Below are 115,343 nucleotides of genomic sequence, written 5' to 3' on the forward strand. Positions count from 1 at the left end.
AGTTCAACTCCTGTGACAACATTGCCTGTTTTCACTTCAAATAGTTGGTTTCCATCTGCGTCATACATTAAAGCTTGATTACTGTGCGTACCAATTGCCAGACGCTTGCCATCCTCCGCCACAGATATGGAGGTAATATTTCCCGCTCCTTCGATGGACCAATTGCCTTCAGCCAAAGCTGCCTGCGGGATAACGCCCAGAAGCAGTAATAATGCCAAAAACGCCCATGCGCTTTTTCTCATGATGGTCCTCCCTTTCTTTCTGTCATTGGGACAGCAATTGCCGTATTCTTAAAAATAATGTTCAATCTGCACAGGCGACAGCCTGTGCAGATTGAAGCTAGCGCATTAACGTTCTGGCGGTCTGCGTTCTGGGTTCTCTATATCGGACAATTCCCGTTTCATAGATTTCATAGCAGGTTCCAGGTACTTATCAATATTAGCTTGGAGCTGCTCCATATATTGATCCGTTGTTATTTTGCCTGCAAAGTAACGTTGCACTAAGCCTACCCAATCTTGGACAGATGGTTGATAATCCCACATTCCGCGAGCTATATTGTTTGCTGCACTATTATAACCCTCGGTATTACCGATCGGCTCAAAGTCAGCAAAAGCAACATTCATGTCTTCAGGCAGTACAATGTCTTTAAGGGCTGGAGCACCGGAAAGGGCCGCATCGGTACTATTTTGAACAGCCTCTGCATATACGCCATATCCTTCAGGACTAGTCAAATACATCATAAAATCCATATTCAATTCATTTTGTTGCGCATCCTTATTTACGATTCCGTAGAAGCCAATAGGAATTTGAATGGTACGAGCAGGTGCCATTACCTCTGGACCTTCCATTGATGGCATATTGAAGAATCCATATTCAAACGGCTTCACGCCGCCTGTTGCGCCTGTTTTCGTCTCATCAGCAAAGTCTTTAGGCAATTGCCAGTAAGATCCCGGTGTACCTACCATTGTTGCTGCCTTTCCTGTTAAGAAGAGGTTATAGGATTGCTCCTCCTTAACTCCGAAGAAACCATCAGGAACATAGCTGAACAATGTCTTCAAGTTCTCGGAATAAGCTTTCCATTGCGGATTTCCAGCGATTTTGAATGGACCTTCTTTATCTTTAACCGCTTTCCAGAGCCTCATTTCGTTTTTCGTCACATTACTGTTCGAATCATTATAAGGATCAGTTAGATCATAAGTATAGGTGTCATCTATACCTGGAACGAATGAGTAGTCTTGATCCTGAGAACGAATCACATTAATATAATCCCGCAAATATTGGTCAGCATAGATACGCACTAGCCACCCCGCTTGGCCGCTCCACATCGATTTGGCATCGCCTGCTAGAGCTAGCGGTGTGTATCCCGCTTCTTTCACTTTTTTGAAGGCTTCAATCAGCTCATTGAACGTTTTAGGAACTTCAGTAATGCCTACCTTTTGGAATATTTCTTTATTGTATACCCATACAATTTGTACGGATTCAAAGTTAAGATTGTAGAGTACATCCTCAGCGCTTACTCCCTCCAAATTGATACCCATAGCTTTGAGGTCAAGGTTTTCTTTCCAAGATTTACCTGTGTAACTGTTTATTTTATCAAAGTATGGATAGTAGTTCGTGAATTTGCCGTCATTTAGCAATCCGAGCACTTCGTTATTGTTAACAATATCAACATCCGGATCACCTGCTGCGAATTGTGCTGTCAACCACTCTTTGTACCCTTCAGCTGGTTTATTATCTACCTTTACCTTCACTGCTGGATTCTTTTTCATATAGGCATCAGCTACCGCATTCCAAACTGAGGACGAAGCACCCATTAAGGAAATATTGATATTACCGGCAAGCGTTGAAGCTGGTGTTTCAGTTTCCGCTGGCGCTTTGGTTTCAGCAGCATTTGTCCCACCGTTTTTCCCTGATGAATCATCTTTGGTGCAAGCCGTCAATATAGACAGCAGCATTACGATGCTCAAGAGAATTGCAAATCCTTTTCTTTTGATCATGTTAGTCTCCCCTTGCCCTTATTTTTTGAAAATTAAGCGCTTCCATGGCGAGTCTAAAAAAAAGCGCCGCTCAGCAGAAAAGTATAGATTTCATTATATTGTATACTTTATAATACAAAGTATACTATTATAGAATGCTTTTTGCAACAACTTTTTGACTAAAAATGTATGCTTAGCAATCACTTAACTTTTCATAATTTTATCAAGCGTAAACGGTTGTCGCCGTCCTCTGTGGCAAAAGCTGACGTTTCGCGGTGATATATAAGCACATTTATAAGTGAAAACTTATAAATTCTTATATATTAAAAAAAGCTCCCGTTACTAGGGAGCCCTACTGTTTTCTCTATTCTACTTCCCTTTTCGCTTGGAAGAAACCGGAGCTGTACTGTCTCTCAAAACTAGTGTGGGAACGATCTCGTCTTTCACCAATTGATTGTCACCAGCCTTGAGCTCAAACAAGAGAATCTCTGCGGCACGCTCGCCTAGCTTCCTCGTATTCTGATTGATAGTCGATAGCCTTGGGTAAGAATACTCACTTATCTTCACATCATCGAAGCCCATAATGCTAATATCTTCGGGAACTTTCATGCCCAAGCTTCTAGCAGCATTCATGGCACCGATCGCTTTATAATCACTTGTGGCAAATACCGCAGTAGGTGGTTCAGGCAGCGCCATTAAGGCCCTAAAACCCTCATCACCCATCACTACTCGTTCATCAGCTCCGGCAATAACCGCAATTAGATCGGAATCAAACGGCACCTGATGCTGAGATAAGGCAAGGCGATAGCCCTGCAGCCTTAGAGAGAACTCTTGGTTTAAATCCACTATGGAGTTTCCAGTCAATATAACACCAATTCGCTTATGCCCAAGAGATAGCAAATGTTGTGTGGCCAGATAGCCTCCTGTAAGATTATCCACGATTACATAGGGTATACCCAAGTGAGGGTAATAGAAGTGAACCGTTATAATAAGCCGTTTTTCTTCCTGCCAAGCTGTAAGTCGTCGCGACAACTCGAAATCATTGTTCGAAGTAATTAAAATAATGGCGGACTGGGGATCATTAGGCAACTTGTAGTCTTCACCCATATCCCACATATAAAAGGAAATATCATTCTCATCACACACTTGCTTGATGCCTTCGAACATATCTGTAAAGAACGGATGATTAAACGAGCTCACTTCATAGTTGCGATGCGCTAAATAAATAGTACGAATTTTATGAGTTTCAGTGGAAGACGGATTCTCAGAAACGAAGCTGCCCTTGCCTCGAACCCGGTATACAAAACCTTCCTGCACGAGATCGGATAATGCCCTGCGGGAAGTAATTTCACTCGTATTATACTCCTTCGCTAACTCTATTTGAGTCGGAAGAGAATCATGCGGTTTAAGCTCTCCTTCAATAATTTTGCGTTTAATATCATTCATTATATATTGATACATCGGAGTCTTGTCCGTCTTATCGATACCCATCCAACCATCACTCCTTACTAAATTAAATTAAGTATACTTTAACAATAATGTTTGCGCAAGAAAAAAGGCAGCGCTAGACCAAGCCAGTCAGCACTACCCTTGCAATTACGGGTACCATTTCAACTCATTAATCCAAGTACTAGATCATGCCAACCACTTGTTCCATTACAGTTATAATACCAGTAACTCGAGCTCTCGCATCATCCATTGCTACTGTTAATTCCTCTACTCCACGCGCTGTCCATGAGATTTCCTTCGGTAAGCTTACCTCATACTTGATCACGCCGTCCTCTCCAATTCTCCATTCAGCCTGGATATCCCCTAGTTGTGTTGGAATATTTCCTTCTGCCCATTCAATGCCTTTTACCGCTGTAGGCTGCAGTCTAACGATTCCACTGCCAAGCTCAGATACATCAACCCCAAGCAATTGCTCACTTAGCAAATACGTAGGCGATGCCCCCCATCCATGACATAGACTAACGGGAATAGAGTCCTGTAAGTAAGTTGGCGTATGACCTAAATAAGGACTTGGCGTCGTAACAAACGGCAAAGACGGATCGAATGTCTCCCACCAAGTTGTAGCCCCTCTATCCAGCATGGAACCCCAATAATCACGAACTTGAGCAATTGCGGCTTCTGCGAATCCAAAGCGGAATAACGTCTCCAATACGATATGATAGAAAAACGCACCGCGAATCCGAGGCAATCGATCCTTCAAATAATAGTTCTGAACAAAGTCTCTCACTTCAATCTCATCCATGATACCCGACCACGCTGCAGCGAAGTTAGTCTGAGCGGTTACACTTGTTGATAAACCTTCACTGGTTAGACAGTCCGCATAGACCGTTGTACCTGGTACTCGAAGCAGATTGCGAATCGTGCTGCGAAGGTTGATCGCTTTTTCCCGGAATCCTGCCGCAGCCTTGAATTCCCCCAACTCCTCAGCCATTAAGGCTGAGGTATTCAGAAACTTATAATAGAAACTGGAAATAGCTGTCACGCGATCTTTCCGTTCAATATCATCTGACCAGTCGATGAAACACCACCAGCCTTCACGATCCGCATTTGCGAACAATCCCGATGCATCTTCCTGATCAGCAAACCAATCAACCAGACGATTCACATAAGGCCATACCTCATGTAGAAAAGCAGTATCTTTCGTATAAGTGTAGTACTCCCATACACCGAAGAGCCAATGTGCGCAAAAATCAGGCAACAGGAATGAATTATGCTGTGGACCCGTTCCAGGTATCGAACCGTCATCATTCTGAATTCGTGCTGATTGCAGTAATGACTTACGAACGAGCGCTGGATCATCGAATGTTTGATAAACTACCTTGGCCATGACGACCGAGTCAGCTACCCATAACGCTCCCTCACGGTATGGACAATCCTCAAAGTGGTTCTGACTGTTAACGATTGTCGTATAACGACCCGTGTCCCAGATTCGGTTCAGTCTTTCATCGCTGCAGCGGAAGCTCCCTCCATCAACATATGGATAATGAACGAACCGAACATGCAGGCTTCTTACTTCAAGAGGAACCGGTGTAGCCATTACAGCAACCTTCATATAACGAAATGCCCTTCTCCCGAACGGAGACAGCCGATTATTTCCCTTGCGGAGAAGGTAAGTGTCCATCAGAGCTACTTCCAGCGATTCCCCAAAATATAATTGCAGAACGCCGCCTTCTTCCGAAAACACTTCTAGTTCCGGATAGCCTACCATTTCAGCTCCGAAATCATAAGTGATTTGCGGAATCGAACCTGGTACGGATGCATCTATGGTAATGAACTCTTCCAGTCCGAGCTGCTTCTTCGATAGTGGTGCCTCCGGTGATCGTATCTCCCCTGTAAAAGGCTCAGATGATACAACAGAAATAGGTGATACAAGCGTTTCCCTCAGAAAAGGAATCTCGCGCGGCATTAGTCTCGGCCATGGGGAATCAGATTTCTCTGCTTCTGCCACTGCAACAGCAAATGGCCATGAATCATCCTCATAATCCGATTGCTCCCATCCATCCTCTTGGGAGAGGTCCATTATTTCACGGTATCCGCCCCAGTAATGAAGACGACTCACTTGCGGCTTCCATCGCGGCGAACGTCTGCACTTCCAGTCCGAGCTGCTCGCAATTGTCCGTATGACGTTGTCTTCTGCTGCATTTGTCTCATAACAGTCAATCTGACAAATAATACCGCCAGGCCCCTGCAATTGCCCAGTTACAATCATATCCTGGCCGAAGTTATATGCAAGGACAGCTATAGAATTGCTTCCCACTCGCAAATAATCAGATACGTCATACGTATCATAAGAAATCCAGGAAAGATCAGCAGGAGTCGGCCCTCTTCCAATCTCAATGCCATTCACATATAACTTATAAAACTGATTAGCCGAAACTCGCAGCTTCGCCTGGCTGAATGCCGAGTCTATAGCAAAGGTTTTACGAGCCTCCACATAAACATTGTTATCAAGAGCGGTCCTTGCTGTCCATATCCACTCCGCCTGCCAGCTTTCCTGTATCATGACGTTCCCCCCGTAATTTAAGCATAAAGGCTAGTTGTTAACTGACTTGCTCTTTTTTATATTTCCTGGATTTATATATATAGTTCAATCTTCCTTCCGGCGCAACATCGCCATATTGAAGGAAATCTGTAATTTCACCGTCATTCTGCATGTGATCCACCCATTTAAATTCTAACCAGATTCCGCCTTTCGTCTCATCTATACCCAATAAAAGATGTGGAAGCTCTAGTTGCAGCTCGTTCCCATTGCAGGCGTAGCGCACTTCCCCCACTGGCTTCCAATTCCAACCGCCAGTGCTCCTCTCTAGCCAAGTTGCTGCATCACTTATAACGTTTCTATTAATAATATACTGATAGCCTTCCCAGCCTGTATTGCTCTCCGTTCTAACACGGATCAGCAGCATCATCCAGTGCCGATCTGTAAATGATGAAATCGGTTCCTTCGTTTGTGCATAAAAGTATAGGCATTCATCGGTATGCGCTGCTTTTAGCGTTACAAAGTCATTTCTCCCCGTATCGTTCGTATAATGAAGATCTCCATAACCGGGGTGGTCACGAGGTACCGTGTCTCCGGCAAAATCTCTGTACTGCTGGGTAACTTGTTGCCATGCGCTAAAATCAGGCCCCATCAGGAGTGGCTTATCCAAATGGAAGCTGCCTTTTCCTTGCTCCGACATTCCCTTGAAACGGCGTACATAACTGATTAATTGCATGTAATAATGGTCACCGTACCCATCCTTCATAGGCTCGATGTCTCTACTGAAGTTCAACGTCGCCTGATCTACAAATAACACGGGATGCTCTTTAGTTCCAGTTAATCGCATGGCGATCCACTCATTCCATCCTGTGACGAACACAATCTGTGGATCTTCCTTAAGTGCGAATTCCCACTGCTCTGCAATATTCATCCCCTGATTTATCGCATCAAACGAAGAGCCCGCTTCACTTGACTCAATTCCATCATGATAGTCTCTGCCCCAATTATCACCATATCCATAAAAAGGCGTATCGCTCATTGCAACGCTTGGATGCTGTGCAACAGAGACATTAATGATTTCCTTCTCACCCTCATCATTATAAAAAACACGCTGCGGACGTTGAAATTCAATCCAAGGAAAACCATTCGTCTTTGCGCCTTCATTAGGCCATTGATTCAGACGGAAGGTAAAGAATTGCCGCTGTTCTTCATCGCATTCTTCGGGATCGCCGATGATAAGCGGCTTGCCCTTCCAATGAAACCATAAATGACGGAAACGACCTGGCTTATAAATATTTTCATAAATTTCTGAGATCGTCTTGCCGGATTCCGTATTTGTGTAGAAAACAAATTGTGGCACTTTGAAGCCCTGTCTATAAATATCATCCATGATCTGGAACAGAATATCATAGACTCGTTTGTAAATTTCAGCATTTGTAGTATCAAATACAAGAAAATCTATACCAGAGCTCGCCAGCATTTGCACATGCTTGCGAAGCACCCATGCATCATCATTTAAGTAATAGCCATACAAGGGCTCACCCCAAAAATGAAATGAACTCGGAGGTCCCCAAGCCGGATGCCTAGGGTCATACACGGCCTCTGGCCAATTAGCAATAATTTGGGTGTTGTCAAAAGGGCCCCATGTCCCATGCTGTCCCAGCCAAAGAAAATAAAATAGACCCACGTAACGATCAGGGCGTATCGGACCTGCTTCCTCACGTGACGGAAGCTCTCTTCCAAGACCGTCAATTCCTCCCCATTGATCGACTAAATAGAGATCATCTATATCGCACATGCTGATTTCCTCCCTCTTATTAGATGATTGCTTACTTCTAATAACAACAGTTTCACAATCCATGATTGATGTTATTATGATATCTATCTAACATCCGCTAAATAAAGTATTCTTTACTTAATTATAATATACTTTATTATAAAATTTTTCAACTAAATATACTCGAATCAATCTCGCTGTATTTTAAAGATAAGCTGCCTTGTCGCAAAAAAAGGACTGCCATGCCTTCGTCTAGGCACAGCAGTCCCTTTCGTTGCCTGTCGCAGTTCACTCCAAGACAATTAATGAATATATAATTCGGTCATTAAATCTATTCTTTTTTTATTTTTGACTCCCAATGTTATCAATTTGGAATTGCGGAGCCCATGCCATCGCATTGCCTATTGCGCGGAATGAGAGTTCAATACCAGTAATTGAATTATGATGTGCCCATTCCGAGGTATCTACTGAAATCCTATTCCATTGATCCGGCGACATGGCTGCTGTGTAAGTAAAAGCTTCCGTCCCGCTTTTGAGCACCACTCGTGTCTCATAAGTAGCGTTTGGCACTCCTCCATAAGAGTTGATGTGATAATAAAATACCGGTGTATCCGTTAAATCAAATGGTGTAGAAGGTGTTACCGTCAGTGTCTTCCAAGCATCCGCCGGAGCAGCCTGTGAATTAGCCGCGAGTGCAAACATGCCATCAATCGGCACAGTAGGTCCGTTGGCAAAGGATCGAACAGCTGCCACGCTTGCCACATTTTCGCCTGCTGTCCATCCCTGCACACCATCCTCGAAGCTATACAACGAACCAGTTGGTTCTTCTACAGAAACCTGGTCTTGCAGGGTGAATTGGAAGCCTCGTGCTTCATACTTCAGCGTTATCTTTGGCACTATGCCTTCTTCCGGTATATATTTAGTCACTTTAAGCGTAACTATCTTGCTTTGTCCCGTTCTAAGGCCTTCTAATGAAATACTGCTCGGAGAAAATTGAATTGTCTTGCTCGATTCCACTTTAATCTTTTTATTCAGCTTGCCCGAGCTATTATTCGTTATGGTCACAGCAATCTCAGAACCAACTTCTAGCTTCTTGGACAACTGGTTCGCAGTTACCTCAAGGTTGACATAATCTTTATTCTCCGTTATCTTTTTAGCGAAAGCTGCCTCATCAATATATAACTCGCCCTTCCAAGGGTCGCCGCCTTCTGTTTGTACCCAGATTTTGATGCGGTCAACCGCTGTGGCGCCCTTCCAATTCCCAAGCGGAAGCGCTAGCTGCTGCCAGTCGGCAGAAGGATCAAGCTTCGCTACCCCCTCTACACTCTTAGTTCCGCTATAAACAATGAATTTAGCATAATAGTCTTTCTCTGAATTCGCGTTAGGCAGCTTAAGCGCTGCTGTGAAATAAGGAGTTTTCTTCACATTGATTGGCCGATCGTATGTCTTCTGCACACCCGCCCAATTTATCCCATAAGGACTGTTTATTGAAGCTTTCAAGAAGCCTCCACCTCTGAATGCATCACCTGTAATATGTTCTACGGAGCTTACTTCATCCGATTCCTCATAGCCTTCTGTACTGGATTCAAATCCACCATCGTTCGTGCTGTTCTCCGTTTTTCGAATGAAATCTAATCCATTCAAGACTGGCTCCGACCGATCATTTAGCTTAGATGGGTCGAAATTCGGAATAACATCTCTCCAGTCGTCAATACCGATGATTGCTTTGGCGAATTCCGTCTCCTCAAGTGATCGACTTGTATCGATATACTTGAACACGTCATAGATGACCTTATGTTGATCAGGAACAGTAACTGAATTGGGTGTATGCGTCCACAAACCGAGGTTCAAGCCCCCTTCTTGCCCATGATCAACATGACGGTGCAGAATAAAAGCATCAATGCCATCCAAGAACTTCACCTTGTAATATGCGTACGCATAAGATGCTGCTTGGATCTCTTGATCAGCTACAGAGTTGCTTAAGCTGTGGAAGCCTTGCTCGGATAAAATAATGCGGCGCATCGCTCCATCAAATAAATATTCAGGCTGCTTCATGTAATCCACGAGAACTTCCAGGTTCTTAAAGGTAATGCGCTTGGTATCAAAAGAGTCCGTTGCCGTTGCATCATTCCAGAACCTCGGATTAAACAGATCTTCCGGATACGGATGAAATGCGACATTCCAAGCAAAATTCCCTTCTGCATCTATTAACTGGGTTAGACGATCCACGATGACCTTGTTATCGTATTTCCACATGGAATCACCTTCTAGGTTCTCATTCCAGAAGTGATCCAATGACACATAGGTTCTCGCATTGGCATACTCCGACTTTACAATCGTATCGATCAGACGGAGTGTCTGTGCGTATTCCCGAGCGTACACCTCCACTGGCTTAGGCCCCATATTGTTCCACACCTTGTTCTGTCCAACCTCATTGCCGACAATATAATTAACAGCTCTGCCGTATTGCTCATTCGCCATAGAATAACGCTCGGCCATGAACTTTGTAGCTGCCTTTACGTACTTAACACCTGCTTCATTCGCTGTATTCAAAGCATATACAATACCTCCCTGTTCCGAATCCGGATGTATTAAATATTCATTCGCCGATTCGGGGTCCCGTGTGTCATACATAATTAGAATGAGTGAAACAAGCGTTTTATTATCAGACAGACTCTTAATCTCGTTATCCATCCGTTCAATTTTGTCCTTACGGAAGTAAAAAGTCTCACCCTCGACTTCGTAAGCGATCGTATTGTCAGGATGGCTATTCGCTTTGTACATGAGCTCGTTATAAGGAACGTTCAGTGCTGCGTGACTAATCCCCAGCTCTTGCGCATCTCCTGTCATTTGCACTTGAAGTCCCTTAATGCTCTGTGCTTGCGGGAATGGCTCTGTATTGCTTGCCATCACTTCTGCATTGATCACATACTGAGGAGCATCAATTGCAATATATTCGCCCTCGACTGTGCGAGCTGCAACTACGAACTTAGAGTAAAGCCGACTGCGTTCACCATCTGATAACCCGATTTCGAATCGGAATGATTGCCCGAGATTCGCTTGGGCGATTGGCGACTTCGCTGCTAGCGCAGATTTCGCATCTTCGTAGGTTGCCAATTCAATCAAGTACAGCTGCTCAGACGGATGCGCATCTACGAATGCTTGATTCAACGTACCATCGATCACCAGTCCTCCGCCTTCAATCCGTGCTTGTGCCTTTCCATCGTAAGGCTTCTCTAGCTGGGCTAACTGCTTAAAGCGAATTTGATCTACTTTTAATATACCTGAAGCAGCTTGCGGGATGATTCGAAACGCAGTCAACATCCCATTCCAGCCTGTATGATCTGAGAAGTTAAGATCCTGTGTAAATTTCCCCTCTGTCGGAATGGTAAATCTTTTCATATTATCATCATTCCAATGACCGTCATCAGAGCGCCATTGCACTACAAGCTCAGAGGCACCTGTACCATTCGTCATTGTCACCGACATGCCATTGCGTTTAGCTGTATCGATCATAATTGCCGGCGACTCCAACAGACCTTGCCCATCCCACGCATAAGTCAGTTCATCGTCTATTGCCTCCACCGTTCCAGCCGGAGCAGTAAAACCTTCCGTTTCTCCCTCTTCATTGAAGCTGAAGTCAATTGCATTAGTCGCACTAATATAATCGATCTGAAAGTGACCATCCCAATAGTCATAGCCTGGTTGATCAGGTGATACATTAGCAAGATCATAATTTTGCATAAAAGAAACTTCCATCTTGGTCACAGCGCTCCGTCCAGCCCATTCATCCAGCTTGATAAACACTCGTTTCCAACTGTCTGGCCGAATCATGGCTACGCTTTCAAAAACGTCGTTGCCGCTATATAAATTGATCTTCAAAACGTAATCAGCTGCGGATTGCCATCCCCAACTATTTGCCGCAAAGGCTAGAAAACGATAGGAAGATAGATCAAGTGGCTGATCGAACTCTCGATAAATCGTTCGCCAATCGTACACCTTTACCTGATTTGGAATTTGCTCTAGCGCTCCGCCGCCCTCATAAGGCCCGTTTGGTCCATTAAGAATGCTTGTTACAAATGTAACCTCTTTCGTATTTGCGCCTGCTTTCCAAGCTGATGCATCCTCCTGAGTATTGAAATCATTAATGATTAGAGCAGGAAATATATCCTGCCCTGTTGTAACATGCTCCGATTCTTGAAGCCCAGGATCATAGGCTCCAGCCGAAGCCGCCGCAGCAAAAATTAGCTGAAGCAACATGACCAATACAACCATAGTCGATATTCCACGCAAACGTGACATAAACAACCTCCTCGATCGATTATATTCATACTTCGCATATAATATATTTTAAAAGTATTCTTATATCAATATACTTTTATAAAAGTATACTTAATTAATACTTTAGACCTATGCAACAGCTCGTCCTACGTTATTTTATAAAAGATACGACAACAAGATTAATTTTATAATCGTTTTCAAACGAAACCAAAAATACCAGTCACCGATTCAAGATCGGCAACTGGTATCTTAGTTAGGTGTTTTATCCCTGTCTCATTTACGGGGGAAGCTCGCTTGTTTCTTTATACAATAAAATAAATCAGGTAACTGGAGCCGGGTTAAACAAGCATAAAGCATTGCGCAATCCCCAGTGGTCTGCCCAAGTCTTCTTTTTCCCGCTTGCTACAGCCAAAATCATGTGAAATATCCCCCAACCGACTTCCTCTATCGTTGCTTCGCCCGTTGCTATCGTTCCAGCATTCACGTCGATTAAATCATGCCACTGTTCCGTTAAAGAGTTTCGGGTAGCTACTTTAATAACAGGTGCCATCGCCAATCCGTAAGGTGTGCCTCTTCCGGTTGTAAACACTTGCATATTTACGCCAGAGGCAAGTTGCAAAGTGCCGCAAACAAAATCGCTCGCAGGTGTTGCCGCAAAAACGAGTCCTTTTTGGGTTGCTTTTTCCCCTGGGGATAATACTCCCACAATGGGACTGCTGCCCGACTTGATAATGGATCCAAGCGACTTCTCTACCACGTTCACCAATCCGCCTCTTTTATTTCCTGGCGACGGATTCGCACTCCGGTCCGCTTGGCCCTTTTCCAAATAATTATCGTACCACTTCATTTCTTGTATCAAGGCTTGGCCCACTTCTTGATTGATTGCCCGCGGCGTTAACAGGTGAACGGCATCACGAACCTCGGTGACCTCCGAAAATAGAACCGTTGCGCCTGCTTGAACCAGCAAATCAGCGGCAAATCCTACTGCCGGGTTTGCCGTTACCCCGGAAAAAGCATCGCTTCCTCCGCATTGCAAGCCAACCACCAGATCGGACACGGGACAAGTTACACGGTGCCGGCGATTCAGCTTTATCAATTTTTGTTCCGCTAAGTTCATAATGGACTGTATCATACTCATAAAACCATGATGATCTTGCAGAGAAACGATGTTGGCCGAGTCTCCGTCCGTGAGCAATCTTTCCGGTATTAACTTCTCGCAACCTAACCCCACCACAAGTACCTCGCCCCCAAAATTGGGATTGGTCGCGATATTTTGTATGGTACGAATCGGAATGATGGCATCAGGAGCATTAATGGCAACTCCGCAGCCATAATTATGAGTTAAAGCCACTACGTCCTCTACATTTTGATAATGGGGAAGCAATTGTTCTTTAATCATTTTTACGGCATAGTCAAGCACCCCTGCAACACATTGCACGCTTGTTGTGATTCCCAGTATATTTTTTGTGCCGACGCTTCCGTCTTCGTTGCGATAGCCTTCAAAAGTATATCCTTCAAGAGGCGGCAGCGGTAATGGTACTTGATTCGCAATCGGCAGCTCGTCTAATTGGGGAGGCGAAGGGAGTCTTACCAACTCTTCCTTCACCCAACTGCCTTTTGGAATCGGGCCTGCCGCATATCCGATCACTTCCCCGTAACGGATAATAGGCTCATCCTGCTCCAAATCCGTCAGGGCTACTTTATGGCCCTGCGGAATGCCGTCTCTAAGTTCAAGTCCGCAAGCAAAGATGCATCCTTTAGCCAAACCACCGGAATTAACGATAATCGCAACATTATCCTTGGCGCTAACCTTTATATAAAGGGGCGCTTCGTTCTGGATTTTTGCTTGCTCAGGCATACCTGCATCCTCCTTGTATCATGATTCTGGTCTCATCGTTATCATCAGGGTACGAATGACCGAAGACACCGCGTGCCGAATTAAAGCCGGTGCATGAATCATAGCCTCATCTAAAGACATAGGTCTTTGAGCAACCCCAACTATGACGTTGATCCCTTGCTCGTATAATGCCTCCACATCGGAAGCAATACCTCCCGATATGCAGATAACAGGCACATTGTGCTTTTTAGCTAACCGGGCTATACCAACGGGTGTTTTTCCAAAGGAGGTTTGATGATCGGTGTGTCCTTCTCCCGTTATCACTAAGTCCATCTGATGTACCCGATTCTCGAAATCAGCGGCTTCCAGCACAATATCGATCCCCCGCGCCATCTTCCCGGGTAAAAAGGCCATTAACCCGCCGCCCAATCCACCGGCAGCTCCAGCCCCCTGAAGATTAGCAATGTCCTTGCCTAATTCGCTTTTTATGACCCGGCTAAGATGAAGCAAACCGTTGTCGAGGCTTCGAACCATTTCAGGTGTTGCGCCTTTTTGCGGACCAAAGACAGTCGAAGCTCCGTTCTCCCCGCACAACGGGTTTGTAACGTCACTGGCGATGATGAACTCGCATTCGGCAATACGCGGGTCCATATCAGAGAGGTCAATTCGGCATATGCTCTCCAGCTCGCCGCCGCCGTAACCTATTTGTTCGCCGTCCTTATTCAAGAAACGCGCCCCGAGAGCTTGAGCCATGCCGACTCCTCCGTCATTGGTCGCACTACCGCCGATACCTATAATCAGCTTACGGCAGCCCAGTCCCATCGCTTCCTGGATCAGCTGCCCTGTACCGTACGTTGTTGTTAACATCGGATTTAACCGCTCCTTGGGTACAAGCAGCAGTCCTGACGCCGAAGCCGCTTCAATTACGGCCGTGTGTCCTTCCTTCATCAATCCTATTTCTGCCTTAACCGGATTTCCCAAGGGACCCGTAACTTCCACTTCATGCAGCCGCCCCCCGATTGCGCAAATAATGGCTTTAACCGTACCTTCCCCGCCGTCAGCTACAGCCATTTTATGAACCTCAGCTTGGGGAAACGCCTCAAGGATTCCTTGTTCCATGAACTCAGCTACCTCATACGCATGAAGGCATCCCTTGTATGAATCAGGTGCAACTAAAATTTTCAAGCCTTTCACCTCGGCATTTGGATTCTTTCAACGGATTACGGCTTACCGCTGCCTGCTCACTTCAATTTCCGCCAATTTTTCATAGTAACGTATTAAGCTGCTATGATCGCAATCCCCCATCTCATTGGCCGTAAGCTCCTGCATCATCTGCATGACCGATGAGGTTAAAGGGAGCGGCACTCCAACCTCTTGCGACGTTTCCAGCACATTGCTGAGATCCTTAATATGCAGGTTGATTCGAAAGCCGGGTTCGAAATGGCGGTCCATCACAAGGGGAGCCTTCGCATCCAGCACGTTGCTTCCTGCCAAACCGCCTCGAATCGCCTGAAACACTAATTCCGGCTCAACGCCAACCTTAGCAGCCAGCACCAGTGCTTCCGACATAGCCGCTATGTTAATCGCCACAATGATCTGATTGGCGAGTTTGGCTACATTTCCTGCGCCAATGTCTCCCGTTCTTACAACGGAGGCTGCCATGGCCTTCATCACATCGAAGCACTTATCGAACACCTCTTCGCTTCCTCCGACCATGACGGAAAGCGTCCCTTCGATTGCCTTCGGCTCGCCTCCGCTCACGGGAGCATCCAGCATGTGAATCCCCTTCTCCGCCAACCTGCCGGCAATCTCCTGACTTGCAAGAGGCGCAATGGAGCTCATATCCACGACAACGCAGCCGGGTTTAGCTCCTTCTATCACGCCATCCGATCCCAGCACGACCTCCTTCACCTGCGGGGAGTTAGGCAGCATCGTAATGACGATATCCGCTTTCTCTGCCACCTCTTTAGGTGTGTCAGCCTGCGCGGCTCCAGCGGCTACCAGCTCGGCAGCGCCTTTGTTCTTTGCCAAGACGACAAGCTCGTAGCCCGCTTTAAGTAAATTTTTGCTCATCGGCTTTCCCATAATGCCCAGTCCAATGAATCCAACTTTCATCAATTCCGCGCTCCCCTTTGGTTATGATCGAAGATTCCTATCACGCCCTTACCCTTAAAGAGCGCCCATTTGCCGTAAAATATCCCTCAGCTTATCACGGTTTGTATCAGAGCAAGCGGTATTGGGAAGAATCGAGCCGCCTACAGGAACCCCTATGAGATTCATAGCCTCTTTCGTAATGACCGGGAAGCTTGCAAGATTAAATGCCATTCGAAGCGGAGCCAGCTTAAATTGGGCTTCCAATGCGCCCGGCAAATCTCCGGCCGCATATTTATCGTAAATCTCAACGACGAGCGACGGCACGATATTCGCGGTTGATGCCACACAACCCACTGCGCCGTATACGAAAGAGCCCAATATCATGACATCCCGGCCAGCCATTACCCGGAAGCCTTTGTGCCTGGTTCTCCGAATATACTCCGCGGTTAAGGTCAAATCTCCGCTGCTGTCCTTAACCCCGACGATGTTTGGAATATCGGCAAGTCTTTCGATCAGATTGGCGGATATATTATTGCCGACACGATCCGGATTATTGTAGAGCAGGACCGGCAGCGACGTCGATCCGGCTATCGTGTCAAAATGCCGATAAAGCTCTTCTTCCGAAGGTGTCAAAAACATAGGCGGCAAAATCGTTAACGCTTGCGCTCCAAGCCTCTCGCCCATTTTGGCAAGCTTCACGCATTCTTTTGTCGTTATGGCCCCAATCCCCATATAAAGCGGTACGCGCCCTGCTATCTGATCAATCGTAATGGAGACGGCGCGCTCTTGCTGCTCATGATCCAATCCATAAAATTCTCCATTGCTGCCTAAAGACAGTATCCCGTGAACGCCGCCGGCAATTACGTGTTCAATCACATTGCGAAGCCCCTGCTCTTCCACACATTCCTCTGAATCCACCGGTGTAACGATCGGCGGGATTACACCGCCAATCCAGCTTGTATCCATATGGTTTCTCCTTTATATGTTTCATAGTTTAAATAAACGAAATGATCATAAGCCGCGCCGTTTGATTTCATTGTAGGCCATGAACAGAGGCGCCACACCATGACCGTTATTATCAACTACTTCTTCTGAGTAGATATAATACTCTAGACTGCCGTCTCGAACTTCTCCGGTTTCCGGCTTTTTCCCAAGACCGGCGCTTCGGCAAATCCCGCCTAGTAATACTTCGCCTGCTTCTTCCCTCAAATAACGGGCGATTGTCCCGTTAAACGCCTGTAAACCGTATACGGCATACTCCTCTGGCACATATCCCAATCTCGCGCCTTTCAAAATGGCATAAGCTAACATCAGCGTTCCGCTGGATTCGAGATAATTGTCCGGATGGTCCGCCCTATCCACGACCTGATACCACATGCCCTCATTATGCCTGTAAGGCAGCATGTCATCTATAAGCTCCTTCAAATAGGCTTTGAGGATACCGGTATCTGCCGGCTCTCCTTCCAGCAGCTCCAGTACATCTACCAGCGCCATCGCGAACCAGCCGACCGCACGCCCCCATACATTCGGCGATTGCCCTGTCGTTTTATCGCACCAGAAAATATGGCGGCTCTCATCATAAGCGTGGCTGTACAACCGCTTTTGTTCGTTATATATATATTGGCGGACATTTTGGAACTGTTGAATCGTATCGGAATAGTCCTTTTTCTCTGCGAATTGCTTCACGTACTGGACAAGAAACGGCTGCCCCATATACAATCCATCGAGCCAAACCTGATAGGGATAGTTTTCTTTATGCCAGAAAGACCCGGAATTCGTTCTCGGATAAGATTCTAGCTGTTGATACAGCAAATCCATTACTCTTTTATATTTGGGCTCCTGCTCTCTTTGAAATAAAGGAAACAAAATAACAGCCATCCTGATTTGATCGATATTATAGCTGTTCATTCGAATTTCATGAATATTCCCGCTCGAATCAAATAGCTGCTCTATAAAGCCTTTCACAAAGTCGTACTCCATTTTGCAGCCGGTTTGCTCATAGCTGTCCAAATACGCCTTTAAGATACAGCCCTCGATATAATGCCACCTTACCGAAAACCATTTCCCGCCCGACATATATTGTTCTTTCAGTCTATCTACCAATTCATAAGTCAATAGAGGCACCTCCGCGATAGGTCATGCAATTATGATCAGCCGCCAGAATACAGTTATAACGATCTCGAATGGGATTCTCTATACTGGCCCGGTGTCATGTCTGCAGCTTTGCGGAACGTCCGGATAAACCCGGTGGAGTTCGTATAGCCCAAACGTTCCGCGATTTCCGTAATCTTCATATTGCTGTCCCTTAGCCAAAGTTTGGCCATATTCATTCGGTAGTTCGTCAAATATTCGATAAACGTTATTCCAATTTCTTTCTTGAACACCCGGCTTAAATAGACAGGATGAAACCGGAATTGCTCAGCGCACATTTCCAGCGTAATATCCTGATCGTATTTGTCTTGAATCAGCTCTACTATTTGGTGGGCGATATTGATATATTGCGAATCGATGCGCCCCTGCAGGAAGGCAAGGGTGGGCGGGATCAACTCCGTCTTGAACCATGCCGTAATCTCCTCGGCCGTATTCAATTTCATGAACCGAATCATGACCGATTTGGTGCCGACCAGCCCGTCCAGTGTTCCGCCTTGCTGCTGAACAAGCCGATAGATTTTGGTAATTAATTGGAGCATAAGGGTTTGAAAATCATTAAATGACACATTTTTCACCAAAATCGCCGACGCATACTGGTTAAAATACTCATAAGCCGAGGTGGCATCGCCTGCTTTGAGCCCACCCACCATGCATTCTTCAAAGTGGCTCCAAGAGGCGGCGGGCTGAACACGATTTCGGTTGAGCGTTTCGATATCTTCATAGTTCAAGATGAGCTCATTGCCAAGGCTGATTCTGCGTTTAAGCGCTTCTAATGCCTCTGAGTAAGCGTCCATAGCGTCCGTGTACCTGTGAAACGGCCGACTGATGCCAATACTGATTTTTAGCTGAAGCAGCTCATGCACCTTCGACGCAATTAGCTCCGCCATTTGATAGAAGTAGCCCTTCAGCTCCTCCGGATCCTCTGAATCCCCCAGCAGCAGCGTGACCTGAGACTGATCCAGCAGCAGCGTACCCAAAATACAATCGGCAGGAATCAGCTCCGCTACGACATTATTGATCGCGAATAACAGCAGCTCCTTTTCACTATCCAAGTACCTTGTATCCTCTAGAGAATCGATCTGCAGAGCGAGCACGCCGAGCGCCTTCCCCTTTTCTCCGAAGCCATAGGTCTCATACTTATAGGAGAATTCGCTTTCTGTTACCTGTCCCATAATTAATTTCAACAGGAAAAATTCTTTGACCTGTCCGCGCTGAGCCTGCAGCTGCTGCTGCAAATCCTTTCCCGTACTAAACAATGAAGAAAATCGTTCCTCGATCAGTGCGAATTCATCCCGTTTTTTGAACCCGATGGACTCTCCCCCGAACTGCTCCAACATCGTAAACAGCCGACGGATTGGCCTATACATGCGGAAGGTTCCGTAGAAGGCGGCAAATGCGATTAGAATTAAAATAATGACACAAGCATTTAAGGTGATAAAAGCAATTTTCTTAGAATCCTTTGTAATCGCTTCCATAGATACGATAGAAACATAGGACCAGCCGTTATAGGAGGAAACTCTATAATTGACCGCCATAGCGTCCGTTTCAAAATACCCCGTTTGGTCCAGCGCCGCTTGCATCTTTTGCAGGATAGAAGGCTGGACCCGAACGGTGCTGGAGCTGGATAAGAACGGCTCCCGATCTCGATTAAGTACATAAATGCTTCCTAATTGGGTGTTTTGCGCCAAATTGCTCAGTAACGCATCTTGCGATATATCAATAATCAGCAGCGCTTTAGCCTCAGTCGTAGAGGAGATCATGGGTAGATTAATGACCAACCGGATGTTATTTTTTTGTGAGACACTATCGGTATTAGCTAACCAAAATAAATTTTGGGGACGCTTGGCATATTCGTTCAGTAAGTCTTGATTCGGAAAATCTTCTGTAGACGTAAAGCCGAGATTGCTGATCATCCAATCGTGCTCCAGGTTAATTAGCCTCGTATCGGCTACACCCTCAATAGAATGAAGATTATACAAGCCTTTGGAGAGATTGTTGATCGTTTGGAAATCATCATTGTGCAAATCATCGTATAGAAAGTCGCTTACCAACGATGAATTGATATACTGCACAGCTGCCATTTCCACATTCTTTAAAATTTGTTCCATTCTCATCTGGTTTTGCAGTAGAATCTGTACGTTTCCCTCATTAACCTTCTTCCTAATATCCTTTGAGGCAATAAAGTAGGAAATGACTCCGATGGAAGCAACAGAAACTACACTGAGCAGAAGAGAGAAGACGAGCAATCGATATAAGTATTTAGGCAATGGAAACCTCTCCTTCCTTCGCTTACAAGGCTTCGACATTACCATTATATCAGAGAAATACACGATGCCGATTGCTTAAGAATGCGCCGGTTTGAACGGCTTACTTCTTCTGCTTCGCATACTCGGCCGTATATTCTTCAATCACCTTGCCGCCGCCGGCCTTTTTCCATTTATCCACTTCCGCTTGCCACCCTGCCTCATCCATTTTTCCCATAATAAACTTGGTTTGGGCATCACGAATTAACGTGTCGAGCTCCCCGCCCTTTTCCAAATAAGTTTTGGAATTCAATGTTAACGCTGCATTAGGCACCGCATTTTCCAGGTTTTCGGCAACGACCTTCCAGCCCTTCGCCTGCAAGTCAGATAATTCCAGAGGCAGACCCGTACCGGTCACCTCAAACGCAGGCAGACTGTCACGATAAGGTTTAACCTCAAGATTAAATAGGGACAAATCTATAAACTGCGCTTTTCCGTCAGATGTCTTATTGAAATGCTTGCCTTCAACCCCTCTAGTAAGAAGCGTCGACATCTCCGGGTCCAGCAGTTTATCGAAGAAGCCGAGCAGCTGCTTTAGTTCTGCTTCTGACTTTACGCTCGATTTCGGGAAGACGAAAAAGCCATTATTGCCGGGTTCAGCCGGTACACGATTGCCCGATGGTCCCATATAAGGCACAATATCAACTACGCCATTAGGTACGGCCTTATTTAGGTTGACTTGAGAAGTCGCAGCTGCCGAGGCCACCGTATTGATCCGAATCCCCAAATTGCCTGCATTCCATTTATTATCGGCATCGGCTGTCTGAACAACGGAGAAGTCCTGATTGATTAAATTTTCCTGATAAAGCCTGCGAAGCAGCTTCATGGCATCCAGGTACGGCTTGGTCATAAATTCAGCTACCAGCGTACCGTCTTCCACGCCCCATTTATTCGGCGCTCCCTGAGAAACCGCCAGCCGGGTCAGAAAGGAGCTGCTGGCAACCGGATCGTTGTAGGACTTATCAAGAAACATGCCGTACGTATCTTTCTGACCATTCTTCTCAGGATCCTTCTCTGCGAGAGTCTTCATGATGTTATACCAGTCATCCAAGGTTACCGGAGGCTTCAGGCCAAGCTCGTCAAACCAATCCTTCCGGTAAACGATCCCTGCGCGGCCGAAGTCCCGGTACAAGGGCAATCCATAAAGCTTTCCATCTACCTTTATATTTTCGTAATACAGCGCGTTGACAGCCGATAAGTTTTTATAATCCTTAAGCAATGGACCGATCTCCCAAAACAAGCCGGATTGGATCGCGCCAAGCGTAGTGGCGTTCGACGTTATTTTAAATGCTTTGGGCATTTCGCTGGAGGCGATCATGATATTTTTCTTATCTTCAAAAGCGGCGGAAGGAATCCATTGCATTTCGATTTTTGAATTCGTATATTTCTCTATGGCCAGCTCTACTTCGCTGTCTTTTTTCGGGGCCTCTCCTATTTGAGGCGTAGCGATCGTAACGATTAACGGCGTATTTCCTTCCTGCTTCGCGGTTGGCGTATCTTTCCCGTCTGCACACCCCGATAAACCGCCCGCAATCGTCAGCAATGAAACCATAAGAATAATGAAGCGCTTTCTTTTCATGAGATAACCCCCTGAATTTTATTATACACAATGATACCCTTCGAAAAAAAATTAACCTTTTACCGATCCTAATAGCACACCTTTGGCAAAATGCTTTTGTAAAAATGGGTAGACGAGCACGATCGGGACAGTCGCGACTACAATGGAAGCCATTCGGATCGTCTGCGGCAAATAATCGGTTGGATCTTGCTGCGACGTTGTATCTCCGATTTGATCTTGCGATAACAATACAATTTGTCTCAAAATAACCTGAACCGGAAATTTCTCGGCATCGTTCATATACATCACCGCATTAAAGAATGAATTCCAATGTCCTACAGCATAGAAAAGTCCGAATGTAGCCATTGCCGGCATGGATAACGGCAGAACGATACGGAACAATACCCCCAAGTCATTGCAGCCGTCGATCTTAGCCGAATCCTCCAAGCTATCAGGAATTTGCTGAAAAAAGTTCTTGAGCACGATCAAATTAAACGCGCTGATAGCAGTCGGAATCATCAAGGACCAATACGTATTGATCATGCCGAATGCCTTGACAACAAAATAGGTCGGAATCAATCCCCCGCTGAAGAGCATAGTAACCAGAACCATGAGTAGAATCGTCCGGCGACCCCGTAACGTGGCTTTCGCCAAAGGGTACGCGGTAAATGAGGTCAATATGAGGTTAATGAACGTCCCGAGCACGGTCACATAAATCGAGATCAGTATGCTTCGAATCATCGTATCGGTTGAGAAGATATATTTATACGCTCCTAATGTAAACTTCGAAGGAAATAAGAGCAATCCGCCTTTAGCCACTTCCTCAGGGGTAGCAAAGGACACGGAAACGATATACACGAAGGGAATGATTGTGATTAGCGCTATCAGGATCAACAACGAATAGTTTACAGTATTAAACAGACGGTCACTCCAATGCTTATCTTCCGCTAGCATATTGAAACCTCCTGACGCTATTAATAAATGCCTTCTTCACCGAGTTTTTTCGCCATCCAATTGGAGCCGAGCACAAGGACTAGCCCTACCATAGATTTAAACAGCCCGACAGCGGCACTATAGCTGTATTGTCCTTGGGTCAAGCCTTTCATATATACGTAAGTATCAAACACTTCCCCGACTTCCCTGTTCATGGAGTTAAGCATGAGGAAGATGTGCTCGAAACCCGTGTCCAGAAAAGTACCCAAGCGCAGAATAAACAAAATAACGATCGTGCTGCGAATAGCCGGCAGCGTAATGTGCCAGAGCTGGCGCCAACGTCCTGCTCCATCTATGCGGGACGCTTCGTAGAGCTGAAGGTCTACTCCCGATAACGCGGCCAGAAAAATAATTGTTCCCCATCCTGCTTCTTTCCAGATCGACTGGCTGACGATCATCGTTCTGAACCAATCCTCGCTTAGCAGAAACGGAATTTTCTCTATTCCGATGCTTTGGATCAATTCGTTTACAATCCCTCCTTCGGTAGTAAATAGTACATAGAATATGCCAACCGCTACTACCCATGATACAAAGTGCGGCAAGTACAATAACGTCTGAGCGAAGCGTTTGAATATTTTATTACGGACTTCATTTAACATAAGCGCTAGTACAATAGGAAGCGGAAAGAAAAACACTAAATTATATATCGCTAACAAAATGGTATTTCGGAACAGTATCCAAAACTGCGGCTCTGTAAAAAATCGTTCAAAATGCTTCAGTCCTACCCAGGAACTGTTCATAAAACCGAGATGCGGTTGATAGTCCTCAAATGCCATGATCAAGCCAAACATAGGCACATATTTAAAAATGATGAAATACAAAATACCTGGAAATAAGATGAAATACAACCATCGATCTCTGACAATATCCCTTACGAACAAAGACTCTTTAAATAAAAGGTACTTGTGTCTTGATTGTAACCGGGCTTCATGTTGCCCCTTCATCCGCCGTCCCCCTCTACTTAACTTCATGTGTGTATCGATTACAATTCAAATCATAGGTTTCGGGGTTATGACTGGCAATAGTACTGATCAAACTATCTGAATTCCGAGTCAAATTCGTAGAAAAGGAGTGTATATTGCATCATTTATGAGCTATTTGACCCGTGAATTATCATTCTTTTCAGCTGCATCGTATTATCTTAACCAGCTCTTGATTTGAATAAATTGGCATCTCACATTTCCGCGACCAGCTCTTTCTTTCGGCTTATAATAGATGAATGTCTATTTGGCTTTGAGAGAAGGAGTTTTTGTTCGTTATGTATAAACGATTTGTACAAAAGTGTGTGCTGCTTTGCGGTATCGCGATGATGCTGTTGAACCTGAGTCCAGCCGGTCATCCGTCAGTAAGCGCAGCATGGGTCTACACGCCGGTTGTGTCGGAGGTTAAACTCGATACGGGCTCCGAGATCAAGAAAATGAAAATGGATGATCAACGAGGTTATCTGTATGCAACGGCATCCGATACGAATGAGTTGCTGTTCATTAACTCTAATACGATGAAAATAGAGAAGCGGCTTGCTGTCGGTTCGCATCCGGGCGGGATGGACCAGGTGGGCAATAAAATGTATGTGGCTCTCCAAGGGGCAACCTTAATTGCGGTTGTGAACTTGGATACGAAGCTGGTGGAATCTACGATTATTACGAAAATACAGCCTGCGCAGGTTGCCGTAGATGGCAGCAGCTTGTTCTATGCCGCTGGCGATCAATCGACCGAAATTCATCAAATTAATATGACAGATGGCACGGATACGATTATCGAACGCAGCATATATAAACCTGAGCTTGCCGTCGATCGGCTGTCACACCGTCTGTATGTAGGAAAGACAGGTGTTTCGGCCTATGAGCTTAATGCCTATCGAACGACTACCGGAGAGAAACTGTGGTCGTACAAACCTGAAGGTAACGGATATGCCAGCTCTCTCGTGATCGATAATGGAGCTGTGTATTACGGCAGCCTTCATGTAGATCCGGACAAACTGAGGATCATATCCATTTCACCGGGCGAAGTATTGGATGCTGATTCCGCATTTGTCTATACGACAAATGGCATTTACACGAAGAGTGTAGGTGCAACATCCGCCACCTATAATCCTCTATACGAAAATTCGCTTATTCAAGCGGACAGCATAAGAAATATATTTAGTTATGAACCTTTTTCGAAGACCATTAAGAAGTGGGTCTATAACCTGAATCCTTCCCAGAAGGCGATAGAATTCCAGCGAAGTTCCGACAGCGACAGCATTTCGTTTAATTACAATCTTACTTCCTGGGTGCTTGGCAAAAATGAGAAATACTTGTATGCCATTTCGCCTGAGGCGAACCGTCTTCTGCAGATTGATACAGCTTCGTTTACAGTTACTGGTGATCGGTACGTAGGCTCACTGCCTTCGGATGTGGAAATAAAAAATGGCGTGCTCTATATCTCGCTGAAAGGCAGTACGCATATCGCCATGATTGATACACATCTGGAAACAAACTTTATGGCGCCCCTCACTGAACTGGAAGTCGGCCGGCTGACTTCCGACGTTGCTGCAGGGACAGGGAAGGCTTACTACACGACCGACCAAGGCTGGAATGAAGTGCATGAGTGGCCTTCAGCTGCGATTCACTTCACAGGATCATACAGTGATCCATCGCTTTCGCTGGGCCCGGATGAGTCAACGCTTTGGATCGGTGAAACCGGTTCGACAGGAAGCCGCCTATATCAGCTCGATGCCGTAACCGGCGAGTTGATTCAGAAGATGAAAGACGGCTATTCCAATTTTGGGAATAAAGTGTTGCTCGATGGCGATAAGGTTTATTATGCGTCCAGAAGATTTGATTCCGGCGATTTAGGGCTGATCTACGGCACCTATGCAGACCAATTGTTATTTGCAAGAGGAAATACGGTGCTCGGTACCAATGCGTTTTATGACCGAGATACGTTTAATCCTGCTTACAAGCTGCCTCTCTCTGTTTCCCTCGGGCATATCACACAAGACGGTGCAATTCTGCTCTATGCGGCAGAAAGCAAGCCTTATGAGGATGATACGTACACTTTGTATAAATTCGATAACTTCAATACGATGAAAACGGCCATTCATAACAGGCTGCGCCCTCAAGATATTCGATTCGTCGACCGAAGCGCGGCATCGCAAATGATTGACGGTCAATTGACGTTTCGTCCCGGCGCAATGGGGGATAAGGTGGCTCACTATGAACTCAGCTATTATGATGCCAATGATAAGCCTGTATCGGTATCTACCGACCTTGATCTTGGCATTGTCTATCAGAAATTGCCCAACGGCACGATTTCGCAACGGATCACGTCTAAGAAAATTCTGCCGGCATCTATTAAGCAAATCGGTATCACGCCGGTAGTCAAAAACGGATTGAAGTTTGATGGTGCTATGGCGCTTCTTCCGCTGAATGACAACCGTACCGCAAGGAACAAGTTTGCGGATGTGCTGGACAATAATTTTGCAAAATTTGAGATTGAGACATTGGCAGCGAAACAAGTGATACAAGGCTACAAGGACGGAACCTTTAAGCTGCAGAGCTCAGTGACCCGTGCCGAGTTCGCTACGATGCTGGTGAAGGCTCTTCAACCTCCTTCCAACAAGGGAAAGTATTTTAAAGATGTGAACACGAACTCGTGGTACTTCGGTGAAGTAGCCTCGAGTGCGCGGGCCGGACTGATTAAAGGTTATACGGACGGTACGTTCCGCCCGAATCAGAAGATTACACAGCAGGAGACGCTTGAAATTATCAATCAAGCGCTGCTGTATGATGGATATAAGCCGCCAAGCACAGGAACGCTGCTCAAGTTCAGCTTGCCAAGGGGATATGATGCGTGGTCCGAGCAAGCGATAGATCATTTGCTACGGGAGGGAATCATTAAAGAGAATGACGAGTTTCCGATCAATGCGGATAAGAAGTCGACGCGGGCCGAATCCGCCGAACTGATTTATCGCTTGCTGTATGTGCTCAGAAAGGTATAAAAAAACGCCGTCTAAGTGTGCTATTATACGTCTTAGCGGCGATTTTTTTAGCCTGCTCCGCCCCAGCGGCATACGAACGAGAAGTAATGCTCGAAGAACCGCTCGCGTTTGACTGAAGCCTCGATTTCGCCTCTGCCGGCATATACTGCCCGTTAACTCAACGAGGCTGCCGATTTATGCCGGCAGCCTCGTCTTGGTTATTGTTAACCTATAGTTATACGTTAGCTTAATGACGCTCTTGGTGAAAATTATCCCAGGAAAGATAGATGGAAATAATTGCTATCAAGAAAAACATGACAGTTAATCCGATCTAGATTAAGACACCATTATTTAACGACTCCATGGGGATCAATAACAAATTTCCGGGAAACGCCGCGATCAAAATCTTGATACGCTTTTGGAGCTTCATTTAATGATATAAGTGTGGCATTCACGGCTTTAGCAATTTGTGCACGTCCGCTCATGATCGCCATCATTAATTCTCTGTTGTATTTCATAACTGGCGTTTGGCCTGTCACAAACGTATGGGACTTAGCCCAACCGAGACCAAAACGAATTTTCAATGTTCCAATTTTCGAATCCTCATCCACAGCACCCGGATCCCCTGTTACATAAAGTCCCGGAATTCCTAAGCTGCCGCCTGCACGAGTAACTTCCATAATAGAGTTCAATACAGTTGCTGGCGCTTCGCCATGCCCCTTCCCATGCCCATGCGCTTCAAATCCAACACAATCTATCGCAGAATCTACTTCTGGAGATCCCAAAATTTGATCAATTTGTCCGGCCAAATCACCGTTCTCACGAAGATTAATCGTCTCACAACCAAAGCTTTTCGCTTGGGCAAGACGCTCTGCATTTAAATCACCGACGATAACAACCGCTGCCCCTAACAATTGAGCGGAGTGCGCTGCGGCAAGGCCTACCGGGCCTGCACCAGCAACATATACCGTTGAACCCGGGCGAACCCCAGCACTAACCGCACCATGGTAACCTGTTGGGAAAATATCGGAGAGCATCGTTAAATCAAGAATTTTCTCCATTGCTTTCTCTTTATCTGGGAACTTCAATAGCTGAAAGTCTGCGTATGGAACCATGACATATTCGGATTGTCCGCCAACCCATCCACCCATATCCACATAACCATAAGCAGAACCAGGACGATCTGGATTGACATTTAAACATATATTTGTATTCCGTTCTTTACAACTGCGACAACGTCCGCAAGCAATATTAAAAGGAACAGAGACCAAGTCACCCTTTTTAATAAACTCGACATCACGCCCCACTTCAATAACTTCACCTGTTATCTCATGACCTAAGATAAGACCGGATGGAGCTGTTGTCCTTCCTCTAACCATGTGCTGATCGCTTCCGCATATATTTGTTGTAATTACTTTCAGAATAACCCCATGCTCACATTTACGTCCTACATTTAAAGGATTGACACCCGGACCATCCTTCAACACCAAGTCTGGATAAGCTGTGTCTCGTACCTCAACACTTCCCGGTTTACTATAAACAACTGCCTTATTTCCAGACATGTTCTCATCTCCATTTACTAGTTTATTGAAATTAAAGATTACATACTTTATCAGCCTCTATGACTAGATAATAAAGATTGTAATTATGCAAGTGTAAGCTTAGTTATACGTCCATCGAAAATCCATTCAGCAACATAGACAGAACCTTTGGAATCAACACAAACACCATGCGGTGAGCTGAATTTATTATCCTTGTAGTACGACTTAGGTAAATTCGGCCAGCCTTCTTGTTTGTAGGCCTGCTGATCTTCGCCTAAATGACAGATCAACCGATCATTTTTGTCAAAAATCGTAATCCGGCTGTTTAAGTCTGGGAAGAAGAGATCATCCCCGTGATAATAGAAGCTGCAGGGCTGATCCATATCATCGACGATGACTCTTTTAAAATCGCCCTGTAAGGTGAAGACTTGTATCCGATGATTGCCACGATCAGCTACATAAACTTCTTCTATACCACTGCGAATATCAATGGAAATACCATGCGGGCAGTTCAATTGTCCTAAGTCCGTACCTTTCCCGCCCCAAGAACGGATATAATCCCCTGCTGCTGTATATTGATGAATCCAGCTTTGTCCATAACCATCAGATACATAAATATCGCCATTTGCCGAAACAGCTACATCTGTAGGGATATATTTAAGCTCCTCGTTGTATAGATCAGGACGATCAGGTGTTCCCAATGTCAATAAGTGCTTTCCGCTCAAATCCATTTTTACAACATTACCGCGAGATGTGTCTGTGATAAAAAGGTATTCACTATTTTGCTCCTTATGAAGATAAAATCCGTGTGCACCACCCTCGAACTCTTCGCCCCAAGCCGCTTGAAATTCCCCAGTCTGATCAAATTTGAAAATGGAGGGCTTTCCTGTATGAAAGACATAGACGTTATCCTGTTGATCTACGACGATTCCATGTGTATAGCCAAACTCCAAGTGAGCAGGAAGCTTTGCCCAGCCTTGAACAAGATCATAGCTGCGTGCCGTATTTCCTAATTGCTGTATTTTGTTTGTGATCATATTTAAATCCTCTTTTCCTTAATTAAGTGATTAATTTTTTGTTTGCAAACGCTATCGATAATTGAAACATCATCCGATGTTAGATCAGCTACTGCCGTCACGAATCAATAAATGATAGTGTTGTCTGATATGATAAACTCCCAAACTATATTAGTCTTTGAACTAACGAGACTTAATTTTGCACTATATGGACATTATGATGAAAAAACGGAGATTTTGATAATTGGCATCATCATTAAAAGAACAAGGGAAGGCTTTTCTGCCTCCCCCTGTCCTTAGTTAACCCTGTATCAATCTAGCAACCACTGCAATATCCAAACGCTTTGGCCCTTAATTAATCCTTTTTCGTTTCACTATTGATTCGCCTTTTCTTTATGTTCCAACTCCCTAAGATCATCATCACCGCTTCCGCTCTCGTGGCATTCTCATACGGTGCAAAGAGGTTCTTCCCTCGACCCTTAATGAGATTCGCTTCATACGCTGCGGCTACAGAGGGCCTTGCCCAATCAGCTACTTTGTCCGCATCGGCAAAAGATAACTTCGCTTTCGGATCTGCCTTGAGCCCCAGTGCACGAACGATCATGACCGTCATTTCAGAGCGAGTAATATTCCGTGTCGGACGGAAGGTGTTATTGTCATAGCCCTTCAAAATTCCTGCTTCTATCGTTCGTGAGATGGAAGGTCTAGCCCAAGCCGGAATCTTATTCAAATCTGTGAAAGGCAGCTCTCTTTCTTCGCCTTCTAGATTTAATGCACGGCTCAACATGACAGCGAATTCACTTCGTGTTGTTTGCGCATTCGGCCGGAATGTGCCATCAGTATAGCCTGCGATGAATCCTAGCTTAACCGCTTAAGGAGCAGCTACAATCTTGGAACCTACTGTGGCAAGATCCAGAATATCAATCTTGCCATCTTTAACGATGTCGAACTTAGCGTATTTCGCCCAATCTGGATCAGACGATGTCTTTCCGTATGCTGCTGCGACAAGACCCAAGTCACCAATCGAAATTTTGCCGTCTCCATTTACATCTCCAGGATTTGAAACCTTAATGACGATATTCATTGCAGCATCAGCGACTTCTGTCTCTATGCCGCTTCCATTCGCGGCGACTCCATCGATAGTCTGAACCTTCGTTCCATCTTCATCCGTAGCTGATTTCGCTTTGAACTGAAGCTGTAGTACATCACCGTCTGCAGTAATGCTGTGTTCGCTACCCAAGCCTACGGCAATAATACGAAGCTTACCAGGAGTTTCAATGGTATCTACGATTTTGAATTCCGGTCTAATCGACTCATAGGAAACGAGCTCAAGCTTGCTTGCGTCATAAGTAAACGTAACATCTTTGGCAGAGATCTGGTCTTTCACATGCTGTAAACCATAAACAACGGTTAGATCCTGACCGAGTTGAACTTCCTCGCCGCCCTGCAGTACACCTGACAATTTTCCAGTTTGACCAGGTTCTGCGGATTCAGTCACAATGTTAAAGCTCATGTATCCGTTACTAGAAATCGTTATCGTTGCAACTCCAGTCTCTTGATCAAAGGCAACCTCTGGCTGTTCATATTGCTCAGCTAGACCCGTTAGCGCTTCAATCTTTGGAACTGCTGTTAGATTGTCGAATGTCAGCGTTGTTGTTCTCATCACATTATCCCGAGTATTGGTCATGTACTCTGACTTGATCCAATCCTGGAATAGGTTGTTCACATCTGTATTCCAGCGCTGTGTAGATGCTGTGTAGCCTTCCCAGATGTTGTCTTTATCTACCCGATAGTTGTTCAGCTTAACGTTAACCGAACCTTTATTATCATTCAGAATGACATAGGTATGTGGCTCAAGCAGGGCGTCAACCGTTGTGTCAGCTTCTAAAAGCTTAAATTTAGCCGTTTGATTCACATTTTTATTCTCTAGATGGTTGTACAAATACCATATGTCATCGATGGCCTGTGCGAAAGCTGTTCCCGTATAATTTGCTAGATATACACTATTAAAGAAATTCACCTTCTGCTGCTGTGATGAAATCTCTGGTGAGGTTCTTGTTAATATTGCAGCTTCAGGAAATGCTGATGTTACAGAAGCTCTGGACATTAATGCAGGAACAACGGGAATAATTCCATATCTTCCAGTTGAGTATGTCGTAGTCTCCGCATCTTCAACATTCAATCCGCTATAGAATTTATTACCGCCTAGGTTGCTAATATTATCGTGCACCACAATCTTGGTTTTTGCCTGTATCTCTTCCTTCGTTGGTGCCGGGTGCTCAATTGCATAACGCATAAAGTCTATAATTGCATGATCGAATGCCGGCGTAGTCTTATCTTCAATACCCGTCGTATAGGCCGGATGCTCAAAGTTGTATACATTCCCGCCATTCAGGTAGATGTTCATCATTTGAATCGATAATAACGCTTCCGGGAACGTAGCTACACTACGGTCTTCTTCCCCGCCATTCGCAAGACCCGGTAATCTCGATTCCTCAAATAACTTCCAATCCTTACGTTCCCACCATGTCCACGTATCAATGAGACCGCCCCATTGAGCGACATGATCTGTTAACCATAATCCAGCCATATAACTAATCGTTTCAGCGCTAGTCCCACCGCTTTGTGGGGTGTTCTTGAAGGTAAAGATAAAGCTATCCCCGTGATCTTCCATTGCTTTCCTAAATTTAGCGTTGCTGATTGATTTTTCAATGGTATTGCCTTGATTTTGTTCACTCCATACGAAGTAACCACCATTATCAGCGGATACTTTAATGTAATCTGCTGCCAAGCTTGCAAGACTATCATCATAAATCCAGTAGTTTTCAGATGACATTAAACCTACTAAGCTTGAATATTGATCGTACATCGATTGTGCCCATGCCGGTGTTAGACTGCTTACCCCTGTATAGTATGGCTTGTTTCCAGCCGTCATGGTCAACAAAAGAACCGGTATGTTATTCTCTTCCGCAATCTCCATCTGCTGTGTGTAGAAGGCTTTCATCTCGGCTTCATTTCCCATGCCGATGCTTCCTGCATGAATTTCCATAACCGCGTATGGCTTTACATCATCCGGAATCGAATCCCATCTGCCCAGAAGTGTATCTTCCCATTGGAAAGTGCTTTCAACAGGATCATATTCCTTTCCGTATACAGGAATGATTAATAGAGGATGATCGTTATCAACTTCCATTCGCTTACCACCGCTCAGAGGCTCGCTAACTATAACTGTCGCTGTTGTAGTAAAACTGCCGTAAGAAGCTGTAATGATCGCAGTTCCGCTTGCAACGGCAGTTATCATACCCGTGTGTTCACCTACTGATGCAACACGAACATCACTAGAACTATACGTTACATCTCCACCATAAACATGCTGTGAACCACTCATAGCCGACGCAGACAATTGCTTGGTCTCACCAATCTTGACTCTACTCTTCCCTGGTGTAACAACAAGCGAATCTGCTTCAATTGGGGTTGTATCTGCTGTGAATGCTAAAGAATCCACTTCAATACCATTTCCACTCGTGCCTGAGCCACCTGCATTCTCAATCTTGACGGTATGTTCACCAAGTGGAAGACCGATAAGCGTATACAGATCTTGTTGAAATTTGGTTGTACCGCTCACATTTTGAATACCAACTAGTTGATCATCTAAATAGATCTTTGCCGAACCGAAATTTGGAGCTTTCTTACCGATCCACTGAATACCAGTTCCTGTAAATGTAAAAGCAGCGCTCGCCCCAACCTGAGTTGTCTGTTTCGCTGCCCCCCCTCTACTTGCGCTCTTGTTTACCGTGCTCCATTGTCCTTGATAGGTAATAAGATTCGAGGTGTCCTCGACCTCAATCCACCCTGCTTGTAATGGAGCATCAACTGCACCAACCGCTTCAAGATAATCGACATCCATCACCGTTCCAGCTACACTCACAAACTTAATGGAGTTTACCCCTGCGTTCAACTCTACCTTATAGGTTTCCGTGCCTGGTGTATCCCAATTCCCCTTGCCTTTAGCGCTTTTCGCTGCCGCATCCCCATTAACCTGCAGCGAGAATGTGGTGTTCGATGGAGCAAAATATCCAATGTTCAAATCATAGCTTCCTGCAGCTGGCACATAAATCTCATTGAAATCCACATACCTGCCAACCACATGATCGAAATTCCCCAGCGTTATCCCGCCCGATGCATTTCGGTTCATCTGGATTTCTGCATTATTATCCGACTCTTCTGCTTCGAACCGTATAAGTCGACTCTCAGATTCGGCGCCAACTGTTCCTATACCCGAAACACTACCGCATACAACGACAAATATAGCGAGCAATGTACATGAAAAACGATTAAATAATGACCTTCTCCTCATCTGCAAATCCTCCATTATAATAGAGCGGCACCTCATCAACATGACAGTGATCAAAAACCCTATCACTTTACAATGGTAAGAGGTGCCCCCTATGTTTCTAATAGCTTACATTAATTAGCGACCAATATCTTAGATGCTACTGCTGACAGATCCTGAATGTCGATTTTGCCATCCTTCACGATATCGAGCATCGCATACTTCGCCCAATCCGGATCAGACGATGCCTTTCCGTATGCAGCAGCGATCATTGCCAAGTCGCCTATGGAAATTTTGCCATCGCCATTTACATCTGGATTCGGAGGCGTATTCTTAATGACGATATCCAGAGTGGTATTCGCTATGGTTGTTTCTACCCCATCAGCATTCGATACAACCCCATTTTTCGCTTGAACCGAAGTTCCGTTTGTCTCTGTAACCGATTTAGCCTTGAAGTTGAGTTGCAGGACATCACTATCTTTGGAAATACTGCCCTCACTTCCCAAGCCGGCTGCAATGATGCGCAGCTTCCCAGGCGATTGGGCGGCCTCCACAATCTTAAAGTTCTCATAGAGAGAACGATAGGACACCAATTCCAGAAGAGCTGGATCATACTCAAACGTTACATCTTTAGCATTGATACCATCTGTAATATTTTTCAGTCCATAATTAAGACTAAATTCTTTACCAGCCTGTACCTCATCAGCGCCGTTGAATGCGCCTGCCAGAGTCCCTGGTACGGAATCGTCCGTCTTCACAACGAAGTCCACCCAGCCATTAGCGCGGATCTGAATCGTGAAGCTACCTGTTTCAGCATCCCATGAGGTAACCGGCTCTTCATATTGATGAGTACCGTCGTTATTCGTCAAACCTTGCTTGATCTCCAAAGTCGGCTCTTCAGTAAATCCTTTCAACGTAATCGTCGCCGCTCTGTATCTGTCATCATTTCTCACAGCATCTGGAATGTAATGATCTAACACATAATCATAGAACTGACGATCATTATCCGAATCCCAGTGCCAAGTTGACCCATCTCCCGGTCTACCATTACCAGGAATGTAACCATCCCAGACATCATTCTTATCCACCAGATAATTGTTGAAATTGAAAGATAATTCACCTTGCTTTTGGTCGTCAATCATGACATACGTGTACGGTGCAAATTCCACATTCGCCGTTACACTGTTGTTGCTCAGACTTACATTTGCGAATTGTGTAGCATCAAGCTCTGCGTCCACTCTGCTGTCAATATTCCAGTTATGGTTATAAAGGAACCACGTGTTATTCAATTCGTGCGCATAGGCGGTTCCTTCATAGGTCTCAGGGTAAAGCTCATTAAAGAAGGCCTTGATACCCGCTTGATTCTTGAGAATATTTACAACTTGCTCCTTATCATAAACGTACTGGAACTTGGCTTTCACATCTTCGCCCGTACGCTTTGGTAATGATGGAATGGTGCCGTATCTGCCTGTGAAGTACGTCATCATCGTCGTATTGTTGTATCCATTATTGTTCTTATCGCCATACAGTGGGTTCAGGAGATTGCCTGTAGCCGTCCGTGAAAGGCTATAGAGCGTTCCCTTTTCCGCGGAGTAAGCAAACTTCGTCTTCGCGATCACTTCATCCTTCGTTGGAATATCGTAATCCACCATATATTCCATCGCTTTCGCAATTGCCTCTGTAAATACTGGCGTAAATTGATTGTTCGCCCCATTGTTCGTTGCAATGGATGTCATGTGATCCGGATGCTCGTAAGAAAATACCGTTGCTCCTACTCTGGCCTGCTGGATCATCCGCATTGGCGCGAATAGTTCTGGGAATGTGAATGGTCCTCTACACTCTTCTGCGCCGCCCATCACACCAAAGGTTTCATGGCCGTGCAGTGGTCCGAAGCCTTCAATGAACCACATCCAAGAATCGATCAGGGAGCCCCAATTGCCAGCAATATCTGCCATCCATGCGCCTTGAACAACGCTCTCATGGGAATTGTAACTTACATTACTCCATGCGCTTGTTGTTTTGGCGAGCAGGATAAAATTCTGTTTAAACTCTTTCAGTGTATTAAACAAGCCTGCATGATCCAGAACACTTTCGACATAATCACTGTTGTCGTTCATATCCGAATAAACCACATATCCACCTTGTTCAGCTGCAAGTAAAACTTGTTGTTTCATATATTCGGAACGCGCCGTTCTTTGCCATCCTGCTGTTGCGTTGTGATTCTCAGAGAAGAGAACACCTCGCATGTTAGGATATTGCTCATACATTTCTCTAGTCCACTCGATTGAAGGAGGCGTATATTCTCCATCGTCGGATGTGCCAGAATTGGATACCATGATAAAGAATGGAATATCATCGCTCGTATCATTCGGTGTATTGTTCAAGGTTTCAGCAAATCGGTCCTCGTACCAAGCCAAGGTGCTTGCGGTTCCTTTCACGCTGCCGGAGGCATGAATGATGATGACTTGATTATCAACCAGATCCTGCCGAATTCGGTTTCCGTTGATATCTCCATTTTCGATGCTATCCCAGAATCCCTGAATACTCTTTCCGCCTTGCAGTGGTCCAGGCAGATTAGAGTTAACCTGACGATACAGGTGATGCAGGAATAATGGATTCTCATTGTTAACGGTCATACGAAGCGGAACACCGGCAGGATATTCTTTCACTTTCACCTTAATGGTGCGAGTGAGATCTGTACCCGTTAACGCAGCTGTAATAACAGCCTCTCCTGTTGTTAATGCTTTCACTAATCCCGTGCTCGAAACACTGGCTACGCTGCTGTTGGAACTTGACCAAGCAATGGATTTATTGTTGGCATTATATGGCTGAACGTTTGCGATGACTTGAATAGACTCATCTTTGTACATTTCTGCCGTAGCAGGAGTTAGTGTGAAATCGTTGATACCAATTACTGCTGTATCGCTGTACTTTACAACAAGCTTATCGATGTCGATCACATTGGCTGATGAACTTGGATTTTTAGTTCCCGTTGGTACGATACTGATCGTATGAACGCCTGGCTCCAGATTGGTATTCTCATAATGTGTATATCCAAATTTGGCATCGGCCCCGCGTCCATAGGTATCCACAGTTGCTGCCTTTACACCGTCGATCCATACTTCGCCGATACCAAAGTTTACATCCTTCTGACCAATCCAGCGAATACCTGTACCATAGAATGTTAAGGAAGCTTTTGCATCTTTTATTGAAGAAATTGCGATTCCTTCACTATCCAGATTGCCCCAGCCTTCGTCATAGACAATATCTTTACCTAGGGCGTCAACATCATGCCATGTTGCCTCAGCATCTGTTTCTCTGTCAGGAATAATAGGATCACTTGGAGGCGCGGTAGTTGGCATGCTTCCTTGACCGAGATAAAGACTCAGGTTTGCGAATGTGTTTTCTGTATACCCGGTTCTCCAGCCATTTTGAACACCATTCGTGCCACCGCTATACCATACTCTAACCTTATCTGTTGCAGCATCATAAATTAGGCTTGACCGGTAGATGAAGCTGCTGTCCCACTTGCCTGACGCAACGTCCATAATCTTTTTATCATAAGTCGTCCATACCTTGCCATCGTTTGACTTAGCGAAGAAAAGGTATGTCTGCGCGGAACTTCCGCCGTCAGGGTACGCAGGGTAGATCGCCCAGTACTCGTTCTTCTCTGGGATGTACTGAACGTTCATATGCCAGATTTGGTAATTAGCTTGATCAAAGGTATCTGCCAGTGAAACAGGCTCGCTCCAATGAATACCATCCTTGGATAATCTGTAGTCGATACGGTTGGATTGATTATTATAGCCTCGATCTCCTGTGTTTACTGTCCACATCTTCCAGATGCCATCCTCACCTCGGACCACCGAAGGAGAAAGAGCATCATAACGATATGTAGTCTTAATTACGGTTTGGTATTGTGGAGTTGCAACACTTGTGCCGTCATCCCCTTTGGAGATAATGAACAATCTAATTTCTGAAGGCGCAAATCCATTACCACCATGTCCAGGGTCATCTTTTGCCCAGTTATAGTAGAAGTATAAGGAGTCGTTCTCTGGATTGTAGACAAGCTCTGCATCACAGTTATGATATGGACGCGGTTCTTCCTTAACACCTGTCAAAGGATTGCTTACACCTATCGGGGCTACCCACGTCACATTGTCGTTAGAAACAAGCAACGATGGATTCTCAAACTGTGAGTTTCCCGATTGGTTAGGTGTTGTCGCCATCCAGTATTTGTAGCCATTCCAGCCATCTTTAAAATAAAGCACATCGGGATGCGTCTCCCCTTTTTGCTTGCCGTTAGCTGTGAAAATATCGCCTAAGTCAAGAGGATTCTCTGCATTTGGGAATGGCAGCTTTGTTGTTGGAACTGTTGTTTCTGCATTTGCCCAAGCCTGTAACTCGACGTAATGGCCTCCCTTTTTTCCTCCTATATCGTGCCCATTGTTGATTACGCGGATATATCGCCCCGTAATTGGAGCAGAGAATATGATTTCTTTACCTGCAGAGGATTCGGCATAAGCTTTATCCGTACCTGCACCAAAATCAAAGAAACCGCTTTCATCTGCATTGTACACAATATCCTCAGCTGTGAAAGTAGCATCCTTTGATAGGAAGATAATGGTGTCTTTATACGATCGGTTATCATTAAAATAACGCCACAAATTCAGTTTTTCCAAATCATAGCTCTTACCCAAGTCGATCTGCACATAATACGGATCTGCCTTGGTCTGAGCCATATCCCTTCCTGTTTCTGCATAGTTAACATTCGAATTTGTACCAACGATACCATCATTCAGCATGCTGGCTGGTCGGTCGGTGCTCCCTCCTTTGTTAACGCTTGCAATACCTTTCAACGCAACATTCGTTAGTTGTGCTTCAGTAATAACGGAAGCATCGGCCTGTGCATGATCTTGCGCATATGCTGCATTTGGCCCTATTAGCATCGATAAAACTAGAAGAGAACTAAAGTACTTATTCCACATGCTTTTTCTTTTTTTCATGAATGCACCCTACCTTTCTAATTTCTACTCTGTTGATTCTAAAACTACAATAAGATAAAAGGATAACAAGTCATTGGAAAGCCTGTATTTAGGAGTATTAAACTAAGGAGTATTTCCTGTAATGAATTAATTTGGAGTTTGAACAAAGGAGTGTCTACTGTATGCTGAGTTCCGAATGGTGCACATTCATTTATGCTTTGAAACACAACGACCACTTCTGCCCGAGTCACACTTTCAATAGGAGAAAATAGGTTATCTCCTCACCCCCCTTCATATCTTCATTTGTTTCCACAATAGTGGATACAGAGGACTTCACACAATCCGGAATGTACACGCATCAACAAACTTACTCCTTCAGCTCAATCACGATTACCGTATCCGCCGCATCAGGCAAAGGATAAGTGAAATGGGGAATGCTGCCTAGGCAAGCAAACAATATGCCTTCATAAGCCTTCGTGATCCAGCTCTCCCCGCGCTGTACCTGTACACCGTCAGCGAGTTGATACATTGATTTCACCTGATCAGCGGGTATGCCAGTGAGCGCGAGTGGGCCAATCTGGGCTTCCAGCACATGAGCATAAATTTTATTGCCATTGCGTGTATATCGACCCCATTCCGGCTTATTAATCTCAGCATAGCCGCATTCGTAAATACTCTCGGAATTAAGGCTCATCCATTGTCCGATGTCCTCCAAAATTTGCATCGACTGATTATTAATCGTTCCTCTTGCATCAGGCCCAACATTGAGTATCATATTGCCGCCCTTGCTTACGCACTCGACCAACTTTCGGATCAACATCGAGGAAGGCTTATAATTCAAATCGTTGGGAGCATAGCCCCAGTTGTTATTCATAGTCGTGCATAATTCCCAAGGCAGCGGGACACCCAGCTCATTTTTGATGCCTTCTGGCGGAATAATCTGCTCCGGACTTGCAAAGTCTCCGCCCCATGCCGTTGGATTAGCGGTCATAATACTGCCGCCGCCTTCACCGCTCGTCTCCAAGCGATTATCAACAATAACATTCGGCTGCAGAGAACGCACCATTTCCATAAGCTCCTTAGCACGCCATGTTTCGCCGCGCATATGCTCATAGGAATAATCGAACCAAAGAATATCAATTTGCCCATAGTTCGTGCATAACTCTTTAATTTGACCATGCATATACGTTAAATATTGATCGAAATCGATCACTTCATCTTTATAGGCTTCATTCCTGCGCATTGGATGCATCAAATCGTCATACTTCGGATAATGCGGATGCTGCCAGTCAATTAAAGAATAGTACAAGCCTACCTTTAAGCCCTCCGCACGCACAGCGTCCACGAATTCACGAACCAGATCTCGCTTGCAAATGGTATTTGTCGATTTATAGTCTGTGAGCGCACTGTCGAATAGGCAGAAGCCGTCATGATGCTTGGCAGTCAACACGACATATTTCATGCCTGCTTTTTTAGCCGCTTTTGCCCAAACAACAGGATCATAATCAACCGGATTGAATTGTTTGAAATAATCCTTATATACATCCGCTGGTATTCGTTCGTCACTCATTACCCATTCCCCGCGTCCAGGTATTGCGTATAACCCCCAGTGTATAAACATTCCAAAGCGATCACGGCGAAACCATTCTGTTCTTCTGAATAAATTTGACATATAGATTACTCCTTATCCTTTAACCGCACCGGCAGTCAGGCTCTTGATAAATAGATTAGATGTAAAACTGAATAACAATATCGTTGGAACAACAGATACGATAATTGCTGAGAACATACCGTTGAAGTCTCTAGCGTACGCTGTTCTAAATTGGCCTAGCAATGCTGGAATCGTCATGTGATCCTTGCTCTCAAGCAACAAAGCTGCGAAGTAAAATTCATTCCAATTGTTTAGAAGTGAAAGAACCGCAGCCGTAGCAATTCCAGGCTTAGCCAGCGGCAGGATAACCCGGAAGAACGTAACGACATGGCTGCAGCCATCGATTAAGGCAACCTCCTCCATCTCCTTAGGAATCGTTAGGAAATAATTGCGAATAACGAAAAAGGTGACCGCAATGCCAAGACCTGAATAAATGAGCACTAGGCCTGTTCGCGTGTCATACAGTCCCATCGAGTTAATTAACCGATAAATAGGAAAGCTGATCGAAATGGGCGGTATGAACAAAGTTGAAGCAAACATAAGCGTGATGAGGGGTTTTCCCTTAAATTGAATTCTTGCGGACACATAGGCTGCCATGGATACGAAGGTAACACTCACAATCGTTGACAAGACCGATACCATAATGCTGTTCGAGAAGTAAGAAGCTATGTTTAGCTTGGTAAATATCGTAATATAGCCGTTGAAAATCCATTCCTCCGGCAAGCCAAGCCCTCCTGGAACTTCTTTGAAAGAGGAAATGAACACCCAAAGTACTGGATATACAGAGATGAATAAGACGATAAGGATCAAGCTATATTTAAGCAAACCAGCAATTATTATTTGCCATACATTGTCTTTACGAATTTGATTCATGTAGTCTGCCCCCTGTGTTAATAACTTTCATTCGCTCGGAATATGCGAGAAATGAATACGACTAATAAAATTCCTAGAATGAACTGTATAACACCGGCGGTATTGGCCAAGGCAAAGTTCAATTTCGTACTACCCATTGCGGTTTGATAGATATAGTAGCTTAAACTGTACGTCGAATTATCCGGACCGCCTTTTGTCATCAACTCAATCTCATTGAATAACAATAAGCTATAGTTTGTAGCTAATATCGCTACCGTACCGATCATTGGTCTAAGGAGTGGAAGCGTAATATGAATTTCTGATTGCAGAACGTTGGCACCATCTATTTTGGCTGCTTCATAAATATCATTGGAGATAGAGAATCGCTGCGTCATGATCAGCAGACTATTCACGCCGCCAAACAAAATAAAGGCAAACGTTACACCCCAAAAGGAAGCACTAGTATCGGCCAAAATATTCAAGTTCACATCGGAATTGAACTTCCTAATCACTTCGGTTACTAATCCGCGAGCAGGATCATATAAATTTACGAATATCAGTCCAATAGCAGCGGACGAAATAATGTTAGGAATAATAAACGCATTACGGGCCAGCACCCAGCCTCGAGGCTTTTGAGAAAGCACAAGCGCTACGAGCAATGAGAATGGAATCTGTATGAGAAGAACAAGTGCGACCCATTTAAGAGAATTAAACAGCGCAGTGTTAAAAAAATAATCATTAGTAAAAAGCTTAATATAGTTATCGAACAGATGGGTCCATCCTAGAAGTTCAGGACTGTTCAAGTTTTTATAATCCCATTTGCTAAAAGAAGTAAAAAAGATATTAGCCAGCGGATACACGTAGATGAGCAGGAACATCACGATAGCCGGCAATAAAAAACTAATTATAAATCCTTTTTTTCTTAAGCTTTGCATCAGCTTCCCCGCTCCTTCCTGTTGTCAAAACAACAATGAGGTTCATTTCAAGAGAACCTCATTGTCGTGTACTGCTTCAAAGCCCTATTGCAAAGCTTCGTTCAATTCTTTCACAATAGATTCGACATCTTTGCTGCCATTATGCATTGCTGCATATTTGCCACTTAGCGCACCAGCGATATCCGGATTCCAGTTCGCTCCAAGCGCCTTAGTCTTATAATCTGCATTAGCTGCCTGCATGCTAGCTTCTGCAAGCTTTTTCAATCCAGCATCAGAGCCATTGATATACTTTTCATAATCCAAACCGCTATAAGCCGGCATAGCTAACACTTTTGTGAAGATACGCTCCGCAATTTCCGGACTCATCATATACTTAACGAACTCTACGCTTGCTTGAATCTTCTCGTCACCTTGCTTATTACTAATCACATAACCAGGCGACGCAGATACTAGAGCCGCTTTCTTCCCAGCTTCATTGGTAGGGAACACCGCCGGCTTAATATGTTCTGGCTTCACTTTCGTCAACTCTAGGAAGCTGCCTGCTTCCCATACGCCGTTGAATAACATTGCGGAATCTCCGTTCATGAAGTCATCACGATAGGACTCTGAATCCGCCGCGCCAAAGTATTGCGTCTTGATCTTGCCCAACGCATTCTTTGAAATAAATTCAATCGTATTCTTGAATGCAGCATTATCGAACGAAGTTGGAAGCTGCGAAGCAAAGTCACGTCCTTCTTGTGTACCGATCAAATGAGCATTGAACAAAATGTCAGTCGGCCAGCCTTGATTCATAGAAAATGGCGTTTTCACATCATTGGATGCGGAAATCTTATCTACCGCAGCGCTGAAATCATCCCAGGTTTGCCATTTGTCCGGTGTTACTGCACCAGCTTTGATAAATAAATCTTCGTTATACCAGAAGCCCATTGTTTCCAATTGCTCGCGAACGGAATAAATTTTTCCATCCATATTATTTTGCTCATAGTTAATGCCTACGCCTTCTTTGAACACTGGATCAGCATCAATATAAGGCTTCAAGTCGACAATTACACCAGCTTCGGATGCAGCAGGGATAATATTCCACCCGCCTACATCCACGATATCAGGGAACTCGCCTCTTGCTATTTCTTGAATTGCTTTGTTGTATACGCCTTCTCCGCCAGTATCCAAAGCAACAGGTTTGAAAGTAAACTCATCTTTGTGAAGCTCAGCGAATTCATCATATATTTTTCTCATTTCAACGGCGGCTTGCCAATCATCCTGGAAATAACCATGATAAAATGTTATGGTCTGCTTCTCACCTGCAGGCTGCGAAGAACTTGGCCCTGGAGCAGCTTCACCGCCCTTGTTGCTAGAACAACCTGTTAGAGCTAGTACAGTGATAACGCTTAGCACGATACCCTTCGTTAGTAGTTTTCTCATCTTCATTCCCCTTTGTTTGTGATTAGAATAGCTAGCTACTCTTTCTTGATGCTATTATCACAAAAAAGGCATTTAAAATTAATAAGCTATATTGACTTCTACTTGTGTCCTTTTTGTTGAAACGCTTTCATTTGAGGTTATTGTTCTAAAATCCAACAAATCATTGTGTTTTTTTGTCATTGTTGATATTTTTCTACCCTACATAAATAGCTCTCAGTCTATAAATTCTTGTCACTACAGTAAGGTAAGCTTCAAACTCTTCCCACATTCGAATTGTGAAATCCATATGAAAAAATCCTCCCAGTATCCAATCAAAGGAGGATTTTTTCATAGGCAGAGAAGAGATCCGAATGAAATGGGAAGAGTTTGAGGCTTATACGCTTACGTTGTCCTCAAATCGGATAAATTTCCACCAGCTTCTTTATGTTTTCCCTGATCAACAGCTACAACCTTACCGCCGGAACGAATGGATTCTGTTGCTGCACAACCGACCGCTACACTCATTCGTCCTGCAAATGGGGTGGTTAACGGTTGCTTATCATATAAAATCAGATTGACGAAGTCTTCACAGATACGCGGATCAGCCCCGCCATGTGTTCCAGGAAGCTGTTTCATATCATAGGTAATATCGCTCATTTCCTGCCATGAACCGGATTTTCGTGTTTTCACATAAATTTTATCATTCACATCATCGTTTTCAATTCGACCCTTTGTTCCGATAAACGTATAGTTACGGGAGTAGTCTGGGGTAAAATGACACTGCATATATGATGCTTTTATTCCACCCTCTAATTCCATAATAACCATGTTGTTGTCTTCCACATCAATTTCTTCTCGAAATGCGCATTGCGTCAGCCGTGACATACTTACATCCGGACAAGTATCTTTCACATCGCATTCAGGACAATGCAAGTCATTTGGCTTATTGCCTCCGTAATAATCAAGACTGCCAAAAGCTGATACTTTCGTTGTATAACGATCTGTCAACCAATGTATCACATCGAAATCGTGAGAAGCTTTTTGTAATAGCAATGAAGTTGTATTTTGGGCTGTACCATGCCAATCATGATAATAAAAATACCCGCCAAGTCCAACAAAGTGTCTTACCCAGACTGCTTTTATATCGCCAATTACCCCTGATTTGATGATTTCCTTCATGGTTTGGTACATGCTCATGTAACGCATATTAAATCCAATCATTAAATGCTTTCCTGACCGTTTCCATTCATCGAGAATGTGATCGCATGCTTCAACTGTGATAGCTAGCGGCTTTTCACAATATACATGTTTGCCGGCTTGTAAAGCTGCTATTGCGTGTTCTTCATGCATGTAATCAGGAGTGAAGATGGCGATGGCATCAACGTCTTCCCTTGCAAGCATCTCTTTGTAATTAGTTGTCACAAATGCTTCCTGATTCACATTTTGTTGAAATTGCTCTAATGCTGTCAGCGATATATCGGCAGCTGCTACGACAACAGAATTGCCATTTGGCTTATGCCAATATTGGATAATAGAGCTCCTTCCACCTGCTCCTAAAATTCCAATTCTTAGTTGTTTCATCTTCTCCACTCCTTTATCGTAAAAACAACAGTTTATACGGCTTGTCTGTATTCATTGAAATCGTAACATATCCATCTACCGAATCTACTCTTTGATCCTCTTTTCCCTCTTCACGAAGGAGTACCGGCTCTGAAGATTTATAGACAAAGGGCTGACTCGATTTATGGCTTACCGTCATTTCCGTTACCCGCATCCTATCCCACTTTATACTTACTTCAAACCCGCCTTGAACACGCACACCGGAAAGAGAACCTGCGATCCAATTTGAAGGAAGTGCCGGTAACAATTCGATAAATCCTTTATGCGATTGGACAATCATCTCGACCACACCAGCGGTATAACTAAAATTCCCATCAATCTGGAAAGGTGGATGTGCGCCAAGCAGGTTCGGGTACAGTCCGCCGCCTTTCATAACTTCACCCGTTTCTTCGACAATTTTAAATAGCTGTTGAAGTAACGAATGTACTCGTTCGCCATCCTTTAGCCTGGACCAAAGACAAATTTTCCAGCCGAGGCTCCAACCTGTTCCTGTATCCCCTCTTCTATTTAGTGATTGCCGAATAGCTTCTATGATTGGACCATCTGTAATTTGGCATCCTGGATAAAGACCATATAAATGGGATACATGACGATGATGCGGCTCACAATCTTCATAATCAATCAACCACTCTTGCAGTTGGCCATACTTACCGATTTGCAGCGGGTGCAAGCGTTCTTTTGCTGCTTTCACTTGGTTAATAAACTCATTGTCGATACCGAGCACAGCTCCAGCCGCAACACAGTTTGAGAACAAATCCCATATGATTTGCAAATCCATCGTTGACGCTTTTGTAACGGAGCCCACCTCTCCATTCTCTGCAATAAATCGATGCTCTGGCGATGTGGAAGGCGATGTAATGAGATAGCCGTTCTCATCCTCTATTAACCAATCTAAACAAAACTCCGCAGCACCTGCTATAACCTTGAACACTTCCGCCAAATACGCCTTGTCCTGTGAATAGGTGAAATGCTCCCATAAATGACGAGTTAACCAAGGCCCTGACATTGGCCAAAAAGCCCAACTCGGATCGCCATGTCTATCACCACCGACGGGATGAGCATGTCTCCAAATATCTGTATTATGATGGGCCGTCCACCCCTTCAATCCATACCTTTCGCTCACCATTTCCTTGCCGGTTACAGAGAGCTCACGTATAGCTTGTAACAGAGGACGATGACATTCAGCCAAATTCGTCACTTCTGCAGGCCAGTAGTTCATTTCCGTATTTATGTTTAATGTATAGTTGGATGACCAAGGCGCGCGCGTTAAATCGTTCCATATTCCTTGCAAATTAGCAGGTTGTGATCCCTCTCGAGATGATGCGATCAACAAATATCGCCCATACTGAAATAGAAGCTCAATCATTCCAAGATCTTTCGGACCAGATAATCGTATCCTTTTATCCGTATCAAGCGCTTCTTCCGATTGTTCTTTATCTAATTGGAAGTCAACCCGGCGATATAGGTTTTGGTAATCCAGTATATGCGCTCTTCTCAGCTCTTCGTAAGATATACCCATTGCACCGGTTAATATCGCTTCATTTTTTTGAGACAGGTCATCGAAGTTCTTACCCGGTAATTGGTCATAACCATTGTAAGAAGTAGCAATCGATAAATAGATAATCGTTTCAGTCGCATTTGTTATGACGAGTCTTCCGTTCTCTGATTCGATTTGTCCGTCCTTCTGATCTACGCCCACTCTTCCTTCAAAATGAATAGCGTCTGTTTCGCCAAATTGTCCATAAATAATGGGGAGCGAGCAGTCTCCTTCATAATAATTCGGAGCACAATATTCAGGACAAACCCCTTGAATAATTAATTTATCGTCAGTAGAATGAACAGCATTGTATTTCAACGGACTATCCAAGGTTATAGCTACGTTTAACATTCCTCTAACTGAACTTGCTAACTTAATCACTAATACTTGATGTGGATGTGACATAAATGCTTCTCTCGTGAAATCTACTTTACCGACTGCATATTTCACCTTAGATATGGCCTGCTCGATATTTAACTTTCTTTCGTAGTGTCTGGTTACATTCCCATGCAGAAATTGCAGCTTCAAATTTCCGAACGGCATATATGCTTGTGTATAAGGACCAAACATATTTTTCGTTTCGCTTATAGCTTCCACGTATTTCTCTTCATCGATTAAATGTCTTACTTTTTTTAACGATTCTCTATCATCATATGACTTATTTTTACGCGGCGGACCGGACCACAATGTGTCTTCATTCAACTGGAATTGTTCGGTTTCAACGCCACCGAAATGCATTGCACCCATTCTTCCATTCCCTATCGGCAGAGCCTCCGTCCAAGTGTTAGCCGGTTTTCTGTATAACAATTCGCAATCCCTCATCGTATCATCACCTGATCCTCATCAATATTCAAATCACTTTCCTGCATCCCTTTTATAGTCGCATAGACCTGATGATACCCTTCATATGCATTTTTCGATAACACGACATATTTGCACGTATCAAATTCAAATATCGGATGGGGCAATATGTCCCGATTCCTGTTTATGATTCTATTATGTCGGAAGATGAGATTCTCGACGTTTTCTGCGGATACAACATATTCATGATCCATATAAAAGGTATTGCTCTCAATCGTAATATTTTTGTGAATCTGAACAGGAGAAGTCTTCCCTCCAAGTGGAATGGGATGGATATATATAGCCGGTTTACGGTCATCCCAACCAGCTACCGGCGTCACATGAAACGTATTTCCGCGAATTAACATATCTCTAACGGGACCGGACTCATACCAATCGTTCGAATCATTCGAGATAAAAATGGTACTCATCGTTATATTTTTGAAGTCATTATTTTCAATCAACACGCTTCTCCGCGTCGTACAAAGTATTCCTCTTGTCGGAATATGGGCAAAATGATTATTCGTAATAACAACTTCTGGTGTATAAGTCACGTTCTCCATAACATATAGGTATTCTTTATATTCGCCTTGTACCGTATCAAACGGCAGCCTTTTATTCAGTGTGACTTGCATCGTTTGCAAATCATTGCCTTCCTGTCCGGGATGTACGACATGGGTAACCTCAAATTCTTCTTCGAATTCATCACACATTGTTGCACGACGAAAGAAGATAACCTTGTCCCCTACATGATATTGCGGGAAACCGGCCTGCTGGGGATGAGCATAGACGACTTCCACGGACATTTCATTGATTATTTTTTGAACCCTCGTAAACGTGCCGTGTATATTAATGGGGTCATCGTGCGGATGGGTAAACGTACATCCATTAATCACAATTTCCCCTTTTGCACCGGAAACATGAATGGAATCAGCAAAGCTCGACCCATGTTTCCCCATGTTATGATTGGGAATGAAATCGGTCGAATCAAACATCACGTCGCCGCTCATTTGTACTAGGAAGCCAAACCCATGCAAATAATGAATCGTTACATCCGACACGCATATCTGTTCACTTTCCCATATGAAAGCGCCTGCCGTATTGCGATCTATGACCTTGCAACATTCAAATACTCTTCCTGGGATGACTGCTTTGGGAAGAGCATCTCGATAATAAATACGTATATTCCCTTTGTTCCATTCATGGATCTTTACACGATTCGAGGAAAACGGCCCTTCATTAGCCTCAAATCTTCTTTTTGCTCCGCTTGCTTCATCAAATCCGACAACAAGCCAATCATTTTTGGAGCCCTCTTCTCTCCAATAATATTCGCCTGTGTACGGGCTCTTCTCACTTAACCAATAAAAAAGCGGCTCATTGTCAGCAATTTCATAGGGAACTTGTTCTTCAAGAAGATAATCTGCATAAAAAAGTCCTTGCTCTTCTCCAATGTGCTTTACCGTTAGTTCTGAACATGTCGAAACTTCATAATCCCACGACAGATTTCGGATGTGGATATTTCTAGAATGAAAAATCCCAAGCGCCATCACATCTCCATGAAATATAAACATCGAGCCGTTTCCTTCAATGGTCACATTCTCAAGTTCCTCGATTAAAAAACATACGGTCTTGATAGGATGTCTGATCGTATCCGTATTCGATGTGTGGAAAGCTCTTTTCGGTGCAAAATCAGGATAGAAATGATAGGTTCCTTTTGGAAAAGAGACCGTCACCTCTTCCTTCACTCCCCTGATATCTTGAAATAACTTTTCAACGATAGGGGTATGATCCTTTTCTGAGTTTGCTTCTCCACCGTATGCTTCTACATCAATGAATCGCGTATTTGGATTCATTTTAACTACACTCCTTCCTAATCAAAAGGAATAGGGCTTAATAGACACACGTTCCATATTAAGCCCTATTTATAGATTCTATAAGGTATTATTGATTATATGTGTTTTGATAGATTTCCAGATAACGGTTGACATTCAGCTTTTCAAAACCGTTCAAGTAACTTTCCCATTCTTTTTCGATGTCTTTTGCGCCTGTAATAAATTGTACTGTGTTTTCATTAATATATTTATTGATATTAATCTGCAAGAGCGAGACTTCTTCTGCCTCTGCAGGATCAATCCAAGCTCCTTTAGCGATGAATATATCTTCCGGCTCAAATCCATCATATTTTAAAGTTGCGTTGAAAAGTCTTCTTTCATAGCCTTCAGGTGAAAACTCATCTTCTGGCGCTGCAATCGAATCTCTCAATTCTCTCGTTAACATATTCGGGCCTCTTTCTCCCCAAGCGTAATACCTTTTTTCTGCTTCCTCCTTCTCTTCTTCTTTTGGATCAGCTGGAATCATCGCATATTTCGCTTGTTTGCCGGTTAAGTCAATATCCCCTGATTCACCTTTTCTCCAGTTAACGCCTTCTTTTCCTCTGGCTGCGAACATCGTTCCTTCCTCGCTATATAAATAGTCTGCCAGTTTAATTAAAGCTTCTGCCTTTTCGCCTTTCGCTTTTTCAGTAATCGCAAATGTAAGTGTATCTACAGCTCCGTAATTAGCAGTCGTTAATTGAACGCCATTCGGCCCTTTTAACGGTGGTACAACATCGAACGCTCCCGATTTTTCATGAGCCAAATCCATGAAGACAGCCAAATGAGTTGCTGCTGAAGCACCAAGGATGGAATCCCCCTCACGTGTCCCCATCTGCTTGAGGGCTTCCATATTTTGAGTGAAAGTACCTGTGTCTATTAATCCTTCTTCATATAAGGAGCGAATATACTTCAATCCTTCTTTCCATTCCGGTTTCATGGCCGCCAAATCAAGCTTCCCGTTTTCTACGTTAATAAAATCCTTTCCGTTATTGTGGATAAAGGCATTCATCAGGAAAATGGTCGGACTGTTTCCTATTTCGCTAGTTTCTCCGCTTAATGGAATTTCATCTTTTGCTCCATTTCCATTGGGATCATCATTTTTAAATGCGCGTAACACATTTTTAAACTCTTCTGTCGTTGTAGGCATCTTTAAACCTAGTTTTTCTAGCCACTCCGTATCCATCCACATTTTACCATACCTTGAACAGTGGTAGCATTCGTTGATAGATGCCAAGGCGTAAATATTGCCATCAGGCGCTGTTATCCCGTCTTCCAAATATTCGATTTCCCCCATTGCCTTTTTAATATTTGGCGCGTATTCATCAATTAGATCATTTAACGGGAGAAATACGCCTTCTTTTCCATACTTCTGTACATCTATTTTCGAAAACCCATCTAGCCATGTAACTGCAAAATATGCATCCGGATAGTCTCCGCTGGCGAGAGATAATTGTTGTTTTTCCTTCGCTACATCCTGGGGAGCAAACTCCCACGTAATTTTAATATTGAATTTTTCCTCCACATGTTTTGTAAATTCATTGACGTCGGCTCTGAATTCACCATCCCATGACAGCTTGGGTGTGAAAATCGTCACTGGGATCGGACCGCCTGCACCAGTGTTTCCGCTTTCCTTACTTGTGGACGGTTCATCCTTCGAAGGCACACAAGCCGATAATAAAGCAATGATGAATAACATAATACTTAGCATCTTTAGTTTTTTCATATTTTTATCCCTTTCATTTATAAATTGTTGTCACCTGTTTGTTACCCCTTTAATGAGCCAATTAATACACCCTTCACAAAGTACTTCTGCACAAACGGATAGATGATAAGGACCGGTAAGCTGGAAATAACTATAAGAGAGTATTTCATTAATTCCCTTAATCCTTGTGCTTTTAATAATTGCATAACATCACCGTTTGGATCCGCGTTCAATATCAATACACTTCGCAGGATAAGCTGTAACGGATATAGTTGTTCGGACTTCAGATAAATCAATGCATCAAAATACATATTCCATTTTGCAACCGCATACATCAGAACTAAAACAGCAAGAATCGGTTTAGAAAGCGGCAACACGATGCTCCAAAAAAAACGGAAATCACTGCAACCATCAATTTCACTCGCTTCAGCTAATTCATCCGGGATCGTTGTCTGGAAGAAGCTTCGAGCAATAATAACCTGAAACACCGCTAATGCCGAAGGCAGCAGTAGTGCCCAAATAGTATCGATGAAATGAAGATTTTTTACGACGAGATAAGTTGGAATTAAGCCGCCATCAAATATCATGGTGAATACAAGCAAAATGATGATGATGCTTCTGCCGTAAAAGGTTCGTCTTGAAAGCGGATAGGCGAGCATAACCGTAATGCTTACACTGATCAGCGTTCCGACAACCGCATAGAAAAGCGAGTTGGAAAACCCTTGAATAATTTGCGGGTTTTTAAACACGGTCGTATACCCTTCTAACGTAGGATTAACCGGAAACAGCCATACTTGACCGGAAGTTACCGCCGACGGGTCACTAAGGGAGGCGCTTACAATATAGATAAGCGGGTATAACACAGAAACTAAGATCAGACATAGAAAGAAATAAATACCTCCGAGAAACAATCGGTCAACCGCTGATTCTCTTATTCTCGTTTTATTCGTACCTTGTGTGAATGGCTTCCCGTTCATTGTCCTCCTCCTTACATTCCTTACCATAAACTTGAAGACGAAAATCGTTTTGAAATCGTATTAGCCGTTATGATCAAAATAAAGTTCACAGCGGAATTAAACAAACCAACAGCCGCTGCAAAACTATAATTTGCTCCTAGTAATCCGATTTTATAAACGTATGTGGCAATCACTTCACTTGAACTTGTGTTTAAATCATTTTGCATCAAATAAATTTTTTCAAAACCTAGCGACATGATGTTGCCAATGCTTAACACAAGAAGTACCACAATAATCGGCGTAATCCCGGGAAGGTCTACATAAGTGATTTTCTGCAAACGACTGGCACCATCTATCTTTGCAGCTTCGTACAAGGTTGGATCAATTCCAGCCAATGCCGCTAAATAAATGATTGCAGCGTAACCAGTATTTTGCCACACGTCAGACCATACATAAATCGATTTAAAGTATGCCGGTATACCCATAAAATTAATCTGCCCGATGCCAAACAACTCGAGAATATTATTAACTAATCCTGCATTTGGAGATAGGAATAAGATAATAATCGATACCATAATGACCGTCGAGATAAAAAACGGTGCGTAGGTAACGGTTTGTATTAGCTTCTTGAAGCGGGCATTACCTACTTCATTTAATGCTAGTGCCAAAATGATTGGACAGAGAAATCCGATGATCAGCCCATAAAGACTCAAGCCAAGCGTATTCTTCATCAACAGGGAAAAGTTCGGGCTTTCAAAAAAGTAGCTAAAGTAGCGTAAACCTACCCAATCACTTCCCATGATCCCCTTTGTGACGCTGTAGTCCTTAAAGGCAATGACGATTCCGGCCATTGGTACATACTTGAAGGTAATTAAAAATGCTAAAGGAACGATCGCTAATAAATAGAGTTGCCAATGCCTTTTGATTTTTTTTGCAGCTGAATATTTTTCCGCACTCACCTTTTTTTTGCTTGTCTGTTGAATCCCCGGTTGTTTGACTCCTCTCAGTTCCATTTCATTCCCCTTTCATTATCAAATTTCCGAACAAACTCTAGGGTGATATTCTGTGATGATAGCGCTATCATATGATGATTGCGGAAATACGAAAAGGGACAATTCATTTGCAGGTTACACCAAGCAACTCCTTTATTATCAAGGGGTTTTATATGTCCAGCACCTATAACCGTACAATAAATCAGAAGGGTACATTTAATTAAACCTGCTGTAGAAAGGATAATAATAGCCTTTGGCTTGTTCAATGAATTTAAAAATCCCCCTACAAACGCAGGAGGACCCTAATAATGATGTTTCTTGGAATCTCTTATAGATTCACTTCATGAGTTCTCAATAACCGTTCGATACTCTGTAGGGGATAAACCAGTAATCCGTTTAAACGCCCTTCTGAATGAATGGCTGCTATTATATCCGGAAGCAATAGCAATATCTTCAATCGAATCATTCGATTGCGTGAGTTTTAATTTTGCATAGTTCATTCGAATTTCCTCAATATAATCAGAAATGTTAACTCCGATATTATTTTTAAAAATGATCGGAATTCCTTTTTCCGGATAACCGACTGCATCAGATAATTGGTACAGGGTTAAATCCGGGTCATGAAAGTTCTGCTTGATATATTCTTTTATTTTTAATATCAGCACCTGGTTTCCGGCAAGCTTTTGTTTTTGTATCCTTCGAGCAATATCGATCATCATCCACTTTATTTGGTCAAAGTCTTTACTAAAGATGCTATTCTTACCCATCACTCTTTCCAGCCTGTCTTGAATATCTTCCATGATGATATGATTATTTCCCGTATTCTTTGATAAGATTCGAATCATTGTCTCATGTAATGCGCCAATTAGTTGGCTGCCATTTTGCTGGGTTAACCTTCTTTTTACAACATTTTCGTCATGCATTTTATTAAATGATTCTATGACCTCTGTTTCTTCACCGTTCATAACAGAATTAATGAGTCTGATCTCTAATTCGATCGGATAATAATAAACATTCATTTGCTCTACCGGTTTGTTCGTATATCTATACAAAGTCGCTTGCTGATCCATGGATAGTATAAACGGTAGACTGGATTTCACTTCTTCATATGCTTTCGAAATTCCCCTGATTCCTTGAAATTGTTGGCTCATTCCTATAGTAACCTGTAAACTATACTTATCTTTTAATAGATTTATGAATAAATTAAGCTCCTTCTCAATTTTCTCATCATGGATAAGGTCATTTTCGGAATAGGTTAGAAGAAAAATAATTTGATTCACATCATAATGAAAGAGATAAATATATTCATGAAACTTTTTCTTCACTTCATTTTGGATCATCAGACGTGCAACATTGATTTCATCCAACATTTCCTTATCAAGTTCGCTAGAGAAATGAATAACTTGAATAATACCAACATATCCAATATCGCCTTTCAATCGGATATCGGCCTGCTCCAGCAGAACACCTGCATCCCTCATAGATGTTCTTTCTCCCATAACGACAGAGCGCAACACAGAATCTTGCAGGATCGGTTGTTGTTGCTGAATTTGATTTTTTAGATCGGTATTTTTGGAAATCATATCCTCAACATTACTATGTAAAAATTCATAAGGGTTTTTTATTTTTTTCGTTTCTGAAAGCGGGATAATACGTAATAGACGACTTAATGGAATGCTGTTATTAAACGAGAAAACAAACGCAATACAAAGTCCTGCCAAAATAGAGATTAAAGCGGTTATCATGCTGATCGTTTTGATATGATTAACATCTGCCAACAGCTTGTCCTTAGAAATTGCCGCTACATAGGTCCAATCATTATGTTCGGATTTTAATTCTATATACATAAATTGCCCATTTTCCACATCAACAAAAGGTTTTCCGGAGGAATCCTTACGTATAGCCGTATTTTCAGTTGAATCATCACTAAAGAGAATATCCCCTTCTTGATTATATACATACGTAAACCCGTTATATTGAGCCGAAATCGGGCTTAATAACGAAGTGAATTCGCTTTCATTAATCATTAAGACAACATTTGCCTTTGACGATAATGAATTATTTAAAGGCAACGATTGTACATAGGTAATAACCGATTCTTTCACCGTATTGGTTCCCCGTTCCATAGTTACGTTTGCAGCGGGAATGTACATACTCGAGTAAAAATGCTGATTAATATTGGTGTTCCATTCCTCAAAACTCATTTCATCATAAGTATAATTATTGAAAAAATCTTCCGGACGTACATAAGCAGATCTAGGAGTTATAATCGTATCAATTTGATTAAAATAAATATAAAATCTGCTGAGAAGCGTGTTTGTATGCACCAGCTGTTCAAGACTTTCACGAACCTTGTATATATCATAAGCAACAAGCGTATCGCTAGCAGATTTTCGATGCATTAATTGCCTGATATCCTGATTAAAATGCAACTGATAAATGAACTGTTCGATTTCTATATTTTTCTGATCGATCGCGGATATCATTTCTTTCAACAATTTTGTACTGCTTGTCGTTGCATGATCTACGATTTTATTAAGACTCACTTGATATACGATAAAACTTGCGATTAAAGGGATCACGAGAATCAAAATATACGATAATAGAAACCGTCTGAAAATGTGCATTTTTTGGAGATAATTAAGCATCTCGTAGTTTGCTCCTCCACCAGAACTTTTCTCAATTCTAACATGCTATCCGGATAGTGAAAAGTTCTAGCGTCAACGATGCAGGAGGTCTGATAACTCAAGTGGCGACATCGTTTTATTAATAACACGATTTAGATTATTTTTGAGCATCTCTATTGCCTTCTCATCCCACAAGGATTCCAGTGTCCATATATGAATCTCAGATTCTCTTGCAACACTCAGCGCCATTCCTAGCATAGGCGACACCTGCTTAATCCAGTTCAGATCGATATGAGGGTTGGAAGGCGCTTGATACGTCTCCTCCACCATTCGCTTCTGAACCTCATCGCTCAGCAAATATTTGAGAAACCTCACGCTAGCCTCAATCTTCTTTGGATCTCCTGTGTTGCCAATCACATAGCCTGACGATGGCGATTCATAAGAAACCTTTAAGCCGTCATATCCAGGGAAAGCAGCATACTTGATCTGTTCATGATTTTTGGATTGGGCTAAATCATTGCTTTCCCACACTCCGCTAAAGAAAAAAGCCAACTTAGAGCTTTTGAACTGCTGAAAAATGTCATTTCGACTAACTAGCGAGTGGTCGCTATAGGAATAAGCTTTGCGCAGTGCATCCATCGCCTTGATAAACTCAGGTGTATTGAAATCAATCGTTCTTTTTTTCATAAATTCCGTTCCCGCTTTATTCTCTCCCGCAATTCTAGCGCCAAGAAAGTTCAAGCTTTGATCACTCCCCATCATGAGCGGCTTTACACCATTCTGCTGTTCTTCCGCCCAATTTACAATCTTATCGCATGCTTCCCAAAACTCTTCCCATGCAGCCGGAAGCTTCACTTCTGTGTATGGTGTACCGTCGGTGGTAACACCCGCTTCCCTCAGAATCTCTTCATTGTACCAATAGCCTATAATTTCGAGCACATTGGGCAGCGTGTAGATAGCGTCGTCCTTCATCCATGCTTTCAGAATCGACGGGTGAATATCATTTCTAAATTCTTCATCCGCATCTATATATGGCTTAAGATTCAAGGCCTTTCCTCTAATGATCGCGTTGCTAAGAAAGCGGCTCTCACCGTTTGTAGATATAATATCCGGCATTCTGCCCGCAGCCAGTTTATCATTTGCCTTATTAATAATAATGGGAAGATCAGGTGATGAATCTAAAATCACTTTAACATCTGGGTTTTCCAATGAAAAATCCTCATATATTTTCCGCATATTCACATGATCAAGAGATGAGCCGCCATAGCCATGCATAAGCGTGATCTCAATAACTTCTCTCTCTGGTGTACTACTGCATGCCGCCAAACTCATCGCCATGATGAATGCCAAGCTCCAAAGCCCCATTCTCAAAGCTATCTTCCACAGCTTCAAACGAACACACCTTCCCTCACCGTTATCTTTCATGCTATCATCTATTTATTATACTTGACAATAGCCTCGTTTGATTGGAGTTGAATGTTTTGTCTACTGATCAAATGAATAAGAAGCAGTCTCTTCGGTCCAAAATCATTTTATTTGACATTGCGACAACTCTCATTCCACTCATATTATGCACTTTTCTTTTAATTACCCTGATTTTCAATGTATTGACTGACTACATTCGCAATGATACCGTTTTCTTCCTCAAGCAAACCAATACTAATTTTCAGAGTAAAACGGAGCTTTTGGAGGACACGCTGCTGCGCTTTAGGAACAATGCTGTTATTACGGATTACTTAACCAATGCAGCGGGCAAAGCCGGCGAGGCGGTCACAATAGGTACAGCTGACAATGATCTCTATGCGCAGGTAGAAACTCAATTCGAGCTGTCTGCCAATCTATACTCAGATAAAAATACAGTCAAACTGGAGCAGCCTTTTTTGGATAAAATATATCTGTTCGATAACAACGGAGTAGCCTTTAACGCCTTTTATTACCAGCCTCTAAAGTCGCTTATGAAGGAATTTGACAAAAAATATACTGCAATGTACAAGGAATTCTTTCAAAGTACGAAAGAAGTTAGCTTCGTCATAGAGGAGGACCATATCCATCTCCTATTCCCCCTCTATTCCGATTCAATGCAATCTATTGGAACGATTATTTTCGTCATCAATCAAAGCAGCGTGCATGAAATTATGCAAGATATAGGTAACTATAACGACTCCTTCTGGTTCATGTTCGATGGCCAGGGCGAACTTATTTTATCGAATCATTCTGATAAGGTTTCGCCTGATGAAGAGCGGCAGATTATATACACTTACCAGCAGGACGCCTATGAGAAAATGATTGGAACTAAGGAATATCTCGTCTACACCGAAAGAATGAATATGGATTTCAACAGTGTGATTGCTATTCCCAGCAACCAGCTTTCTACCTTGCTGTTTAATTCAATCAAGGCTTATGTTTATGTTTTTATTCTCATAATCGTCCTTGTGATCCTATTTACGATATTTTTCATTAACCGGATAACAAGGCCGCTGAAGGAAGTCGCCTCTAGCATGAGACTCGTAAGCAAGGGCAGATTTGAAATTAAAATGCCTGAATTTAAAAGTCGTGAGTTCGCCCATGTGAGCGAAGTGTTCAACACGATGATGGATAGAATCAACTATTTAATCCAAGATGTATATAAGAAGCAACTGATCATTAAAGAATCTGAACTCAAATTTCTACAAACACAGGTCAATCCACATTTCATGTTTAATGTGCTGAATACGATCTCCTTGAAAGCCAAAATGGACAACAATGATGAAGTAAGCCGCATGATTAGCTCGTTTGCCGGACTTATACAAGCCAGTATTTTTCGCACAGGCAAGGAAAAAGTAAAGATTAAGGAAGAGCTTATTTACGTTGAATTTTACTTGTATTTACAAAGCTATCGTTTCGAAGATAAGCTAACCTACCGTATTATTTTTGAAGATGAGAACTTATTAGAGTTATACGTGCCTAAGCTTGCCATTCAATTTTTAGTGGAGAATGCAGTTATGCATGGCATTGAGCCTAAGCCGGGAGAAGGCTTTGTTGAAGTATATATTCATGCTAAGAACGATCGTTTATTTATCGATGTCAAAGATAACGGGATTGGCTTTCAAAATATGGAGGGTAAAGTAGAGCTTCCATTTAAAACCGTCGATCATAAAAAGGGACATAACCATGTAGGGCTTAATAACGCCTACAAAATCATTCAATATTTCTACGGTCAAGATTATGGAATTCATATATACACCAAAAAAGATGAAGGAACTACGGCAACAATTCAAATTCCATTCGATCGTAAAGACCCGAAAATGGAGGAAGAGAACAATGTATAAAGTTATGATTGCCGATGATGAACCGATGGTTCGTAAGGGGTTTATCCATTTGATCAACTGGCATGATATCGGTTGTGAATTAACCTATGCAGCGGTTGACGGTCGTGATCTTCTCGATAATCTAAATGTATATCAGCCAGATATTATTATTAGTGACGTGAAGATGCCGCGAGTAGACGGAATTGAAGCGGCGCAATATATTTGGGAGAATCAAATAAAAACCAAATTTATCCTGCTTACAGCCTATGCTGATTTCTCTTATGCCAAATCAGCCATTAAATATGGTGTTGTTGAATATGTGACCAAAACAGGTGCGCTTGAGGGTATAATTGAGGCTATAGAGAAAGCGAAGGTGCTCATTGAGCGTGAGCGTTCGGAAAGTAATGCGGTTAATCTTGATTTGCTGAAAACTAATTTGCTTAAATCTATTCTGGACAGCTCGCTTTTTAATCATGAAGAAATGCTGAGCTTATCGGAAAAATATAAGATCAACCTAGAAAAATACGTTGTGCTAGCCATTAAATTAGATTCAATTGAAGAAGAGGACCTGCATAAATCACAGCTCTATATGAAAATAAGCAATTTCTTCAAAATAGCTTTCAACGAATATTCCACTTATGTTATTCCACTTAGTAGGGAAATGCTGTGCGTCGTCGTTAATGGGCTGGTTTCAGATAACACCCAGCGAATTATTTCTATCTGTCAGGAAGTACTGATCACTATTGAAAACTTCAATAATTACAGTGTTTATATTGGTGTTAGTCTTAGCAGCCATTCTATCTTAAAGCTTTATGAAACTTATCAGCAGGCTGCATCAGCGATCACTGATCGGTTTCTTAATGAAACAAGCAAGATTTATTCCTATAGTTCACTTGATCCTGCAGCGCCTCTCTACTCCGCACAAAACGATCAGTTCGTAGAAAAAATCATCCAAGAAATAGAAAAGGGCTTAACCAAAACCGCCTTGCAATACCTTGAACAGCTTCTTCTTATTCAACAATTGCACTCCTTCAGCGAAAAAGATATTAAATATACCGGACTTATCATAGAAAGCAATTGCAAAAAGTTCATCTCTGCTTACAGTGCCACAAGTACCAGCACAGCGAATGTGAATGCCAGTGATCTTGCAGGCCATGCCAATACCATCGTTGAAAGTCGTTTTTTCAGTGAATATGCAGATAGGCTTAAACAAATCGTAACCAAAACCTGTGATCTGATCTATGAGGCAACGCGTGGAAAAAACAATATCATCCTGGAAGCGCTTAATTACATTAACGCTAACTTTGAACGCAATATTACACTCAATGAAATAGCAACTCATATTAATGTGAACAGCAGCTACTTAAGCCGAATGTTTAAAGAGAAAACAGGCGACACCATCATGAACACGATTCACCTAAAAAAAATTGAGAAAGCCAAGAGCTATCTCATTAACAGCAATATGAAGATTCAAGAAATTGCCGAAGCCATTGGCATTGACGATAACACATATTTCTCACATTTTTTCAAAAAGCATACGGGGCTTTCGCCTAAGCAATATAAAGATGCTCATTGACAGTAGAGTTGACCAACTATGGCTTGTGTAAACACCGATTGTAATATACCCAATATAATCGAAAGCTACCGGATGAAGCACGCGCAATGAACGGTATTTGAATGTTTGCTGAATGAACCCAGCTGTAAACGTCTCGTAATTCCTTGAATGAAAAGAGCCGCTGCCCGTACAGAAACGGTCAAACGGCTCGCGGTCTCTCTCACTATTAGAATATTATTCCATATCCGTTCCCCAGCTGATTACCGGCCATCAGATAGGCCTTTGCGCTTTGCTGCAATGACGTTCGCTCTTCATAAAGCGAAGGGTCTTCGCACACGCGGTTGAATATCCGTTCCTCCGCTTGCTTTGCATCGCGGTCCACTTCATAGACGACGAAGTTCTTCTGGAACTTCAGGATGTTTGAAGTCGGCGGCAACACTTCGCTAAGCTGCGGATAGAGCAGCCACGACTGGCATACGAAGATTGAAGGATTGCCCCGGAAGAACGCTTTCGCCATCTCGAACGATCGCTCCACGCTTTGCCCATCCAGCGGTCCGCCTTCCGGGATATGAACGTTGAGCGCCAGTTCTCCCTTGCCGAACTTTCTTCCTTCCGTCTTCACGTCTTGATCCAACGCTATAGGCTGGAATTGCAGCCGGCCTAGCCGAAATAACCGTAGTTGAACGTGCTCCTGCAGCCACCCGTATTCTTCGATGCCATAGACGCCGAAATCCAGGTAACATTTCTTGCTCCATATTTGCAGATCGGAGAATGTGTCGTAATAAATATCGTCCGATATGCCTCGGGCCCTATATTCTTCATAGGCATCCACCGCAAATCTTGCGAATAGGGCCAAGAACGTCTCGCGGTAAGACAGCGTTTGCTTCACGCAGTCAAAGAAGGCAAGCCTATCGCTAATAAACTGCTTTTTTCGTTGATTATAGCTTTTATCATTGATATGAATCCGATTGATCGTCTGACGGGCGCCCTCATCCAACTGAATACCTTCGCACAATTGATCCAAGTTCATTTTGCCGGTCTCCTTCTGGTGATTGTAAGAATAGGTATATTATACCACATCTTTCACCCCACCCAGCTATAAATACATGTTTAACCTAAGAATAGAACAATGGGAAAGAATTCTGCAATTGTGCAGGATTAATCCTGAATTACGAAAGTAACGCCTCATAAAAATACAAAAAATGCAATTCTGAACTTAGTCCCAATCTTTGTAATGCTACCCGCCATCCTCTCTCTATTCTCGACCAATTGCAGGGGATTCCCCTACCTCAAATCTATATGGTAGCACGTACAATTGAAATACGTAATTGAATGGCTTGTTGCCAAATGGACTTCAGACAAGACAGCATATTAGTATGTAAATAAAGTTTGGGCTATATTTGGACTACAAAAATAGGACATTTGACCGCCTTCGTCCAGAACGTAAAGAAGATCGCCAACCACCTGTCCAAGCAGGTAGGATAAGGCGATCTTCTTAAGTTTTATACCTCAATTCATTCTTTTCACTACACCAACTACACAACAAAGCCCCGAAAACGGGTTTTGTCAACAGCCTGACCAGCCATCTAAGATGACTGGTTTTTTCCCATCCCTATAGCAAGCTTCTTTATTTCCTTGACCGAAGATCATTAATGAGTATAAGCTAAGCGTCACCGACATCCCTGTAAGCAAACCCTTAACAAATTCATGCATCGGGACATCACAACTTGAAAAATGTTTTTACACTCTAGTTGTGTTCCCAATACTCAGTAATATTAAAGTCTCTAGGATAAATTGTCGTTCATTTTACCTTCATAATACTATCAAACTACCGCCATTATTAAACCAAGTCTACAACAACAACATCCCTATCCAACCCCTAAACCTTATAAGCCTTCATCGCCTTGCGCAGCTCCTTAAAGCTAGGACGCTTGCCGTACATCAATACGCCCGTACGGTATATTTTCGCCGATACCCATACCGCAATGTAAATGGTGACCAGCAGGATACCGATCGATGCCCATAGCTGCCACACCGGCGGATCGGACAATCCAAGGCGGAGCAGCATGACGAATGTCGAGAAGAACGGAATGAAGGAAGCTACCTTCACGAGAACGCTGTCCGGGCTTGAAATGCTGAATATCGAAATATAGAAGCCGGCCAGCGACAGCATGGTGATGGGAAGCACCGCTTGGCCCAGGTCCTCCGTACGGCTGACAATCGATCCAACCGCAGCGAATAACGTTGCGTACAAGAAATAACCCGTCAAGTAGAACAAGATAGCATAGAGAAGCAGCATCGGATCAATTTGAGTTAAATCGATATTGTATTGATCCAACATTTTGTTATTATGCGGCAAGCTGATGTTCACGATGATCACGATCACGTAAATCGTAATTTGAATGAGTCCCACCAAAAACATGCCGACGATTTTACCGAACATTTGCTTCAGCGGCGAAACGCTCGTAATGAGCAGCTCCATGACCCGCGAGCTTTTCTCTGCTGTAATTTCCGATGCAATCAATTGTCCCGTAATCATAATGGCCATAAACAGAAGAACGACGATGAAATAAACGAGTCCCATATTCACGGCTTGCTCTTCCGGTGTCTTGCCTTCGCCTACGTTGCCTGCGCCTTCCGTGGCGGAAATTTGAACCGACGCGATTTCAATCGGTGCGTTCAGCAAGGCCATCTGTGCATCCGTTAAGCCTGCATCCTGCAATACGGTAGCCTGACGAATCGCTTGAAGACCGTTTTGAATCGAGCTGGTTAGATCGAATGCAAGCAGCTTCTCGGATTTATACGTGACTGCCGGAAAACCGCTGTCGGTCATTTGGCCAAAGGCTAAGTACCCTTTCACGTCTTTATCCGTAATAGCTTGCTTCAGCTGCTTTTCATTCTCAGCCTCCGACCCTTTATCCTCGTAAGGGATAAGCTCTACGCCCGGCTTCTCCTGCATTTCGAAATACGCTTTAAGCTGATCGCCTGTGGCTGTATCTTCTGCTTGCTGCATCTGGATATATCCGATTTTCGTAACTTTGTCTCCACTGCCGAACTGCGAGAAAATATAAGGTAGATTAATAGCGATAGACATAATAACCGCAATAATGATCGTCGTAATCAGGAATGCTTTGCCTCTGAATTTATTTCTCAGCGTAAAACCTACTACTGTCCAAAACTTATTCATGGCTATCACCGCCTACTGTTTTAATAAAGATTTCATTTAACGTCGGTTCCTTGATCTCGAATTTGGTAATCGTCGTTTGCTCCAAAGCTCGGCGCAAAATTTCGCCGCCTGACGCTTCATTCGCAATGCCGACCTCATAGCCGTATTCATGCCGGTTAACGCTCGTAACGCCTGCAATCCGTTCCAAGCCCGTAACTTCTTTCTCCGTGTTCAAAATAACGCGTTCTTTCGGGAATTGTTTTTTGATTTCCTTCAAATTCCCTTTCAGCACGACGTTAGAGCGATGCAAAATCGTAATATTTCGGCACAGCTCCTCTACATGCTCCATGCGATGGGTAGAGAATAGGATACTCGTGCCAGAATCACGCAGCTCCTTAACCGTCGATTTAAGCAGCTCAACGTTTACCGGATCCAGTCCGCTGAACGCTTCATCGAGAATGACGATTTTAGGAGAGTGGATTACGCTTGCGATAAATTGAATTTTTTGCTGATTACCTTTGGAAAGCTCTTCGACCTTCTTGCTGTAATACTCCGGAACCTCGAAGCGGTCCAGCCATTTCTTCAAGCTTTGCTCCGCATCCTTCTTCGACATGCCGCGCAGCTGGGCCAAATAGATAAGCTGGTCGCAGACGCGCACCTTCGGATACAAGCCTCTTTCTTCTGGCAAATAACCAAGATTGCTAAGCTGATTGTGACTGTAGGCCTTGCCGTGATATAAAATGTTTCCTTCGTCCGGGTAGATCAGACCAAGCACCATTCTCATCGTTGTTGTTTTTCCTGCGCCGTTGGCGCCGAGCAAGCCGTAAATCTCTCCCTCGCTTACCTCAAAGCTGATGCCGTTAACGGCCGTTTTATCCCCGTATTGCTTAAAGACTTTCTCTACTTTTAATGGATTCAATTCACTCATCCCCCTCGATTAATTACTTCTTGTGCTCAAACGGTCCTGCATGAGTAACGCACTCATAATTTCGTCCAGCTCTAGCGATTGCCTGCTTATGATTCGATACCCCTCGCCAGCGCACCATTCTTCTGCGGCTGCGGCTTTATTCGTTGTGATACGGTACGTTGTCGCTCCGGCATGCTCTACTCCGCATTGGCCTGGCATGGCAGCCGCCTTCTTCGGTGACAGGTCGGAGCCGCTTACGAATAAAGTAAACCAGCTGCTGAACAGCTCATCCTTCTCGTACATGCCAAGCACACGTCCCCCAGCCATAAATACGATGAAATCGGCAAGCCTTTTCACTTCTTCAATAATATGAGAGGTCATGAGAATCGTACGATCTCCGCGATCCATATATCGGTGCAGCACTTCAATCATCGTCTTCCAAGCAAGCGGGTCGAGTCCGGAAGAAGGCTCATCCAGCAAAAGCAGCTCCGGCCCATGTGCCATCGTTAAAGCAAATTCGAATTTGCGGCGCATGCCCTTCGACATTTTGCCCAGCAGCTGGTTATCATCGACTTCAAGAATATGAAGCAGCTCCCGATAGCGATTCACGTCCCAGTTGTCGTACCAGAAACGATGAAACTCAGCCTTTGCTGTCCCCTTCATATTGTCCTCGTGCGAGGAGGACTGATCATGCAAATAACCTATTTTTTTCTTCAGCTCCGTATCGATGCCTTGCTCTACACGGTGACCAAGCAGCTCGATTTTCCCTTCGTCCGCCTTATCCAAATCAAGCATTAATCGGAACGTTGAGCTCTTGCCGCAGCCGTTCGGGCCAACAATCGCTGTGATGTACCCTTTTGGAATGCGCATATGCAGCGGACCCAGCTTGAAATTCGCACGATTCTGCACAACTCCGTCTAATTGAATCGCCATCGTCTCATCTATCATGCGTACTCTCCTTTAGTCAAAATGCTTATTCATCGCTTCCTTAAACATCGTCTCCAGCTCTTCCTCCGTGCACTGTACCCTTTTTCCGGCAACGACCGCTTGTTCAAGCGCTTCAATTACGGCAGAAAGCCGATGCCGGTCGCGCTCCTGTTCTCCAACCTGGGCGACGTATGTCCCCGTTCCTTGCCGCGTCCGCAGCAGGCCCTCTGCTTCCAAATCGTTATACACTCGCTTAACTGTGATGACACTGCATTTGACCGTCTGAGCAAGCTCGCGTATCGACGGCAGCAGCATCCCTTCCGCAAGCTGGCCGCTGACGATTAAAGCGCGCAGCTGCACTTCGATTTGATGATACAGCGGTTCTGCGCTTTGTTCATTGATTTGTATCGGCAGCCGCATGGCCTTCACCTTCTTCCATTCCCGAATATCTATGCTCTGTAGGTGCGACTCTCTAACCGATTCTCTATTCGATTAACCCCGACGAATACTGCCACAGCGCTTACAGCGATAGCGGCTAACGATATCCACCAGAAGCCGTTCTCAATCGCTTCAAATGACGTAACTACAATATTTCCAACCTTGAAAATAGCTAAGCTAGCTGAAATCGCGAGTAACACGACGATATAGGCCAAATTAAAAAAGAAGTATATTTTTCCGGAGTGACCTACTTCCCAGTATACATATCCAATCGCCATCGTTAGGGAGTAACCGTACCAGAATAGTGCATACAACGCAAAATGCCCGATTGATAGGTCTGCACCCATATTTCGTACAAGAAGGAACTGTAAGATAAAGAAGAGAAGCAGGGCGCAAAACAATACAACCGCTAACTGAATGATTCGTCCGAGCGCAATTTGTCTCGAGGAGATAGGCAGCGTTCTCCACTGGGCCATCTTTCTTGTGTATGAATTTTCTTTCCATGAACGCATCATCGTTTGATTGATTACAAAACCTAGACAAGGCAGAATCGTTAAATAGATAAAGTCCGTCGCCCAGCTAATCATATTTTTGTCTTCCCCATCAACCACATCATTTAATAACGGAACCGTGAATAGCAATAAATAACCAATAAACGCTAACGTATAAAGACTTTTCCATCGATCCTTAGCCAGCTCATGCTTTGCTAAATACCAAGCACCCTTCCATAAACCCACGGCATTTGCTCCTTTCGAACCTTCACTCTTCATACTGTATATATCCTTATACACAGTATATTCACTGTATACACAGTTGTCAACTATTCCCATAAATTTTATTGTGAAATATTGGATGGTCTCTCCTTAAACACAAAAAAACCATGCAGTCAAAAGAGTCATCTCTTTCGTTAGCATGGTTTTCGCTGTGTGCATTGAATATTGGTTAGCCGAAAATAGCATCGATTACCGGCTTAGTATGACCGCCCGGATACATCAGGTACAACAAAATATAGACCATTGTACCGGTGATTGCCGTTACAAACCAGATCAGCGAGGTTACCTTCCCCCACTTGCGATGCTTTACAAATTTCTTCTTATAGCCCAGCGTGAGCGTTGTAATGCCGAAAACGGCCGCAACTGTAGCCAGCACGATATGAAATAACAAGAAGACAAGATAGTAAGGCTTCAATTCATCCGGTCCGCCCCATGATGTATTGCCTACGAATATCGTACGCGATACATAGACGATAAAGAAGATCGTTGCGGAGACCGCGGCATAGAACATCATCTTCTGATGCTCCTCCAGCCTGCGTTTAATGGCCAGTCTCCAGCCTACGGCTACCAAGACCGCACTCAGTACGATGAAGAAGGTACTTATTGTCGGCATAATATTATAACTGTTCAACGTTACCCCACCTATAGTTAACAAAATGATTAGTACGGATTAAGCCGTACCGGTATTCGTATTCGGCAAATCATCTTCGGTATGTTCACGTTTGAACCATTGCTTGAAAATATAGCCGAGGATGATTCCGTACATCAACTCCTGTGCGAGCTTCATCACAATACCGCCAAGCTGCTGGTCCTCAACGACATTCATTATATTAAAAAATTGCGGTCCGCTGAAGCTCTCTAGCAGCCTTGACGGATCACCCGATACGCAATAGCCCATAGCAGTCACCCAAACGTTCGGATCACTATATATCGCATACATAGAGCTTTTGGCAAAAATAATCAATGCGCACGCGGGCGTCAACAGCATCCCGTTTGCAAAAACGTAGGCCATCCTCTTCAGATCCGTCAGCTTGGCCCACCCCGGCACGGGAACTGCGATTTGCCACCACATCATAAAGGACGTAATCAGCAAAATAAAATAATAAAGACGATGCACCGCAAAGTGCGTCATCACATAGTCATGGACAATAGGGATATGGTAAACAGAAAACAACACATTAAACAGAACGAGACACATAACCGGATGCATCATAAAGCTCAGCTTTTTCCAAAAAGGAGCTGAAAACGTCATTTTCCATAGGAAACTTGGAATGCCAAGCAGCACAAGCGGCGGCACAATCAAGTACGACACCGACATATTGATCATATGAAACGTAAACATCAGATGACCTAATAGATTAAAAGGCCCGCCATGCACCAAATAAAACATAATCGCTGCCGAAACAAACATCGTTTTTTGTTTTGCTGTCGCAGCAGGAGCCTGCGGAGCATGCTTCTCACGCCATGGACCAATCAAATAGAAATATAGAATGACTATTGCAGCCATCCCGAACAAAAACATGGGGGTCCACAATTCTTCGAAACGAAAATATTGTAAGCCAAGCATCGTGGAATCTCCTTTCAATTACGCTAGCCTTTTTTACAAAAGAGGAGGGACCCAAGCCTCGGGACCCTCCTCTCTTCCAATAACAGACGTCTTACCACCAAGCCCAATATTCAGCCATGATGACGCATGTGAATACGATGAAAACACCAGTCAAAATTCCGATGATAGCGAATGTATGACCACGATCCTTCATGTGCATCCAGAATGCCATCTGAACGAATACTTGCAAAACTGCTAAGCCGACTAAAATAATGTAGATAAAGTCTTTATTGATTTCTCCGCTGATTACGGTCGCGAATGCGATAAACGTAAGCAGGATCGAAAATAGAAACGCGATGATATGCTTCTTAGGTCCTTCGACCTTATGACGCTTGGGGCTTTCCTCTGTGGCTGTATGATTGCTTGCCATGGATTAAACCACCTTTCCCATCAAGTAAACGACGGTGAAAATGAATACCCATACAACGTCGATAAAGTGCCAGTACATACCGGCTACATATACCTTCGGTGCGGTAACGACAGTCAAACCTTTTCTTGCCAATTGGATAATGATCAACGTAATCCATGCAATACCAAATGCAACGTGCGCGCCGTGGAAGCCTACAAGCGTATAAAATGATGAGCTGAATGCGCTTGTCGTAAAACCATGGCCTTCATGTACATAGTGGTAGAACTCGTAGATCTCAAGAGCAAGAAACCCAGCGCCTAGAACAACGGTAATAATCAGCCAGTTAATTAGCGCCTTCACTCTATTCGTGTGCAAAGCATGAACCGCGAAAACGCTGGTTAAGCTTGACGTCAACAATAGCGCGGTCGCTAGCGCGACGAGCGGAAGCTGGAACAGCTCATGTGCTGGAGGACCATCTAAAACTTGATGGCGAAGTGCAAGGAACGCGGAGAACAACGTTCCGAACAATACCGTCTCGCCACCTAGGAAAAGCCAAAAGCCTAATACTTTATTGCGTCCCTCGAGGGTCGCCTTTTCGGGCTCATGAGGCAATTGCCCCTCTACATGCGAATGCGCACTCATGCTTTCCCCCCCAAATCTCTAAGGATTTCTTCTTCTTCAATGTGGAAGCCATGATCGTCGATTGCAGAACGAAGGAACATGCAGCCGAACAAGATAAGCAAACCAACAATACCAACGGCGTAGCCTGTTTTGAATGAACCGAACAAGTTACCCCAATCATGAGCATACATAAAGCCTAAACCTGCGATGAACAATCCAAGTCCCATAAACAAAGGCAGGATTGAAGGAGATGGCATATGGATAGGACCAATTGGCTCTGCAGGCGTCATGCCCTTGTGACCATCCGTTTTTTCTTTCCAGTATGCATCATATCCGCGTACAAGCGGCGTTTGAGCAAAGTTGTACTCAGGAGGCGGAGATGGAATCGTCCACTCCAGCGTACGGCCGTCTTCCCAAGGATCTGCTGGCGCGTCTTGCGGCTTGAAAGCCGTAACGACAACATTCAGCAAGAAGAAGATTGTACCAAAGCCCATCAAGAAAGCGCCCACTGTACTGATCATGTTCATTTCATTAAAGCCGAGGCCGTCTAGATATGTCCAAATACGACGCGGCATACCGAGCAAACCAAGGAAATGCTGAATGAAGAATGTTAAATGGAAGCCGATAAAGAATGTCCAGAATGTTAGCTTACCAAGCGTTTCATTAAGCACGCGTCCAAACATTTTTGGCCACCAGTAGTGAAGGCCCGAGAAAATACCGAGAATCAATCCGCCTACGATAACGTAGTGGAAATGCGCTACGACAAAGTAAGAATCATGATACTGGAAGTCGGCTGGTGCTGCTGCAAGCATAACGCCAGTAACGCCGCCCATTACGAAGGTTGGGACAAATCCGACTGCAAACAAATTCGCTGTTGTGAATTTGATCGAGCCGCCCCACATCGTGAACAACCAGTTGAAAATTTTAATACCTGTCGGAACTGCGATAAGCATCGTTGCAATCGAGAACAGCGCGTTCGCAACCGGTCCTAGACCAACGGTGAACATGTGATGCGCCCAAACCATGAAACCTAAGAAACCGATCAGGATTGTAGCGAAAACCATCGAACTGTAACCGAACAACCGCTTGCGGGAAAACGTACTTATTACCTCGGAAATAACGCCGAAGGCCGGCAGGATGAGGATATAAACCTCAGGATGCCCGAATATCCAGAAAATATGCTCCCAGAGGACTGCGTTACCGCCACCGGAAGGATCAAAGAAATTAGCATCAAACAATCTGTCAAACATAAGCGCCGCAAGACCAACTGCCAAAGCAGGGAATGCGAACAGGATAAGCGCTGAAGTAATGAACGCTGTCCATGTAAACATTGGCATCCGCATGAACGTCATGCCTGGAGCACGCATGTTAATAATCGTAACCAGGAAGTTGATACCGCCGATCAGTGTACCGATACCTGCTATTTGCAAGCCTAAAACATAATAATCGACACCATGGTCTCCGCTGTAAGTCGTGCTTGCAAGCGGTGCGTAAGACGTCCAGCCTGCATCCGGAGCTCCGCCTGTAAACCAGCTGACATTAAGCAAAACGCCGCCGAACAAGAAAGTCCAGAAGCCTAATGAGTTAACGAAAGGAAAGGCTACGTCACGTGCGCCGATTTGAAGCGGAACGACCGCATTCATAAGCGCGAACAACAGCGGCATCGCGGCGAGGAAGATCATTGTCGTTCCGTGCATCGTAAGCAGCTCGTTGTATGTATCCGCGCTAACAAAGTTATTTAGCGGCTTCCACAATTGAACCCGTATCAAAATGGCTTCCAAACCGCCGACAAGGAAGAAAAAACCGCCAGCGATCATATACAATATTCCAATTTTCTTATGATCAACCGTTGTCAGCCAGTCCATCAGACCGCTGTAACGTTTGACCGTATGCGTATGCGCATGAGCCAAAGTAGGTACCTCCTTCAATCACCGATAAATTATTGTTCGTAGTTAAGCTTCAGTTCTGATAAATATTTAGCAATACCTTCAAGTTCTTGTTCAGTTAGATCAATTTTGCCCATTTGGTTACCCGGTTTAATCTCATCCGGATTTTCGATCCAACGGTGCAGGTTGTCGTATACTGAACCTTCATTGGCATATTGCGGATCATCGGTGTTAACAAGTATACCTCCGACAGTCTCACGGCTTCCGATACCAGTTAAGTTAGGGTATGCCGGTCCGCCAAGATCTCCCACTGCGTGGCAAGATAAACATTTGCTCTCGAATGCTTTTGCAATTGCCGGGTCGCTTGGCAGAGCTACTGGCTCTTGAAGCGCTGCAACCCAGCGATCAAATGAAGACTCGTCCACTGATTTGACCTTAAAGTCCATCAATCCGTGTGAAGGTCCGCATAACTCGGCGCATTTACCTAGGTAAACGCCTTCTTTTGGAGCCGAGAAGTACATCGCATTTACGTTCGCACCAGGATTTGTATCGATTTTACCTGCAAGCGATGGAATCCAGAACGAGTGAAGCACGTCAGCGGATTTCGCTTGAACCGAAATGGTTTTACCTTTTGGAATAATTAGCTCCTGGGCTGTTTTGATTCCGTATTCAGGATATTCAAATTCCCACCAGTATTGATGCGAAGTAACAATGACCTGAACCGCTTCCGGATCTTTGCTATAATCTTTAGCTAAGTTAAATACGGATTGTACGGTTGGAACACCCAAAATGATAAGCATGATAATTGGAATTACTGTCCAAATAATCTCCAGCTTATGGTTTCCTTCTACTTGCTTAGGAATAGTTTTGTCTCCCTGACGTCTGCGAAAACGAATAATTACATACAAAGAGATCGCAAATACGGCAACAATCACGATTAACATGATTCCAATTGCCAGTTTCATCAGTCCGAATTGCTCTTCCGCTACAGGTCCCTGGGGATTCAGCGTCGACAAATCGCTCCGCCCGCAAGCCGTCAGCACCAATACCATCATGGCCATAAGCGGCGCAAGCCGTTTTACAAATCGCCACCGTTTCATCATTAATCAACCCCACTTTTGACGTTTTCGCAGCTGCCTAATTTTCACGTGGCATGCGGCTGGCTGCGTGTTTCACAGATGTTATTACAACTCCTGCAACTTAAATCACTTTATTAAATATAAAGTTGAAGACCCTATTTGTCAATGTTCCACAGAGAGTTCACAAATTGTTCTCAAAGCTGTCAAAAACGCATCATTACAACGTTTTTCCGCTTACATTTTCGTTACGTTATGCCTATCATCATGGCATTCTCTCTATCCTACATTGTGCACCAAACCCATGGTCAATTATGTATACCCGCTTAAACGTATATTTAAGCTCCCAAGGCAAAAACTAAAGCCATTATCGTATGAATGGGGGTCCTCACTATATGGTTAAACGAATAGCTGCGCTGCTGCTTTCAGCGATAGTGCTTACGGCAGCAGCAGGCTGCAATTATGAAGAACTCGCCCAGAGAAGCGATACCGATTACGGAAGCCGCCAGGCTAACGATCCGAAGATGCTGGGCAGCAAATCCTACGGCCCGTTGTCCACTAATCCGCATCAGCATGATAACTCCTTTTTCGAATACAGCTCCGCCATTTCTCGCAGGGTAACGGATTTGAATGGCATTGCATCCGCTATCGTTATGCTTACGGACAAAAACGCGTATGTCGGTCTAATGCTGGATTGGACAGCGGTGGGCACACGAAATTCAGGCGGAAGAAGCGAGCAGGACAATACCGGTACCAACGAAGGCGTCTATAACCATGATACCGGCAGCCCTTACGGGAACAGCCGCGCTCTAGTCTCGCCTTACAATTCCTATTTTTCCGTGAACGATATTAATGACTTGTCCGATGAACTGAAACAAACGGTAGCGCTTAAAGTTCGTGAACTTGCGCCTGCCGTCCAAGAGGTCCACATCTCGGCTAACATGGAATTCGTGAACTACTTTAATGATTTTGCCAAAGAAGCTTGGGGCGGACGCTCGCTTATGCCTTGGATAGATCAATTCAATACTGTGGTGAAATATCATTTTGCCGGCGGCAAAGAAATGCCTCCTCCCATCACACAGCCAGGCACCAACAGCCCTTCCGAGTCTCAAATGGATCAATAAAAAAAATCGCTTCTATTATATATAGCAAAAAGGCTCTTCCGGTGAAGAGCCTTTTTGGCTGTCTTACATTATTTAGAATTAACGCATGGGCGCGAAGCCTTTTACTTCCGCTAAGATCGCCTCGGTTTGTGCGAGCAAATCATCCGTAAGCACAATATCAACAGCCTTCACATTCTCTTCCACTTGAGCCGGACGGCTGGATCCTATAATTGCGGAGCTGATATTTGGCTGACGCAGCACCCACGCCAATGCAAATTGCGACAATGATGCTCCAATGCTTGCTGCCAGCTGCTCGAGCTTCTCAGCCACCTGCAGCACGTCTTCACGCAAATAGCTGTTAATAACGCCGTTGGTTTTATTGTTTGCCGCGCGGCTGTCTGACGGAATGGCTTGTCCCGGCTTGTATTTACCGGTCAAAACGCCTTGTGCGAGCGGTGAAAACACTACCTGTCCGAGGCCTTCCTGCTCGCATGCTTGAACAACTCCTTGCTCGATATATCGCTCAAACATATTGTAGATCGGTTGGTTAGATACGAGCGGACGAAGACCAAGCCTTTTGCTTGTCTGAGCCGCATCCGTAATTTGCTGCGCGCTCCATTCGCTGATACCCGTGTAGAGTACTTTCCCTTGCGCGGTCAAATCATCGAGCGCCCTAAGTGTTTCTTCCGTCGGTGTATCCGAATCATAGCGATGGCATTGATAGAGATCAATGTAATCGGTGCCAAGACGTTTTAAGCTGGCTTCACATTGCTCAACGATATGTTTTCTGGATAAGCCGCGGTCATTGGGACCTGAGCCCATCGGGAAAAATACTTTTGTCGCGAGAACGTAGCTGCTGCGCGTATACGCTTTCAAAGCATCCCCCATTACCTTTTCTGCTTCTCCATTATTATAAGCATTCGCCGTATCGAAAAAATTAATGCCAAGGTCATAGGCTTTATGAATACAAGCTTGAGCCGTTTCCGTCTCCGTTGCTGTTCCGTAAGTCAGCCAGCTTCCAAGTCCGATTTCACTTATTTTAAGTCCGCTATTGCCAAGTCTTCTATATTTCATCTTATAACACTCCTCTTTGGCTTTTCCATCGCTCTCAAGTAGTAGTGTATAGCAGTTTATGTTTTAATGTAAGTAGTGAATGTTTTTTCATTTTATTATCTTTAATATATATACTATACTCATAGATAGTAATAAACGAAAAGGGGTATGACGTTTTGAGCGTACAAAATTACATCCCGAAAGAGCCCGTTCATATTGAATGCAATATCGAGAAGACATTAGATGTCATCGGAGGCAAATGGGCATTTCTTGTGTTGAGAGAGTTATTTTGCGGCACCAAACGATTCGGAGAAATTCAGAGGCTCATCCCGGCGGTAAGCCCGCGCGCGTTAACAAGCACGCTCCGTCATCTTGAAGACAAGGGCGTGCTCGAACGCAAGGTTTTTCCTACTGTTCCCGTCACAGTCGAATACACCCTAACCCCAAAGGGCGAGGACCTGCATCATATTTTAAAAGAAATGAAGCTTTGGTCAGCCAGATGGAACTAGCTTAACGCTTTAACAATCGATCGGGCAGCGAATTTATGCTTGCTTGAAACCGGTCGCGCGCAGTCTGATACACTCTGCGATCGTTCTCATTTCGAGATAACCGTTCAAGGCGGAGCAGCTCCGCCTCAAACTGTTCCATAAGAATGGCAACGCGCTCCTTCGGCTTTGATGAGCTGTTTTGCGGATGCTTGCCCTCTTCACCCGTTTGGAGAAGAAGCTGTCCGTTACTGTCCATCTGAGCTATAAAGACTTCCTCCTCTTTTAAGTTCCTAGTCTTAAGCTCATGCAGCAGCCAGTCACGATTACGACCTAACCTCTCCAATACCTCATCTTGAATATCTCCATCCATCATGACGGTTTGTGCTTCATGCTCGCTTGCCACCTTCCAGCCAAGAAGATCAGGCGTGATGGGCTGATATTCCTTTTTCAGCAGCACGTTAACCTCACCACTCGCTTCCATCACCGCAAACTCCACATCGGCTACGCGGTAAACATCCTTTTTTCGCAATTGCTCCAGCACTTCATCTATCGTCAGCCGTTCCTTATGCAAATTCTTTTTGAGCATTTGACCCTCTTGAATGAGAACAGTCCCCTTGCCGTCCACGAAATCGCGAACCTTCTTGCTTTTCATCGTAATAAACTCCATTGCGACCGAGATACTAACCCACACCACTAATGAGACCATACCCAAATACCATAGATTATCGAGATCCAGCGACACATAGGCGGCAATATTACCGATCGATATGCCGGTTATGTACTCGAATGGAGACAGCTGCGATATTTGGCGTTTTCCCAGCGCCTTTGTCAGCGCAAATAAAATGACGATAGCAGCCAATGTGCGAATGACAATTTCCAACCAACTTGGCATGTCTATTCCCCCTTCCGTTCCTATAGTGTCCAGAATGACTAAAGTCATTCGTTTTTCATTAAACTGTTGCAATTTATAAATATATGTAGTACAATATAAAGAATGTATTATATTTAACCCCAGCATATCCCCAGTAAGATTCAATGTTTTCCTCAGATTTTGATTTCTTTGCTGTTAATCCCAAACCTGTTTCGTGATGTATTTCTGATTCACACTGGCGCGGTCATCGGAGCCGCGAGGACGGAAGAGAGGTAGGGCTTTCGTTGTTTTAGGATGCGAGTTTTAGACAACTTGGTACACATGCTGTTTGCTGTTAACAAGGGGATTCCATACGGCCTTTCATTTGAGAAGAGGTCCGGTTAAATATACGATACAACTAAGGGCTGTCCTGCTAGCGCATTTATGCGTTAACGGGATAGCCCTATCCAATTTTTATGACCTTTATTCGTTAGGACAAGCGCTTGCCGCAAGATGGCCTGAACGGTTTATTTTGGTATCCAAATAACGTTCATTATGCTCGGACCGATCCCCCCAAAGCGGAATTCGATCGGTTACATCAAGCCCCGCGGCCTGAAGCGCGTCAAGCTTTTTCGGATTATTCGTTATAAGCGCGACCGGCTTCGACCGCAGTGACTTTAGCACGCGAATAGCGTCTCCGTAATTGCGGGCATCATCCACAAAACCAAGCTCCACATTCGCCTCCACCGTATCAAAACCTTTCTCCTGCAGCAAGTAAGCCATAGCCTTACTAAATAAACCAATGCCTCTACCTTCATGATTCGCCAAATAAAATAAAGCGCCTGATCCCTTATCGACAATCATGCGCATCGACTCATGCAGCTGATACCCGCAATCGCAGCGTTTGCTCCCAAAGATATCTCCTGTGTGGCAAATACTGTGCATCCGAATCCAAGCCTCATCGGCTTGCTCGAAATCGCCGTATACAAGCACGCTGGATTGCTGCATTTCCGCTAAGTTAATGGCAGAGAGCTTTTTGATTATCTGCTCGGCATCATCCAGCTTTTCTTTGCACAGCAGCCAGCAGTACCAGTCAAATAACGCTTCGCCTTCGTCCAGCTTCACCGGAAGCTGGATCGGTCCCACTAAATAAATAATGCCTTTTTCACTTTCGATAACCTTTATCTTATTGTCCATAACGGAGACAGCTTCTGTGTACATAAGGGGTATGCTCCTGACCTATATAATAGTTGTTTGGACTATTATGTTCGGTAAGCATACCCGCTATGCTCTGCTTTGGTTCATGATCTTAATATGGCTATTCACCGGATGGCAAAGGGATCTTTGTATCGACAGCAACAGGGACGCCAAAATCCGGATAACCTGACTCATTCCAGCCAAAAGCTTGAATTCTCGTGCTTCGTGTTTCCGTCGGTGCGCCTGATTCAGAAAGGGCATGATAAACAATCCAATCCTCTGTCCCGTCAGGCGATATGGTGAAGCTGTTATGTCCTGGAGCAAACACGTTTCGTTCCGGTGATTTACTGAATACCGGCAGCGGAAGCTTCGTCCAAGCAGCGGCATCGGTCGGCTCGCATGCTTCGTCTGCTATTAACATGCCTAATCCATAGTCATCGGCCCATGTCGTGCTGGCAGAGTACACAAGAAACAGCTTGCCATTCCTCTGTATAACAACCGGTCCTTCATTAATAGCCATGCCGCCCTGCATCTCCCATTCAAACTCAGGCTTCGTAAGCATGGTTTCCTTGGCAGCAATCGTCCAAGGGTTTTCCATTCTGGCGATATAGATAGCAGAACCGTAATCGGGAAAATGCCCATATCCGGCATATAAGAAATACAGCGTGCCTTTATGGTGAAACACCGTTCCATCCAGTCCCGCCAATTGCGTATTTACGGCGCCGCGCTCTATCCACGTTCCTTCAAATGGATCATGATGCTCGTTCTCAAGCACATAGACCCGCCTTGTATCATCTCCTCCGCCATCATTAGCGGTGAAATATACATACCATTTGCCATTGATCACATGCAATTCCGGCGCCCATAGATTCTGACTTCCGGGACCCGAGACAGGCGGCGTATAGATAACCTCATGCCGTCCTTCAGCGATTCCGGTCATCGAAGCAGCCGATCTTAATTCCAAACGGCTTCTTTTGGTTACCATCAAATAATATTTGCCGTCTGAATGCTTCATCATCCACGGATCTGCTCCGCCCATCAGAATCGGATTCACAAATGTTCTATCCATTTCAACCCGCCCCTCTATGACTATTCCAATCCGCCCGTTAACACCGGAGTCGCGCCCGATACAATTTGGCGATAGGTTTCAATCGGAAGCTTAGGCACGCGTTCGAATGACAACAGGCCGTTTTTCTCCTGTTCGACATCGGTCAACTGCGTATAACAATAGCCCTGCAATCCGTCGGCAGCGATAATCGGACGCATCACCGCGGTCAAACGGTTCAAGAAGTCCTGATCATCCTTCGCCGAAGAGTAACCCCAGCCTTCTCCGCTGCCTTGAATGTATGAAATCCCACCGAATTCCGACAGCTGTACCGGCTCTCCCTGATAAGAGAATCCAGGAATCAGAATTTTTCTGCCTTGCGGATCACTCTTAACAGATAGCTCGGGCGTTGCATACCTGCGCGCTAATACTTCTTCGCGGCTTTCATAGTCATGAACCGTATAGATATCCGATTTCACATGCTCCCAGCCGTCATTCGAAATAACCGGTCTAGTGTCATCCAGCGATTTGGTTAAATAGTAGAGCGTGGAAGCATGGTGCTGCTGTCTTTTATCGATTAAAATGTTGGGCGTTCCCCAGCTCTCATTCAGCGGAACCCAAACGACGATACAAGGATGGTTATAATCACGTTGAACCGCTTCCTGCCACTCCTTCGTAATTCTGCCTACATATTGCTCCGAGAATTGATAGGCATTTGCCATCTCTCCCCACACAAGCAATCCAAGCTTATCGCACCAGTACAAATAACGCGGATCTTCTATTTTCTGATGCTTCCTCGCGCCGTTGAACCCCATCTGCTTCGTCAATTCCACGTCCGTACGCAGCATTTCATCGCTCGGAGCCGTAAGCACGCCGCCCGGAAAATAACCTTGATCCAAAATTAGCTTCATATAATAAGGACGGTTATTCAAGCAAATGACGCCGTCTTCAATCGATATTTTCCGCATGCCGAAATAGCTTCTTACTTGATCAAGCTCTTCTTCTCCGTCCAGCAAACTAAATTCGACGTCATAGAGATGCGGCTTCTCCGGCGACCACCAGCGTCCAAGGCCGTGATCATTGAAGTCATGAAGCTTAATGGATACTTCCTCTTCCTGCGCCATGACACGAATGATATCCTCAGCTATCAGCTCGCCCGCAAAGGATATTTTTGTGTTGAGGCGTAAGTCTTTGTATAATTCCGTGCCCTTAATAAAACTGCGAATATGAATTTTATTGGAATCGATATCCGGCGTCAGCCTCACGCGGTCCACATGCGCAGCATTCACCGCCTCGATCCATACCGTTTGCCAAATGCCAGTCGTCCGTGTATAGAAGACCTGTTCCGACTGTTCCTTCCAATACTGCTTGCCTCTAGGCAGCGTGACATCTTTGCTGTAATCCTGAGCGCGCACAACGATGCTGTTCGTCCCGCTTGCATGAAGTGCTGCCGTAATATCGGCTTGAAAAGGGGTGTGCCCGCCCTCATGGGATGCTGCCAAATGCCCGTTCACCCATACCTTTGCTTCGTAATCGACTGCGCCAAAATGAAGGATAATGCGTTTTCCGGCATACTCAGAGGGCAGCTCGACATTTTTTCGGTACCACACGATATCGTGAAATGCTTGTTCATTAATGCCGCTCAGCTCGCTTTGATAACAAAACGGCACTTGGATCTTACGGTCAAAATTTTCTCCCTCATACCATCGACTGTCACAGCCTGCATTCGTATCGTCGTAAGCGAATTCCCACTCCCCGTTTAAATTAAGCCAGGAAGCCCGTTCAAACTGCGGTCTAGGATATTCATTTCGTGATGGTTCAATCATGTTCCCACTCCAGTCCTATTGCTTATGTTTATATTATTTCTTTATTGGTTTTACGATTAAATCGTAGAATGATAGAGTTGAGCGTTCGGCATGAATGCCTACCTTGCCATATAAAAACGGATGCGGATCCGTGTAATGAATTAGCGGCTTCGGCTCATCATTTAGAAACACTTGAATAGTCCCGCCTTTTGCTTCTGCCTTCAGCGTATAAACGCGTCCCGTCTCCAGCTCTACGGTTTCACTGGCTACAAGCACGGAATCATAGTTCAAACGATGTAAGGTCAGCTGCGAAGAAGAAATGCCGATATAATAGCCCATCGCCGCATCTCTAACTTGAGCGGGATGATACGATTCATTCGTCTCGCGTATAAATAGACCGCCAATATCCGTATCGGCATTCAGCTTCACGCCAACCGAAAACGTATAGTCATCCCATGCGTCGCTGCCCGCAAACAAGCGGTCATCCTCTGTCCCGCTGCCGGTATAAGCATGGTCGTTCTGTCCAAATAAACCAAAACCCGATTGAACAGGCAATTGCTCGAATGTTTGCTGCTCTTCCAGCTGCTCGGCAGTAAACAGTTCTAAAGATTGAATAACAGCCGCGCCGCTTTTTAATTCAATCTTCATTTCATGAAAGCCGGCGGAAATATCCAACGTTCCGATTCGAAGCTTGGCTGTGTCTTCCGTAAAGGCCGGATCATCAGCGTTAATCTTCGTTTTTACCGGATCTCCTCCGTCAATGGACCATTCCAGCACGCTATCCTTCTCCGGCTTCCGGAGCGTTAGCCCGATTCCATACTTCGCATCCGCCTTGGCATTGAGCTTATACTTCAACCAGTCTCCGCGCTGCTGCAGCGTTACTGAGTAGCTGCCGTCATCCAGCTTTTGAATGGGGACGCCGTCTGCCGCCCGGTATGCGCTTATCTCCGATGGTTTCTGCTCTATGTGGAAGCCTCGTTCCGCTTCTTTCAAATAATGGACCGCTTCAACCGTGCCCGGCACCGGTTTGTATATCTCAAAATCGCTGCTGCCGCCTGCATCATTCGTGAATGCCGTATATTCATAGACCGGCTTCGCATTCGTTGCGACATACCCGATTTTCCCTTCGCCTGGACCAGCCGTTTCTTCCTCCAGCTTCTTCATCCCGTCAAAGAAAACAAGAACACGGTTGTCACGCCGCTCCACGCGTATCGTATGCAGCTTCGAGTAGTCAAAGTCAGAAGGAAGTGCGGCATAACCGCCATGCTGCTCTGTACCATTTTTTACAGTAATATAGTGAAGCTCGTGTTTCGATGGCAGCAGGATAACCGCTGAATAATTAGATGCGTCTGTATATGAAAATACCGCTTCAACCATCCCGTTATCCGCTGCAGCGTCTGCTCCGCCCAATCGGAAATTATATTCCGCAATAAACGTCGCTTCTGTCGCTAATTTGCTGAGCACCGTTTCGCCTTTAGCCGACTCCGTCTTTTCCCATTGCTCAGCCGCGATCCCATCTGACAACCAGCCATACAAGGCTGGCATGGCAGGCGCAGGCTGCTTATGGTCATGCGTGGGGCCAAACACAACCAGCTTATCGCCATTATAAGCAAGCCGGTCAATATTGAGCTCACGTACCGGGGGGCCTTCAGCGGAATGCCCGACCAAATTATGATAGGTCAAATAATAGGAATCCATATCCGGACCAAGCACCGTCGCGCTATGCCCAAGCCCCTTAAAATCATCCTTTACGCTGATTACAATCGGATTGTTCGCAGGCAATGCATAATCGCCGAAAGGGCCATCCTTTGACACCGCATAGTTGACGCGATAGCCATTGCTGAATACATGATTGCCGGTATACGTCATATAATACAAGCCGTTTCGCTTCCAGATCATCGAGCCTTCCGTCCAGTGCCCAAGAAAGGCGTTAGTCGTTACGCCGATATCAATCGTAAACGGATCAGGCATCTCATGGGCAACAATGCCCTGCGTGCCCGCATTCGTGAAATACCATTTTCCGTCATCATCGATAAATACGGAGCCGTCAATGGAATTTCCCAGATTTTCTGTTTTGACGACGAACGGACCCGTTGGGCTGTCACTCTGCAGCACATAATGTCCTTGTCCGGCAGGCGATGTATATAAATAGAAGCTTCCGTTCCAGTAAAAGACTTCGGGAGCATAAGCGCCTGTCGTGATCGGATCCTCTGTAACCAGCCCTTCATAGCTCCAATCCACGAGGTTGTCGGAACTCCATGCTTTGATGCCGGGCCGAAAGTCCTTTGTACTGCAGTATAAGTAAAACCTTCCATTGTAGCGCATGATGAAAGGATCGCCGATTCCGTAATCCTCCCACTCTTGATCCAGCTTGAACGAGTTCGTATACACTTTTGCATCCTCCTTTAACAGGGTGATCTCTTTCTCATCCGGGCTGGATTCACAGCCGCTCAGCATGACCGCCAATGCTGCGGCAAGGAGGGCAACAGCTTTCATCGCCCTCATTTTTCCTGCTACAAATATGCGCATCCGGTTAACCCTTCAATCCGCTGATCGCCATCGATTCGATAAAATAGCGCTGGCAAAAGAAAAATACGAGAATAACGGGAACCATGGATATGATCGACGCCGCCAAAATAACCGGATAGTTAGAGGAACCCATATATTGTGATTGCATCGAAGCAATCAGCACTTGAATCGTTTGCTTCTGCGGCGAGCTTAAATAGATAAGCGGACCCATAAAGTCATTCCAGATGCCCATGAAGCTTAATGCCGCTTGAGCCGCAATCGCCGGTTTGGCGACTGGCAATGCGATCGTCCAGAAGGTGCGGAAGAAGCCGCTGCCATCCAGCTTGGCTGCTTCGACCAGCTCATTCGGGAGGCCGCCCGCCAAAAACTGCCGCAGGAAGAAAATAACGACGATATTTCCGAAGAGGCCCGGTACAATGAGCGGCAGCAGCGTATCGGTCCAGTTGATCTTCGAGAAGCCAATGAACTGTGGAATCATGACGACCGAGAAAGGAATCATCATCGTTCCAAGCAAGGATAGGAAAATCGTATCCTTAAACGGAAATTCGATTTTGGCAAAAGCATATGCCGCCATCGTCGAAACAAAAAGTCCAATGACGAGAACAAATACGACGATAATCATGCTGTTCATAAAGCCGCTAAGCAACGGAGAATCGTTCCAAGCCGTGACATAGTTTTTGAACGTAGCAGGATCAGGAATCCACTTTGGCGGAATTTCGAACACGTTTCGTTGATCTTTTAATGAAGTGGAAATCGTCCATACGAACGGTGCCAGCATGACAACCGAGCCGATACAGAGAATTAAGGCCACCCAAAGGTTTGTCATTCTTTTTTGCAGCATGTGAAATCAAACTCCCCTCGCAAACTGTGACGCTAACGATCAATCGTTGTACACCCATTTTTTTGAAAGCCGGAACTGAAGGAGCGTAACGATGAAGATAATAAGGCCGAGAACCCAAGCAATGGCACTGGCATAGCCCATATTGAAGTACTTGAACGCATTTTCGAAAATATAAAATACAACGGTCGCCGCACTGTATTCCGGACCGCCGTCGCCTGCCAATACATAGATCTGGCTGAACGACTGGAATGCGCCGATAACGCCCATAACAACGACGAAGAAATGAATATTCGTAAGCAGCGGAATCGTAATCAACCACAGCTTCTGGAACGCGTTCGCGCCGTCCACTTCAGCAGCTTCGTAATACGTAGACGAGATGGACTGCAACCCGGCCAAGTAAAGCACCATCGTACCGCCAACGCCGCCCCATACGCCCATCAGAATCATAGACGGCTTAATCCAGCTTGCATCGCCGAGCCAGTTAGGACCTTCGATGCCGAACCAGTTCCACATCGTTTGATTGAGCAATCCAAAATCTTGATTCAAAATCCACTGCCACAGCAGCGAAACGGCGATGATCGGGGAAATGACCGGCAAATAATAAATCGTCCGAAGATAGGATATGCCTTTGAGCGGCCGGTTCATCATAATCGCCAGCAGCAGCGCGACGACCATCCCAATCGGAATGCCAAGCATCATAAACACCGTGTTATAAAGAGATTTGTACACCTTCTCGTCGTGGAATACCTCCACATAATTCTCAAAACCCACAAATTTAGGCGGTGAAACGAGATCCCACGAGGTGAAGCTCAGCCAGGCCGAGTAGAGAAGCGGCGCGACTCCAAAGATGAGAAAGCCAAGCACTGGCGCTGCCACAAATAGATAGGCCCATGCGTATTCTTTGCGGATATAACTAGGTTTTCTTTTTTTCATGCGTACACATCCTCGCACTAGCTATTCGTTATTTCATTTCTAAAATCGGACTTTAATTCTAAAAGTTATTTGTTGCCCTTGTCATACAATTCCTGAAGCTTCGGCTGCATTTCCTTCGCCCAGTCCGCTGCCGTCACCTTGCCGTCCCATACCTTGCCTGCCTCTTGCCACATCGTGTCGATCCATTTCGTATCCTTCGAGCCAAACTCCACCGGCGTATGCCCGTAATCCTCGATAATGTCCAGGAACACCTTGCGGTTAGCCGGCGCTTTGTCATAAGCTACAAACTCGCCTTTTGCCATATCCACCAGGTTTGGCACTGCTTGGCCCAGCTCATAGTTTTGTTTCTGGCCTTCCGCGTCCAGCGCCAGGAATGCGGCTAGGTTAAACGCTTCCTGTGCATGCTTGGATTTGCTCGATACCGAGTAGCCCATCGACCCGACCCATGTTCCCGCTTTGCCTGTCGTCGGATTTACCGGCCATGCCGCAATATCCCAGTCAAACGGCAAATCCCAGAAGCCCGGTTGATCCCACGGACCCATCGGGAACATGCCTACTTTGCCTGCCACGAAACGAGAGTAAGCATTCATCGCTTTCTCGTCCTCCGGCGACGGGGTTACATTGTGCTTCAAGCGCAGATCCGCCACCCACTGCATCGCGCTTGCGAATTCAGGCGTATCGATGGTAACCTCGCCTGTTCCGTAGTCGATGAAGTCTCCGCCGCTTGCCCATACGGCACCTTCCAGCGTAAAGTTCGCTCCGCCGTAAATATCGACCTTGCCATCGCCGTTATCATCCTTCGTCAGCTTCTTCGCCGCGTCCAGCCAGTTATCCCATGTCCATTTGCCAACCTCGGCCGGCGGCAATTCCACTCCGGCTTCCTCGAACATCGTTTTGTTGTACGCCATGGCCCATGGGCCTACATCCTTCGGCAGACCGTACAGATCGCCTTGTCCGACCTGCTTGCCATCGTAGCGGTAACGGTCCAGCGCCTGCTTCCATACATTATCCTCTTGGAACAGATCAGTCGTTTCTAGAAACGGCTGCAGATTCTGAATCGTGCCTGCCTCGGCGAATTTATAAAATTGCGGTCCCGATACGTAGAATACATCAGGTGTTTTGCCCGATGCGACCAGCGTGGACAGCTTTTGGTTGTACTCTGCCGGAGGTACGCTTGTATATTCAACCTTTACGTTCGGATATTTCGTTTCATAGGACTTAATGAGCTTCGTGAATATATCCTTCTCCTGCGGGCTGCCGTGACCCATAAACGAGATCTTCACCTGCTCCTGCGGCGTATTTTCCGCGCCTTGCTCTTTACTACCTTCGTTGCCGTTCGCGGCGGAGCCTTTGCCATTATTGCCGGATGAGCAAGCCGACAGCAGCAACCCAAAACATAATAGAAAAATAAGTCCAAGCTTTGCCGATTGTTTTCTCTTCATTTCGTTTGACCCTCCCTAGTAAATTGAACGCGCGTGACACCAACTGTAAGCGCTTAAATCAATAAACTCATTATAAATTATATTGTTATATGTTTATATAATAAATACAATATAAAAAAGCATCCCTGCACAAAAGCTGTGCAAAGATGCTCTATATAGGCTTACGCTTACTTTTTACAAAACTTCACGGGTACGACGATTCGCTGCGGCGTATATTCGCCTTGTAATTGCGCATGCAGCAAATCAACCGTAACCCTGCAAATTTCATCTTCGTTCTGCTGTAAATAGGATACATCCTGGAAATCCGGCTGGTCGAAGCAGACAAGCTCGATGTCGTCCGGCACTGATTTTTTCAAACGTTTTGCGGCGTAGTAGGTATAGTTGGTCAACTCCACATTAACTACGAAAGCAGCTGAAACCGCGGGCCTTTCGTTCATGAAGGCTTCAATAATAGGCTGCGCGTTGCCGCTTGATATATCCTCGATTTTTAATATACACCACAAATCCTTATCGATCGGAAGCTTCTTGGCCAGATAGGCTTTCTCGAAACCGATCAACCGCTCCTCGGTCGCCGTATTCGTAATTTCCGGGGTAATAAGCGCAATGTGTTCGTGGCCGCTCTCCAGCAAATGCGTAATCGCCTGCTCCGTGCCGTTCACATTGTCCGAACTGACGCTGTATGTCCGGATCTCTTTCAGGAAGCGGTCGATCAGCACATGGGGAAATTTATCGAGTGACAATCGCAAAATACTATCATTATAGCGCTCCTCTTCTGTCGGAAACACTATGAGACCCCGTACACCGGAAGCGACCATCGATTCAATTGCTGCGCTCTCTTCGATTTGAGATTCGCGCGTAATGCGAACCTGCAAGCTGTATCCGCCAGCCGTCACGTATTTCTCAATGGAATCCAGGATCTTCTGATCCACCTTGGTCTTCATGCATGGCAAAATAAGTCCAATCACGTCTCGCGCATGGCTTGATGCCGCGGCTTCTACCGTGGATTCGCCATCCTGCCGCACGAACGTCCCTTTGCCCTGCACGCGAACGAGCACGCCTTCGTCCGCGAGTCCGATCAAAGCATTCTTGCTCGTAATTTGGCTGACCCGGTATTGCTCCGCAAGCTCTTTCTCCGAAGGGACACGATCTCCGGGACGCAGCTTGCCTGTTTGAATTTGTCCTAAAATATCCGCTTGGATTTGTTTATATAAAGGATAATTTTTCACGTCGCACCCTCTTTTTATATTAATATATTAAGTATACTAAATTAGTTATGATTTGTCTTTATAAAAAAAAGCCATGCCTCCAAGGTTAAGAACCTGAAGTCACAGCTTTTCATCTTACTTCTTCCGCTTCTTACTTCTGCCCTTATTTGTTGCCTTTGTCATACAGTCCTTGAAGCTTCGGCTGCATTTCCTTCGCCCAGTCCGCAGCCGTCATCTTGCCGTCCCATACCTTGCCTGCCTCTTGCCACATCGTGTCGATCCATTTCGTGTCCTTCGAGCCAAACTCCACCGGCGCATGGCCGTAATCCTCGATAATATCCAGGAACACCTTGCGGTTAGCCGGCGCTTTATCATAGGCCACAAACTCGCCTTTTGCCATATCCACCAGGTTTGGCACCGCTTGGCCCAGCTCATAGTTTTGCTTCTGGCCTTCCGCGTCCAGCGCCAGGAATGCGGCCAAGTTAAACGCTTCCTGCGCATGCTTGGATTTGCTTGATACCGAGTAGCCCATCGACCCGACCCATGTTCCCGCTTTGCCTGTCGTCGGATTTACCGGCCATGCCGCGATATCCCATTCAAACGGCAAATCCCAGAAGCCCGGTTGATCCCACGGACCCATCGGGAACATCCCTACCTTGCCTGCCACGAAACGAGAGTATGCATTCATCGCTTTCTCATCCTCCGGCGACGGGGTTACATTGTGCTTCAAGCGAAGATCCGCCACCCACTGCATCGCATTTGCGAATTCAGGCGTGTCGATGGTAACCTTGCCTGTTCCGTAGTCGATGAAGTCTCCGCCGCTTGCCCATACGGCTCCTTCCAGCGTAAAGTTCGCTCCGCCGTAAATATCGACTTTGCCGTCGCCGTTATCATCCTTCGTCAGCTTCTTCGCCGCGTCCAGCCAGTTATCCCATGTCCATTTGCCAACCTCGGCCGGCGGCAATTCCACTCCGGCTTCCTCAAACATCGTTTTGTTGTACGCCATCGCCCATGGGCCTACATCCTTCGGCAAGCCGTACAGATCGCCTTGTCCGAGCTGCTTGCCGTCGTAGCGGTAACGGTCGAGCGCCTGCTTCCATACATTATCCTCTTTGAACAGCTCGGTCGTTTCTAGAAACGGCTGCAGGTTCTGAATCGTGCCTGCCTCGGCGAATTTATAAAATTGCGGCCCCGATACGTAGAATACATCCGGCGTTTTTCCTGATGCGACCAGCGTAGACAGCTTTTGGTTGTACTCTGCCGGAGGCACGCTTGTATATTCAACCTTTACGTTCGGGTATTTCGTTTCATAGGACTTAATAAGCTTCGTGAATATATCCTTCTCCTGCGGGCTGCCATGGCCCATAAACGAAATCTTCACCTGCTCCTGCGGCGTATTTTCCGTTTCTGCTTCTTTGTTGCCCGCGTTGCCGTTCGTTGCCGAGCCGCTGCCATTATTGCCGGATGAGCAAGCCGACAGCAGCATCCCAAAGCATAATAGAAAAATAAGTCCAAGCCTTGCCGATTGTTTTCTCTTCATTTCGTTTGACGCCTCCCTTTTGTAAGTGCTGCATTAAACACGGTTTCGCCATCAAGGATTCTGCAATGGAAAGCTTCATGCCATGAGCCATCCCACAGTTACTTTCGACGCCCGCCTTATTTTTGCAAGCGCTTCCTTGATGAGCTTATTCTAGTTTATATTGTTATAAGTTTAAATACTGTATTTAGTATAAAAAATAAAAAAATTTCCCCTAACCAAACCTTCGTTCTCCAATTTTGATCATTTGCTCTATCAATTTTGTATAGATCCACCCTTCAATCCTCATTTCCGCCTGTCCACTTCATTAGAAAGACTTTTATTATACTAATTTCAGTATATATTTAAATACTGACATACCTTATAATCCGTTTTGAAGCGCTTACATTAAGATTAAAGGAGATGATTTTACTTGTACTTAACCAAAAAAATGAGAATCACTGCAAGCTCAACCGCCTTACTGCTTATACTCACTACCCTGTTAGCCTGCCTTCAAGCTTTTGCGGCACCAGGCTTAGCTTGGCCCTCGAACACCACTACTGTATTTACTCCATCTAATGGAGGTGTATGGTATCCACGTTTGCTTAAGCTTAACAATAACGACATTCTTGCTTCCTTTGATACGAATGCCGGCGGCGGCAAAACAAGAATAATGATAGCCCGAAGCAAAGACGGCGGTCATAGCTGGTCTCCTGCCATACAGGCTGCGGCAGATGCTAGCGGCGATGTTGGAAACGGACAAATGCTGCAACTTGCTAACGGCGATATTTGGTTATCCTACCGGCTTGTCGTGCAATCCGGCTCCAATTACAGCACCTATCTCAAAACAAGAAAAAGCACGGACGGCGGCAATACGTGGTCGGATCTCGCAAACGGACAGATCGGCGCAACTACTGCCAGCTCCTTCAAAGGCTTATGGGAGCCGCATCTGCAAATGTTAGGCAATACCGTTGCTGTTTATTATGCGGATGACGGTCCTGCGGCAGCCGGAACAACGGGTCTTCAAAAGCTCATCATGAAAACCTGGACCGGAAACGGCTGGAGCGCCGAAACGGTTGTCAGCGACGGCGTTGCCGCGGGTTCGAGAGACGGCATGCCCGTCATCACCCAAATGGCGGACGGAAAATATATACTTGTTTTCGAAGCGACAGACGTTCCTGGTCATCCCTTCGTCATCAAATATAAGATTTCAACTGACGGCTATAACTGGAATGTGCCCCGTCAAACCTTGTATATCCCTTCAAAAACCGGCAAAAAAGCCGGCACTCCCTTTGTCGTAAAGCTTGGAGACGGACGTCTTCTTGCATCTTTCCAAACCGATAATGACAGCATCAACACCGGCGATGCCTACTCCTCCATGTATACGATGATCAGCGCGGATAATGGCGTGACCTGGCAGTTCCGCTCCAATATTTTCCCGGTAAGCGACTCTACCAGCTCCAATTGGAATGCTTTGCTCCCGGTAGACGCTACGCATGTGCTGGCTGCAACAAGCTCGGACTATCCCAGCAGCGGCGTTTATGTTCGCTTCGGCCATGCCGTCACACCCTCCAACACAAATCTGCTTACGAATTGGAGCTTCGAAACCGCCAATGTAAGCGGCTGGTCCACGTACGGCGATGATTATCCCGCACGAATTAAGGTTCACGGAACAAATGACGGCGTTGGCGTCCCGGCCGCAGAAGGCAATCATTTTATCGGATTAGCCGGGACGAGCGGGCCTGCAACGGCTTATGTCGGTCAAACCATAAGCGGTCTAGATAACGGCAATTATACGATGCGCGCATATATGCGAAGCAGCGGAGGGCAAAGCGCATGCGTTATGGAAGCCAAAGACTTTGGCGGTACGATGCGGCAAATAAATTGTCCGGTAACGACGGCTTGGACGCCGGTTACCCTCTCCAATATTGCGGTTACGAACGGACAAGCAACAGTTGGTTTTTTTGCCTCAAACACGCTGGCAAACCAATGGGCCGATATTGACCGGGTTGAATTTTATCGGAATGACGCTTATAACGGAGTCGTATCCGGCGGCGTGTATAAGCTCGTAAATTCGAACAGTGGTAAAGCGCTCGAAGTCGACGGCTGGGGAATGGCAAACGGAGCCAACGTGCAAATTTGGACGGAAGGCGCGAGCCAAGCGAATCAGCTCTGGCAAATCACGCATGTGGGAGGCGGAGCATACAAGCTCATTAATACGAATAGCGGAAAAGCTCTTGAGGTTAACGGCTGGGGCACGGCGAACGGTGCGAACGTGCAAATCTGGGATTATGCCGGTACCCCTAATCAGCTTTGGAAGGTCGTGGATACAGGCAGCGGTTATATGAAGCTTATCGACTCAAACAGCAATAAGGCATTAGACGTAGCAGGCTCGGGCACGGCGGACGGCACCAACGTGCAAATTTGGGATGATCAGAACAACGGTGCCCAAAGGTGGAAGCTTGTCCGGGTGAGTTAATCGAAGTTAATCGAAGGATTCGGGGTCTCGCGAGGGTTACATCCCTAGCGAGACCCCTTCTTTTTGGGATTAACCCAAACACAGACTATTCCTCGTAAATCATCCTTCGTGTCATTCCGCCGTCCAGCGTGATGTGGGTACCCGTCACAAAGTCATTTAGGGGATCCGTCAAATAAAGGCATGCCCGCGCAACATCCTCCGGCTTTCCGACTCGCTGCGATGGATGCTGGTTATGGTCCGCATCACGCAGCTGGCTGTAATCGCCCGTTTCAATCCAGCCAGGACATATCGCGTTGACCGTAATTCGGTCCGGACCTAAAGATACGGCCATCGCATGCGTCAGCGACAAAATCCCTCCCTTGGAGGCGGCATAAGCCTCCGAATTCGGCTCCGACATCATCGCCCGCGTTGAGGAAATGTTCACGATTGCTCCGCCGCCCGTTGACCGCATAAGCTTCGCTGCTTCCCGCGAGCAGACAAACGTCCCGCGCAAATTCGTATTGACGACGCTGTCCCACTCCTCGATCTCCAAATCATAGGGAGATTTCCATATGCCAAAGCCGGCGTTGTTAATGACAATATCCAGACGGCCAACAAGCGTTTGTATATCCTGCAGGAGCCGCGTAATCTCCTCAGGCTTGCTCATATCAGTCGTAATGGAAACGGAATGATAGCCGGCCTCCTCCAGCAGCAAACCCGTTTGCTCCAGCCCTTCTTCATTTTTATCCGCAATAATAGGAAGCGCTCCTTGCTCGGCGTAAGCCAGCGCGAGCGCCCGGCCGATACCTGCTCCGGCGCCTGTTATGAGTACATTTTTATCCTCGTATGTTAATTTCATTTGAATTCCTCCTCAGGCTATTCCAGCTTTACGTTAGAGTTTAAAGCAAACTAATTGAAAATGGAAATAGCTTCAACAGCCAGGGAAATACACTATATCGCCGTAATTTTTTGAGAACTCCAAGTTCTCACCCATGCGCGTTTCGAATCAGCAGATCGGCTGGCTCTTGACCACATCAAAAAAAATGCTTTCCTTCCGACAGTCACGTTCCACGAAAGCACATTCGGTACCTTTTAAGTGAAATTGTTATTACTGCACCATCTGCATTAATAATTACTTGAATATCCCCTAATATATATTTCAGATCGCCATTTCGTTCTACCACAGGTTTTACATTGGATAAAATTATTACGGCTATGGACATCGTTCCTTTTGAGGTATTTCAATTCCATACGCTAGAAGACGACAAACAAACATATAAAATGCTCTATATTCGCTTTTAGTGGAACAAAAAACAGACATAGCCAAGCACAAATAGAGCTACGAGTCGCAAGAATGACTCAACCACTACTCATACACTTGGAGCGGTTATTGGTGTTGTTATCGGGTAATATAGCTGTGGATAAAAATAAACCACATGGAGTTATAACTCCATGTGGCTGCAACTCTACATCTTACTAATATTCTCCCAAACAATATTCCCTTTATCATCAACCTCGTAAGCATAGCAAACCTTGGCCCGATTCTTTGAAACAATATTCCTCTTTTCATCGAAATAATACATTACTAATCTAACTCCTCCATGAGAGCATTTGTCAGAAAAAATCTCTATTGAAGCATTTTCAGGATTCTGGGTCATGTTATCTTCATCATTTAGCCATTGTACAATATCATCCATCCCCGTCTGTTTTCTGAAAGACCATTGAATATTACGACTATCTGCTAACTCATAATCCCATATTGAAGAGTACAATGTTATTCTTAAACTATCTTCAGGCAACTCCGTTTTTTCATAGCATCCATTACAATTTAAGAGTATTTTTTTAGGAATATATTGATAATACCGTTTCGAAAACCACATCTTCCAACACGAACCAAACCATAGATCATTGGTATAATGTGAATGTCCAGGTAATTGTTCTACATCAACAATATACTCTTTTTTGTATATCGGATCTGGTTTAATCGCAATATTCTCAATGGACTTACCAAGTCGTTCATATTGATTAATGTCTCTATTGTTTTGCCAAAATTGATCTTCGGCAGAACAAACAAATGAAACGATACCATTGTACTTTAAAAAGGCATTCTCTATTTGCTGTACAATATACAAGATGGTATATTTTTCAATGTTTGATTTATTAATATGTCCCTGTACAAAAGAGTGAAACCGTCCCTTTCGCACTACAAAATCATTTCCCTCTGATTCTATGGAAACGTTAAAGAAATCAATCACATTGAATCTTTTTTTTGCTTTATTTAACAGTATCGTTTTATTGTATTCCATTTCTTCTGTACCGATAATTTTGGAACTCCACATTTTTTCAGGTTTGAACCAAACAAGCGAATCCAACCATTCTTCATAATGTGATACTGTTACAGATTCATTTGGTATAATAATCTTAAAAAAAATATTATCTGACATTTTTAAAACTCCTCAACTCGAATAATAAGATCCCCAGCTTCATCTTGAAACTTTTTCAAGTCAATATCATCTTTAGTACCCTTTGGTACAATGAGATGCAGAATCCTATGATTAAATGTCACTAATTTATTATTTATAAATATATCACGTTCTGTTAAAGATTCAACAAATCTAGATAATTGCAAAGAAAGTCCACTACTGCTGTACAATCTTGGGTCAATTGTTTTAACACTAACAACATATCCACCATAATGACTGACAAAATCGATTATTGGATAGTAACCTCCCATCGTACTACCAATATTGAACCAGTCTTCAGCATCATAAGTTGTTTTTGCTAATAATGATTCTAAGAATTCTCCCCTTGCGAACGGTGTAAGATTCTTCCAAATTTTATCTGAAAAGAGTTCTTTTGCTACTCCTTCCTGTATCATTGCACCAACTTCATCAGCAAGTTCTTCCCAAAACATTAGTCTTGCTGTTTTCTTTTTGATACTCCTAGCATCCTTGTCAACATTATCCCAAAAGCCAAACGAAACATATACTTCACTTTGTTTCCATCTCTCAGAATCTTCCTTTTCACTATATTTCAGATAACCACTCGAATCTGTATAGATTAACGGGTTATTTTCCACATAAGTATACAAGTTCAAACTGAGCGGATTCGTCAATTCCCCTTCATACGTATCCTAGTTAATAAAACGGAACTTAGAATAAAGAAGGTGGCAACTGGAATGCCATTCCAATTACAACCAATTATATCATCCTGCTTGCTGGATCGGTAAGGTCGGCATCACGTAAACGGATTTGTTTTTCATCATTGCGTAAATAATATTTACCAGTTTTCGCATGATGCAAACAATCGCTTGCTGCTTCGTTTTGCCTTCTGCTAGTCTTTGCTCATAGTAGGCATGAAAATGTGGATTCCTTGGCTCTTTCTTGGTGCGAGTAACGGCAATTTGTCGAATAGCAAAGCTTTTGAATATGTCATGCAGTTCTCGGTTACCTTGCTTACTCTTGTAGTTTCTTGACTTGTTCCCAGAACCTACAGTTACAGGTGCGATTCCTGCGAATCGAGCAAGCTTGTCTGCTGATGAAAATCGGTGAATATCTCCTATTTCAGCAACGAGTTCTGCCGCTGTTACTAATTCAATGCCTGTCATGGATTCAAGCTGAAAACCAAGCTGTTTCATCAAGTCCTCTATTTCTACTTCAATGCTGGCTATTTCCTTCTTTAGAAAGCCTATGGTTTTCACCTGACTCTTCACAACAGAATCTCGTGAATCCTGAAAACCCCTATACGTATCACCGTCAGCAGCAATCAACGATAAGATTTGACTAGCCTTCTTATTAGAGAGTCCATTGTTACTATGACTACGTAGAAATTAGCAAGTTCATCCTCTAATACGTCTGTTAGCTTCTGTGGAGAAGGATAAGACTCCCAAAAGGCAAGTGCCGTTTTGCCATCAACTTCTGAGAAGAACTTTTTATAACTTGGATACGGATAGCTAATTTGCTGATGTAATTTCTTAACCGTTCCAGACAAGCTATTTGCTAACCACTTCCTTTGCGTTATAAGCTGACTAATCGCCCAGTATAGGTCAATTGGCTTTGCGTCAGGCAAATTGTGCAATTCATCACGCAAGACTCTTGCAACACATTCTGCATCCCAACTGACAGATTTCTCAACCGTCACATGGCTCTTTCTTCTAGCGTTAGATAACTTAGGATTAGCCTCTTTTACCCAGCACTGCTGTTCTTTCAGATAGACAGCCAACCCTCTGCCGTAACCGCCTACATCTTCCAAGCCATAAACCACGGATAACTTCTTTTTTGTATGCTTCTTCACTTCCTTAGCAAGCAAAGAGAAAGCGGATGGCTTGTTGTCAAACTTGATTTCTCCTAGCTTTTTATTCCAGTAATCCGTAATGACGGCTGTATGATGCTGTTTTTGGAGGTCAACTCCCACATAGATAAGATTTTGCTGTTCAATCATCTTTGTTCGCCCCTTTTGTCATTGTTATTTAAATCGTTACTAATAAGTTCGATTCTCATTTCACACAAGATTCATTACTACGTAGATACTTGCTCTGTATGAATCCAGCCCATTAGTAACCACTCAAAGAGCGGCTAGAACATCAACGGTAAGATAAGGTTGCATCCTCAGTTCGAGCGTTCAGAGCCGCAAAGACACGTTAGCAATCTCTTATTCACCTTAATTGTATTCCTTGACTAAATAATAGCTTGATGCAATCCATCTGCTTCAATCTGTCCGTAACGATACTTTCCTTGATAAAATGATTTGCGGTCTAGGATGCGTTTTACCTGTACCTTGGTAAATGACTTTCCTTGCTCCGTAGTGAAACCTTCTTCATTCAACTGCTCTGCTAATGCGGATAGTGACCATCCTTGAAACTTTGCTTTTAATTGAAATAATCTCTTTACGATTGCTGCTTGCTTCTCGTCAATAACGATTTTCTTTGAACCACGCTTTCCCTTATAACCAAAAGGAATGCCACCCCCTGCAAACTTGCCTTCGGATGCTTTCTTGTTTCTCCCACGCCCTAGCTTCATCGTAATCTCTAGGCGTTGATAAGCATCCAACAATTCCATCAAACCATTGATTAAAAAGTCTGATGGGTCTTTCTTAAAAATGCTGTATGTTGGCTGCTCAATGCTTTGAATATCGATGCTATGCCGTTTTAATTCACGATGTACAAGCACTTTGACAATATCGCTTCTCCATAACCTGCTTGTGTTTAGAACGACCACGTAATCAACCTTATCACTAGCTATAAAACGACATCATTCTTTGCTGTGGATGAAAGAGTAAGGCAGAACAATTGAAGGGAAGTGATTACGATGTAGGCATCGTACCGAATCGCTGCTTTGGTCTTCAACTGGGTTCAATATATCCGCTACATACTGCAGTGGCAGTGACCAGCGCTTTACTTCTTCGTATAATGAGCGGAATTCATTTAATTTACTGAATATTCTGATTATGTTTTGGAGTCGCAAGGGCTCTTTTTTTACTCAGGCTGCTTTCAAGCGATGCCTGTATGGCTTCTGATGTCTCATAGATTCGTAGGCCTGGCAAATCCAAAGGAGGATTACCATCTTCCAATAGAACGGAACGTACTGCTGCTAAATAGTCTCTTGCTACTTCAGCTTCTTCGGAGTCGTCTTGATCTAGCTTTCTTTCAATAGCACGTATGCCGCGGAGACTTTTCTTTATGCATGTTTTTAATTTTCGATCAATATCCACAATGGGCTTGGCAACATCTTTTAAATAATGATACTGACAGTACTGATACGGGACTTCAGGAAGCAGTGACTCCATAGCAAGACGAATAGACTGCTGTCCGTCTGAAACGATACCAATGATGGGAAAGCCTAAATCAATAACGGGTTGAATGAGGCTCTTCAGTTCTTCAGCGGAGCTGCTTTTCACACTTTTTGCGACGAGGATCGTCCCGCTGAACACTTCTCTGATGACATAAAGTGTCTCATTACCTTTCTCAGGTTGCACACCATCCATGGAGATCATAATTCCCCCATGCTGATCGACAACCTGCTGGAGTTCGTCCTTCACAAATTTAGTTACACTCGAGCGTAACAGTGTTAGATAACGTTCATACAATCTTTGCGAGTTCCGTTCCGATGTAGATACACCGCGCTCCTTGAGTTCTTCGGTAATTTCTGCAATGGTCATGTGTTGCTTGAAGCGAAGCTGGCCAACTAAGGCAAGTACGTCAAAACCATACGAAGTATGCTTCATAGCAAGCAACGCTGCTTCTGCGGATTTGTAGTATGTTTTTGGGTATGCACAGTTTGGATTAGAACAAACGTAGGCCATGCTCCAAGCTTGAATAACGCCGTTTAGCGTGGATATATTTTTCTTCCAGGCTGTATGACTTCGCTTCAGTTTTGCTCTGCAGTGAACGCAGCAAGAGAATTCGGGCTGGAAGTATATTTTTCTTTCAGGAATGATTCGATTCTTCGGTAATGGCATGAGAAAACCTCCGTTAAAGTATGTCTTAAATACTTCAACAGAGGTAACTGGAAATCCTTGTTAGTCAATTGGTCAGTCGTAAAAAAAAAACCACATGGAGTTTTTACACTCGCATGTGGTAATTGACAAACAAACCACCGGTAAGTATTGGGCCATTCCTAAAGAGACAACGAAAAGTAATCAATAAAGTAGCCGTTTTGATCAATTTCGCCCAAGGCAACATCAAATATATCACTGATTTTACTCGCAGGTCTTCCGCAGTTTACCAATAACCACGAAACTATAGTGTCAATTGCAACTGCTTCGTATACCTTTCCATATACACCGGATGATGTATATGCAGTGTCAGGGATATAAATAGCAAAATCGGCTTTGAGAAGCTGGCTAATCCGCCTACACACCATACGTACTTCTTCTACCTCAACCTCATTTTCATTATCTACGAAACTCATCCATCGCATTGGAAACTCTAACTGACAGCACTTTTCCCCAAATAGTAGTTTAAGAGAGTGCGGGCCATAAATGTGAATATCTCCTTCCCCCCAACTTCTATCAGGACTAATTTTCCAAATTTCTTGAGAAGTTTCTTCATACAGTTCTTGGATGTTTAATAAATTTAATTCCTTAACTATGTCGTCTATCTTACTTAATACAAGATCATGTGAAAAAATAGCAGTTAAATCTGCGCCCATGACAGCCCTCCTAAAAATTTAGTCTAAACCGTGACTCCGTCATACTCTCGCATTATCGTACCTGTAATTATACCATTATGTGTCCATATCTCTAAAGTAAACTCAGTGTTATAACGCTCCAATTTTGTTGAACTATAGAAAAATAAGTCAAATATATCTAGTGCATTGTAACTATCTTTATTAACGTAGTATGTCAAATCGACAATAACTTTGTCAGCCAACTGGATATTAAATCCTTTTGCTATATTATCTAAAGTAGTTCTACGGTTAAAATTACCATCCTCTGGTTTAGGCGTCTTAAGCTCCACCTTTAATCCATTAACAAAAAAATCAAAATTCCCATATTTTTTGTTAGTCATTATATTTGCTACCACGTTATATCCAAAATCGGCTAATTTATTGGCGACATGTTCTTCTTCATCGCGCCATCTCTGATTTTTTTTATCCGTGGATCCCCCACCATATCCATTTAATGAACTCCAACTCATCGTTTCTATACCGACGCTTTTTAAGAACTCACGATCCGAATACTCACCTTCCCACCAAGCATTTGCTCTCTCACCATAAGCAGAACCATATGTTTGTGTGAAGTACCCATATGAAAAGTCAAGACCCTTTCTTTTATTCCCATCAGGATCCACATAGATCAACGGATTATTATGAACATACGTATAAAGATTCTGACTCAGCGGATTCGTCAATTCCCCTTCATAAGTATCCTAGTTAATAAACCGTTCAATCTCCAATAAAATGGACGGTGACTGTTTCGTAACAATCGCCGCCCGTTGCTATGATTATATCATGCCGCTTCTTGACTGGATACAACTGGAATCACATATGCCGCCTTAGTTTTCATCAAGTAATAGATGACGTTGACGAGTTTCCGCATGATACAAACGATGGCTTGCTGTTTGGTCTTTCCTACCGCCATCTTCTGCTCATAATAAGCATGGAAGTAAGGATTGCGTGGCTCTTTCTTGGTACGAGTAACGGCAATTTGCCGGATAGCAAGGGCTTTGAATATGTCATGTAGTTCCCTGTTCCCTTGCTTGCTCTTGTAATTTCGATGTTTGTTCCCTGAACCTACAGCTATTGGTGCAATTCCTGCGAATCGTGCTAACTTATCAGGACTTGCGAAGCGGTGAATGTCTCCAATCTCCGCTACCAGTTCAGCCGCCGTAACCAATTCTATCCCTGTCATCGTTTCAAGTTGAAAGCCAAGCTGATTCATCAAACTCTCGATTTCTCGCTCAATACGAGCCAATTCTCGCTCGTAGAAGCGTATATTGCGGACAAGTCCTTTGACGATAAAGTCACGTTTATCTTGGAAATCTCGGCTTGTATCGCCATCCTCAGCGATTAACGTTAGAATTTGCTCTGCCTTCTTGGTTGATAGTGCGTAGTTGCTCAGTTTTCGGAGATACGTTGCCAGTTCCTTTCCCCCCACGCCGGACAATCGAGAAGGAGAGGGATACTTATGCCAAAACGCTAACGCTGTCTTACCATCAACCTCAGAGAAGAACTTCTTGTAACTCGGATAATGATAGCCTAGTTGCTGATGAAGCCGCTTGACCATCCCTGTCAGGCTCTTGGATTGCCATTTCCGTTGCGTCACAAGCTGACTGATTGCCCAGTATAGGTCGATTGGCTTTGCATCCGGCAGATTATACAATTCATCCCTTAGAACCTTGGCTACACATTCTGCATCCCATGAATCGGATTTCTGAATGGTTACGTGGCTCTTACGCCTGTTATTTGCCAGTTTCGCATTAACTTCCTTTACCCAACAACCTTTCTCGGTCAGGTACACCGCCAATGCTCTGCCGTAGCCGCCCACATCCTCCAAGCCATAAACGACCTTCATTCCCTTTTTCGAGTGCTTCTTGACTTCCTTCTCAAGCTGAGGAAATGCAGTCGGCTTGTTTTCGAACTTGATTTCTCCTAACTTCTGATTCCAACAGTCGATGATGACCGCTGTATGATGCTGTTTGTGAAGGTCAACCCCAACATAAACGAGTTTATCCGGCTGAATCATGCGCTGTTCACTCCTTGTTGGTTAGATTGAATGATTACTGATAGGTTAGAATTGCATACTCAACTCAAGTAGACATCGCCACAAAGACACGTAAGCAAAACTCTAACCCATGAGTAACCACCCAATCGGATGGTTATGGAATAGTCCTATAATATAGAGCCGCATCCTCAGTTCGAGCGGACAAGCCGCAAAGATACGTTAGCGAAATTCTACATTAAGTCATGCTCAGGCTAGATTATGGCTTGGTGAAGTCCATCGGCTTTGATGTCCCCGTAGAGATACAAACCTTGGTAAAACTCTTTCCGATCAAGGATTCGCTTGATCTGTACTTTCGTAAACTTCTTGCCTTGCGCTGTCGTGAATCGGTCGTAGTTCATCTGATAAGCCAGTTCTGATAATGACCAGTCAGGAAACAGTTCCTTTAGTTCAAATACTCGCTGAACGGCTTGGGCTTCATCGAGATTGATTTCGATTGTTTTCTGACCTTTCTTGGCTTTGTAACCGAACGTCGCCCGACCTCCGGCGTAGCCACCCTGTTGGGCTTTCTTGTTGCGTCCTCGGCTTAATTTCATGATAATTTCAAGTCGTTGGTAAGCGTCGAGCAATTCCATCAGTCCATTAATCAAGAAATCGGATGGGTCTTTTTTATAGATGCTGTAAGTCGGCTGTTCGATGCTCTTGACATCCACACCGTACTTCTTAAACTCCCGATGAACCAATACTTTTACGATGTCAGACCGCCATAATCGACTTGTATTGAGGACAACAACTGCATCAATGTCTTGGGCGGCAATAACGGCTAACATCGTCTGAAAGCCAATTCTTTCCACCTCAAGCGCATCCTCGTCTACTTTCGCTCCACTGATACCTTCATCTGTAAAGATGTCCTGCAAGTACCATCCTTGTTCCTGACAATAGGAACGGATTTCATCCTGTTGGTACGATAAACTGTAACCGTCTTTGGCTTGTCCACTCGTTGAAACTCTGACATAACCGATGACTTTCATGCTGTTTCCTCCCTCACCGTTACGATAATTGAGATTATTGTAACGGCATTCCGATATGAAATTAATTATATATCGCAATACCGATATAATCAATCTTATTTTGTTGAATCTCAATTTGTAACGGTATATAGTTATAGAAACACTACTGGAGGAATTTTATATATGCCTGTACGACTGCGTTTGAGAGAAATTCTAGCCGAGAAGGGTATTACTCAAAGAGAGTTAGCCCGATTAATGAACGTCCGACCCAATACTATTAGCCATCTTTGCTCCGATAAAGTCAATGCCGCTTATTTTGACACATTGGAGCAACTTTGCAAAACACTCGACATTCAACTCCACGACTTGATTGTTATGGAGGAAGAATAGCCTTTATTGTGCTACAGCAACCTTACTAATCACACCACCCAAGACTGCACAAGGAATCGTTATTACTTCTTCCCATTGCTCCGCCGCCACTGTATCAAAGTTAAGAATAGTACGTTTTCGCATCTCCGCTTTAATCTGACTACGATAATAGTAGGTCACATCCTTTTGTTCCAGTTCGCCACGCATCACGCCTTGAACCTGCCGCAAAAGCTTTGGCTTCAATTGTTCCAGTTCGGTTACATGAGCGCATAGATATAATCTGTTAAACACAGGTGGATACTGCACAAGCTTGTCCATTGGTATCTTCTCATCCGGCTTATACACGATTTCAAACCTCGTTAGTTCGCCTTCAATGGTTTTACCTTGTTTTTGTAATAACTCCAGTCGCTTGTCATACACCCTGCAATATCCGGCTACTTGTCGTTGATGGCGTTTGTTTGAGTAAAACGTTCCTTTCCGTTTCTTCATATTCCGCCCAGTCAACGAAAGGACGAACAGTTCTGTCAAAGGTATTGGAATATCAAACGCCACTTCCGAGCGAACGTGTAGAATCTCATTGGCATGGTTTCCAATCTTGGAAATCCATGAACGAAAATGAACCAATGATTCGGGTGGGCATTCTAACCGAAGTGTATGCTTCCTTGCTAGTCGGGCATAAACCAATTGATACGAAAGATATGCCCAATGCTTACCATCCCTCACTCTAACACGATACTTGAATCCTTTGTCCTTCACGTAAAACGAAGCGTTGTAGTATTCACAAAGCCGCTGACGAAGCGGATTGAAGAATGTCCAATATACATTTGTAAAGTCCACTACAATACGGTCTATTGAAACCTTCACGCCTTTCATGTTCAGCCCCCATCGGAAATTTTTTAACGAATTTCCGTCTATAATTAGAGGGCAAGGTGGCTAGCCTTAACGTTGCCTTACCTGTATATATCAATTGATCGTCACCAGATTGTTCTTACACAATAACCATCGCTTCAAATAGTCAGATAGTTGCAAGGGATTTTCAAATTGCCCTTACTATTGTAGACGGTGTATGTCTGATGGCAGTTGCGGAAGGTATTTTATTAGGAAAAACCGCGAGAAAACGAAGATAAGCATTTTGGCATGAAACATGGAGGTAACTGGGGATTTTATAGGAGTTGGGAAGGAGGGCGACAATGCAAAAAGGGTATAAAATTCAAGCAAATTGCTGTACGCACACGATTTTGTCAGATTTTTGATACGGGGCTGATAAGGGTTAAGTTCTATCTGGAAGTGCCGCCCGATTCATTCGGCACTGGGTGGGGGCTGTTATCAAAAAAAACCACATGGAGATGTTGCACTCACATGTGGTTCTCAAGATTATTTAGTTTTAGTTAAACCTGAATCAATCACTTGTCCAGTATACGGATCGACAAAGCACCAGTAGGTTTCAAATGACTTCAAATTCTGAAATCGAAACTCCCAGTATTCAGAATTCCGATTTTTCGTACTCACCAAAACTTGATCATACTCTAATTTGTTGTTTTTCTCTAATAGAAACTTTTTTGCAATGTCGAATGCTTGGGTATAGTCGTAATTCCAACTCTCAGGATGAATTACTCCCGGAGGATTTAGTACATCATCAGTGCCTAAACTTGTTAGAGAGATTAGTTTATTTAATTCTGAATCTAACTGCACCTCAACTACTTCTGATTTTGAACCACTATCACTTGCAAAGGTTAATTTAATCTCCCCTTTAAGACCGTTTGTGGATTGAATGGAAACTCCACCCAAGTGATAATCTTCATTATCATAATATTCACTTACATAAGGAGAAACAAGCGGTGTTAACTGTTTAATATCCATCGATTCAACTGAAATATCTTTATTGATGTTAATCTCACGATCATCTCTAATAAAAAACAATACTGAAAATATAACTAGTATGGCTATTGACAAGATCGGTATTATTTTCCTCATAAATCACCTCAATAAAATTTTTGTATATGGCAGGTATTCAAACACTTTTGAAGCATAGTCATTTCCTTTTTTTCTACTTTCTGGAGTACTCATAGAAGCGTTGTAATAAGGAACTACTTCTTTCCACTGATCCATAGTTAGGGACGATGGATCAACATCATTTCCATACATTTGCTGAGCTTGATAAACTAGAATTACAGCTATTGTTTCAATATTAAATGCGTCATCTTTAAGTTTGCTCTGCAAACCTTTGTTGGATTTTGGCAATACAGTATTAGGGCTAACTGCCGACCATGCTGTACGGGCTGTACTTGGAAATATTGCACCTAGTCCAACTGAATGTGTTCCACCTCTAATTTTGCTATCAAGCATCGCAACCCAGTCAGGAATTGATTTCGTGTATTGTTCTTTGACTATAATCGCTAATATTAATTCAGGTGGGACACCCCACTTTTCCCCTGCACTATTGATATCAGATTTATGATCGATAATCGCACTTTTAACCGTCACATTAGCGTCAGTTCTATATGATGCCCCACTGTATTGATTTTCTAAAACATCTGCAAGATCATACCAAGCACTTCTTGCTGTCTTACATTCAGAATTACTCATTCCATTACATAATTGATCTCTTGGTTGATGACCTGAAGGGTCAGTATACCTCAACGGATTATTATGCACATACGTATAAAGATTCTGACTCAACGGATTGTTAAGCTCCCCTTCATACGTATCCTAGTTAATAAAACTGAACTTAGAATAAAGAAGGTGGCAACTGGAATGTCAATCCAATTACCACCAATTATATCATCCTGCTTGCTGTATCGGTAAGGTCGGCATCACATAAACGGATTTGTTTTTCATCATTGCATAGATGATATTTACCAGTTTACGCATAATGCAAACTATCGCTTGCTGCTTTGTTTTACCTTCTGCTAGTCTTTGCTCATAATAGGCATGAAAATGTGGATTTCTTGGTTCTTTCTTGGTGCGAGTAACGGCTATTTGTCGGATAGCAAGGCTTTTGAAAATGTCATGTAGTTCTCGGTTACCTTGCTTACTCTTGTAGTTTCTTGATTTATTCCCAGAACCTACGGTTACAGGTGCGATACCTGCGAATCGAGCAAGCTTGTCTGCTGTTGAAAAGCGGTGAATATCTCCTATTTCAGCAACGAGTTCTGCCGCTGTCACTAATTCAATGCCTGTCATGGATTCAAGCTGGAAACCAAGCTGCTTCATCAAGTCCTCAATATCGACTTCAATGCTGGCTATTTCCTTCTTAAGAAAGCCTATGGTTTTCACCTGACTCTTCACAACAGAATCTCGTGAATCCTGAAAATCCCTATACGTATCACCGTCAGCAGCAATCAACGATAAGATTTGACTAGCCTTCTTATTAGAAAGTCCATTGTTACTATGGCTACGTAGAAAAATAGCAAGTTCATCCTCTAATACATCTGTTAGTTTCTGTGGAGAAGGATAGGACTCCCATAAGGCAAGTGCCGTTTTGCCATCAACTTCTGAGAAGAATTTCTTATAACTTGGATACGGATAGCTGATCTGCTGATGTAATTTTTTTACCGTTCCAGACAAGCTATTTGCTAACCATTTCCTTTGAGTTATAAGCTGACTAATCGCCCAGTATAGATCAATTGGCTTTGCGTCAGGCAAATTGTGCAATTCATCACGTAAAACTCTTGCAACACATTCTGCATCCCAACTGTCAGACTTCTCGACCGTCACATGGCTCTTTCTTCTAGCATTAGATAACTTAGGATTAACCTCTTTTACCCAGCACTGCTGTTCTATCAGATAGACAGCTAACCCTCTGCCGTAGCCGCCTACATCTTCCAAGCCGTAAACCACGGATAACTTCTTTTTTGTATGCTTCTTCACTTCCTTAACAAGCAAAGGAAATGCGGATGGCTTGTTGTCAAACTTGATTTCTCCTAGCTTTTTGTTCCAGCAATCCGTAATGACGGCTGTGTGATGCTGTTTGTGGAGATCAACACCCACATAGATAAGATTTTTCTGTTCAATCATCTTTGTTCGCCCCTTTTGTCATTGTTATTTGAATCGTTACTAATAAGTTTGATTCTCATTTCACACAAGATTCATTACTACGTAGATACTTGCTCTGTATGAATCCAGCCTATTAGTAACCACTCAAATGAGCGGCTAGAACATCAATGGTAAGATAAGGTTGCATCCTCAGTTCGAGCGGTCAGAGCCGCAAAGACACGTTAGCAATCTCTTATTCACCTTAATTGTATCCTTTGACTAAATAATAGCTTGATGCAATCCATCTGCTTCAATCTGACCGTAACGATACTTTCCTTGATAAAATGATTTGCGGTCTAGGATGCGTTTTACCTGTACCTTGGTAAATGACTTTCCTTGCTCCGTTGTGAACCCTTCTTCATTCAACTGCTCAGCTAATGCGGATAGTGACCATGCTTGAAACTGTGCTTTCAATTGAAATAATCTCTTTACGATTGCTGCTTGCTTCTCGTCAATAACGATTTTCTTTGAACCACGCTTTCCCTTATAACCAAAAGGAATGCCACCACCTGCAAACTTGCCTTCAGATGCTTTCTTGTTTCTTCCACGCCCTAACTTCATGGTAATCTCTAGGCGTTGGTAAGCATCCAACAATTCCATCAAACCATTGATTAAAAAGTCTGATGGGTCTTTCTTAAAGATGCTGTATGTAGGCTGTTCGATGCTCTGAATATCAATGCTATGCCGTTTTAATTCACGATGAACAAGCACTTTGACAATATCGCTTCTCCATAACCGACTTGTGTTTAGAACGACCACGAAATCAACCTTATTACTGGATATAAATGTCATCATATCCTGAAAACCTTCACGTTCGACTTCTAAGGCTTCCTCGTCTACCTTTGCACCGCTGATTCCTTCGTCCGTAAATACGTGAACGAGATTCCATCCTTGGCGGTCACAATAGTCTTGAATCTCGTCCTGCTGATAAGACAAGCTATAACCATCCTTCGCTTGCCCTTGTGTGCTTACCCGAACATAACCGATAACGTTCTTCATATTTTTTGCCCCCATTAACCCAAGCGTTACATCAATTCTAATTCGTGTTACGCTTACAAGTTATACTCTTAAAAGTATAATTTTATTATATTACCTTTAAGAGTATATATCAATGATAGATTAGGTGAAATATGATATAGTACGATTAACAGTTCGTTCGTAAAGTGGAGGATCATTCAAATATGAAATTGAAAATACGATTAAAAGAAATACTTGCCGAAAAAGGAATTTCACAGCGACAATTATCTCTGCAAATGAATATTCGTCATGCAACAATTAACCATCTATGTTCTGATTCCGTAGACAGAGTCTATATCCGAACGCTAGAAGCGATATGTGAAGCCCTTGATATAAAGATTCATGAACTTATTGTTGAAGAACAAGAATAAGCTATCGTATCGCTTTCTATTTTCAACTTGTCTCGGTCGCTGGATGTGCTATGCCCATTTTGAAAAACACAATATAGTCTATTGATTTAAACTACCCCCGATGGTTAGTTATCGTCTTTCCATTAGTTTCTCAGAATCGGGGATTGCTTTTACTTAGTTTTCAAGTAGAATTAGAACTAAGTTATTTTTATTTCATCCAGCATATTGGACTTTTTATCGTTATCGGCAAAATAACGTGTCCGTGTCTGTGGATGTGTATTTACTGGTTTATTACCAGTGGCTCTAGGCAGTTCCCTTTGGGAATTGTCATTTTTTTTGCCAAGGCTTTGCGATTGGCATAGGTTGACGATGTAAATAGTTGTCTTAGCGTTGATTCTTCGAACATGTTTTGCAACACTTGGAAACCTAGAAGCGTTTCGATTTTCGTTATGCTCTCTTTATTTTCCATTAGCCAAGATAAGTCCATCGTGCTTACTGATGACGGATATTCAATTTCATTTAGCACTTTAGCCGTCATGTAATCAAAGAATGACTTATTGAGCAACTCAATGGCATTTTTAGTTGGTGAGAACTTCTTCATGTCGCTATTACTTGACTTAATTTCAAGCCGTAAGATTCCCTTGGATTTCTCGACAAGTTCAGGAGTTGCTTTCTCTTTTTGTATCTGTCGCTGCTTGTCATAGAAGATAATTCTGCTGCTCTTGTTGGAAAACTCAACCGTCTGATCTTGGTTGTAGCTTCTTGTGTTCTTAAATGCTAACTTCTGCTTGCTTAGCATTCGTACATACTCACCAACATCTTTGCCTGCTTGAAAGTTCCAACATATATCTGCTCGGCTTATCGACCATTCCGAATGGGGAATGCTAATCGAAAAGAGTTGATGAATACGTTGCTGAACACTTTCAAAAAAGCTGGGAATATCATCTTCGGTAATAAGAGTTACATTGTTTCCATACAACAGCTTTGGTATAGAAACTTGAATCGACAACGTCTGGCTGCCATCGAGATACTTGATATATGACAACTGCTTATCATATATTTCATACCTCGTTTGGAGTACACCAGTTTCCTTGTTTAGAAATGTAACTGACTTACAGTTCTCCATGCTTAACAATGCTTCTGATTCAAGGTGAATCGGTCTTGCTTTTATCACAACCGTATCAAACATTCAATTCCTTCTTTCTATTTTCTGGATGGATTAATATTCTGGATCAAATTAGCTATGTTATAAGAAAAGATAACATGCCTACATCGTAATCACCTCCCTTCAGATATTCTCGCCTTACTCTTTCATCCACAGCAAATCATGCTTTTTCAGAAGCTTAAACAATTCGTTATGAAAGCTTTCTTCCTCTTCATCCCATACTGCAAATCCTGTAATATCCATGAAATACATCATAGAACGCAATGCTTCGATACGCTTATCATGCTTTCTATACCATTGTAGTTGCTGCTCAGCATCCAGATTGTTGGGAACAGATTCATTTAACACGTTTGAAGCCCTTTCTAGAATCTCATATGCTTTATTACCCTGCTCGGGATCATAAAGTTCATGATATAAGTCTCCTTGAAGCGTAAGAATAATCTTCTCTATTTTCAATTCATCGTAAATCATTCGTTTCTCTTCCTGATAAGGATCAATTGACCTAGTGTATTCATGCTCATTTCCATCCGTATCGGTAAAATAGTCAGGTATTTCAAACGAATCTCGTTTAGAACTTCGATTCAGATAATCCAGTCTCAGCTCGATCTCTTCTATTTTCGTTAACTCTTTTTGAAAGTATTCTGCTTCAAGATTGAATAGCTTAGATAGTGCTTCTAGCTTGGCTTTTGGAATGGGTCTACGTTTACTCAGCCAGTCTGTAACCGTTGATGGTGTAATAGCCAACTTCTCAGCTAATTTCTTATACGTTCCATTGTATAGCTTTACGATGTATTCTAAGCCGATCATAAATATCCCTCCCATTAAATGACGTATCGTTACGTCTTGATGCAAATATACCATTGACGTATCGAAACGTCAATAGAGGTGGATAAATATTTTTAAGCAAAAAGAAACCACATGGAGTAATACTCACATGTGGCATTTAAACTGGTCATATATTTAAAAGCTTAGTTATTTTATTAATAATACGTTCTATCTCCTCTTCATCAGTATATACGTTTGGATAAAGTATGCGTTCCTGTTCAAATGGCGAATATCTAGATGATGCTCTAGCTAGTTCACTAAAAAGAAGCCTTTCTTGACCATTTAATTCTTCAAATTCAAGATCATGATCATAGGTTGATTGAAACTCTCTACAAAAATTGTCCATTTCAATTTTCTTCAGTCTTTGTAATTCAATCAACCAGTACAATCGCTCTTTTGAAGTCCTTTGTTCCATATTGACACCGCCTTATTTAATAGCCCCTAATGGACCAATTGCATCTCTTGTATACTCAAAATGATAAACTGTATTAGAAGCTGAATCATAGAGTACTTCCAAATTATATTTTTGAACATAATTAACTGTGACATTGTATCCAAGTGCAGGGTCATAAATTGATTTGGATTGAGTTTTATACATTTCAGTATAATACATTATTGCCTTACTACCACGTGGATCAGGCAAACCATTTCCATATTTTATTGCTGAAATTAGAGTTTGAACTGGAACAAACCTTCCGGCAGTCTCCATTCTAGTTGTAGTTGTTACAGTAAAGTTCAAACCTTTTTCTAACTTTGAAATCTTCCCAAATGCAAATATGCCCATTCCTGTTGAAATCGCCGCCCCTTCTCCGGGGTGATTCTCAACGTAACTGCTTAATCCTTCTGTAAATCCTTGAACAGCACTTAATGCAGGAAACATTTCATGTGCTCGCTTCATTATCTCTTCCATTGGAATCATTTTATCGGTACTTTGCATAATATTTGAATTAGAGTAGCCTGCATTTCGTGCTTGTGTTCTTATTTTTTCTGCTTCACTAGACCAATAATCCCTCTCCGATGTAGTCGTAGCAACCGACCACATGTTCTTCATTTCATTAATGACATAATTAAATCCGAGCTTTTCATTCCAATGCCCTGTCGGATCAACATAAATCAACGGATTATTATGCACATACGTATATAGGTTATGACTTAATGGATTTCCCAGTTCCCCTTCATACGTATCCTCATTAATAAACCGCGCTGTAGATGGATCATACCACCTTGCTCTTAAATACTGCAGTTCTGTACTCTCGTCCCAGTATTCGCCTGAGTAACGAAACGGATTATCAACTGTCTCTGACTCCGTAATAGGATTACCCCAGATATCATACGAGTACTGATTCTGTATGTTGCCTTGTTCATCACGTAACTCTACAACATCACCGTGACCATTCATGAGATATGATGAGCGATTCGCATTCTGTCCATCAATCCGCTCAATTAAACTCAGTCCGTACACGTATGTTGCTTTCTCAGTTACTGTAGTTCCCTGAACGGTACCTTCTGCAATGATCTGATCATTACTCCAGTAGTACCTGGTCGTCTCGCCATTCTCTGTACGCTCCACCAAACGATCGTCACCATTGTATTTATACGTAATGACACCTTCGCTTGTTGTTGCTTTCTTCAGGCGATTCCAATCATCATATTCATAGGATACTGCATCAATCTCTGGTAAAGCATCTGAAACAAGAGAGAATCGATTGCCTTTGGCATCATACTCATAGGTTTCACTGAATTGTGTATTCGTCTGAATACGTCCCAATACGTCATAGCTATATTGTTGAGATGTTCCATTCTCAGACTTCTGTGATGTATTCCCTGTTAAATCATAACTATAATTATAGCTGTTTATCACTAATCCATCAGAACTCTTATGTTGCAGTTGCGTCAGTTCCAGTCCATTGTAAGTATATTCCGTTTTTATGCCATTCGCCATTTCAATATTACTAATTTGATCATTTTTCAAGTACGAATAAGCAACATTTTGCTCCGTATCCGTAGTGACCGTTTCCATACGATTTAAGTTATCATACTCATAGGCTGAGGAATGACTAAATGGACCGGTAATAGTGGATAAATTACCTCGCCCTTCATAGGTATACGAAATAGCTTTACCATCAGGGTATTTTAGTTCTGTTAACTGTCCCGTACTTTGATCATACGTATACTCGGTTTTTCCCGTTTGGTCAGTCATCGATTTGCGCAGACCGTCCGTAGTGTAAGCATATGAGATTATTTCGCTTGGGCTACTACGGTCTGTCAACATGTTTCGACTATCATACGTATACGTAAACGAAATACCTTTACGGTCTATGAATCGCTCCATATTACCTGCTGCATCATAATAAATTTTCTTGATTTTTCCCGCTTGATCTGTTTGCTGTTTCAAACGTCCTAATTCATCAAATTTCTTCTGCACATTGCTTCCGTCCGGATAAATAATTGCAGTCATATTTCCAAATGGATCGTATTGATAAGTTGTCGTTTCATTCTTTGCATTCTTCACAGCTGTTAACTGTCCTAGCACATCATAAATATATTCGGTCACATGGTTCAGTGCATCCTGTGTGGTCCTCACCTTACCAGCTTGATCGTACGTATACGATCGTGTCGTTACAAAAGCACCATTCTTCTGCGATTGCGTATACATCAGTCGACCATATTGATCATACTTACTTAGTGAAGAATTATTTTCCTCGTCCGTTACAATCGTTCTATAGGCGATATCGTCGAAATTCGTAGTAATAAAGCTTCCATCCGGTTTTGTCGTTTTCTGAACTCTATTCCAATTGTCATAGGTGTTAACGACACGGTTTCCTGAGGCATCCTCAATCCAGTTATTTCTACTGAGCCCGTCATAACCAGATCTCGACTTTTTCACATAAACACCGTTTTCGATGATACCTGATTCCACTTGCAATCCCAGACCATTCCATTTGACAACAGACTTCTTGTTGGCTTCATTCGTTGTTATTATCTGATTATTAACATCATCATAAGTGATGATGACCTTTGTCAGGTCGGGATTAATCACTTGATTAACCCGATCAAGATTGTCCCTGATATATTCCGTTACATTCCCTTTTCCGTCATTAATCGTTTTTGTCGCTCCGGTTCTTACATCATAAGTTGCTTCGGTATAGCTGGTACGGGCAATTTCATCCGCGTCTTTATAGGAGTAAGATGCTTTTATTGGAAAAGCCGATAATACATCGTAGGTAAAAGCAGTTTGCGATTTTCGATCTGTACCATGTTGCTCGGCTAGAGTTATATTTCCAAAGGTATCGTACGTGTAAGTCCTTTTACGTAGCAACACTCCCGAAGCATTATTCTCCCGAATACTGTAGTCGATCACATCGTTCTGATTATTTCGAGTTAATTGTACATAAAGGCTTTTCCCACCACCCACAGGCGTCAACGCCGATGTTAACAAGTGTGATACGCTGTCATGTGTATAGGTTGATTGATTACCTAATGGATCAGTCTCACTGATCACATTGCCCCATGTATCATATTGAGCAGAACTAACGACTCGAGTAGATTCACCTACCCCCGATACAAAATAATTCGTTGTCGATATAGGATAAGGATTTCGATTTATTTCATCGTAAGTTTTCTCAGTAACACGATTTATGGCGAGATCAAATGCTTCTATTTTCGTGTTATAAAACATAGGTGCTGTATTGTCATCTATATAGTCTTTCTTATACGTATAAATAGACACAACTTCTCCACGCATAAGCTTCGTGGTAAACGTGATATCATGGTTATACGTGCTTCCAATATCTTGTGGGTAAAGGAAAGACGCACGGTTAAACTCCGCATTGGTATTATCCGAATACGTCAGAATATCTTTACGGACTGCAACACGGTACACTTCATTGACAGAGTTAGTGCTCGTATAACGTTTGACCGGCGATCCTTCGTATTCATATACAGTTTTTGCTCCGGTCGGATGGGTTACACCTGTTAACAGAGCATATGGATTTGTCGTATATGGATCAGAACCAAGCAAGTTAAATTTCGCACTTGCGACATGGTAATCATAGGTCGTTGTACGTTGAAGCGGATCAATAACCTGGGTGAGCAGCTCTTTATTATTTTGTGTTGTTTTCTTATAAATAACTTGGCGGTCACCCATTGTTAACATTACTTGGGTTGAGGTATAAGCAATGACAATTTTATTACCAATTGCATCAGAGATTTCTGTCAATACCTTGCCATACGGACTTACATCAGCATATTTAAATTGAGTATGGTTTTTATAAGCATCGGAAATTTGAAGCAACAAACCATTAGAGTCGAAATACTGTTTTCCTCCCGCACGAAGTTTTAATGCATAAGCCGATGCTACACCATGAACGTTTACCGTTGTATCCGATACCAGTTGTACATCCTTATATGGATATCCCTTGAGCGTCTGATTTTCCACTTTATATGTGCCTGAACCAGCAAGATGAACGTATGTACCTCCACTGAACGTTAGATAAGGTATATTCCATGTCCAGCCTTTACCAATTGGAAATTTCTTTTCATCCTTTGCGTCGACCACGTTATTATAATAGTATGAGTTTGTACTTTGTGCAGAAATAACTTCTGCATCTGATATAACTTTTGTATACGATATTTGCTGAGAGTTTGGATTTCCATTCGGCGGAATATATTCAACAACTTGTCCTTTAGAAGTAATATAAGCTGCTTTCACCTCATTTGCACTTGCCAGTGTTTGATATGGACCAGCTAGAAATAAATGAATATCAGTTTCTATCCCGCCTACAGAATTAGTATTATATGTGGATTTGCTAAGATTATATTTAGTTTTTGTTATTCGATCATACTGTGCACATTGATCAGCGTCAGTAACCGTATAACTACCTTGCACATTATTAGATGCACTATCACGGGCAGCTTGGGTAGTATAATCTAAATGATTTAATGATGACCAAGTATCCGAGTAGGTTGTAACTAAAGCACCTGTAGAGCAGGCATATTTAGCTTTTATGATATGATAATTGTAATCTAAATAAAATGTCGTATATTGAGTTGTCTTCATTCCACTCACAGCAACATAATAGATAGTGCTTACATTTGTAGCCAAAGCTGGCTCCATATCATAATATTGTGAGCCTCCCGAATCGTAGGTTCGGGTTAGTGTAAATCCATTACCATTGCGCCCAGGAAGCGTAAAATCCGATGCTGACACAGAAAGAGAGCCTGAAAGTGTTGATACACTCTCGCTTTCCAAATTCACTCGATAAGGAGCCTCTCCCGTTTTTAAATTCAACATATCCAACTGTGGGGCTTCTGGTTCTGTAGGCACGGTAGCAGCACGGAATAAGTTAGCTTCTTTTAAATTCATAGACCCAAGATCCGATTGGATCTCGCTTTTAGCTTGTTTGGATGCATTGATTTGTTTCTTTGCAAGCTTATCTATTTCATACTGCAAACTCGTTTTATTCTGCTTATACCTGTGAATAGCTGTTTCAATTTCTTCTAACGTGAATCCTTTATCTAACTGTTTTTGTATATCTTTGACCGATATGCCCCATTCTTCCGCAAGCACCTCGATATTTCTTGTTGCGGTATCTTCGAGGTCTATTTGATCAAAATTCGCTTCGCTCTTTGCTAGTTTACGCTGGATGCGTTCGGACAGTTCCCTTTGTGAGGTATCTGGACGTTCTCGCTCTTCTTCATACGTATCTACTATTTTCTTTTCTGCAGCAAGTTTTGCATCTTCTTTCTCTTTCTTTTTTTTCTCCTCTTTTTGTTTCTTAGCCGCGTCTCTCTGTTTTGCCTTTTCCTCTTGTTTTACAATTTCCTGTTTAATCCATTCATTTTCTTGTTCTTCCGTCATTAATGGCTGATCATTGTTGTTTTTCTTTGCTGCAAAACGAGCTAGGCCATTGCCATATTCCCTTACATCACCTAAATATAATGCCGACGCATTCATAAGTTCGCGAATTTCCACATTGGAAATCCCTTTGAACGCCTGCATATATAGCGCTGCAACCCCTGCAACAGTAGCTGTCGATACAGATGTCCCACTCTTCGTTACAGTAGCTCCATTAGAATCTAATCCACTTACCTCAACTCCAGTAGCCATAAGCTCCAGTTCATTACCGATGTTAGAAAAAGGTGCGCGAATATGGTTTTGATCAACAGAGCCCACAGCGATAACGGAATGAAAACGCGCAGGATAGTCAATAAGATTTTCACTTTCATTCCCTGCAGCGGCCACGAGGAGAACGCCATTATCATACGCATAGGCCATTGTATCGGCAAGCGCAGTGGAATACACGTCGGCACCGAAGCTCATAGATGCGATATCCATCTTGTTATCGACTGACCATTCGATCGCTTCAATGACATCACTATACGAACCTACGGCTTGTCCATCCAAAACTTTTAACGCATACAATTGAGCGCCTGTGGCTGCTCCTTGGACCTCAGTTGAATTCCCAGAGATGAGACTGGCAATATAAGTACCATGTCCGTTATCGTCCGTGTAATCTGTAACCCCATCTACGAAAGAGGCTCCACCTGAGACCCCTAATTGATTCGATTCTGTAA

At 43.7% G+C, this 115,343-nt stretch carries 79 protein-coding genes and 4 pseudogenes (1 of these 83 running past the window's edge); 8 read left to right on the top strand and 75 right to left on the bottom strand.

Annotated elements, in window-relative coordinates; genetic code table 11:
* From RCO25_RS09620 to RCO25_RS09690, 15 genes and pseudogenes are all read right to left on the bottom strand, one after another.
* Positions 1-242 (bottom strand): annotated as a pseudogene (locus tag RCO25_RS09620) (ABC transporter permease); the annotation flags it as partial.
* A 105-nt stretch (positions 243-347) separates the two neighbouring features.
* A complete protein-coding gene (locus tag RCO25_RS09625) occupies positions 348-1,997 on the bottom strand; it encodes an ABC transporter substrate-binding protein (protein ID WP_308995932.1) in 1,650 nt (549 codons plus the stop codon).
* 348 nt (positions 1,998-2,345) lie between these two features.
* Positions 2,346-3,467: a GntR family transcriptional regulator gene (locus RCO25_RS09630; protein WP_308995933.1), complete on the bottom strand. Its 1,122-nt coding sequence runs from the start codon at positions 3,465-3,467 to the stop codon at positions 2,346-2,348.
* 139 nt (positions 3,468-3,606) lie between these two features.
* Positions 3,607-5,988 carry an alpha-L-rhamnosidase-related protein gene (locus RCO25_RS09635; protein ID WP_308995934.1) on the bottom strand — a complete coding sequence of 794 codons (2,382 nt, stop codon included), beginning with the start codon at positions 5,986-5,988 and terminating at the stop codon, positions 3,607-3,609.
* A 37-nt stretch (positions 5,989-6,025) separates the two neighbouring features.
* A complete protein-coding gene (locus RCO25_RS09640; protein WP_308995935.1) occupies positions 6,026-7,762 on the bottom strand; it encodes a glycoside hydrolase family 71/99 protein in 1,737 nt (578 codons plus the stop codon).
* Positions 7,763-8,083: 321 nt separating this feature from the next.
* Positions 8,084-12,043 (bottom strand): DUF5722 domain-containing protein, encoded by a 3,960-nt coding sequence (locus RCO25_RS09645; protein ID WP_308995936.1) that lies wholly within the window; start codon positions 12,041-12,043, stop codon positions 8,084-8,086.
* Between the two features lie 298 nt (positions 12,044-12,341).
* Positions 12,342-13,880, bottom strand: a complete 1,539-nt coding sequence (garD, locus tag RCO25_RS09650; protein ID WP_308995937.1) for a galactarate dehydratase — start codon at positions 13,878-13,880, stop codon at positions 12,342-12,344.
* Positions 13,881-13,898: 18 nt separating this feature from the next.
* Complete coding sequence (locus tag RCO25_RS09655; protein ID WP_308995938.1) at positions 13,899-15,053, bottom strand: glycerate kinase; 1,155 nt, start codon at positions 15,051-15,053, stop codon at positions 13,899-13,901.
* A 33-nt stretch (positions 15,054-15,086) separates the two neighbouring features.
* Positions 15,087-15,974: a 2-hydroxy-3-oxopropionate reductase gene (garR, locus tag RCO25_RS09660; RefSeq protein ID WP_308995939.1), complete on the bottom strand. Its 888-nt coding sequence runs from the start codon at positions 15,972-15,974 to the stop codon at positions 15,087-15,089.
* A 54-nt stretch (positions 15,975-16,028) separates the two neighbouring features.
* Complete coding sequence (locus RCO25_RS09665) at positions 16,029-16,919, bottom strand: dihydrodipicolinate synthase family protein (protein ID WP_308995940.1); 891 nt, start codon at positions 16,917-16,919, stop codon at positions 16,029-16,031.
* A gap of 45 nt (positions 16,920-16,964) precedes the next feature.
* Entirely contained in the window at positions 16,965-18,077 is a 1,113-nt protein-coding gene (locus RCO25_RS09670) for a glycoside hydrolase family 88/105 protein (RefSeq protein WP_308995941.1), read from the bottom strand.
* A 44-nt stretch (positions 18,078-18,121) separates the two neighbouring features.
* Positions 18,122-20,371 (bottom strand): helix-turn-helix domain-containing protein, encoded by a 2,250-nt coding sequence (locus RCO25_RS09675; RefSeq protein ID WP_308995942.1) that lies wholly within the window; start codon positions 20,369-20,371, stop codon positions 18,122-18,124.
* 100 nt (positions 20,372-20,471) lie between these two features.
* Positions 20,472-21,986 carry an extracellular solute-binding protein gene (locus tag RCO25_RS09680; protein WP_308995943.1) on the bottom strand — a complete coding sequence of 505 codons (1,515 nt, stop codon included), beginning with the start codon at positions 21,984-21,986 and terminating at the stop codon, positions 20,472-20,474.
* A gap of 51 nt (positions 21,987-22,037) precedes the next feature.
* Positions 22,038-22,919 (bottom strand): carbohydrate ABC transporter permease, encoded by an 882-nt coding sequence (locus RCO25_RS09685; RefSeq protein WP_308995944.1) that lies wholly within the window; start codon positions 22,917-22,919, stop codon positions 22,038-22,040.
* Positions 22,920-22,939: 20 nt separating this feature from the next.
* The gene (locus tag RCO25_RS09690) at positions 22,940-23,902 is read right to left on the bottom strand and encodes an ABC transporter permease (RefSeq protein WP_308995945.1); all 963 of its coding nucleotides are present in this window, start codon (positions 23,900-23,902) and stop codon (positions 22,940-22,942) included.
* Positions 23,903-24,216: 314 nt separating this feature from the next.
* On the opposite strand from RCO25_RS09690, the gene RCO25_RS09695 reads away from it, so the two are divergent.
* Positions 24,217-26,940 (top strand): S-layer homology domain-containing protein, encoded by a 2,724-nt coding sequence (locus RCO25_RS09695; RefSeq protein ID WP_308995946.1) that lies wholly within the window; start codon positions 24,217-24,219, stop codon positions 26,938-26,940.
* A 326-nt stretch (positions 26,941-27,266) separates the two neighbouring features.
* On the opposite strand, the gene fdhA is transcribed toward RCO25_RS09695, so the two are convergent.
* The 18 genes and pseudogenes from fdhA to RCO25_RS09780 all read right to left on the bottom strand — a co-directional run bounded on the left by fdhA (position 27,267) and on the right by RCO25_RS09780 (position 57,173).
* Positions 27,267-28,481, bottom strand: coding sequence for a formaldehyde dehydrogenase, glutathione-independent (gene fdhA, locus RCO25_RS09700; protein WP_308995947.1), 1,215 nt, complete (start codon positions 28,479-28,481; stop codon positions 27,267-27,269).
* 83 nt (positions 28,482-28,564) lie between these two features.
* Entirely contained in the window at positions 28,565-29,497 is a 933-nt protein-coding gene (locus RCO25_RS09705) for an NHL repeat-containing protein (RefSeq protein ID WP_308995948.1), read from the bottom strand.
* A 334-nt stretch (positions 29,498-29,831) separates the two neighbouring features.
* Positions 29,832-30,263, bottom strand: a complete 432-nt coding sequence (locus RCO25_RS09710; protein ID WP_308995949.1) for an S-layer homology domain-containing protein — start codon at positions 30,261-30,263, stop codon at positions 29,832-29,834.
* Positions 30,264-30,278: 15 nt separating this feature from the next.
* A pseudogene (locus RCO25_RS34815) lies at positions 30,279-30,335 on the bottom strand (S-layer homology domain-containing protein); the annotation flags it as partial.
* A 12-nt stretch (positions 30,336-30,347) separates the two neighbouring features.
* A complete protein-coding gene (locus tag RCO25_RS09715; RefSeq protein ID WP_308995950.1) occupies positions 30,348-33,833 on the bottom strand; it encodes a glycoside hydrolase family 98 domain-containing protein in 3,486 nt (1,161 codons plus the stop codon).
* A 110-nt stretch (positions 33,834-33,943) separates the two neighbouring features.
* Entirely contained in the window at positions 33,944-38,815 is a 4,872-nt protein-coding gene (locus RCO25_RS09720) for a glycosyl hydrolase family 98 C-terminal domain-containing protein (protein ID WP_308995951.1), read from the bottom strand.
* Positions 38,816-39,161: 346 nt separating this feature from the next.
* The gene (locus RCO25_RS09725; protein WP_308995952.1) at positions 39,162-40,466 is read right to left on the bottom strand and encodes an alpha-L-fucosidase; all 1,305 of its coding nucleotides are present in this window, start codon (positions 40,464-40,466) and stop codon (positions 39,162-39,164) included.
* A gap of 12 nt (positions 40,467-40,478) precedes the next feature.
* On the bottom strand, positions 40,479-41,318 hold the full coding sequence (locus tag RCO25_RS09730; protein WP_308995953.1) for a carbohydrate ABC transporter permease: 840 nt from the start codon (positions 41,316-41,318) through the stop codon (positions 40,479-40,481).
* 17 nt (positions 41,319-41,335) lie between these two features.
* Complete coding sequence (locus RCO25_RS09735; RefSeq protein WP_308995954.1) at positions 41,336-42,232, bottom strand: carbohydrate ABC transporter permease; 897 nt, start codon at positions 42,230-42,232, stop codon at positions 41,336-41,338.
* Between the two features lie 84 nt (positions 42,233-42,316).
* Complete coding sequence (locus tag RCO25_RS09740; protein ID WP_308995955.1) at positions 42,317-43,654, bottom strand: ABC transporter substrate-binding protein; 1,338 nt, start codon at positions 43,652-43,654, stop codon at positions 42,317-42,319.
* Between the two features lie 381 nt (positions 43,655-44,035).
* Entirely contained in the window at positions 44,036-45,214 is a 1,179-nt protein-coding gene (locus RCO25_RS09745) for a Gfo/Idh/MocA family protein (RefSeq protein ID WP_308995956.1), read from the bottom strand.
* 13 nt (positions 45,215-45,227) lie between these two features.
* On the bottom strand, positions 45,228-47,612 hold the full coding sequence (locus RCO25_RS09750) for a glycoside hydrolase family 95 protein (protein WP_308995957.1): 2,385 nt from the start codon (positions 47,610-47,612) through the stop codon (positions 45,228-45,230).
* On the bottom strand, positions 47,609-49,483 hold the full coding sequence (locus RCO25_RS09755; RefSeq protein ID WP_308995958.1) for a right-handed parallel beta-helix repeat-containing protein: 1,875 nt from the start codon (positions 49,481-49,483) through the stop codon (positions 47,609-47,611). Before RCO25_RS09755 ends, RCO25_RS09750 begins: the two co-directional genes overlap by 4 nt.
* An 88-nt stretch (positions 49,484-49,571) precedes the next feature.
* Positions 49,572-51,227: an extracellular solute-binding protein gene (locus tag RCO25_RS09760; protein ID WP_308995959.1), complete on the bottom strand. Its 1,656-nt coding sequence runs from the start codon at positions 51,225-51,227 to the stop codon at positions 49,572-49,574.
* A 41-nt stretch (positions 51,228-51,268) separates the two neighbouring features.
* On the bottom strand, positions 51,269-52,183 hold the full coding sequence (locus RCO25_RS09765; RefSeq protein WP_308995960.1) for a carbohydrate ABC transporter permease: 915 nt from the start codon (positions 52,181-52,183) through the stop codon (positions 51,269-51,271).
* A 20-nt stretch (positions 52,184-52,203) separates the two neighbouring features.
* Positions 52,204-53,175 carry an ABC transporter permease gene (locus RCO25_RS09770; RefSeq protein WP_308995961.1) on the bottom strand — a complete coding sequence of 324 codons (972 nt, stop codon included), beginning with the start codon at positions 53,173-53,175 and terminating at the stop codon, positions 52,204-52,206.
* A 320-nt stretch (positions 53,176-53,495) separates the two neighbouring features.
* Positions 53,496-55,802, bottom strand: coding sequence for a helix-turn-helix domain-containing protein (locus RCO25_RS09775; RefSeq protein WP_308995962.1), 2,307 nt, complete (start codon positions 55,800-55,802; stop codon positions 53,496-53,498).
* Positions 55,803-55,874: 72 nt separating this feature from the next.
* Positions 55,875-57,173, bottom strand: a complete 1,299-nt coding sequence (locus RCO25_RS09780) for an ABC transporter substrate-binding protein (protein WP_308995963.1) — start codon at positions 57,171-57,173, stop codon at positions 55,875-55,877.
* A gap of 89 nt (positions 57,174-57,262) precedes the next feature.
* Here RCO25_RS09780 and RCO25_RS09785 point away from each other — a divergent pair, with 89 nt between their 5' ends.
* Together RCO25_RS09785 and RCO25_RS09790 are read left to right on the top strand one after the other, a co-directional pair.
* Positions 57,263-59,089 (top strand): sensor histidine kinase, encoded by a 1,827-nt coding sequence (locus RCO25_RS09785; RefSeq protein WP_308995964.1) that lies wholly within the window; start codon positions 57,263-57,265, stop codon positions 59,087-59,089.
* Complete coding sequence (locus tag RCO25_RS09790; RefSeq protein WP_308995965.1) at positions 59,082-60,644, top strand: response regulator; 1,563 nt, start codon at positions 59,082-59,084, stop codon at positions 60,642-60,644. Before RCO25_RS09785 ends, RCO25_RS09790 begins: the two co-directional genes overlap by 8 nt.
* Before the next feature lie 205 nt (positions 60,645-60,849).
* Here RCO25_RS09790 and RCO25_RS09795 read toward each other — a convergent pair whose 3' ends face one another.
* From RCO25_RS09795 to coxB, 12 genes are all read right to left on the bottom strand, one after another.
* Positions 60,850-61,653: an acyltransferase domain-containing protein gene (locus tag RCO25_RS09795; protein ID WP_308995966.1), complete on the bottom strand. Its 804-nt coding sequence runs from the start codon at positions 61,651-61,653 to the stop codon at positions 60,850-60,852.
* 849 nt (positions 61,654-62,502) lie between these two features.
* Positions 62,503-63,810, bottom strand: coding sequence for an ABC transporter permease (locus tag RCO25_RS09800; RefSeq protein ID WP_308995967.1), 1,308 nt, complete (start codon positions 63,808-63,810; stop codon positions 62,503-62,505).
* On the bottom strand, positions 63,803-64,708 hold the full coding sequence (locus tag RCO25_RS09805; protein WP_308995968.1) for an ABC transporter ATP-binding protein: 906 nt from the start codon (positions 64,706-64,708) through the stop codon (positions 63,803-63,805). Before RCO25_RS09805 ends, RCO25_RS09800 begins: the two co-directional genes overlap by 8 nt.
* 18 nt (positions 64,709-64,726) lie before the next feature.
* Positions 64,727-65,644 (bottom strand): ATP-binding cassette domain-containing protein, encoded by a 918-nt coding sequence (locus RCO25_RS09810; protein ID WP_308995969.1) that lies wholly within the window; start codon positions 65,642-65,644, stop codon positions 64,727-64,729.
* A 12-nt stretch (positions 65,645-65,656) separates the two neighbouring features.
* Positions 65,657-66,043 (bottom strand): GntR family transcriptional regulator, encoded by a 387-nt coding sequence (locus RCO25_RS09815; protein ID WP_308995970.1) that lies wholly within the window; start codon positions 66,041-66,043, stop codon positions 65,657-65,659.
* Between the two features lie 29 nt (positions 66,044-66,072).
* Positions 66,073-66,798: a hypothetical protein gene (locus RCO25_RS09820; RefSeq protein ID WP_308995971.1), complete on the bottom strand. Its 726-nt coding sequence runs from the start codon at positions 66,796-66,798 to the stop codon at positions 66,073-66,075.
* A gap of 205 nt (positions 66,799-67,003) precedes the next feature.
* Complete coding sequence (locus RCO25_RS09825) at positions 67,004-67,465, bottom strand: DUF420 domain-containing protein (RefSeq protein ID WP_308995972.1); 462 nt, start codon at positions 67,463-67,465, stop codon at positions 67,004-67,006.
* Between the two features lie 39 nt (positions 67,466-67,504).
* Entirely contained in the window at positions 67,505-68,401 is an 897-nt protein-coding gene (gene ctaG, locus RCO25_RS09830) for a cytochrome c oxidase assembly factor CtaG (RefSeq protein WP_308995973.1), read from the bottom strand.
* 91 nt (positions 68,402-68,492) lie between these two features.
* A complete protein-coding gene (locus tag RCO25_RS09835; RefSeq protein ID WP_308995974.1) occupies positions 68,493-68,810 on the bottom strand; it encodes a cytochrome C oxidase subunit IV family protein in 318 nt (105 codons plus the stop codon).
* Positions 68,811-68,813: 3 nt separating this feature from the next.
* Positions 68,814-69,431, bottom strand: a complete 618-nt coding sequence (locus RCO25_RS09840; RefSeq protein ID WP_308995975.1) for a cytochrome (ubi)quinol oxidase subunit III — start codon at positions 69,429-69,431, stop codon at positions 68,814-68,816.
* Entirely contained in the window at positions 69,428-71,275 is a 1,848-nt protein-coding gene (ctaD, locus tag RCO25_RS09845; RefSeq protein ID WP_308996069.1) for a cytochrome c oxidase subunit I, read from the bottom strand. Before ctaD ends, RCO25_RS09840 begins: the two co-directional genes overlap by 4 nt.
* A 74-nt stretch (positions 71,276-71,349) precedes the next feature.
* Positions 71,350-72,399 carry a cytochrome c oxidase subunit II gene (coxB, locus tag RCO25_RS09850; protein WP_308995976.1) on the bottom strand — a complete coding sequence of 350 codons (1,050 nt, stop codon included), beginning with the start codon at positions 72,397-72,399 and terminating at the stop codon, positions 71,350-71,352.
* Positions 72,400-72,767: 368 nt separating this feature from the next.
* On the opposite strand from coxB, the gene RCO25_RS09855 reads away from it, so the two are divergent.
* Positions 72,768-73,496, top strand: coding sequence for a hypothetical protein (locus RCO25_RS09855; RefSeq protein ID WP_308995977.1), 729 nt, complete (start codon positions 72,768-72,770; stop codon positions 73,494-73,496).
* 78 nt (positions 73,497-73,574) lie between these two features.
* Here the strand turns inward: RCO25_RS09855 and RCO25_RS09860 are convergent, their stop codons facing one another.
* Complete coding sequence (locus RCO25_RS09860) at positions 73,575-74,549, bottom strand: aldo/keto reductase family protein (protein WP_308995978.1); 975 nt, start codon at positions 74,547-74,549, stop codon at positions 73,575-73,577.
* Positions 74,550-74,704: 155 nt separating this feature from the next.
* Between RCO25_RS09860 and RCO25_RS09865 the strand changes: the two genes are divergently transcribed.
* Entirely contained in the window at positions 74,705-75,037 is a 333-nt protein-coding gene (locus RCO25_RS09865; RefSeq protein ID WP_308995979.1) for a winged helix-turn-helix transcriptional regulator, read from the top strand.
* A 1-nt stretch (position 75,038) separates the two neighbouring features.
* Here RCO25_RS09865 and RCO25_RS09870 read toward each other — a convergent pair whose 3' ends face one another.
* The 10 genes from RCO25_RS09870 to RCO25_RS09915 all read right to left on the bottom strand — a co-directional run bounded on the left by RCO25_RS09870 (position 75,039) and on the right by RCO25_RS09915 (position 88,403).
* The gene (locus RCO25_RS09870) at positions 75,039-75,908 is read right to left on the bottom strand and encodes a DUF421 domain-containing protein (RefSeq protein WP_308995980.1); all 870 of its coding nucleotides are present in this window, start codon (positions 75,906-75,908) and stop codon (positions 75,039-75,041) included.
* A 441-nt stretch (positions 75,909-76,349) separates the two neighbouring features.
* On the bottom strand, positions 76,350-77,087 hold the full coding sequence (locus RCO25_RS09875; RefSeq protein WP_308995981.1) for a GTP cyclohydrolase II: 738 nt from the start codon (positions 77,085-77,087) through the stop codon (positions 76,350-76,352).
* A gap of 97 nt (positions 77,088-77,184) precedes the next feature.
* Positions 77,185-78,132: a glycoside hydrolase family 43 protein gene (locus RCO25_RS09880; protein WP_308995982.1), complete on the bottom strand. Its 948-nt coding sequence runs from the start codon at positions 78,130-78,132 to the stop codon at positions 77,185-77,187.
* Between the two features lie 20 nt (positions 78,133-78,152).
* Entirely contained in the window at positions 78,153-79,934 is a 1,782-nt protein-coding gene (locus RCO25_RS09885; RefSeq protein ID WP_308995983.1) for a glycoside hydrolase family 2 protein, read from the bottom strand.
* A gap of 33 nt (positions 79,935-79,967) precedes the next feature.
* Positions 79,968-82,442, bottom strand: a complete 2,475-nt coding sequence (locus RCO25_RS09890; RefSeq protein WP_308995984.1) for a family 43 glycosylhydrolase — start codon at positions 82,440-82,442, stop codon at positions 79,968-79,970.
* 4 nt (positions 82,443-82,446) lie between these two features.
* The gene (locus RCO25_RS09895; RefSeq protein ID WP_308995985.1) at positions 82,447-83,283 is read right to left on the bottom strand and encodes a carbohydrate ABC transporter permease; all 837 of its coding nucleotides are present in this window, start codon (positions 83,281-83,283) and stop codon (positions 82,447-82,449) included.
* A 39-nt stretch (positions 83,284-83,322) separates the two neighbouring features.
* Positions 83,323-84,216: a carbohydrate ABC transporter permease gene (locus RCO25_RS09900; protein WP_308995986.1), complete on the bottom strand. Its 894-nt coding sequence runs from the start codon at positions 84,214-84,216 to the stop codon at positions 83,323-83,325.
* A gap of 65 nt (positions 84,217-84,281) precedes the next feature.
* On the bottom strand, positions 84,282-85,658 hold the full coding sequence (locus RCO25_RS09905; RefSeq protein ID WP_308995987.1) for an ABC transporter substrate-binding protein: 1,377 nt from the start codon (positions 85,656-85,658) through the stop codon (positions 84,282-84,284).
* A 167-nt stretch (positions 85,659-85,825) separates the two neighbouring features.
* Positions 85,826-86,884, bottom strand: coding sequence for a GntR family transcriptional regulator (locus RCO25_RS09910; RefSeq protein ID WP_308995988.1), 1,059 nt, complete (start codon positions 86,882-86,884; stop codon positions 85,826-85,828).
* A gap of 142 nt (positions 86,885-87,026) precedes the next feature.
* Positions 87,027-88,403: an ABC transporter substrate-binding protein gene (locus tag RCO25_RS09915; RefSeq protein ID WP_308995989.1), complete on the bottom strand. Its 1,377-nt coding sequence runs from the start codon at positions 88,401-88,403 to the stop codon at positions 87,027-87,029.
* A 409-nt stretch (positions 88,404-88,812) separates the two neighbouring features.
* Between RCO25_RS09915 and RCO25_RS09920 the strand changes: the two genes are divergently transcribed.
* Entirely contained in the window at positions 88,813-90,858 is a 2,046-nt protein-coding gene (locus tag RCO25_RS09920) for an RICIN domain-containing protein (protein ID WP_308995990.1), read from the top strand.
* An 85-nt stretch (positions 90,859-90,943) separates the two neighbouring features.
* Here the strand turns inward: RCO25_RS09920 and RCO25_RS09925 are convergent, their stop codons facing one another.
* The 10 genes and pseudogenes from RCO25_RS09925 to RCO25_RS09970 form a co-directional block, all read right to left on the bottom strand.
* Positions 90,944-91,696: an SDR family NAD(P)-dependent oxidoreductase gene (locus tag RCO25_RS09925; RefSeq protein ID WP_308995991.1), complete on the bottom strand. Its 753-nt coding sequence runs from the start codon at positions 91,694-91,696 to the stop codon at positions 90,944-90,946.
* 607 nt (positions 91,697-92,303) lie between these two features.
* Positions 92,304-93,281 (bottom strand): hypothetical protein, encoded by a 978-nt coding sequence (locus RCO25_RS09930; RefSeq protein WP_308995992.1) that lies wholly within the window; start codon positions 93,279-93,281, stop codon positions 92,304-92,306.
* A 2-nt stretch (positions 93,282-93,283) separates the two neighbouring features.
* Positions 93,284-93,952, bottom strand: a complete 669-nt coding sequence (locus RCO25_RS09935; RefSeq protein WP_308995993.1) for an RHS repeat-associated core domain-containing protein — start codon at positions 93,950-93,952, stop codon at positions 93,284-93,286.
* 90 nt (positions 93,953-94,042) lie between these two features.
* Positions 94,043-95,277, bottom strand: a pseudogene (locus tag RCO25_RS09940) (IS110 family RNA-guided transposase).
* Between the two features lie 236 nt (positions 95,278-95,513).
* Positions 95,514-96,065, bottom strand: a pseudogene (locus tag RCO25_RS09945) (recombinase family protein); the annotation flags it as partial.
* A gap of 199 nt (positions 96,066-96,264) precedes the next feature.
* Entirely contained in the window at positions 96,265-97,293 is a 1,029-nt protein-coding gene (locus RCO25_RS09950) for a transposase (protein ID WP_308995994.1), read from the bottom strand.
* A gap of 158 nt (positions 97,294-97,451) precedes the next feature.
* On the bottom strand, positions 97,452-97,985 hold the full coding sequence (locus RCO25_RS09955; protein ID WP_308995995.1) for a hypothetical protein: 534 nt from the start codon (positions 97,983-97,985) through the stop codon (positions 97,452-97,454).
* A gap of 23 nt (positions 97,986-98,008) precedes the next feature.
* Positions 98,009-98,686, bottom strand: a complete 678-nt coding sequence (locus RCO25_RS09960) for a hypothetical protein (RefSeq protein ID WP_308995996.1) — start codon at positions 98,684-98,686, stop codon at positions 98,009-98,011.
* A 98-nt stretch (positions 98,687-98,784) separates the two neighbouring features.
* Positions 98,785-100,020 carry an IS110 family RNA-guided transposase gene (locus RCO25_RS09965; protein WP_308995997.1) on the bottom strand — a complete coding sequence of 412 codons (1,236 nt, stop codon included), beginning with the start codon at positions 100,018-100,020 and terminating at the stop codon, positions 98,785-98,787.
* Positions 100,021-100,250: 230 nt separating this feature from the next.
* On the bottom strand, positions 100,251-101,027 hold the full coding sequence (locus RCO25_RS09970) for a recombinase family protein (protein ID WP_308995998.1): 777 nt from the start codon (positions 101,025-101,027) through the stop codon (positions 100,251-100,253).
* A gap of 162 nt (positions 101,028-101,189) precedes the next feature.
* Between RCO25_RS09970 and RCO25_RS09975 the strand changes: the two genes are divergently transcribed.
* Positions 101,190-101,396: a helix-turn-helix domain-containing protein gene (locus RCO25_RS09975; RefSeq protein ID WP_308995999.1), complete on the top strand. Its 207-nt coding sequence runs from the start codon at positions 101,190-101,192 to the stop codon at positions 101,394-101,396.
* Between the two features lie 3 nt (positions 101,397-101,399).
* On the opposite strand, the gene RCO25_RS09980 is transcribed toward RCO25_RS09975, so the two are convergent.
* The 5 genes from RCO25_RS09980 to RCO25_RS10000 all read right to left on the bottom strand — a co-directional run bounded on the left by RCO25_RS09980 (position 101,400) and on the right by RCO25_RS10000 (position 106,409).
* Complete coding sequence (locus tag RCO25_RS09980) at positions 101,400-102,248, bottom strand: replication initiation factor family protein (protein ID WP_308996000.1); 849 nt, start codon at positions 102,246-102,248, stop codon at positions 101,400-101,402.
* A gap of 501 nt (positions 102,249-102,749) precedes the next feature.
* Entirely contained in the window at positions 102,750-103,349 is a 600-nt protein-coding gene (locus RCO25_RS09985; protein ID WP_308996001.1) for a hypothetical protein, read from the bottom strand.
* Positions 103,350-103,352: 3 nt separating this feature from the next.
* Positions 103,353-104,054, bottom strand: a complete 702-nt coding sequence (locus tag RCO25_RS09990) for a hypothetical protein (RefSeq protein ID WP_308996002.1) — start codon at positions 104,052-104,054, stop codon at positions 103,353-103,355.
* Positions 104,055-104,156: 102 nt separating this feature from the next.
* Entirely contained in the window at positions 104,157-105,392 is a 1,236-nt protein-coding gene (locus RCO25_RS09995; RefSeq protein WP_308996003.1) for an IS110 family RNA-guided transposase, read from the bottom strand.
* Between the two features lie 237 nt (positions 105,393-105,629).
* The gene (locus tag RCO25_RS10000; RefSeq protein WP_308996004.1) at positions 105,630-106,409 is read right to left on the bottom strand and encodes a recombinase family protein; all 780 of its coding nucleotides are present in this window, start codon (positions 106,407-106,409) and stop codon (positions 105,630-105,632) included.
* 182 nt (positions 106,410-106,591) lie between these two features.
* Between RCO25_RS10000 and RCO25_RS10005 the strand changes: the two genes are divergently transcribed.
* A complete protein-coding gene (locus RCO25_RS10005; protein WP_308996005.1) occupies positions 106,592-106,798 on the top strand; it encodes a helix-turn-helix domain-containing protein in 207 nt (68 codons plus the stop codon).
* A gap of 259 nt (positions 106,799-107,057) precedes the next feature.
* Here the strand turns inward: RCO25_RS10005 and RCO25_RS10010 are convergent, their stop codons facing one another.
* From RCO25_RS10010 to RCO25_RS10025, 4 genes are all read right to left on the bottom strand, one after another.
* Entirely contained in the window at positions 107,058-107,966 is a 909-nt protein-coding gene (locus tag RCO25_RS10010; protein WP_308996006.1) for a hypothetical protein, read from the bottom strand.
* 114 nt (positions 107,967-108,080) lie between these two features.
* Positions 108,081-108,749 carry a helix-turn-helix domain-containing protein gene (locus RCO25_RS10015; RefSeq protein ID WP_308996007.1) on the bottom strand — a complete coding sequence of 223 codons (669 nt, stop codon included), beginning with the start codon at positions 108,747-108,749 and terminating at the stop codon, positions 108,081-108,083.
* A gap of 145 nt (positions 108,750-108,894) precedes the next feature.
* Positions 108,895-109,182 carry a magnesium and cobalt transport protein CorA gene (locus tag RCO25_RS10020; protein ID WP_308996008.1) on the bottom strand — a complete coding sequence of 96 codons (288 nt, stop codon included), beginning with the start codon at positions 109,180-109,182 and terminating at the stop codon, positions 108,895-108,897.
* Positions 109,183-109,194: 12 nt separating this feature from the next.
* Positions 109,195-115,343 carry the 3' portion of a S8 family serine peptidase gene (locus RCO25_RS10025; protein WP_308996009.1) on the bottom strand. It continues 403 nt past the right edge of the window, so 6,149 of the gene's 6,552 nt are visible here — the last part of the coding sequence; its start codon lies off the right edge, out of view; it ends in the stop codon at positions 109,195-109,197.

The organism is Paenibacillus sp. LHD-38 (genome assembly GCF_031157315.1).
Taxonomy (GTDB): Bacteria; Bacillota; Bacilli; order Paenibacillales; family Paenibacillaceae; genus Pristimantibacillus.

Coding starts and splice junctions, on each gene's coding strand:
- RCO25_RS09625 (WP_308995932.1), bottom strand. CDS start 1,997: ATGATCAAAAGAAAAGGATTTGCAATTCTCTTGAGCATCGTAATGCTG.
- RCO25_RS09630 (WP_308995933.1), bottom strand. CDS start 3,467: ATGGGTATCGATAAGACGGACAAGACTCCGATGTATCAATATATAATG.
- RCO25_RS09635 (WP_308995934.1), bottom strand. CDS start 5,988: ATGATACAGGAAAGCTGGCAGGCGGAGTGGATATGGACAGCAAGGACC.
- RCO25_RS09640 (WP_308995935.1), bottom strand. CDS start 7,762: ATGTGCGATATAGATGATCTCTATTTAGTCGATCAATGGGGAGGAATT.
- RCO25_RS09645 (WP_308995936.1), bottom strand. CDS start 12,043: ATGTCACGTTTGCGTGGAATATCGACTATGGTTGTATTGGTCATGTTG.
- garD (WP_308995937.1), bottom strand. CDS start 13,880: ATGCCTGAGCAAGCAAAAATCCAGAACGAAGCGCCCCTTTATATAAAG.
- garR (WP_308995939.1), bottom strand. CDS start 15,974: ATGAAAGTTGGATTCATTGGACTGGGCATTATGGGAAAGCCGATGAGC.
- RCO25_RS09665 (WP_308995940.1), bottom strand. CDS start 16,919: ATGGATACAAGCTGGATTGGCGGTGTAATCCCGCCGATCGTTACACCG.
- RCO25_RS09680 (WP_308995943.1), bottom strand. CDS start 21,986: ATGAAAAGAAAGCGCTTCATTATTCTTATGGTTTCATTGCTGACGATT.
- RCO25_RS09685 (WP_308995944.1), bottom strand. CDS start 22,919: ATGCTAGCGGAAGATAAGCATTGGAGTGACCGTCTGTTTAATACTGTA.
- RCO25_RS09690 (WP_308995945.1), bottom strand. CDS start 23,902: ATGAAGGGGCAACATGAAGCCCGGTTACAATCAAGACACAAGTACCTT.
- RCO25_RS09695 (WP_308995946.1), top strand. CDS start 24,217: ATGTATAAACGATTTGTACAAAAGTGTGTGCTGCTTTGCGGTATCGCG.
- fdhA (WP_308995947.1), bottom strand. CDS start 28,481: ATGTCTGGAAATAAGGCAGTTGTTTATAGTAAACCGGGAAGTGTTGAG.
- RCO25_RS09705 (WP_308995948.1), bottom strand. CDS start 29,497: ATGATCACAAACAAAATACAGCAATTAGGAAATACGGCACGCAGCTAT.
- RCO25_RS09710 (WP_308995949.1), bottom strand. CDS start 30,263: ATGTTGAGCCGTGCATTAAATCTAGAAGGCGAAGAAAGAGAGCTGCCT.
- RCO25_RS09715 (WP_308995950.1), bottom strand. CDS start 33,833: ATGAGGAGAAGGTCATTATTTAATCGTTTTTCATGTACATTGCTCGCT.
- RCO25_RS09720 (WP_308995951.1), bottom strand. CDS start 38,815: ATGAAAAAAAGAAAAAGCATGTGGAATAAGTACTTTAGTTCTCTTCTA.
- RCO25_RS09725 (WP_308995952.1), bottom strand. CDS start 40,466: ATGTCAAATTTATTCAGAAGAACAGAATGGTTTCGCCGTGATCGCTTT.
- RCO25_RS09730 (WP_308995953.1), bottom strand. CDS start 41,318: ATGAATCAAATTCGTAAAGACAATGTATGGCAAATAATAATTGCTGGT.
- RCO25_RS09735 (WP_308995954.1), bottom strand. CDS start 42,232: ATGCAAAGCTTAAGAAAAAAAGGATTTATAATTAGTTTTTTATTGCCG.
- RCO25_RS09740 (WP_308995955.1), bottom strand. CDS start 43,654: ATGAGAAAACTACTAACGAAGGGTATCGTGCTAAGCGTTATCACTGTA.
- RCO25_RS09745 (WP_308995956.1), bottom strand. CDS start 45,214: ATGAAACAACTAAGAATTGGAATTTTAGGAGCAGGTGGAAGGAGCTCT.
- RCO25_RS09750 (WP_308995957.1), bottom strand. CDS start 47,612: ATGAGGGATTGCGAATTGTTATACAGAAAACCGGCTAACACTTGGACG.
- RCO25_RS09755 (WP_308995958.1), bottom strand. CDS start 49,483: ATGAATCCAAATACGCGATTCATTGATGTAGAAGCATACGGTGGAGAA.
- RCO25_RS09760 (WP_308995959.1), bottom strand. CDS start 51,227: ATGAAAAAACTAAAGATGCTAAGTATTATGTTATTCATCATTGCTTTA.
- RCO25_RS09765 (WP_308995960.1), bottom strand. CDS start 52,183: ATGAACGGGAAGCCATTCACACAAGGTACGAATAAAACGAGAATAAGA.
- RCO25_RS09770 (WP_308995961.1), bottom strand. CDS start 53,175: ATGGAACTGAGAGGAGTCAAACAACCGGGGATTCAACAGACAAGCAAA.
- RCO25_RS09775 (WP_308995962.1), bottom strand. CDS start 55,802: ATGCTTAATTATCTCCAAAAAATGCACATTTTCAGACGGTTTCTATTA.
- RCO25_RS09790 (WP_308995965.1), top strand. CDS start 59,082: ATGTATAAAGTTATGATTGCCGATGATGAACCGATGGTTCGTAAGGGG.
- RCO25_RS09795 (WP_308995966.1), bottom strand. CDS start 61,653: ATGAACTTGGATCAATTGTGCGAAGGTATTCAGTTGGATGAGGGCGCC.
- RCO25_RS09800 (WP_308995967.1), bottom strand. CDS start 63,810: ATGAATAAGTTTTGGACAGTAGTAGGTTTTACGCTGAGAAATAAATTC.
- RCO25_RS09810 (WP_308995969.1), bottom strand. CDS start 65,644: ATGATAGATGAGACGATGGCGATTCAATTAGACGGAGTTGTGCAGAAT.
- RCO25_RS09815 (WP_308995970.1), bottom strand. CDS start 66,043: ATGCGGCTGCCGATACAAATCAATGAACAAAGCGCAGAACCGCTGTAT.
- ctaG (WP_308995973.1), bottom strand. CDS start 68,401: ATGCTTGGCTTACAATATTTTCGTTTCGAAGAATTGTGGACCCCCATG.
- RCO25_RS09835 (WP_308995974.1), bottom strand. CDS start 68,810: ATGGCAAGCAATCATACAGCCACAGAGGAAAGCCCCAAGCGTCATAAG.
- RCO25_RS09840 (WP_308995975.1), bottom strand. CDS start 69,431: ATGAGTGCGCATTCGCATGTAGAGGGGCAATTGCCTCATGAGCCCGAA.
- ctaD (WP_308996069.1), bottom strand. CDS start 71,275: ATGGACTGGCTGACAACGGTTGATCATAAGAAAATTGGAATATTGTAT.
- coxB (WP_308995976.1), bottom strand. CDS start 72,399: ATGATGAAACGGTGGCGATTTGTAAAACGGCTTGCGCCGCTTATGGCC.
- RCO25_RS09855 (WP_308995977.1), top strand. CDS start 72,768: ATGGTTAAACGAATAGCTGCGCTGCTGCTTTCAGCGATAGTGCTTACG.
- RCO25_RS09860 (WP_308995978.1), bottom strand. CDS start 74,549: ATGAAATATAGAAGACTTGGCAATAGCGGACTTAAAATAAGTGAAATC.
- RCO25_RS09870 (WP_308995980.1), bottom strand. CDS start 75,908: ATGCCAAGTTGGTTGGAAATTGTCATTCGCACATTGGCTGCTATCGTC.
- RCO25_RS09875 (WP_308995981.1), bottom strand. CDS start 77,087: ATGTACACAGAAGCTGTCTCCGTTATGGACAATAAGATAAAGGTTATC.
- RCO25_RS09880 (WP_308995982.1), bottom strand. CDS start 78,132: ATGGATAGAACATTTGTGAATCCGATTCTGATGGGCGGAGCAGATCCG.
- RCO25_RS09885 (WP_308995983.1), bottom strand. CDS start 79,934: ATGATTGAACCATCACGAAATGAATATCCTAGACCGCAGTTTGAACGG.
- RCO25_RS09890 (WP_308995984.1), bottom strand. CDS start 82,442: ATGCGCATATTTGTAGCAGGAAAAATGAGGGCGATGAAAGCTGTTGCC.
- RCO25_RS09895 (WP_308995985.1), bottom strand. CDS start 83,283: ATGCTGCAAAAAAGAATGACAAACCTTTGGGTGGCCTTAATTCTCTGT.
- RCO25_RS09900 (WP_308995986.1), bottom strand. CDS start 84,216: ATGAAAAAAAGAAAACCTAGTTATATCCGCAAAGAATACGCATGGGCC.
- RCO25_RS09905 (WP_308995987.1), bottom strand. CDS start 85,658: ATGAAGAGAAAACAATCGGCAAAGCTTGGACTTATTTTTCTATTATGT.
- RCO25_RS09915 (WP_308995989.1), bottom strand. CDS start 88,403: ATGAAGAGAAAACAATCGGCAAGGCTTGGACTTATTTTTCTATTATGC.
- RCO25_RS09925 (WP_308995991.1), bottom strand. CDS start 91,696: ATGAAATTAACATACGAGGATAAAAATGTACTCATAACAGGCGCCGGA.
- RCO25_RS09930 (WP_308995992.1), bottom strand. CDS start 93,281: ATGTCAGATAATATTTTTTTTAAGATTATTATACCAAATGAATCTGTA.
- RCO25_RS09950 (WP_308995994.1), bottom strand. CDS start 97,293: ATGCCATTACCGAAGAATCGAATCATTCCTGAAAGAAAAATATACTTC.
- RCO25_RS09955 (WP_308995995.1), bottom strand. CDS start 97,985: ATGGGCGCAGATTTAACTGCTATTTTTTCACATGATCTTGTATTAAGT.
- RCO25_RS09965 (WP_308995997.1), bottom strand. CDS start 100,020: ATGATTCAGCCGGATAAACTCGTTTATGTTGGGGTTGACCTTCACAAA.
- RCO25_RS09970 (WP_308995998.1), bottom strand. CDS start 101,027: ATGAAAGTCATCGGTTATGTCAGAGTTTCAACGAGTGGACAAGCCAAA.
- RCO25_RS09975 (WP_308995999.1), top strand. CDS start 101,190: ATGCCTGTACGACTGCGTTTGAGAGAAATTCTAGCCGAGAAGGGTATT.
- RCO25_RS09980 (WP_308996000.1), bottom strand. CDS start 102,248: ATGAAAGGCGTGAAGGTTTCAATAGACCGTATTGTAGTGGACTTTACA.
- RCO25_RS09985 (WP_308996001.1), bottom strand. CDS start 103,349: ATGAGGAAAATAATACCGATCTTGTCAATAGCCATACTAGTTATATTT.
- RCO25_RS09995 (WP_308996003.1), bottom strand. CDS start 105,392: ATGATTGAACAGAAAAATCTTATCTATGTGGGTGTTGATCTCCACAAA.
- RCO25_RS10000 (WP_308996004.1), bottom strand. CDS start 106,409: ATGAAGAACGTTATCGGTTATGTTCGGGTAAGCACACAAGGGCAAGCG.
- RCO25_RS10005 (WP_308996005.1), top strand. CDS start 106,592: ATGAAATTGAAAATACGATTAAAAGAAATACTTGCCGAAAAAGGAATT.
- RCO25_RS10010 (WP_308996006.1), bottom strand. CDS start 107,966: ATGTTTGATACGGTTGTGATAAAAGCAAGACCGATTCACCTTGAATCA.
- RCO25_RS10015 (WP_308996007.1), bottom strand. CDS start 108,749: ATGATCGGCTTAGAATACATCGTAAAGCTATACAATGGAACGTATAAG.
- RCO25_RS10020 (WP_308996008.1), bottom strand. CDS start 109,182: ATGGAACAAAGGACTTCAAAAGAGCGATTGTACTGGTTGATTGAATTA.